The 115,343-nt window shown below is 54.8% G+C and carries 108 protein-coding genes and 6 tRNA genes (1 of these 114 running past the window's edge); 79 read left to right on the top strand and 35 right to left on the bottom strand.

Going from position 1 to position 115,343, the window contains the following annotated elements; all coding sequences use genetic code 11:
- Positions 1-104, top strand: the end of a protein-coding gene (dnaQ, locus tag G565_RS0105175; protein WP_028669994.1) for a DNA polymerase III subunit epsilon. The gene continues 634 nt to the left of window position 1, outside the view; the window shows 104 of its 738 coding nt (coding positions 635-738); its start codon lies off the left edge, out of view; it ends in the stop codon at positions 102-104.
- A 92-nt stretch (positions 105-196) separates the two neighbouring features.
- Here the strand turns inward: dnaQ and lexA are convergent, their stop codons facing one another.
- Positions 197-802, bottom strand: a complete 606-nt coding sequence (lexA, locus tag G565_RS0105170) for a transcriptional repressor LexA (RefSeq protein ID WP_028669993.1) — start codon at positions 800-802, stop codon at positions 197-199.
- A 73-nt stretch (positions 803-875) separates the two neighbouring features.
- On the opposite strand from lexA, the gene G565_RS25825 reads away from it, so the two are divergent.
- The gene (locus G565_RS25825) at positions 876-1,745 is read left to right on the top strand and encodes an alpha/beta hydrolase (protein WP_051207374.1); all 870 of its coding nucleotides are present in this window, start codon (positions 876-878) and stop codon (positions 1,743-1,745) included.
- Between the two features lie 53 nt (positions 1,746-1,798).
- Here the strand turns inward: G565_RS25825 and G565_RS0105160 are convergent, their stop codons facing one another.
- Positions 1,799-2,869, bottom strand: a complete 1,071-nt coding sequence (locus G565_RS0105160; protein WP_028669992.1) for a 3-deoxy-7-phosphoheptulonate synthase — start codon at positions 2,867-2,869, stop codon at positions 1,799-1,801.
- Positions 2,870-3,021: 152 nt separating this feature from the next.
- Between G565_RS0105160 and G565_RS0105155 the strand changes: the two genes are divergently transcribed.
- Both G565_RS0105155 and cysB read left to right on the top strand, forming a co-directional pair.
- Complete coding sequence (locus tag G565_RS0105155) at positions 3,022-3,480, top strand: hypothetical protein (RefSeq protein ID WP_028669991.1); 459 nt, start codon at positions 3,022-3,024, stop codon at positions 3,478-3,480.
- Between the two features lie 210 nt (positions 3,481-3,690).
- Positions 3,691-4,665: an HTH-type transcriptional regulator CysB gene (gene cysB / locus G565_RS0105150; protein WP_028669990.1), complete on the top strand. Its 975-nt coding sequence runs from the start codon at positions 3,691-3,693 to the stop codon at positions 4,663-4,665.
- Positions 4,666-4,820: 155 nt separating this feature from the next.
- On the opposite strand, the gene G565_RS0105145 is transcribed toward cysB, so the two are convergent.
- Positions 4,821-5,552, bottom strand: a complete 732-nt coding sequence (locus G565_RS0105145) for a phosphoadenylyl-sulfate reductase (RefSeq protein WP_028669989.1) — start codon at positions 5,550-5,552, stop codon at positions 4,821-4,823.
- Between the two features lie 305 nt (positions 5,553-5,857).
- On the opposite strand from G565_RS0105145, the gene thrH reads away from it, so the two are divergent.
- On the top strand, positions 5,858-6,475 hold the full coding sequence (thrH, locus tag G565_RS0105140) for a bifunctional phosphoserine phosphatase/homoserine phosphotransferase ThrH (RefSeq protein ID WP_028669988.1): 618 nt from the start codon (positions 5,858-5,860) through the stop codon (positions 6,473-6,475).
- Here thrH and pabB read toward each other — a convergent pair.
- Complete coding sequence (gene pabB / locus G565_RS0105135) at positions 6,464-7,849, bottom strand: aminodeoxychorismate synthase component I (RefSeq protein WP_169579615.1); 1,386 nt, start codon at positions 7,847-7,849, stop codon at positions 6,464-6,466. The genes thrH and pabB overlap by 12 nt on opposite strands.
- Before the next feature lie 293 nt (positions 7,850-8,142).
- Between pabB and G565_RS0105130 the strand changes: the two genes are divergently transcribed.
- The 8 genes from G565_RS0105130 (at position 8,143) to G565_RS0105095 (ending at position 15,082) form a co-directional block, all read left to right on the top strand.
- Positions 8,143-9,087, top strand: coding sequence for a DegV family protein (locus tag G565_RS0105130; protein ID WP_028669986.1), 945 nt, complete (start codon positions 8,143-8,145; stop codon positions 9,085-9,087).
- A 465-nt stretch (positions 9,088-9,552) separates the two neighbouring features.
- Positions 9,553-10,953: a PhoH family protein gene (locus tag G565_RS0105125; RefSeq protein WP_028669985.1), complete on the top strand. Its 1,401-nt coding sequence runs from the start codon at positions 9,553-9,555 to the stop codon at positions 10,951-10,953.
- A 263-nt stretch (positions 10,954-11,216) separates the two neighbouring features.
- On the top strand, positions 11,217-11,861 hold the full coding sequence (gene uvrY / locus G565_RS0105120) for a UvrY/SirA/GacA family response regulator transcription factor (RefSeq protein ID WP_028669984.1): 645 nt from the start codon (positions 11,217-11,219) through the stop codon (positions 11,859-11,861).
- An 8-nt stretch (positions 11,862-11,869) separates the two neighbouring features.
- Complete coding sequence (gene uvrC / locus G565_RS0105115; RefSeq protein WP_028669983.1) at positions 11,870-13,702, top strand: excinuclease ABC subunit UvrC; 1,833 nt, start codon at positions 11,870-11,872, stop codon at positions 13,700-13,702.
- 140 nt (positions 13,703-13,842) lie between these two features.
- Positions 13,843-14,412, top strand: a complete 570-nt coding sequence (gene pgsA / locus G565_RS0105110) for a CDP-diacylglycerol--glycerol-3-phosphate 3-phosphatidyltransferase (RefSeq protein ID WP_028669982.1) — start codon at positions 13,843-13,845, stop codon at positions 14,410-14,412.
- A 308-nt stretch (positions 14,413-14,720) separates the two neighbouring features.
- Positions 14,721-14,795: transfer RNA gene (locus tag G565_RS0105105), tRNA-Gly, on the top strand.
- 39 nt (positions 14,796-14,834) lie between these two features.
- Positions 14,835-14,908, top strand: a tRNA-Cys gene (locus tag G565_RS0105100).
- Between the two features lie 86 nt (positions 14,909-14,994).
- A tRNA-Leu gene (locus G565_RS0105095) sits at positions 14,995-15,082 on the top strand.
- A gap of 58 nt (positions 15,083-15,140) precedes the next feature.
- Here G565_RS0105095 and G565_RS25820 read toward each other — a convergent pair.
- The 4 genes from G565_RS25820 to G565_RS0105070 form a co-directional block, all read right to left on the bottom strand.
- Positions 15,141-15,692, bottom strand: coding sequence for a cell division inhibitor SulA (locus G565_RS25820; protein ID WP_051207370.1), 552 nt, complete (start codon positions 15,690-15,692; stop codon positions 15,141-15,143).
- Between the two features lie 195 nt (positions 15,693-15,887).
- The gene (locus G565_RS0105085) at positions 15,888-16,370 is read right to left on the bottom strand and encodes a DUF934 domain-containing protein (protein ID WP_028669981.1); all 483 of its coding nucleotides are present in this window, start codon (positions 16,368-16,370) and stop codon (positions 15,888-15,890) included.
- Positions 16,354-18,015, bottom strand: coding sequence for a nitrite/sulfite reductase (locus tag G565_RS0105080; RefSeq protein WP_028669980.1), 1,662 nt, complete (start codon positions 18,013-18,015; stop codon positions 16,354-16,356). Before G565_RS0105080 ends, G565_RS0105085 begins: the two co-directional genes overlap by 17 nt.
- Before the next feature lie 520 nt (positions 18,016-18,535).
- Entirely contained in the window at positions 18,536-18,769 is a 234-nt protein-coding gene (locus G565_RS0105070) for a DUF2970 domain-containing protein (RefSeq protein WP_028669979.1), read from the bottom strand.
- 271 nt (positions 18,770-19,040) lie between these two features.
- Between G565_RS0105070 and G565_RS0105065 the strand changes: the two genes are divergently transcribed.
- From G565_RS0105065 to G565_RS0105055, 3 genes are all read left to right on the top strand, one after another.
- A complete protein-coding gene (locus G565_RS0105065; protein WP_245584123.1) occupies positions 19,041-23,846 on the top strand; it encodes an NAD-glutamate dehydrogenase in 4,806 nt (1,601 codons plus the stop codon).
- A gap of 145 nt (positions 23,847-23,991) precedes the next feature.
- On the top strand, positions 23,992-24,216 hold the full coding sequence (locus G565_RS0105060) for a DUF2835 domain-containing protein (protein ID WP_028669977.1): 225 nt from the start codon (positions 23,992-23,994) through the stop codon (positions 24,214-24,216).
- A 78-nt stretch (positions 24,217-24,294) separates the two neighbouring features.
- Entirely contained in the window at positions 24,295-25,320 is a 1,026-nt protein-coding gene (locus tag G565_RS0105055; RefSeq protein WP_028669976.1) for a quinone-dependent dihydroorotate dehydrogenase, read from the top strand.
- A gap of 97 nt (positions 25,321-25,417) precedes the next feature.
- On the opposite strand, the gene rmf is transcribed toward G565_RS0105055, so the two are convergent.
- Positions 25,418-25,633: a ribosome modulation factor gene (rmf, locus tag G565_RS26300; RefSeq protein ID WP_084649234.1), complete on the bottom strand. Its 216-nt coding sequence runs from the start codon at positions 25,631-25,633 to the stop codon at positions 25,418-25,420.
- A gap of 295 nt (positions 25,634-25,928) precedes the next feature.
- On the opposite strand from rmf, the gene rlmKL reads away from it, so the two are divergent.
- A complete protein-coding gene (gene rlmKL / locus G565_RS0105050) occupies positions 25,929-28,079 on the top strand; it encodes a bifunctional 23S rRNA (guanine(2069)-N(7))-methyltransferase RlmK/23S rRNA (guanine(2445)-N(2))-methyltransferase RlmL (protein ID WP_051207369.1) in 2,151 nt (716 codons plus the stop codon).
- Positions 28,080-28,124: 45 nt separating this feature from the next.
- Here the strand turns inward: rlmKL and G565_RS23050 are convergent, their stop codons facing one another.
- Together G565_RS23050 and trmA are read right to left on the bottom strand one after the other, a co-directional pair.
- A complete protein-coding gene (locus tag G565_RS23050; protein ID WP_051207366.1) occupies positions 28,125-29,216 on the bottom strand; it encodes a methyltransferase in 1,092 nt (363 codons plus the stop codon).
- A complete protein-coding gene (gene trmA, locus G565_RS0105040) occupies positions 29,216-30,301 on the bottom strand; it encodes a tRNA (uridine(54)-C5)-methyltransferase TrmA (RefSeq protein WP_028669974.1) in 1,086 nt (361 codons plus the stop codon). The genes G565_RS23050 and trmA overlap by 1 nt, the downstream gene beginning before the upstream one ends.
- Positions 30,302-30,480: 179 nt before the next feature.
- Here trmA and G565_RS0105035 point away from each other — a divergent pair, with 179 nt between their 5' ends.
- Entirely contained in the window at positions 30,481-31,146 is a 666-nt protein-coding gene (locus G565_RS0105035) for a MiaE family protein (protein WP_245584122.1), read from the top strand.
- Positions 31,147-31,178: 32 nt separating this feature from the next.
- Here the strand turns inward: G565_RS0105035 and G565_RS23045 are convergent, their stop codons facing one another.
- The 3 genes from G565_RS23045 to folD are packed head-to-tail and all read right to left on the bottom strand — an operon-like array spanning position 31,179 to position 33,326.
- On the bottom strand, positions 31,179-31,943 hold the full coding sequence (locus G565_RS23045) for a UDP-2,3-diacylglucosamine diphosphatase (protein ID WP_051207363.1): 765 nt from the start codon (positions 31,941-31,943) through the stop codon (positions 31,179-31,181).
- 4 nt (positions 31,944-31,947) lie between these two features.
- The gene (locus G565_RS0105025; RefSeq protein ID WP_028669972.1) at positions 31,948-32,445 is read right to left on the bottom strand and encodes a peptidylprolyl isomerase; all 498 of its coding nucleotides are present in this window, start codon (positions 32,443-32,445) and stop codon (positions 31,948-31,950) included.
- Between the two features lie 14 nt (positions 32,446-32,459).
- The gene (folD, locus tag G565_RS0105020; RefSeq protein ID WP_028669971.1) at positions 32,460-33,326 is read right to left on the bottom strand and encodes a bifunctional methylenetetrahydrofolate dehydrogenase/methenyltetrahydrofolate cyclohydrolase FolD; all 867 of its coding nucleotides are present in this window, start codon (positions 33,324-33,326) and stop codon (positions 32,460-32,462) included.
- Positions 33,327-33,806: 480 nt separating this feature from the next.
- Between folD and G565_RS0105010 the strand changes: the two genes are divergently transcribed.
- The 11 genes from G565_RS0105010 (at position 33,807) to G565_RS0104960 (ending at position 43,825) form a co-directional block, all read left to right on the top strand.
- Positions 33,807-33,883 (top strand) — tRNA-Pro (locus G565_RS0105010).
- 71 nt (positions 33,884-33,954) lie between these two features.
- Positions 33,955-34,031: transfer RNA gene (locus G565_RS0105005), tRNA-Arg, on the top strand.
- Positions 34,032-34,052: 21 nt separating this feature from the next.
- Positions 34,053-34,128 (top strand) — tRNA-His (locus G565_RS0105000).
- Positions 34,129-34,380: 252 nt separating this feature from the next.
- The gene (gene tig, locus G565_RS0104995; protein WP_028669969.1) at positions 34,381-35,694 is read left to right on the top strand and encodes a trigger factor; all 1,314 of its coding nucleotides are present in this window, start codon (positions 34,381-34,383) and stop codon (positions 35,692-35,694) included.
- A 105-nt stretch (positions 35,695-35,799) separates the two neighbouring features.
- Positions 35,800-36,438, top strand: a complete 639-nt coding sequence (gene clpP / locus G565_RS0104990; protein WP_028669968.1) for an ATP-dependent Clp endopeptidase proteolytic subunit ClpP — start codon at positions 35,800-35,802, stop codon at positions 36,436-36,438.
- 146 nt (positions 36,439-36,584) lie between these two features.
- Positions 36,585-37,871, top strand: a complete 1,287-nt coding sequence (clpX, locus tag G565_RS0104985; RefSeq protein ID WP_028669967.1) for an ATP-dependent Clp protease ATP-binding subunit ClpX — start codon at positions 36,585-36,587, stop codon at positions 37,869-37,871.
- A 159-nt stretch (positions 37,872-38,030) separates the two neighbouring features.
- Positions 38,031-40,454, top strand: coding sequence for an endopeptidase La (lon, locus tag G565_RS0104980; RefSeq protein ID WP_028669966.1), 2,424 nt, complete (start codon positions 38,031-38,033; stop codon positions 40,452-40,454).
- A gap of 191 nt (positions 40,455-40,645) precedes the next feature.
- Positions 40,646-40,918 carry a nucleoid-associated protein HU-beta gene (gene hupB, locus G565_RS0104975; protein ID WP_028669965.1) on the top strand — a complete coding sequence of 91 codons (273 nt, stop codon included), beginning with the start codon at positions 40,646-40,648 and terminating at the stop codon, positions 40,916-40,918.
- Between the two features lie 126 nt (positions 40,919-41,044).
- Positions 41,045-42,904, top strand: coding sequence for a SurA N-terminal domain-containing protein (locus G565_RS0104970; protein WP_028669964.1), 1,860 nt, complete (start codon positions 41,045-41,047; stop codon positions 42,902-42,904).
- 103 nt (positions 42,905-43,007) lie between these two features.
- Positions 43,008-43,250 carry a helix-turn-helix domain-containing protein gene (locus tag G565_RS0104965; RefSeq protein WP_028669963.1) on the top strand — a complete coding sequence of 81 codons (243 nt, stop codon included), beginning with the start codon at positions 43,008-43,010 and terminating at the stop codon, positions 43,248-43,250.
- A 14-nt stretch (positions 43,251-43,264) separates the two neighbouring features.
- On the top strand, positions 43,265-43,825 hold the full coding sequence (locus tag G565_RS0104960; protein WP_028669962.1) for a KdsC family phosphatase: 561 nt from the start codon (positions 43,265-43,267) through the stop codon (positions 43,823-43,825).
- Between the two features lie 63 nt (positions 43,826-43,888).
- Here G565_RS0104960 and kdsA read toward each other — a convergent pair whose 3' ends face one another.
- The gene (kdsA, locus tag G565_RS0104955) at positions 43,889-44,734 is read right to left on the bottom strand and encodes a 3-deoxy-8-phosphooctulonate synthase (RefSeq protein WP_028669961.1); all 846 of its coding nucleotides are present in this window, start codon (positions 44,732-44,734) and stop codon (positions 43,889-43,891) included.
- Positions 44,735-44,747: 13 nt separating this feature from the next.
- On the opposite strand from kdsA, the gene dinG reads away from it, so the two are divergent.
- On the top strand, positions 44,748-46,928 hold the full coding sequence (gene dinG / locus G565_RS0104950) for an ATP-dependent DNA helicase DinG (RefSeq protein ID WP_051207361.1): 2,181 nt from the start codon (positions 44,748-44,750) through the stop codon (positions 46,926-46,928).
- A gap of 9 nt (positions 46,929-46,937) precedes the next feature.
- Here dinG and G565_RS0104945 read toward each other — a convergent pair whose 3' ends face one another.
- Both G565_RS0104945 and G565_RS0104940 read right to left on the bottom strand, forming a co-directional pair.
- On the bottom strand, positions 46,938-47,999 hold the full coding sequence (locus tag G565_RS0104945) for an agmatine deiminase family protein (RefSeq protein ID WP_028669959.1): 1,062 nt from the start codon (positions 47,997-47,999) through the stop codon (positions 46,938-46,940).
- A gap of 109 nt (positions 48,000-48,108) precedes the next feature.
- The gene (locus G565_RS0104940) at positions 48,109-48,645 is read right to left on the bottom strand and encodes a PilZ domain-containing protein (RefSeq protein ID WP_028669958.1); all 537 of its coding nucleotides are present in this window, start codon (positions 48,643-48,645) and stop codon (positions 48,109-48,111) included.
- Between the two features lie 155 nt (positions 48,646-48,800).
- Here G565_RS0104940 and G565_RS0104935 point away from each other — a divergent pair, with 155 nt between their 5' ends.
- Positions 48,801-50,045 carry a lipoprotein-releasing ABC transporter permease subunit gene (locus G565_RS0104935; protein WP_028669957.1) on the top strand — a complete coding sequence of 415 codons (1,245 nt, stop codon included), beginning with the start codon at positions 48,801-48,803 and terminating at the stop codon, positions 50,043-50,045.
- Positions 50,035-50,721, top strand: coding sequence for an ABC transporter ATP-binding protein (locus tag G565_RS0104930; protein WP_028669956.1), 687 nt, complete (start codon positions 50,035-50,037; stop codon positions 50,719-50,721). The genes G565_RS0104935 and G565_RS0104930 overlap by 11 nt, the downstream gene beginning before the upstream one ends.
- A gap of 9 nt (positions 50,722-50,730) precedes the next feature.
- Here G565_RS0104930 and G565_RS0104925 read toward each other — a convergent pair whose 3' ends face one another.
- A complete protein-coding gene (locus G565_RS0104925) occupies positions 50,731-51,261 on the bottom strand; it encodes a DUF2062 domain-containing protein (protein ID WP_028669955.1) in 531 nt (176 codons plus the stop codon).
- Positions 51,262-51,319: 58 nt separating this feature from the next.
- Between G565_RS0104925 and G565_RS0104920 the strand changes: the two genes are divergently transcribed.
- The 7 genes from G565_RS0104920 to murB all read left to right on the top strand — a co-directional run bounded on the left by G565_RS0104920 (position 51,320) and on the right by murB (position 57,900).
- A complete protein-coding gene (locus G565_RS0104920) occupies positions 51,320-53,545 on the top strand; it encodes a DNA internalization-related competence protein ComEC/Rec2 (protein ID WP_028669954.1) in 2,226 nt (741 codons plus the stop codon).
- An 84-nt stretch (positions 53,546-53,629) separates the two neighbouring features.
- Positions 53,630-54,244: a MotA/TolQ/ExbB proton channel family protein gene (locus G565_RS0104915; RefSeq protein ID WP_028669953.1), complete on the top strand. Its 615-nt coding sequence runs from the start codon at positions 53,630-53,632 to the stop codon at positions 54,242-54,244.
- 12 nt (positions 54,245-54,256) lie between these two features.
- The gene (locus tag G565_RS0104910; RefSeq protein WP_028669952.1) at positions 54,257-54,676 is read left to right on the top strand and encodes an ExbD/TolR family protein; all 420 of its coding nucleotides are present in this window, start codon (positions 54,257-54,259) and stop codon (positions 54,674-54,676) included.
- Between the two features lie 23 nt (positions 54,677-54,699).
- On the top strand, positions 54,700-55,659 hold the full coding sequence (gene lpxK, locus G565_RS0104905) for a tetraacyldisaccharide 4'-kinase (protein ID WP_028669951.1): 960 nt from the start codon (positions 54,700-54,702) through the stop codon (positions 55,657-55,659).
- Positions 55,647-56,399 carry a 3-deoxy-manno-octulosonate cytidylyltransferase gene (gene kdsB / locus G565_RS0104900; RefSeq protein WP_028669950.1) on the top strand — a complete coding sequence of 251 codons (753 nt, stop codon included), beginning with the start codon at positions 55,647-55,649 and terminating at the stop codon, positions 56,397-56,399. Before lpxK ends, kdsB begins: the two co-directional genes overlap by 13 nt.
- Positions 56,396-56,890, top strand: a complete 495-nt coding sequence (locus tag G565_RS0104895; protein ID WP_028669949.1) for a low molecular weight protein-tyrosine-phosphatase — start codon at positions 56,396-56,398, stop codon at positions 56,888-56,890. Before kdsB ends, G565_RS0104895 begins: the two co-directional genes overlap by 4 nt.
- Positions 56,887-57,900, top strand: a complete 1,014-nt coding sequence (gene murB / locus G565_RS0104890) for a UDP-N-acetylmuramate dehydrogenase (protein WP_028669948.1) — start codon at positions 56,887-56,889, stop codon at positions 57,898-57,900. Before G565_RS0104895 ends, murB begins: the two co-directional genes overlap by 4 nt.
- Before the next feature lie 122 nt (positions 57,901-58,022).
- Here murB and rne read toward each other — a convergent pair whose 3' ends face one another.
- Complete coding sequence (gene rne / locus G565_RS23040) at positions 58,023-61,061, bottom strand: ribonuclease E (RefSeq protein WP_245584121.1); 3,039 nt, start codon at positions 61,059-61,061, stop codon at positions 58,023-58,025.
- A gap of 508 nt (positions 61,062-61,569) precedes the next feature.
- Between rne and rluC the strand changes: the two genes are divergently transcribed.
- A complete protein-coding gene (rluC, locus tag G565_RS0104880) occupies positions 61,570-62,595 on the top strand; it encodes a 23S rRNA pseudouridine(955/2504/2580) synthase RluC (protein WP_245584120.1) in 1,026 nt (341 codons plus the stop codon).
- Positions 62,596-62,627: 32 nt separating this feature from the next.
- Positions 62,628-63,617 carry a S49 family peptidase gene (locus G565_RS0104875; protein WP_028669946.1) on the top strand — a complete coding sequence of 330 codons (990 nt, stop codon included), beginning with the start codon at positions 62,628-62,630 and terminating at the stop codon, positions 63,615-63,617.
- A 22-nt stretch (positions 63,618-63,639) separates the two neighbouring features.
- Here G565_RS0104875 and G565_RS0104870 read toward each other — a convergent pair whose 3' ends face one another.
- Positions 63,640-64,215 carry a Maf family protein gene (locus G565_RS0104870; protein ID WP_028669945.1) on the bottom strand — a complete coding sequence of 192 codons (576 nt, stop codon included), beginning with the start codon at positions 64,213-64,215 and terminating at the stop codon, positions 63,640-63,642.
- 209 nt (positions 64,216-64,424) lie between these two features.
- Here G565_RS0104870 and G565_RS0104865 point away from each other — a divergent pair, with 209 nt between their 5' ends.
- From G565_RS0104865 to G565_RS0104800, 14 genes are all read left to right on the top strand, one after another.
- The gene (locus G565_RS0104865) at positions 64,425-64,874 is read left to right on the top strand and encodes a YceD family protein (RefSeq protein ID WP_169579614.1); all 450 of its coding nucleotides are present in this window, start codon (positions 64,425-64,427) and stop codon (positions 64,872-64,874) included.
- Positions 64,875-64,964: 90 nt separating this feature from the next.
- Positions 64,965-65,147, top strand: coding sequence for a 50S ribosomal protein L32 (gene rpmF / locus G565_RS0104860; protein WP_028669943.1), 183 nt, complete (start codon positions 64,965-64,967; stop codon positions 65,145-65,147).
- 6 nt (positions 65,148-65,153) lie between these two features.
- Complete coding sequence (locus G565_RS0104855) at positions 65,154-66,161, top strand: hypothetical protein (RefSeq protein ID WP_084649232.1); 1,008 nt, start codon at positions 65,154-65,156, stop codon at positions 66,159-66,161.
- A gap of 218 nt (positions 66,162-66,379) precedes the next feature.
- Positions 66,380-67,318 (top strand): ACP S-malonyltransferase, encoded by a 939-nt coding sequence (fabD, locus tag G565_RS0104850; protein ID WP_028669941.1) that lies wholly within the window; start codon positions 66,380-66,382, stop codon positions 67,316-67,318.
- On the top strand, positions 67,315-68,055 hold the full coding sequence (gene fabG, locus G565_RS0104845) for a 3-oxoacyl-ACP reductase FabG (protein WP_028669940.1): 741 nt from the start codon (positions 67,315-67,317) through the stop codon (positions 68,053-68,055). The genes fabD and fabG overlap by 4 nt, the downstream gene beginning before the upstream one ends.
- 88 nt (positions 68,056-68,143) lie before the next feature.
- Positions 68,144-68,380, top strand: a complete 237-nt coding sequence (gene acpP / locus G565_RS0104840) for an acyl carrier protein (RefSeq protein WP_028669939.1) — start codon at positions 68,144-68,146, stop codon at positions 68,378-68,380.
- A gap of 82 nt (positions 68,381-68,462) precedes the next feature.
- Positions 68,463-69,701, top strand: a complete 1,239-nt coding sequence (fabF, locus tag G565_RS0104835) for a beta-ketoacyl-ACP synthase II (protein ID WP_028669938.1) — start codon at positions 68,463-68,465, stop codon at positions 69,699-69,701.
- 118 nt (positions 69,702-69,819) lie between these two features.
- Positions 69,820-70,665: an aminodeoxychorismate lyase gene (gene pabC, locus G565_RS23035; protein WP_084649231.1), complete on the top strand. Its 846-nt coding sequence runs from the start codon at positions 69,820-69,822 to the stop codon at positions 70,663-70,665.
- Positions 70,658-71,704, top strand: a complete 1,047-nt coding sequence (gene mltG, locus G565_RS0104825; protein WP_037337773.1) for an endolytic transglycosylase MltG — start codon at positions 70,658-70,660, stop codon at positions 71,702-71,704. The genes pabC and mltG overlap by 8 nt, the downstream gene beginning before the upstream one ends.
- Positions 71,701-72,321 carry a dTMP kinase gene (gene tmk / locus G565_RS0104820; RefSeq protein WP_028669936.1) on the top strand — a complete coding sequence of 207 codons (621 nt, stop codon included), beginning with the start codon at positions 71,701-71,703 and terminating at the stop codon, positions 72,319-72,321. The genes mltG and tmk overlap by 4 nt, the downstream gene beginning before the upstream one ends.
- Positions 72,318-73,274 (top strand): DNA polymerase III subunit delta', encoded by a 957-nt coding sequence (gene holB, locus G565_RS25815; protein WP_051207355.1) that lies wholly within the window; start codon positions 72,318-72,320, stop codon positions 73,272-73,274. Before tmk ends, holB begins: the two co-directional genes overlap by 4 nt.
- Positions 73,271-73,624, top strand: coding sequence for a PilZ domain-containing protein (locus G565_RS0104810; protein ID WP_028669935.1), 354 nt, complete (start codon positions 73,271-73,273; stop codon positions 73,622-73,624). Before holB ends, G565_RS0104810 begins: the two co-directional genes overlap by 4 nt.
- A gap of 78 nt (positions 73,625-73,702) precedes the next feature.
- On the top strand, positions 73,703-74,329 hold the full coding sequence (locus G565_RS0104805) for a TetR/AcrR family transcriptional regulator (protein ID WP_028669934.1): 627 nt from the start codon (positions 73,703-73,705) through the stop codon (positions 74,327-74,329).
- Complete coding sequence (locus G565_RS0104800; RefSeq protein WP_028669933.1) at positions 74,329-74,868, top strand: DUF1285 domain-containing protein; 540 nt, start codon at positions 74,329-74,331, stop codon at positions 74,866-74,868. The genes G565_RS0104805 and G565_RS0104800 overlap by 1 nt, the downstream gene beginning before the upstream one ends.
- A gap of 46 nt (positions 74,869-74,914) precedes the next feature.
- Here the strand turns inward: G565_RS0104800 and G565_RS0104795 are convergent, their stop codons facing one another.
- Positions 74,915-76,570, bottom strand: a complete 1,656-nt coding sequence (locus G565_RS0104795) for an electron transfer flavoprotein-ubiquinone oxidoreductase (protein ID WP_028669932.1) — start codon at positions 76,568-76,570, stop codon at positions 74,915-74,917.
- A 370-nt stretch (positions 76,571-76,940) separates the two neighbouring features.
- On the opposite strand from G565_RS0104795, the gene G565_RS0104790 reads away from it, so the two are divergent.
- From G565_RS0104790 to gorA, 14 genes are all read left to right on the top strand, one after another.
- Complete coding sequence (locus tag G565_RS0104790; RefSeq protein WP_028669931.1) at positions 76,941-77,693, top strand: electron transfer flavoprotein subunit beta/FixA family protein; 753 nt, start codon at positions 76,941-76,943, stop codon at positions 77,691-77,693.
- Complete coding sequence (locus G565_RS0104785) at positions 77,690-78,616, top strand: electron transfer flavoprotein subunit alpha/FixB family protein (RefSeq protein ID WP_028669930.1); 927 nt, start codon at positions 77,690-77,692, stop codon at positions 78,614-78,616. The genes G565_RS0104790 and G565_RS0104785 overlap by 4 nt, the downstream gene beginning before the upstream one ends.
- A gap of 212 nt (positions 78,617-78,828) precedes the next feature.
- Complete coding sequence (locus G565_RS0104780) at positions 78,829-81,000, top strand: ATP-binding response regulator (RefSeq protein ID WP_028669929.1); 2,172 nt, start codon at positions 78,829-78,831, stop codon at positions 80,998-81,000.
- A 134-nt stretch (positions 81,001-81,134) separates the two neighbouring features.
- Entirely contained in the window at positions 81,135-82,628 is a 1,494-nt protein-coding gene (gspE, locus tag G565_RS0104775; RefSeq protein ID WP_028669928.1) for a type II secretion system ATPase GspE, read from the top strand.
- Between the two features lie 2 nt (positions 82,629-82,630).
- On the top strand, positions 82,631-83,842 hold the full coding sequence (gene gspF, locus G565_RS0104770) for a type II secretion system inner membrane protein GspF (protein WP_028669927.1): 1,212 nt from the start codon (positions 82,631-82,633) through the stop codon (positions 83,840-83,842).
- Between the two features lie 6 nt (positions 83,843-83,848).
- Positions 83,849-84,304, top strand: coding sequence for a type II secretion system major pseudopilin GspG (gene gspG, locus G565_RS0104765; RefSeq protein ID WP_037337770.1), 456 nt, complete (start codon positions 83,849-83,851; stop codon positions 84,302-84,304).
- Positions 84,301-84,864 (top strand): prepilin-type N-terminal cleavage/methylation domain-containing protein, encoded by a 564-nt coding sequence (locus tag G565_RS25810; protein WP_028669925.1) that lies wholly within the window; start codon positions 84,301-84,303, stop codon positions 84,862-84,864. Before gspG ends, G565_RS25810 begins: the two co-directional genes overlap by 4 nt.
- The gene (gene gspI / locus G565_RS25805) at positions 84,854-85,228 is read left to right on the top strand and encodes a type II secretion system minor pseudopilin GspI (RefSeq protein ID WP_051207354.1); all 375 of its coding nucleotides are present in this window, start codon (positions 84,854-84,856) and stop codon (positions 85,226-85,228) included. Before G565_RS25810 ends, gspI begins: the two co-directional genes overlap by 11 nt.
- The gene (locus G565_RS0104750) at positions 85,225-85,941 is read left to right on the top strand and encodes a type II secretion system protein GspJ (RefSeq protein ID WP_028669924.1); all 717 of its coding nucleotides are present in this window, start codon (positions 85,225-85,227) and stop codon (positions 85,939-85,941) included. Before gspI ends, G565_RS0104750 begins: the two co-directional genes overlap by 4 nt.
- Complete coding sequence (gene gspK / locus G565_RS25800) at positions 85,931-86,890, top strand: type II secretion system minor pseudopilin GspK (protein WP_051207353.1); 960 nt, start codon at positions 85,931-85,933, stop codon at positions 86,888-86,890. Before G565_RS0104750 ends, gspK begins: the two co-directional genes overlap by 11 nt.
- 16 nt (positions 86,891-86,906) lie before the next feature.
- Entirely contained in the window at positions 86,907-88,166 is a 1,260-nt protein-coding gene (gspL, locus tag G565_RS0104740) for a type II secretion system protein GspL (protein WP_028669923.1), read from the top strand.
- Complete coding sequence (gene gspM / locus G565_RS0104735; protein ID WP_028669922.1) at positions 88,163-88,660, top strand: type II secretion system protein GspM; 498 nt, start codon at positions 88,163-88,165, stop codon at positions 88,658-88,660. Before gspL ends, gspM begins: the two co-directional genes overlap by 4 nt.
- A 104-nt stretch (positions 88,661-88,764) precedes the next feature.
- Complete coding sequence (locus tag G565_RS0104730; RefSeq protein WP_028669921.1) at positions 88,765-89,421, top strand: GNAT family N-acetyltransferase; 657 nt, start codon at positions 88,765-88,767, stop codon at positions 89,419-89,421.
- A gap of 153 nt (positions 89,422-89,574) precedes the next feature.
- Positions 89,575-90,966, top strand: coding sequence for a glutathione-disulfide reductase (gorA, locus tag G565_RS0104725; RefSeq protein ID WP_211227129.1), 1,392 nt, complete (start codon positions 89,575-89,577; stop codon positions 90,964-90,966).
- Positions 90,967-91,021: 55 nt separating this feature from the next.
- Here gorA and G565_RS0104720 read toward each other — a convergent pair whose 3' ends face one another.
- Positions 91,022-92,284 (bottom strand): tyrosine-type recombinase/integrase, encoded by a 1,263-nt coding sequence (locus tag G565_RS0104720; protein WP_028669919.1) that lies wholly within the window; start codon positions 92,282-92,284, stop codon positions 91,022-91,024.
- A 133-nt stretch (positions 92,285-92,417) separates the two neighbouring features.
- Between G565_RS0104720 and G565_RS0104715 the strand changes: the two genes are divergently transcribed.
- From G565_RS0104715 to G565_RS0104695, 5 genes are all read left to right on the top strand, one after another.
- Entirely contained in the window at positions 92,418-93,575 is a 1,158-nt protein-coding gene (locus G565_RS0104715; protein ID WP_028669918.1) for a sensor histidine kinase, read from the top strand.
- A complete protein-coding gene (locus tag G565_RS0104710) occupies positions 93,572-94,228 on the top strand; it encodes a response regulator (RefSeq protein ID WP_028669917.1) in 657 nt (218 codons plus the stop codon). The genes G565_RS0104715 and G565_RS0104710 overlap by 4 nt, the downstream gene beginning before the upstream one ends.
- Positions 94,229-94,310: 82 nt before the next feature.
- On the top strand, positions 94,311-95,060 hold the full coding sequence (locus tag G565_RS0104705) for a hypothetical protein (protein WP_028669916.1): 750 nt from the start codon (positions 94,311-94,313) through the stop codon (positions 95,058-95,060).
- A gap of 9 nt (positions 95,061-95,069) precedes the next feature.
- Positions 95,070-96,779: a cation:proton antiporter gene (locus G565_RS23010; protein ID WP_037337766.1), complete on the top strand. Its 1,710-nt coding sequence runs from the start codon at positions 95,070-95,072 to the stop codon at positions 96,777-96,779.
- Between the two features lie 87 nt (positions 96,780-96,866).
- Positions 96,867-98,600, top strand: coding sequence for a potassium/proton antiporter (locus G565_RS0104695; RefSeq protein ID WP_028669915.1), 1,734 nt, complete (start codon positions 96,867-96,869; stop codon positions 98,598-98,600).
- Positions 98,601-98,668: 68 nt separating this feature from the next.
- Here G565_RS0104695 and G565_RS0104690 read toward each other — a convergent pair whose 3' ends face one another.
- From G565_RS0104690 to dsbD, 3 genes are read right to left on the bottom strand one after another with little or no spacing between them, the layout of a single operon-like run.
- A complete protein-coding gene (locus tag G565_RS0104690) occupies positions 98,669-100,060 on the bottom strand; it encodes an ATP-binding protein (protein WP_245584119.1) in 1,392 nt (463 codons plus the stop codon).
- Positions 100,057-100,725: a response regulator gene (locus G565_RS0104685; protein ID WP_028669913.1), complete on the bottom strand. Its 669-nt coding sequence runs from the start codon at positions 100,723-100,725 to the stop codon at positions 100,057-100,059. Before G565_RS0104685 ends, G565_RS0104690 begins: the two co-directional genes overlap by 4 nt.
- 11 nt (positions 100,726-100,736) lie before the next feature.
- Positions 100,737-102,611: a protein-disulfide reductase DsbD gene (gene dsbD / locus G565_RS0104680; RefSeq protein WP_281168915.1), complete on the bottom strand. Its 1,875-nt coding sequence runs from the start codon at positions 102,609-102,611 to the stop codon at positions 100,737-100,739.
- A 102-nt stretch (positions 102,612-102,713) separates the two neighbouring features.
- Between dsbD and G565_RS0104675 the strand changes: the two genes are divergently transcribed.
- The 4 genes from G565_RS0104675 to G565_RS0104660 are packed head-to-tail and all read left to right on the top strand — an operon-like array spanning position 102,714 to position 105,751.
- Positions 102,714-103,259 carry a redoxin family protein gene (locus G565_RS0104675; protein WP_051207350.1) on the top strand — a complete coding sequence of 182 codons (546 nt, stop codon included), beginning with the start codon at positions 102,714-102,716 and terminating at the stop codon, positions 103,257-103,259.
- Between the two features lie 9 nt (positions 103,260-103,268).
- Positions 103,269-103,481 carry a DUF4266 domain-containing protein gene (locus G565_RS0104670; RefSeq protein ID WP_028669910.1) on the top strand — a complete coding sequence of 71 codons (213 nt, stop codon included), beginning with the start codon at positions 103,269-103,271 and terminating at the stop codon, positions 103,479-103,481.
- Positions 103,482-103,493: 12 nt separating this feature from the next.
- The gene (locus tag G565_RS0104665; RefSeq protein WP_028669909.1) at positions 103,494-104,798 is read left to right on the top strand and encodes a DUF3570 domain-containing protein; all 1,305 of its coding nucleotides are present in this window, start codon (positions 103,494-103,496) and stop codon (positions 104,796-104,798) included.
- 23 nt (positions 104,799-104,821) lie between these two features.
- Positions 104,822-105,751, top strand: a complete 930-nt coding sequence (locus G565_RS0104660) for an FAD:protein FMN transferase (protein ID WP_028669908.1) — start codon at positions 104,822-104,824, stop codon at positions 105,749-105,751.
- 108 nt (positions 105,752-105,859) lie between these two features.
- Here G565_RS0104660 and G565_RS0104655 read toward each other — a convergent pair whose 3' ends face one another.
- The 10 genes from G565_RS0104655 to G565_RS26715 form a co-directional block, all read right to left on the bottom strand.
- Positions 105,860-106,774 carry a F0F1 ATP synthase subunit gamma gene (locus tag G565_RS0104655; RefSeq protein WP_028669907.1) on the bottom strand — a complete coding sequence of 305 codons (915 nt, stop codon included), beginning with the start codon at positions 106,772-106,774 and terminating at the stop codon, positions 105,860-105,862.
- Between the two features lie 55 nt (positions 106,775-106,829).
- Entirely contained in the window at positions 106,830-108,401 is a 1,572-nt protein-coding gene (locus G565_RS23005) for an alternate F1F0 ATPase, F1 subunit alpha (protein WP_051207345.1), read from the bottom strand.
- A complete protein-coding gene (locus G565_RS23000) occupies positions 108,398-109,171 on the bottom strand; it encodes a F0F1 ATP synthase subunit delta (RefSeq protein WP_037337761.1) in 774 nt (257 codons plus the stop codon). The genes G565_RS23005 and G565_RS23000 overlap by 4 nt, the downstream gene beginning before the upstream one ends.
- Before the next feature lie 3 nt (positions 109,172-109,174).
- Positions 109,175-109,465 (bottom strand): F0F1 ATP synthase subunit C, encoded by a 291-nt coding sequence (locus G565_RS0104640; protein ID WP_028669906.1) that lies wholly within the window; start codon positions 109,463-109,465, stop codon positions 109,175-109,177.
- 41 nt (positions 109,466-109,506) lie between these two features.
- On the bottom strand, positions 109,507-110,208 hold the full coding sequence (locus G565_RS0104635) for a F0F1 ATP synthase subunit A (protein ID WP_028669905.1): 702 nt from the start codon (positions 110,206-110,208) through the stop codon (positions 109,507-109,509).
- Positions 110,199-110,531, bottom strand: a complete 333-nt coding sequence (locus G565_RS22995) for an ATP synthase subunit I (protein ID WP_051207344.1) — start codon at positions 110,529-110,531, stop codon at positions 110,199-110,201. Before G565_RS22995 ends, G565_RS0104635 begins: the two co-directional genes overlap by 10 nt.
- Positions 110,515-110,871 (bottom strand): AtpZ/AtpI family protein, encoded by a 357-nt coding sequence (locus G565_RS0104625; RefSeq protein ID WP_028669904.1) that lies wholly within the window; start codon positions 110,869-110,871, stop codon positions 110,515-110,517. The genes G565_RS22995 and G565_RS0104625 overlap by 17 nt, the downstream gene beginning before the upstream one ends.
- Positions 110,868-111,272 (bottom strand): F0F1 ATP synthase subunit epsilon, encoded by a 405-nt coding sequence (locus G565_RS0104620; protein ID WP_028669903.1) that lies wholly within the window; start codon positions 111,270-111,272, stop codon positions 110,868-110,870. Before G565_RS0104620 ends, G565_RS0104625 begins: the two co-directional genes overlap by 4 nt.
- Complete coding sequence (gene atpD / locus G565_RS22990) at positions 111,253-112,758, bottom strand: F0F1 ATP synthase subunit beta (RefSeq protein ID WP_037337758.1); 1,506 nt, start codon at positions 112,756-112,758, stop codon at positions 111,253-111,255. Before atpD ends, G565_RS0104620 begins: the two co-directional genes overlap by 20 nt.
- Positions 112,759-113,252: 494 nt before the next feature.
- Complete coding sequence (locus G565_RS26715; RefSeq protein ID WP_157600003.1) at positions 113,253-113,414, bottom strand: hypothetical protein; 162 nt, start codon at positions 113,412-113,414, stop codon at positions 113,253-113,255.
- Between the two features lie 427 nt (positions 113,415-113,841).
- On the opposite strand from G565_RS26715, the gene G565_RS0104605 reads away from it, so the two are divergent.
- Positions 113,842-115,272, top strand: a complete 1,431-nt coding sequence (locus G565_RS0104605) for a TerB N-terminal domain-containing protein (RefSeq protein ID WP_157600002.1) — start codon at positions 113,842-113,844, stop codon at positions 115,270-115,272.
- Positions 115,273-115,343: the final 71 nt, after the last annotated feature.

Below are 115,343 nucleotides of genomic sequence, written 5' to 3'. Positions count from 1 at the left end.
CGACAGAAGAGGAGCGGGCGGCACATCGGGATATGTTGGCGGTTATTGAAAAATCAGCGGGCAGGGCGCCTGTCTGGATTGAAATGGCCGGCCAAAATGATTGAAGGCCTGTCAGTTAATCAATCTGTATTCGGAGCGTGAATATACTGGAAATCGATGACTGTGCAGTCATCGATTTCCAGTGAAAAGGCCAGGCTCAGTGCAATGAGCGGCGAATCACCCCGACATACAGGCCTTCTATGGCGAATTCCTGCTGGGTTAAGTCGACTTTGATCGGTTCAAAGTCTTCATTTTCCGGATAAAGCGTGACAGTCTGCCCGCTGCGTTCATAGCGTTTAACAGTGACATCATCGCCGACCCGCGCAACCACCACATCGCCATTGCGCACCTGATCGGTCTTGTGCACGGCAATGAGATCGTCTTCGAGAATGCCCATGTTCTTCATGCTCAAGCCCTGGACCTGAAGTAAAAAGTCAGCTTTGGGACTGAACAGGCTAGAGGGTAAGCTCAGGAATTCTTCAATCTGTTCCTGAGCGAGAATGGGTTCGCCGGCAGCAACTCGGCCAATGACTGGCAGCCCGGTTTCAGGCTCTTCAGGTAGCCTGATGCCTCGTGATGCACCGGGAATGATTTCGATCGCCCCTTTGCGTGCCAGCGCCTTGAGGTGTTCTTCTGCGGCGTTGGGTGAGCGGAAGCCTAGCTGGTTGGCGATTTCCGCCCGAGTAGGAGGGTAACCGGTTTCCAGCATGTGGTCTTTCACGAGGTCGAGAACTTGTTGTTGACGAGCCGTCAGTTTAAACATAATGTCGCCCTGTTTTTATATACAGTAGCTGTGATTATATACAGCCTGTGGTCGCTGTAAAGGATTCTCTGGTTTGAAAAGTAGCAGTCAGTACTTCCCGGTTGCTCTGCTGAGCGCCGAGTACAAAGAAGGCATCTATGAGGATGTCTATTCGCTAAAGCCCAATACCAGTATCGACAATACGGTTGAGATTGCGCTGGTTCGGTTACATAGCGAGCAGGTATCTCGTGGTCACCCCGTATTGTTGGTGCACGATGCTTTCGCCAATCACTGGCAATGGCTCGACTATGGAATCGGTGGCGTTGCCGGCGCTCTGGTGCGCGCGGGTTATGACGTATGGCTGATGGACTGGCGAGGTCATGGGTTGTCATCACGCAACCAAAGACCGGTGCTCAATACGTTGGACAATATGGCCGAATTTGATCTGCCGCCGGTTATTCAGTTCATCGAAGAAAAAACGGCTCAGCTACCAACCCTGGTTAGCCAGGGGCATGGATGTGACATGGTATTGCAGCACGCTGCCGTCAAAAACTACCAAGCCAACGTTGTCTTGTTGGATGCGGCGCCCGTCTGGCCGCGCAGAGTGTTCTGGATTCCCGGCGTAAAAGCCTGGCACAGGACAAGGCTGCAATGGGGGCGCTGGCATCGCAGGGAGGGGCGGGAAGAGAGGGAGCCGTCTTCCCTGTTTCGGCAAGTTTTGCGCCGACAGGGATGGTTTGGCAGTTGGCGTGGTTATGATCAGGCGTTGATGAAGCCCCGGTTGAAAGCAGCGCAAGATCGCCTGTATTGGGTGATATCAGCGCACCAGGCCGAACCTGGGCTAAAGCGCCTTGGGGTGGATCCTTCGCGTATTACTCTGGGGGCCAGCGCCCGGGACTGGCTCGCGCTGATGGCGTCGATCAGCCCGAGCCAGGTACCAGGCTCCCGGGATCGGGCTTTGTAGACGCTCCTTTATACAACCCTGCCCATAGTTTTCCGGGCCAGCCGAGTCGTTTTTCAGGCGCCGGTGCGGCCCGGCAAAACGTCTTTCAGTTTGGCATGCATTGACCTCAGCAAACTCTCAGTTGCAGACCAGCCGATGCAGGCGTCCGTTACCGACACGCCCGGTTTGAGCTGTGAAAGATCGTCAGGAATGCTCTGATTACCCTCCTCCAGATTGCTCTCAATCATCAAACCAATGATGGACTGGTTGCCCTCCAGTATCTGATTGGCTACGTTATCGGCTACCAGCGGTTGCAGTGCGTGGTCTTTGTTGGAGTTGGCGTGTGAGCAATCAACCATGATGTTGGTCGGGACGCCGGCTTTTCGCAAAGTAGCTTCGCACTGGGCTACGCTCACTGAATCGTAGTTGGGTTTTCCGTTTCCGCCGCGCAGTACGACGTGCCCGTAGGCATTGCCCTTGGTATGAATGATGGCGACCTGACCTTCCTGGTTGATGCCCAGAAACCGGTGCGGGGAGGAAACGGATTTAAGCGCATTGATAGCAACGTCAAGGCTGCCGTCAGTGCCGTTCTTGAATCCAACAGCCGAAGACAGGCCGCTGGCCATTTCTCGGTGAGTCTGGCTTTCAGTCGTACGTGCGCCGACGGCAGACCAGCTGATCAGGTCTTGCAGGTATTGGGGCGAGATGGGATCGAGTGCCTCCGTTGCCGTCGGCAAGCCGAGGTGGGCGATGTCCATCAACAACGTGCGACCAATGTGAAGGCCGTCTTCAATTTTAAAGGAATCGTTCAGGTAGGGATCGTTGATCAGGCCTTTCCAGCCAGTCGTCGTGCGGGGCTTTTCGAAGTAGACACGCATGACGATCAGCATGGATTCACTGACTTCATCGCTTAATGTTTTGAGGCGTTTGGCATAGTCAATCGCCATGGCCGGATCGTGTATGGAGCAGGGGCCGATGACGACTATGATGCGTGGGTCTTTGCGATCAAGAATGGCTCTTACCGCGTCTCGACCCGCGTTAATAACAGTGGCGGCCTCTTCTGTGACCGGAATGTCGGCTTTAAGGGCATCCGGTGTTAGCAGAATTTCCTGGCTTTCTACGTTTAAGTTCGCTAATGCTTGCATGATAACGCTAAGACTCTCGTTAATGGTTCAATACTGTGTGGGTTGAGTCAGGCCGGGACTGGATAGATGGCTGGCAGGTTTGGCCTGTTCATGCTGGAATGATAAGTAAGTAAAGAATAAAATACAACCCGTAAAGAAAAGGATACAGTTCGGTGACATCTCGTTCGAAAAGCAAGCAAAAACAACGGCCCTGGTCGGGATTGTTGGGTGGTTTTATCGTGATCGTGCTGTTCGTTGCCGCGATGGGGATAGCCTTGGAAGAAATGTCAGCAGGTGAAGGTGAGTTCCGGCGAACCGTTTGGGACCGGCTGACTGGAAAGCCAGCGGTGCCTGTAGGTCGGGCTCAGGTCAGTGTGCAATTGGCTGTGGAAATTTGCCGGCAACGGGTAGCTGGTCAACTGGGTCCTGAATTATTACAAGTCAGTTTTGACCAGCGTTCGTCTCGCTATAACACTGAGTTACAGGTGCATACCGTTTTTCTGGATCTCACCTTGCAGGGGCGAGAGCGTGATGATATTTACGCCCGATGCGATGTGTCCGCGGTCAATCGACTGATTCTCGAGTATCGATTGCAGAACTACGGAAATATGTTCTGGGGGGTAGGTGGCTGATGGGTTCTCAATGTGGATGTCCCGCTCTTAAAACGAGATTATTCTAAAAAAGAATAATTGATCATCTTTATATAACCTGATAAAAATTGAGAGGTGTGTGGGATTGATGGCCAGTGAGCCCAGTGGCGACGACTACCAGGCACAAAACGACATTTAGACACTGACCTGCTACGGGTCCGGGACCGCACTGAACTGGCAAAGGGGAGTACTATGAAGTTGCAGCAATTGAGATACATTTGGGAAGTAGCTCATCACGATTTAAACGTATCAGCAACGGCGCAAGTCTTGTACACCTCCCAGCCCGGTATCAGCAAGCAAATCAGACTCCTCGAAGATGAACTTGGGATAGAAATTTTTGCCCGTTCCGGCAAGCACCTGACCCGCATAACGCCTGCGGGGGAGGCGGTTCTGAAAGTCGCCGGAGAGATTTTGCGCAAGGTCGACTCGATCAAGCAGATCGCGCAGGAACACAGCGACGACCGTCAGGGCAGCCTTAGCCTCGCGACAACCCATACCCAGGCGCGTTACGCATTACCCCAGGTGATTGACAGTTTTATTCGGGATTTTCCCGATGTGTCACTGCACATGCACCAGGGCACACCCGTTCAGATCGCAGAAATGGCAGCAGACGGGACCGTCGATTTGGCCATTGCGACCGAGGGAATGGATCATTTCTCGGATTTGGTGATGATGCCTTGCTATCGTTGGAACCGCTCCATCGTTGTTCCCCGCGAGCATCCGCTGGCAAAGCGAACGCAAATTACGCTTGAAGACGTAGCAGCTTTTCCAATCGTCACTTACGTGTTTGGTTTTACCGGCCGCTCCAAGCTGGACGATGCGTTTCTGGAGCGCGGACTGACGCCAAAGGTCGTTTTTACAGCAGCTGATGCCGATGTGATCAAAACCTATGTCAGGCTGGGGTTGGGCGTGGGTATATTGGCTCATATGGCCATCGATCCCGAGCAAGACCGGGACCTGGTTAGTCTGGATGCCAGCCACCTGTTCGAAGCCAGCATTACCAAAATAGGTATTCGTAAAGGCACCTTCATTCGTGGCTTTATGTACCGGTTTATCGAGCGCTTTGCCCCGCACCTGAATAAAAGCATCGTAGATGAGGCCATGTCTACCACCAGCCGGCATGAGCTGGATGAGTTATTCCAGAATACCCAGTTACCGACGTATTAGGGCGGCGGGAGCGTCACCTATGTTAACAACGTGGAAAACGGTTTTCGCTGGCAGACGGTACGTCGATAAACAGCGTTGACGTGGCCTATTCTTTGGCAGGGTTCGCGGGCCTGATCTGTGGTTGCAAGCCAGGCGCCGCCTACTAGCCGTTTCCTCTAGTCAGTAAAAGGCAACCCACCGGGCTTTCCACCCGCATGTAAGCCACATTCTTTCTGGGTGGCCTCTTCCCACCACCATCGACCTTCCCGCTCATGCTGCCCGGGTAAAACCGGGCGAGTGCAGGGTTCACAGCCGATGCTGATGAAGCCTTGTTCGTGCAGAGGGTTGTAGGGAATATCCATCATGCGAATGTAATTCCAAACCTCCGCAGAGGTCCAGTTCGCCAATGGATTGTACTTATACAAAACCTCTCCGCGGCCTGTAAAACGGTCGTCACGCTGAACGTTGGGGACTTCGGCCCTTGTGCTGGGGCTTTGATCTTTGCGTTGTCCGGTTATCCAGGCATCCACTCCGCTGAGTGCACGTTCCAGTGGCTCGATCTTGCGGATGCCACAACATTCCTGGTGTCCATCCTGGTAAAAACTGAACAGCCCCTTGTCGTGGACAAGTTGTTGCAACGGTTCAGCCCTCGGGGAATAGAGCTCAATCGGCAGGCTGTAATGGTTGCGAACCTGATCGATGAAGCGGTACGTCTGGGGGTGCAAACGACCGGTATCCAACGTGAACACCCGGGGCGATTGGGTAAGCTTGCTCAGCATATGAACCAGAACAACGTCTTCTGCGCCACTGAAGGAAAGGGCGATGCGGTCATGTGCTTCTAGCGCGCGTTTGAGAATGTCCCGGGGCGACAGCCCGGATAGTTCCAGATTCAGTTCAGTCAGATTCATGGTCAGGCACGGAGGTCACGGATAAGCGATGACTTTACCAGCTTGCGCGAACTTCGTTAAATAACCGCATATCATAAGGTTATGTTGATGAGGGTGGTCTGCATCGGGCAGGGAGGTGATTCCGTGGAACTGTTCCACGTGGAGCCATTCGTGTGGAACACTTTTTAATCAAATGGTAAGAGTGCTCAGGCCTGAGGCTGAACCAGCAATACTGCCATTCAGTTAATGACGTTGTCTTCTTTTCGACAGCCCAGTAACGTTAGTACCTTCTTGATTGCGTTTCCCATCACTAGGATGAACCAACTGTGGAATTAGCCTGCCTTGACCTTGAAGGGGTTCTGATCCCCGAAATCTGGATTGCCTTTGCGGAAAAAACCGGAATAGAGACCTTAAAAGCAACTACCCGTGATATTCCGGATTACGACGTACTGATGAAGCAACGCCTGCAGATTCTCACCGACCATAATCTGGGGCTGAATGAGATTCAGGCGGTGATTGCAGAGCTTGAACCCTTGCCAGGAGCTGCAGAGTTTGTTGACTGGCTGCGCGAGCGGTTCCAGGTCGTTATTTTGTCGGATACATTTTACGAATTCGCAGCGCCGCTGATGCGTCAGTTGGGATACCCGACTTTGTTTTGTCATCGGCTCGAAGTCGACAATCGGGGGCGGGTGCTCGACTATGTCTTGCGTCAGCCGGATCCCAAACGAGCGTCCATTAAAGCGTTTCATGGCCTGAATTTTCGGTGCATTGCCGCTGGTGATTCCTACAACGATACCACCATGCTAGGCGAGGCCGATGCGGGAATCCTGTTCAATGCCCCGGCCAATGTGATTTCGGAGTTCCCGCAGTTTCCGGCGGTTACCGGTTATGACAACCTGAAGGCGGCATTTTTGCAGGCCAGCAACCGGGCTCTACCGGCCTGAAACGGTTCCCAGTGCGTTCAGAATATGCGCGACTTTAGTCGCGCTCTCTTCATATTCATCGTTGGCGAGGCTGTCAGCGACGATACCGCCACCGCCAGAACACATCAATTGGTTCGGGGTTCTTAGTAGCGACCGGATCAGGATATTACTGTCAAAGGCGCCACTGTCACTGAGCCAGAACGCTGTGCCGCAATATGGACCGCGGGCACAGACTTCCAGCTCGTCGATAATCTCCATAGCCCGGCGTTTCGGCGCGCCGGTAATGGAGCCGCCGGGAAACGCATCTCGCAGTAAGTCCAGAGGCGTCGCCCCTGCGGCCAGGTCGGCGGTGATGGTACTGACCAGGTGGTGCACGTTGCTGAACGTCACCGGCTTGCATAGCTCAGGCACTTTTACGCTGCCAGCGCGGGCATTCCGCGACAGGTCATTGCGCAGCAGGTCGACAATCATCAGATTCTCAGCCCTGTCTTTCTCACTAAGCTCGAGTTCCTGAGCCAGGCGCTGATCCGCTTCGGGCGTTGCGCCTCTGGGGCGAGTGCCTTTGATCGGCTGGGTGATAATGCGCCCCTGGTTAACGGTTATAAATCGTTCTGGCGATACACTCATCAGAGTGTGGTCCGCGGCACGATGGAAGACCGCATAAGGCGCCTGAACCCGGTCGATTAGCTGACTGTAAATGGCCCAGTCGGTTATCCGGGTATCTATGTCAGCGTACCAGGGGCGCGTCAGGTTGGCCTGGTATATATCGCCAGCAAGAATGTAGTTTTTGAGCGTTGCAAACCGCTGCTGATACGCCTCACGACTCATTCCCGACCGCCAGTTCAAAGGGGCGATGGCAGGCTCGGAATGCCTTTCTGGTGTATGCCCCCGGTGCGTTTCAAACCAGGCAATCACCCGGCGTCTCAACGTTTCGGACAAGTGCTCGGACAAGCACAGAAAGCTCCGTCTTTGTTCGTGGTCAATCACCAGGCTCCAGTTATACCGGTCAATACTGGCCAGGCAGGTTGGGCTTGGATGGCGTCCGGTCAGGCCCTGTAGCCCATGCCCGGCTTCATAATTGAGGTGCCCGGCCAGGCCCGAGGTAAAGGGCAAGTCATTATCGATTGCAAGTTCAGGTTGTTGTGTTGCCAGCCAACCCAGGAAATCGTGAGTGTCGATCACGGATGTCTTGCCCTGGTGCTCGCGTTGTACTTGCTGATTTGCCAGCATTTTGTAACGAGTGTCCGGCCAGGCTGAACACCACTCCCAGCGGTGACCTGCCCGGGCCGGGTTGCCGGAATGAAACCAGATGGCCCCGGGTTCGTTCGCAAGCGTTGCAAAATAGGGGCGTGCGGTCTCGGTGTAGGGGAGTTCCAGACGTTGCAAAGTCGTCACTTCTTCATGAATAAACCGGCGCTATTCTAGCGATATTATGCAGAAAGTCCTGTCCAGGCGCCGGTTTAGTGAAAAATCCTCTGTAATGAATCGATTACCCGATCGAAAGGGGACAGATTCGACACCCTCTGAACACTGAAAGTTGACCGAAATCACAAAACGAGAGCACCATCGATGTCTAATTGACGGTGTGAGGCTGTTGCACGTCTTGGTAGTCAAACAGCCTGTGCCCTGAAAATTGATGGTCCAGTTAAGTACGCTCTCAATAATAAAAACCGAGTCAGGAGTGATCAATGAGCACCGTTCTTGTTATCGATGCGGCTTGTGATTTGCCGCCCAGCTTTATCGATGACCGCAACATTAAGTTGCTACCCATCGCAATCCGGGTCGACGACCAGACCTATACTGATGTCAAGGATGCTCAGAAACTGACCGAGTTTTACGCTGGAGATATGCTCGGGCGTAGTCACAATGCCGAATCCATTCCCTATAGCACTGAAGAGATCGAGCGGTTGTTTCTGGATGAACTGGTGACTGAGTACGATTTTGCTCTGGTTCAAACCGTGAGCCGAAAGCGCAGCCCGATTTACGATAATGCAACCAAGGCGTCACACGCCATTCTGCGCAGTTATCACGACATTCGGGAGGCTGCCGGACGTGACGGGAATTTTGGCATGAGAATAATGAATTCGGGGACGCTGTTCTGCGGGCAGGGCGTTTTAGCGGCCTTTACCAGCGATATGATTGAGCGCGGCAAGTCGAAGAATGAAATTCTCAAGTTAGCCGATGCCATGCGTCAGCGAATCTACGCATATTTGGTTGCTCCCGACGTTTACTACATTCGGGAGCGGGCTCGAAAAAAAGGGGATGAAAGCGTTGGTATGCTGACGGCAATGGTGGCCAAGTCACTGGATATCGTCCCGATTTTGTCTGCCCGGGGGGATGATACTTTTCCCGTGGCCAAGGGGCGGGGTTTTGGCGCCAGTGTTGACCGGCTGATGCGCTATGCGATTCGACAGGTAGAACAGGGATTGCTGAGCCCTTACGTGGTGGTTTCAATCGCAGGTGATTTATCCGGCCTGGACAGTCACGAGGGTTTTAAAGCGCTGCAGAACGCAGCAACCCAAAAGGGTGTGGCCGTTCTCAGCTGTGTCATGGGTCTAACTGGGGGGCTAAATGTCGGGCCGGGCAGTATTTGCGTCGCCTTCGCAGCGGAAGACCATGAGTTCGATGGTTAGCGGTATTTGACCGGTATCCAAGGCGACCGACTCCAGCGTGGTAGGGGTAGAGCAAGTCTTGGTCTGTCGGACTGATGGGGCGTTCGAGCGTTTGCCAGGAAGGAGCCAAGAATATGGTGAGCCGGCAGCGTTAGAGTGATGCGTCCGGATTGCAGGTGTTCTACCGACAGTCGGCGTCAGACTGGTTGCTGATCGGTCGCTTTTCCGGAATCTTTTTTGCGGGTAGATCCACATTGGGGGGCGACAAGCAGCCTCGGGTCACCTATTCTGAAACGGTGTCAGTTGTAAGGAGAACTTGCTCTCTCAAACCGGTTTTGGGCTACATGGCCAGGCTTGTTTGCCGGGCATTCTGGCCCACCGGGAACTCGTTTGTTCAGTCAGATACCGTCTGGGCAGCCAGGTCATTTGAATGGCTGTCGCGCAGGAGCAACCGCCCTTGCTCCGCCGTCCCGACCAGGAGAGGTTATGCACGCATCAGCTCGTGAAGGTTCCAACCCGAAAATCTACGCTCTTGATACGAATGTCCTGATTCACGACCCCAACGCCGTTTTCAATTTTGAAGAACACCAGGTTCTGGTCCCTATGGTGGTGCTGGAAGAACTCGACAAACTCAAGGTCGGCAGTACCGCCCTGGCGGCCGATGCACGGCAATCGGTGCGCACTATTGACGCCATTCTCGGTAAGGCCACACCACAGCAAATCATGGAAGGTGTCGGTATTGAGCGCCAGCACACCCAGCAAAACCGGGGTAAGCTGAGCATCATGATGCCAAAGGATCCGTCTGCGTCCATTCTTCCTGCGCACAGCAATGATAATCGCATAATTAACGATTTACTGGCTTTGCAAACCCAGCACCAAAATGCCGAAGTGGTGCTGGTCACCAAAGACATTAATATGCGCCTCAAGGCCCGGGGCAGTGGCCTGCAGGCAGAGGATTACCACAACGATCAGTTGATATCCGATATCGACAGCCTGACGACTGGATATCACGCCCTGGAAGGCAGTTTCTGGGAACAAATTGAAGCCATCGCCCCTCAGAATATTCGTGGTGAACGGTATCATGTGATAGACAAGGCCGTTCTTGAGGGGGTGTTGCCCGGGCCTTTTCATGCCAATCAGTTCTTTTACGATCAAAAAGAGTTTGTCGGTCGTATTCACCGGGTAGACGATGCACATGTATCCGTTGAAATGCTCAACACGGGCGTGCTGATGCGTCAGAAGGCCTGGGGTATGGTTCCGCGCGATCTGTTTCAAGCCATGGCCATGTATCTGCTGTTCGATCCGGAGATTGATCTGGTCGCGCTCAATGGTGCCGCCGGTAGCGGTAAAACCATGCTTGCACTGGCTTGTGCCCTGGAGCAGACCATGGAGACCAAACAGTACAAGCGGATCATCGCAACTCGCAGCACTCGGGGGCTGGATGAGGACATCGGTTTCTTGCCCGGTACCGAGACCGAGAAAATGCAACCCTGGCTTGGTGCCTTTACGGATAACCTCGAAGCGTTACACGCCGAGGATTTTGACCCTGGCAGCAGCCAGGATTTTGTCGGTGCCAAGGTGCCCATTCAGTTCAAAAGCTTGAATTTTGTTCGTGGACGCAGCTTCCAGCAAAGCATCATGATTGTCGACGAAGCCCAGAATCTGACCCCTCATCAGATCAAGACCATTATTACCCGTGCAGGGCAGGGCACCAAGGTGGTATGTCTGGGTAACCTGGCTCAAATTGATACGCCTTACCTGGGCCCGACCAGTTCCGGGCTGACGTACATGAGTGAGCGTTTCAAGGGGTTTGAGCACGGTGGATCTATCACACTGGAAGGCGTCGCGCGCAGTCGTTTGGCAGCCTATGCGGAGTCGCATTTGTAGTGGTTAAGCGCCAAGGATGGCTGCTTCACTCCGAGACGCTGACAAAAAAGTGACATAGTGCTTTTATCCGAGGAAGTTGAGCCGTATTATGGGTCACTGTGGGTGCACTGGCATTCTGGTGATCCGGCTTTGCCGGCGCTGGCTGGTTGCGTTACCGGGAGCCCCACTGCCGTCACGGGCCTTCAGAGCCATTCGACGGTCACTCTTTCCAGGATGGACAAAACCTCAGGATGAGAAGTGCAGTTAACGATTGAGGTGGGTGCGTGATCCAGGTAATCGTAGTAGACGATCATGATCTAGTGCGGATGGGGCTGGTCCGGTTGCTCGGCGATGCTGCTGGCATTGAAGTCATCAAAGAAGGCGCCAGCGGCGAAGATGCGATACGTCTGGCCAAAGAGCATGAGCCGGATGTCATTATGATGGACGTTCGTATGCCTGGTATTGGTGGTATTGAAGCCACCCGCAAGATCCACCGCCAGTTTCCGGATATTCGAATCATTGCTGTCACAGCTTGTGGTGATGACCCTTTTCCCGCCCGTTTGTTGCAGGCAGGTGCCGCAGGTTACCTGACCAAAGGGGCGTCATCCGAAGAAATGGTGCTGGCTGTTCGTACCGTTGTTGCTGGTCAAAAGTACCTGGCACCGAATGTCGCCCAGAAACTGGCCTTGCAAAATGTCGGGGCGGGCGGGTCGCCATTCTCTGAGCTGTCAGACCGGGAAATGCAAATTGCCACCATGATTTGCTCTTGCAAGAAAGTTCAGGAAATTTCCGACAAGTTGTGTCTGAGCCCCAAAACGGTGAACACCTACCGGTACCGGATTTTTGACAAGCTCAGTATCTCCAGTGATGTGGAGCTGACGCATTTGGCCATTCGACATGGCATCCTGGAACCCAATGAGATGGTATAATCCTGGCTATGCCAGAGACAACGCACCCCTTTGACCACAAAGCCTACCTTAAGCATCTGACAGCCCGGCCCGGCGTGTATCGCATGTACGATATCGATGGCCAGCTGCTCTATGTGGGTAAGGCGAAGAACCTGAAAAACCGGGTATCGAGCTATTTCCGCAGTCGTGGGTTGACCAATAAGACCCTGGCGCTGGTGGCGCGTATTCAGCGCATCGATACGACGGTCACACACAGCGAAACCGAGGCTCTGCTGCTTGAGCAAACTTTGATCAAGCAGCACAAACCGCCTTACAATATTCTGCTGATAGATGACAAATCCTACCCTTACATTCGACTGACCACAGAACATGAATCTCCGGGGCTTTATGTGCACCGGGGTGCTCGACGTGGAAAATCCGAATATTTTGGTCCCTTTCCTAATGCCAGTGCGGTACGCGAGTCGTTAGCGATTTTGCAAAAAGCCTTTAAGGTGCGCCAATGTAAGGACAGTGTCTTTACAAACCGACAACGCCCTTGCCTGCAATACCAGATCAAGCGCTGCAAAGCCCCTTGTGTTGGATTCGTGAGCGAGGAAGAGTATCAGGCGGATCTGGATAAGACGCGAGCCTTCCTTCAGGGTAAAAATCAGACACTGATAAATACCCTCGAACTGGAGATGGACGACGCATCGGCGAAGCTGGAATTTGAAACAGCCGCCGAGGTACGAGATCAATTGCTGGTATTGCGTAAGGTGCAAGAGCAGCAGTATGTCTCCAGCGACCGGGGCGATGTTGACGTGTTCGCACTGGAAGCCAGCGACCTCGGGCTATGTGTGCACTATCTGATGATTCGGCAAGGGCGCTTGCTGGGTAGCCAGAGCTACTTTCCCAAGCCCGGGATTGAAGAAGAGCCCGCAACCATCATGCTCAGTTTTTTGGGCCAGTATTATTTCGGGCGCACTCACGACGACTGCCCGCAAAGTGTGGTGCTGAACGTCCCGGTAACTGACAAGAACTGGCTCGAGTCTGCCCTGTGTGAGCATTTCGGGCGTAAAATTACCCTGAGCAGCTCAGTGCGCGGCCGTAACGCTCGCTGGCTGGAGTTGGCGCAGACCAACGCACGTGAACAGCTCCAGCAGCGCATCAGTCACCGACAGCAGATCGTTCAGCGCTTTGAAGCCCTGCAGCGTGCGTTGGAAATGGAAGAGATGCCAGAACGCATTGAGTGTTTTGATATATCCCACAGCTCCGGCGAAGCGACCACCGCCTCCTGTGTCGTGTTTGACCAGAACGGCCCGAACAAAAGCCTGTATCGCAAATTCAATATTGAAGGTGTTACTGGCGGTGACGACTATGCCGCGATGTCACAGGCCATTGAGCGCCGTTACAGCCGGCTTCAGAAAGAAGAGGCAAAGTTGCCTGATCTACTGATTGTTGACGGTGGCAAGGGGCAGATGAGAATGGCTCGTGAGGTGATGGACGAATTGGGCGTCGCCATTCCCTTACTGGGCGTCGCCAAGGGTGAAACCCGAAAGCCCGGGCTGGAAACGCTGTTTTTTGAATCGCCGGATCAGGTGATTCAACTGCCAAACCATGCCCCGGCACTGCACTTGATTCAACACATCAGAGACGAAGCGCATCGGTTTGCCATCACCAGCCATCGGACGCGTCGCAGCAAAGCCAGAGTCGGTTCCATGCTGGATGACATACCCAATGTCGGCCCAGGCCGCAGAAAAGCTCTGATCCGCCATTTTGGCAGTGCCCAGGGTGTAAAAGCGGCCAGTCAGGAAGAAATTGCCCGTGTGAAAGGTGTTTCACGGGGGCTGGCGGAATCGATATACGAGTTTTTGCACAGCCGCTGATCACTGCTGGTGCGAAATCAACGTGAAAAAAGTACTTCCGGCGGTCGGGCTATGGTTTACAGCGTGGAACAAAGCTGGAATCCTTCCGACCATTGGACGTAAAGCGAGACGCTCTTAGTCCGCACCACTAAAGGAAGGTTATGAACATACCGAATATACTGACGCTGTTCAGGATTCTGATGATTCCCGTCGTCGTTGTCGTTTACTACTTGCCGCAAAGCTGGTCGTTTATGTTGGCTGCTATCATTTTTACCGCTGCGGCTATTACCGACTGGGTTGATGGTTACCTGGCCCGCAAGCTGGGTCAGATGACCCCTTTCGGAGCGTTCTTAGACCCGGTTGCCGACAAACTCATCGTCGCCGCAGCCCTGGTGGTGTTGGTTGAGAGCCACAGCAGCATCTGGATGACGGTTCCTGCCATTGTCATCATTGGTCGCGAGATTGTCATTTCTGCATTGCGAGAGTGGATGGCTGAACTGGGCAAGCGCGCGAGCGTCGCGGTGAATATGCTCGGTAAGATAAAGACGACTTTGCAGATGGTCGCGATTGTCATTCTACTGACTCAGGACCCGGCCATGCGGACCTGGCTGTCTGCCGAATGGCTTGCCAACCTGGGTCTGCTCGCCTTGCAGGTTTCTGCGGTACTCACGCTCTGGTCGATGATTGTGTACCTGCGTGCCGCCTGGCCCGAGCTGCGCCCAAAAGGCTGAAGTCGAGGGCGCTTGGCTTGAGCTGAAACTTCCGTCTGAAATCAGCTAAGTGCCTAAATTGTAAAGAAAAATAATTGACGCCACAGTAACGAATGCTTAGAATGCGCGCTCGTTGATTGGGGTTGAGACAGCTGTTTCAGCTCGCTATCGACGAAAAGCGATAATAGCTCAAAGAGAAAGTAGCTCAGTGGTAGAGCACAACCTTCTCCGAGGTTGAGGCGGAACGCGCAGTCTCGCGAGTTCAGGCTTCGAAGAAGCCTCAGTCAACCGGACAGAGTTTTGCATTACCATTGGTAATGAGCAGTAAAGCGGGAATAGCTCAGTGGTAGAGCACAACCTTGCCAAGGTTGGGGTCGCGAGTTCGAATCTCGTTTCCCGCTCCAATAAGTAAGAACGCCTTGTAACCAGGGCAAGCCTGTAAAGGCTGGATGGCAGAGTGGTCATGCAGCGGACTGCAACTCCGTGTACGCCGGTTCGATTCCGACTCCAGCCTCCACTTCCTCACCCGGAAGCGGACACCGACCCTTCCCAGGGTTTTGTATAGCAGCGGTTGTCACTACCGCCGCCAGCAGTCCTTTATTCGCCCGGATGGTGAAATTGGTAGACACAAGGGACTTAAAATCCCTCGATCATTGCGATCGTGCCGGTTCAATTCCGGCTCCGGGCACCACGCTTTTCTCCAAGCTGTAGCATCTCCAGTCTCTAATAGTTGTTCGCCTGCGCGTTTCCTATAAGGCCAAAGCCAATTGCTGCACGTCGGGTTCTGTCGTCTCCGAATCATTGATCGCCTCGGGTCGGGTCTTGCCAAATGGCCGGAACACGAAGGCGACGGTATTGCTCTGGTCACCTGTTTGTTTCATCTGCGCTCTTTTATTGTCGTTGTATTCACCCTGGGGCGGCCAGCACAGTACAGCGCTGCTTTGGCCGTTCTGCAGGACATCGTCCAGAGTTTTCCAGTAATCTTTGATGGTTCCGGTATGGATGATCTGTATTTTACGGGTATCCACGCCAGCACGGGCCAGCGCCCTTCCATTGGGCAGGCAGGGTGGAGCGATGAATGTGATCCACTTGTCTTGTTGACTCAATTGCGCCAATACCGGAACCAACAGTTGCAGTTGCTTTAACCCCTGTGCCTGACAAAAGACTTCCGTCAACGTGCTCATGCTGAGAGTGTCGGCAGCTGTCCGCCCGTGATGGGGTTGAGGGCGGGTTGCCAGGCTACGCCAAACCGGTGTTTGACGGTTAGGTTCAGTCTGAGTGCTCTGTGCAGTTGCGGACATGGCGGCTTCCTCGTTACTGTTCATTTATACAGTAACTGTAGTTATATACAGTGAAATGAGGTCCGTCAACTATTTTTGTGATCGAGTTGGTGTCTTTGGGTTTGAAAAGGGCTGGAGGTTCTGCTGAATGGACAAGAAAAAGGCCCTTTGAAGAGGGCCTGTTCTGGGGGCATTAGTCGGCTTCAAGCGGCGGCGTTACCGTTGTTCAAACAGTGAAGCGCTGTCAGTCCCGCCCTGATAACGCACGCTGAAAGGAGCAAACAGTGCCAGGGCTATCGAGGCTTCCTCGTCAGTTCGGCAAGCAAAGGCATTGATTCCGCAGCGGCCCATATAGAACACCTGGTCGGGCAGAAAATCACCAATGGCTCGTATCTCACCGGCAAACGCATGGCGCTCGCGCAATAACCGGGCTTTGGAAAAACCGCGGCCGTCAGCAAATTTTGGGAAGCGCAGTGCGATCAATGCCAGTTTATCCAGACTGTCGGTAACGTCTTCGGCCATTTGTTCGTCGTTCAGCCAGACGCCGATGTTTCTGTCGCTAGCGTCCCATTCGGATTTCTGCCCGCGGTAGACCGCCAGTGGCAAAATGACCGGTCCCGATGCGGGTACTGGGGTGTCTTCTTCAACGAGCGCCCAGTCGTCGTGCTGGAGTTGGCCGTCCTTAATGAGGTTTTGCATAAACACGCTCCTTGAAAGGCTCGATGCCCAGGCGATCAACGGTATCGATGAAGGTTTCGTCAGGGGTGCGGTTATCAACGTATACCTGGATGACTTTATCGACCACGGCTGGTACTTCATCGGCTTTGAAGGACGGGCCGAGGATTTTGCCAACCCGGGCATTCAAGCCAGAGTCGCCGCCGAGTGACACCTGATAAAACTCTTCCCCTTTCTTGTCGACACCCAGAATACCGATGTTGCCAATATGATGGTGGCCGCAGGCGTTCATGCAGCCGGAAATATTCAGGTCAATGTCGCCCAGATCAAACAGGTAATCCAGATCATCGAACTGAGCCTGAATTGCCTCGGCTATGGGGATTGATTTGGCGTTGGCCAGGGCGCAATAGTCGCCGCCCGGACAGCAGATGACATCAGACAGGGTGCCGATGGTGGGCGTGGCAAAACCATGCTGCTTTGCGGCTTGCCACAGGTCAAGCAACTGATCCTGTCGCACGTCCGCAAGGATCAGATTTTGTTCATGGCTGACCCGCAGGCCGCCTAGCGAAAAGCTATCTGCCAATTGAGCGGCCGCGCGCATCTGGCCTGAAGTGCAATCGCCGGGCGCGTAACCGACTTTCTTCAGCGACAAAGTCACGGCTGCGTAACCTGGCTTCTTATGGCGGGTGATGTTACGCGCCAGCCAGCGATCGAAGCCCGGATTGTTGGCTGTCTGTTCTTTCAGTAATGCATCAGCGTCATTCAGGTCCGCATAGTCAGGGTCGATGAAATGTTGTGAGACCCGCTCAATTTCGGATTGGGTCAGCGTGCCCGGACCGTCTTTGAGGTGAGCCCATTCAGATTCTACGCGGTCGCGAAAAGCGTCGACGCCCAGTGCCTTGACCAGAATCTTGATTCGCGCCTTGAATTTATTGTCACGGCGGCCGTTCAGGTTATACATCCGCAATATGGCATCAAGGTAGGTCAGGAGATGCTTGGCAGGCAGGAAATCACGAACGTTTTGACCCACCAGAGGCGTGCGGCCGAGGCCGCCGCCGACGAAGACACGAAATCCGATGGCACCGGAATCGTCGCGCACCAGCTCCAGGCCGATGTCGTGAAAACGGACGGCAGCCCGGTCAGCATCAGGGCTGGCGTTAACCGCTATCTTGAATTTGCGCGGCAGGAAGGCGAATTCGGGATGCAGCGTGGACCACTGGCGAATCAGTTCACACCAGGGGCGGGGGTCGTCAATTTCATCCTGAACGACACCGGCAAATTGGTCGGTGGTGGTATTACGAATGCAATTACCCGAGGTTTGAATCGCGTGCATCTGCACCTCAGCCAGACCCGCTAAAATATCCGGCACGTCTTCCAGGGCGGGCCAGTTGAACTGGACATTCTGGCGCGTGGTGAAGTGAGCGTAGCCTTTGTCGTACTGCTCGGTCAGATCCGCCAGGCGGTAGAGCTGTCGGGAAGACAGTAGGCCGTAGGGTATGGCGATACGCAGCATGGGTGCATGACGCTGGATATACAGGCCATTTTGCAGGCGCAGTGGCAGAAACTCGTCATCGGCGATTTTGCCGTCGAGGTAACGCTCAGTCTGTTCTCTAAACTGGGCAACGCGTTCATCGACCACTTTCTGGTCGAACGAATCGTACAAGTACATGCAGTCCGCCTATCCAATGAGGGAGTTGGCTGACACTATAGAGAAAGCCTCTTATTCCATAAACAATTTATATTTCATAATTTTATGCCATACCGTTATATAAGGTGGCTTGAACCGACGTCCAATAGACGATTAAATGTCCCGCGTAAACAGGACTCTGGAATGAGTGCTTCAAAAGACGTCTGATACGCACGGTTGCAGCTAGCCGGTCAGGCATCGCACGAGCGCATGACAGAGTGCTTAAACCATTTCTTCGGCAACCCCATACGATGGGTGCTGTCACCTGTTAGAACGCTCACAAAAAGAACAAAAAGGGGAACTCAAGATGGCGACAACTAAAAAATCAGGTATGACTGATGCTCAGGCAGATGCCATTGCGGCTGTTATTATCGTCACTACTGTTGTTGTTGCAGCGGTTTATTGGGTAGCGACAGCGACCTGATCATGTCTGTGATACAAAAGTGGTAACATTAAAAAGGCCCTGCAATGGGCCTTTTTAGCAACGGGAAGGTGCTTTTGCTCAGGGAGCCAGCAAGGTAACCAGCCCAATCAGGCTGACCACAAATAGAACGGTGAACAGGATGCCACCGAGGATGAAGGGCCAGATACTGCCTGATGAAAAATCGCTGATGCGATTTTTATCGCTTTGTACACCGACCAGCCCGGCCAACAGGCTTATCAGTAATTTCGATAACCTGGGTTTCCCAGGCTGTTTGTTGGTGTCATTAGCGGTCGAACCCGTCTTATCGGACATGATACAGTCCCCCACCTTGGTATTATCAAATAGATTTCATAAATGCGACCCTGCATCCTGCAATGCGACAAAGCCCCGAAAAACAACGGCTGGCAGGATGAAAGGGGGTGTCGTTTACTAGAGAATACGCTCGGTTCAACTAGTATCAAGCGGACACCTGATTTATCGAGTCAATTGAGCACAACCCATACTACCTGCAAATCAACAGCGAGCAATGCATGACATTGCCAGACATTAAAAAGAAAAACAGAGGCCAACAATGACGCAAACCATGTCTCATCAGCGAAGTGAGTTGCTTGATAGCCTGCACGCCCGCCTGCAGCCCCACTTCCCGAAAGAGCACAGTGATAATCTAAAGACGCTGATCCACGCCCTGTTCAAGCACGCGTCAATGCAAGACCTGCTTTCGTATGAAATGACCGACTTGGCCGGTCTGGTTGTTTCAATGTGGCGCACGCTGCAAGGCGGTAAAGCGCAGCATGGCCTGGTTAACGTCTTCAACCCCAATGTTGAAGAGCATGAATGGCAATCACCCCATACCATTGTGTCCATATTGCATTCGGATTTACCGTTCATCATTGATTCTGTGCGTCTCACTCTGAATCGGCTGGGTGCCAATATTCATACGATCTTTCACGCCAGTCTGAAGGTCTCTCGCAACAAAAGCGGCCAGTTTGATGGATTTTCAGGCAAGGGGTCTCAGGAGCTGTTGTTGCTGATCGAGGTGGACCGCACGACCATCGCCAGCGAACGTGACGGTATCGAGAGTGAGATTCGAACCGTTGTCCGGGATGTTGAGCGGGTTGTAGATGATTATTCCGCCATCTTGCAGAAAACCCGCGATGCCATTAGCGATTTCAATGCCTTGCACTATCCGGTCGATTCGTCAGAACTGGACGAGGGCAAGGTGTTCATGAAGTGGCTAGCTAACAACCATTTTACCTTTCTCGCCTATGATGAGTATGTCGTAGAGGGAGATACGGTCAAGCAGGTTGAGGGCAGTGCGCTGGGGTTGTTCAAGAAGAGCGCTAAGCGCCGTAACGAAACCATTGCCGGAATGTCCGAGCACCGTCGCTCCCATGTGTTTGATAAGGAGCTGTTGATTTTCTCCAAATCGGGACATCGGGCCAACGTGCACCGCCCGGCATACTCCGATTATGTACTGGTTAAGCACTTCAATGAACAGGGTGAGGTTGTTGGCGGCCGTCGGTTCCTGGGCCTGTATACGTCTACTGTGTACAACGAAGCGCCGGTCAATATTCCCGTTGTGCGTCGCAAAATTGAGCTGGTACTGGAAAAAAGTGGTTTTGCCGAAGGAGGGCACAATTACAAGGAACTGGCCTCCATTCTGTTTACCTTCCCACGCGATGAACTGATTCAGGCCTCGGTGGATACGCTGCTGAGTATGACCCTGGATGTGCTGGCCATTCAGGAAAGAAAGCGCATCCGTTTGCTACTGCGCAAGGACATCTATGGAAAGTTCCTGAATGCCATTGTCTATATGCCGCGCGACATCTTCAACTCTCAGCTGCGTCAACAGGTCCACGACTTGCTGGTTGACCAGTTCGATGTGGAAGGGTCGGATTTTACCACCTTCTTTAGCGAGTCGGTTTTGGCAAGAACGCGTTTCGTGTTCAAGCTGACTCACCCGATTGATGAAGCGTTGCCAACTGAACTGCTGGAAAAGCGCATTGTCCAAATTGCCCGACGCTGGACGGATGAGCTGCAACAGGCCTTGGTTGAGTCTTTTGGTGAAGAGAAGGGCATGCGCTTTCATCAACGCTATGTCGACGCCTTCCCGGCCAGTTACCGTGAGCAATACAGTGCGCGCGTTGCCGTCGCTGACATTCAGCGTATGGAGTCGCTGAACGCCACCAATGCAGACCCTATTACGCTCAGCTTCTACCGGTCGATGGAGCCAACCGGCAGCGAGTTGAAACTGAAGATATTTAACAAAGGGTCTGCGTTGTTGCTTTCAGACCTGATTCCAGTGCTTGAAAATCTGGGGCTGAAGGTCATTGACGAGTACCCGTACGAAATCAATTACGGAGAAAACAGCTGTACCTGGATCTATGATTTCTCCTTGTTGTACGAGCCAGACCCGGAGCTTGATCCAGCCAAATACCGCGATGAGTTTTCCCGGGCGTTTATCAACATCTGGAATGGCAGGGCCGAGAACGATGCCTACAATCAGCTGATTCTGCGAGCGCGACTCACCTGGCGTGAAGTCGCCATGTTGCGTGCCTATGCCCACTACATGAAGCAGTTGCGGTTTGGCTTGTCGCAGGAATACATAGCCGACACCCTGATCAAGTACACCGAAATAACGGACATGCTGGCCGAGTTGTTCTCGGCCCGGTTCAGTCCGGCCAAGCAAAAAGGCAAGTCTCAGGTAGACAAGTGGTTGCAGGGTATTGAACAGTCACTGGAAGGGGTCAACAACATCAACGAAGACCGCATTATGCGGCGTTACGTTGAATTGATGAAAGCCACTCTGCGCACCAACTTCTATCAGGAAGATGAGCCTGGCCGGCGAAAGGACTACATCAGTATCAAACTGAATCCGGCGAAAATCAGCGGTATACCGTTACCCAGGCCCATGTTCGAGATCTTTGTTTACTCGCCTCGTGTCGAAGGTGTGCATTTGCGTGGCGGTAAGGTTGCCCGGGGCGGGCTGCGCTGGTCCGACCGGATTGAAGACTTCCGTACAGAAGTGCTTGGGTTGGTTAAAGCGCAGCAAGTCAAGAATGCCGTTATTGTTCCGGTGGGGGCAAAAGGCGGCTTTGTCGCCAAACAGTTGCCTCTGGACGGCGATCGTGAAGCCTTTATGCGCGAAGGTATTGCTTGCTACAAAACCTTTATTCGAGCCTTGCTGGATGTCACGGACAACCTGAAAGAGGGTGAACTGATTGCGCCTGAGAACGTCGTGCGCTATGACGAAGACGACCCTTATCTGGTTGTTGCAGCCGATAAAGGCACCGCGACGTTCTCGGATATCGCCAATGCGGTTGCCGATGAATACGACTTCTGGCTGGGTGACGCCTTCGCGTCGGGTGGCAGTAACGGTTACGACCATAAAAAGATGGGTATTACTGCCCGGGGTGCCTGGGTCAGTGTGCAGCGTCATTTTCGGGAGTTAGGGCTGGATGTACAGAAAGATCCGATCACAGTTGTCGGTGTCGGTGACATGGCCGGCGATGTGTTTGGCAACGGCCTGCTGCGATCACAAACGTTGAAACTGGTCGGTGCATTCAACCACCTGCATATTTTTGTCGACCCTGAGCCGGATGAGACAGCGAGTTTCGCCGAGCGTCAGCGGTTGTTTGATCTGCCGCGTTCAAGCTGGGAAGACTATGATGCGTCACTGATCTCCAAGGGTGGTGGCATCTTCAGTCGCACCGCCAAGTCGATTCCGGTTTCGAAAGAAATGAAAGCGGTATTTGATATCAGTAAGTCGAAGATATCCCCCAACGACCTGATCAGTGCCATGCTCAAAGCCCCGGTTGACCTGTTGTGGAATGGCGGCATTGGGACGTATGTAAAGGCCAGTCATGAAAACCACACAGACATTGGCGACAAAGCCAACGACGCGCTGCGCGTCAATGGCAATGAGTTGCGTTGTAAGGTTATTGGCGAAGGTGGCAACCTTGGCTTCAGCCAGTTGGGTCGCGTGGAGTTCAACCTTAACGGGGGCCGGTGCTTTACCGACTTTATCGATAACGCCGGCGGTGTCGACTGTTCTGATCATGAAGTCAACATGAAGATATTGCTGGACGATCTGGTCGCCAATGGTGACCTAACTGTCAAACAACGCAATGACTGGCTGTTCAAACAGACGGAAGACGTATCCCGGTTGGTGTTGCGCAATAATTATCGCCAGACTCAGGCACTGGGCCTGGCGTTTACCGAGTCGAGCCGGCGGGTTGAAGAGTATCGGCGACTGATCAATTCGATGGAAGCGGCCGGTAAGTTGAACCGATCTCTGGAGTTTTTGCCGTCGGAAGATGACATCACGGAACGTAAGACGAGAGGGCTTGGCCTGACCCGGCCTGAGCTGTCTGTGTTGATCTCCTACGTCAAAGGGGATTTGAAAGAACAGTTGATTCGCGAGAATGTCGCTGAAGACGCCTATCTGGAAGACGCCGTTGCCACGGTTTTTCCTGAAAAAATGCTCAAAAAGTTCGAAGGACCGATGCGCCAGCACCGGTTGAAGTCGGAAATTGTGGCCACCCAGGTTGCCAACGACATCTTCAACTATATGGGTATCGCCTATTTTAACCGGCTTCAGGAAAGCACCGGTGCGTCGCCGGTTGAGGCGGCCAAGGCTTACGTGGCGGCGCGGGATATTTTCGGTCTGCATGATCTTTGGGATCAGATAGAAGCGCTTGATCATCAGGTGCCATCCGAGTTGCAAAGCCAGTTGATGCTGCGCACCGCGAGAATGGTTCGTCGGGCCAGCCGCTGGCTGGTGAAGAATTATCGTACCGGAATAGACATCAGTAACGTGATCAGCCTGTATCGGGAGCCGGTAGGTCAAATGACCGATGCGCTAGAAACCCTGTTGCCTGAAGAGCAAAAAGATCAATGGCTGCAAGAAGCCGCTGAATTGGAAGAGCAGGGTATCCCGGCTGAGGTTGCGAGACGAGTCTGTGCGTCTGAGATTCTCTACACGACTTTGGGCGTGATCGCCGTGGCGCAAACCCAGGAACGGGATCCGATGTTGGTTGCCCAGGGTTACTTCCGGGTGGGCGATGCGCTGGAGCTCGACAATTTTGCTGAGCAGGTCAACAGCCTCAGTGTCAACACACACTGGCAGGCCATGGCCCGGGAGTCATTCCGGGACGACTTGGAGTGGCAGCAGCGTCGCATCACGCAGGGGCTTTTTGCGCAAATGGAGAAAGGCAGCGAGCTTGAACCCATGGTCTCTGAATGGCTGGAACGCAACACCATACTGGTGGAGCGCTGGTTGCGAATGATGAGTGAGATTCGGGCCGTGAATGAACCTGAATTCAGCATGTACAGCGTCGCGATACGCGAACTGCTGGATCTGTCGCAAGCGACAATGCCGGAGCTCTAATAGCAACACTGGTCAGATATCGCTTCAAGAAAGGCTCCCCCGGGAGCCTTTTTAGCGTGGGCCAACTTGTGTGTGACCTGAAAGTGCGCATAATCACCCTTGAAGTAACCTTCACCGATTCCGAGTCTCCGGAGACCTGACCTGCATGGCGCAGCACCTGATTGTGGATTTGTACATTTCTGCAGATGAGTATCTGCGTCATTACAAAGGGCATGTATCTCAGGTGGTCTGTGAAGCCCGCGACGGTAGGCGCGTTCGTTTCCCATCCAGCATTCTTCAGCGCTTTGTCACTCGCAGTGGCATTCATGGCAGCTTCCGCATCGATTTTGACGATGCCAACAAACTGGTGGCCGTTAAGCGCATTGCCTGATCCAAGCTCTGACCTGCTGGTCTTAAGTCTGGGTTGTGCGGGTGCTATACTGCGCGCCGTCTGAAATGGAGTGCTCCAATGTATAACCTGATCCGCCGTGCCTTGTTTACTCTCAGCCCGGAAACCTCCCATGATCTCAGCCTGGATGGGTTGGGTGCCCTGCAACGCCTGGGTGTGTTGGGGGCATTGAGTAAAGCGCAGGAAGGTCGGCGAACGTCTCTGTGGGGGATTGAGTTCGAGAACCCGGTTGGACTGGCCGCAGGGCTCGACAAGAATGCCGATTACCTGGATGCATTGGGGACACTGGGTTTTGGTTTTGTTGAAGTCGGCACGGTAACGCCTCTGGCCCAGCCCGGTAACCCGCACCCAAGACTGTTTCGGTTGCCTGAGCACCAGGCCATCATCAATCGAATGGGGTTTAATAACAAAGGGGTCGACTATCTGGTAGAGCGTGTTAAGCGCAGTCGATACAGGGGGGTCATAGGCATCAACATTGGTAAGAATAAAGATACCCCAGAAGAAAACGCGCTGGACGATTACCTGACTTGCCTCGACAAGGTATACCCGCACGCGCATTACGTCGTGGTAAACGTGTCGTCACCGAATACGCCGGGGTTGCGCAATCTTCAGTTTGGTGAAGCACTGAACCGGTTACTGGCGGGCCTCAAGGAGCGCCAGCGTGTATTGACCGCCGAGCATGGTTTCAAACCCCTGTTGATCAAGATTGCCCCGGATATGACGGCCGAAGAGGTGCAGAAGGTGGCTCAGGCATTTATTGAGTTTGACGTCGATGGGGTAGTGGCCACCAATACCACCCTGGCTCGCGATGCCGTCGCGGGTCATCTGCATTCAGAAGAGAGCGGGGGCCTCAGTGGAGCGCCTTTGCTGGACGCCTCTACACGGGTGGTAACGCAACTGCGTGATCTATTGCCAGCGACCATGCCCATTATTGGCGTTGGTGGTATTTGTTCTGCCGATGATGCCCTGAAGAAATGGTCTGCCGGGGCTGATCTGGTTCAACTCTATAGTGGGTTTATTTACCACGGGCCGAGCCTGATTCGGGAATGTGTTCAGGCTTCGCTGTCTGCGGGCCAGGAAAGGTAATGTGAGGCTTTTCCGGGGTAGGGTGGAATGGTCAACAAAAAAGCCGGCAGGTTGGCCGGCTTTTGAGCTAAGGGTAGGTGTTATTGAATGACAAGGGTCAGTGGGGCATCAGTACTTCGTTGATACGGTGTACACCGCGTACGCCTGTGAAACCATCCCACTGATCGGATCGTCCTTCGCGCCACCCGTTCATCCACTCCTGATGGACTTCGGGTTTGCCTTCGGGACATAAACTTTTGGATCTACCCTCCAGACCAGCCATGTAGCCTTTTTGATAAGCACGTCCTAGCGGGTCACGTTTTTGTCGCTTCATAAATAGACCTCTCTTGCAGTCCATGTGATTAAACCCGGCCATCCGAGCCGAGCGTTGTGAAGCTCTTATTACGACTGTCCTTCTGGTACTGTTGTATCGAAAGATGGCCACCCGTGTCGATGACCAATTCAGTCTAAAAAGTCTCGTTTTAAGTGCTCAATGTCATAAAATGGAGGTTGTAATCGCAGCACTGCTCTGGAATGGGTGTTGTAAGGCGAGCCACCTAACCCTGTTCGTGGGTTTTAATAAACTCCCGGCAGTTATTTTTATTTTTTTATAGAGATTTTGTCTAACCATGTCTTCAGACGCTGTTCAAACGCCTCACAACGAAATCTGGATCACTTGCCCGAATGGCTTTCACGGTCTGTTGAAGCGGGAAATTACTGACCTGACAGGGGTTGAGCCGCGTGACTGGGCTCGGGGCATGGCGCTCGATGCACCGCTGATTGAGGCCTATCGACTGTGCCTGTGGAGTCGGCTCGCCAACCGGGTTTATCTGCCTTTGGGGCAAACGGATGAATTGAGTCTTGAAGGACTTAAAGCGTTGGTAGATGGCATCGACTGGGATCAGCACGTGCGACCGACAGGCACACTCAAAGTCGATTTCCAGGGGCATTTACCGGGTATCGATGACTCTCGCTTTGGCGGTCAGAAGGTCAAGGATTTTATTGTCGACCAAATGCGCGAACGCCATGGCGTACGTCCGGATGTGGACCGGGATGCACCGGATATCAGTGTGGCGGTGTTGATCGGACGCAAACGGATTGATCTGGCTCTGGATTTGTCGGGTGACTCGCTGCATCGGCGCGGCTATCGCCGTTCTACGGGCCCCGCACCGCTTAAAGAAAACCTGGCCGCAGCTCTGTTGATGGCTACGGGCTGGCCCGGGCGGGCTCGTGCCGGTGAGAGTTTTATTGATCCTTTATGCGGTTCCGGCACCCTGGTGATTGAGGCCGCTATGATGGCGGCGGACTTTGCACCGGGCTTGTTGCGACCACGCTTTGGTTTTGACGGTTGGCTGGGGCATAACCGGGAGACCTGGAACGAATTGCTGACCGAGGCGCGGGTTAGACGCCAGGAGGGGGAAGCAGTTATGGTGCCAGTGCTGGGATACGATGCCGACGGTGGTGTTGTCGCGCGTGCCAATGAGACTCTGGAACGCCTCGGCCTCAGCCGCCAGACACGGTGTTACCACAAGCCCCTGGCAGAATGGTCGCGGCCGACTCACCTGGCTCTGGAACCCGGACTGGTGGTGACTAACCCTCCTTATGGCGAGCGATTAGGGAACAAGCCCGAGTTGCTGTCGCTCTATCTCCGGCTGGGTGAGCTGGCGCAATCAGAATTGGCTGACTGGACCCTGGCCCTGCTGACTTCTGATGCCGTCCTCGCTCGTGAAACCGGGTTACGTGCGTCGGAAAAACTGCGATTTTACAATGGGCCGATCGAGACCCATTTGTACGTTTTCCCAGTGGGTGACAGGACGGCCCGACAACCCAGCCAGCAGATTGCTCAGGATGACGCATTACGCAATCGCCTGCTAAAAAACAGGAAATTGCGTCAAAAATGGCTGAAAAAGGAAAGTATCGAGGCGTATCGCCTCTACGACGCTGATTTACCCGAATTTGCGATCGCTATCGATTGCTATGGCGACAGTTTACACGTTCAGGAATACGCGCCTCCCAAGGAAATACCCGAGGAGAAAGCGCGTCAGCGGTTGATGCATGCGTTGGCCGTACTGGGAGAGGTGACCGGTATTCCGGCGGAGCGCACCGTGCTCAAACAGCGCCAGCGCCAGCGCGGGAAACAACAGTATGAACGCAAGGACAGCGCCGGAGACGTCTTCACCATTGCCGAGCACGGGGTTAATTTGCAGATCAATCTGCGCGACTACCTCGATACAGGAGTTTTTCTGGATCACCGCCCAACCCGGTTGTGGATTCAGCAACAGTCTCGCGACAAGCGTTTTTTAAACCTGTTTTGCTACACTGGCGCGGCCACGGCTCATGCGCTGATCGGCGGTGCTGTTAGTACCACCAGTGTGGATCTGTCGCGTACCTACCTTAACTGGGCGAAAGATAACCTGCGTCACAATGGCGGTCAGGTCTCGGGGCATCATCGCTTTATTCAGGCCGACTGCATGACCTGGATGGAAGAGAATAAGGAGCAGTTTGACCTGATTTTCATGGATCCGCCCACATTCAGCAATTCTGCGCGAATGACGGATACCCTCGACATCCAGCGCGATCATGCCAGGTTACTTCGCACCGCGATGGATTCCCTGGCAAAAGACGGTGTGCTCATATTTTCCAACAACTTCCGCAAGTTCAAGCTCGATCCTGAGGTGCAGGCCTTGTATGACGTAAAAGACGTAACTCAGGTGTCGATACCTTTCGATTTCAAGCGATCCAGACCGCACCAGTGTTGGCACTTTCGTCACAAGGGGTGACGCCTCCTTCAGCCGCCAGGCAGATAGCTGGTTGGCGGCTGACCGTTAGGGTGCCGGGCCTGTGCACCGAAAAATGACAAATTTCGGATGCTGACTGACTGGGGTGACCTGTTTGAACCAGCGTTTCAGGGTGTTGTGGTAGTTTAGGTGACGGTTACCGACTACCCAGAACTCACCCTGATCGGCCAATGCGCGGGCCGCTTCGTTGAATAACCGATGCGCGATATCGGTGGTCAGGGTTGTACTCTGGTGAAACGGCGGGTTACACAATATCAGCGGTAGCTGTTCCAGCGCCAGCCCGGCTAACCCATTGTTGTGCGCAATCTGAACCCGAAACCCGTTTCTTTCGGCACTGGCGGCCGCTGACGCTGTCGCTTGCCGGCTTTCATCGACCAGTATTGCCTGGCTGGTGGGGTGGCGGTGAAGGTAATTCAGCGCAAGCACGCCGTTGCCACACCCCAGATCCACAAATCGGTCAACCAATGGCAACTGGTCGAACACATTGAGGAAAGCCAGGGCGCCCGGATCGGGGCGCGATTCACTGAAACAACCGGGGAGGGAGACCAACGTCGAATCACCTGCAACATAGTCCCGGAGCGGTTCCGTCGTTGCATGGGCTAGTGGCTGCGCAAGCCTAACACATCGGGCTTTTTTGACCGCTAACCCGGGATCAATCTGCGTGAAATGACGTTGCATGATTTTCTGATGGCCACGACTCAGGTGTTTCACCATGCCGGTCACCCAGCATTCGCCTCCGTGAATCAAATGAGCAGACAGAACACTCAATTGCCAGTCAAACAGGGCCAGGGACTTTGGCGCATGAAGAATGACAAGGGAGTACTGAGTGTTTAGGTCGCCCGGCGAGTCAATGACACGCGGGGCGACAGCCTGGTTGGCACGGATGTTCTCTTCCATGGCCTGGCGGGCCATGGCACTGTCGCTCCACCAGTCCGGGCGGGTTGACGCCAATGCTGTTGCAAGCGCACCAAAGGCGTCGTTGACCAGTAGCAGGGGCTCACCAGAACCGACATGAGCCTCAAGTCGCTGTATGACCAGTTCATCGGCTGCATTGTAGGCCTGCAATGAAGGAGCCGATGGCACCCGCCTTAGCGTTAATTGCGTCAGGTCACCGATCATCAGGTTCTGACCAGCACCAGACCAGCTTCCATATGGTGCGTATAAGGGAACTGATCGAAGACCGCAGCGGCCTCTATCCGGTAGTCAGCACCCAGTGCACGCACATTGGCGGCCAGGGTTTCAGGGTTGCAGGATACGTAAACAATGCGTTCGAAATTCCGGGCCAGGGCCAGGGTGTCATCATCAAGCCCCGCGCGGGGAGGGTCTACCAGCAAGGTTTTAAAGGAGTAGTCTGATACGGCCCATTCGCGCAGTCGGCGTGATTCGGTGCGTCCCAGCCAGGCGTTGGAAAAGTCTTCGCTCGACATCCGAGCGATGGTCAGGTTGTCGATGCCGTTGGTCTCGATATTGTGCTGGGCACTTTGTACGGAAACCCGGGAGATCTCGGTGCCGAGCGCCCGTTTAAAGTTGGCAGCCAGCGGAACCGAGAAATTGCCATTACCGCAATAGAGCTCCAGCAAATCCCCGTCGCTGTTCTGCGTGTGGCGCTGCGCCCAACCCACCATCTGTTCACATACGCCTGCATTGGGCTGAGTGAATGAATTCTCGTACTGCCTGAAACGGTATTCTCTCCCCTGAATAGTCAGCGTTTCGTTAACATAGTCGCGTGACAGTACCGTGCGTTGCTTTCGGGCCCGGCCGATCACCGGAAATCCCCACTGTTCTTGCCAGTGGCGGCCACAGGCCTCCCAGGCGTCGTCCAGTGGCTTGTGATAAATCAGGGTAATCAGGGCATCGCCTTGCTGGGTGGTTATAAACTCGACCTGGAACAACCGTTCCCGCAGCTGTGGGTCTTGCAATACACTGCTTCTGACGGTAACCATCAATTGATTCAAGAGCTTGCTGGCGACAGGGAACTGGTCAACCCGAACCGGTACTTTAGGCTCGGCCGGGTCAAACATGGCATACCAGGAATCATCGCCTTCGTGCCAGAATTTGAATTCAGCACGCATACGGTAGTGGCTTGGCTCAGACCGAAACACATCAGGCTCGGGCATTGAAGTGCCTTCAAGCAGCATTTTCAGTCGCTCAACTTTCTCGGTCAGTTGCGTTTCGTACTGTTCGGGCGCAAAAGGGAAGGGCATGTCCAGACCTGTTCAGGATTCGGGCCGCCATTCTAGTTATTCCCGGCTCTCAAACCAGTTTATACCGTTATCTGCAGTGTTGTACTGTCTTCGTAGTCGAGTGCCACCAGAAACAGTATAATTTACGGCAATCGGAGCCAGCGATATGCCTGGCGTTTACCATGACACCTGGAGTTTGCGTGACCCAAGTTGCTTCCCACACTGCACCCCCTTCAAAACAGCCTGATCCCAATCTTGTGCTTGGCGATATTCCAGAGTTTCTTGGCAATAGTACGCCTCAAGCCTGGGTCGATAAGGCGCTCGACAACTTAACTATCTTGCTGATTGACCACGCTCAATGTGAAAAAAAGGCGGCTTCTGCAGCGATGTCGATGATGTACAAGTACGTCGATCGTCGCGAGTTGCTGTCCAAGATGAGTAAGCTGGCACGTGAGGAATTGGTCCATTTCGATCAGGTACTTAAGCTAATGGATGACCGCGGTATTCAATACACGCATTTAACGGCAGGGAGGTACGCGGGCGCCTTGCATGAGCTGATCCGCAAGAGCGAGCCGGAGAAACTGGTCGATCGCCTTATTTTAGGCGCCTTTGTCGAGGCCCGGTCGTGTGAGCGATTTGCTGCACTGGTACCTGAGCTGTTCAACCGCGGCGATGAGGAATTGGGTCGATTCTATTTCTCGCTACTGAAAAGTGAAGCACGGCACTACAAAGATTATTTGACGCTGGCGCGACAGTATTCAGAGACTGATATCGCTCCCCGGGTGACCGCATTCAGGGATCTGGAGGCGCATCTGATCGACACGCCGGACGATACCTTTCGCTTTCACAGCGGTATTCCGAGCTGATTCCGGCCCTGTTCGAACCTTTCAGTGAGGGGTTAACGTGGGGCTAGCTCGAACTCAAGTTGATTCACATTGAACCGATTGAGCGTTTTGTCGTCTCCATCGAAACTCAGGTACCAGGCTACGGTGTCCCAGTCTCCCATGACCAGGCGTTCCCGGGTTGGCTCGCCCTCGGCCGAAACTGCATGCCAGTCAGCCATGTGTGTGTGGCCATGGATCAGCCCGGCGAACCCGGTGCCCTTTAACCGTTGCTTGACGGCTCTCTGGTTCACGTCAATGTAGCGGGGTGCGCCCGCTCTGTTTCGGTCTTTGCTTGCCCGGCGCAAGCGTTCAGCCAATTTGAGTCGCCAGGCTAGGGGCAGGCGGCGCAACGTTCCCAGTATCGGGGGTGATTGAATGACGGCTCGGTAACGCTGATAGCCGCGATCATCGGTACAAAGGCGATCTCCATGGCTGAGCAGCCAGGTCTGGGTGCCCAATTGCACCGGTGTCGGGTCGGAAAGTAACGTAGCGTTGCAGCGTTCGGCGTATCGCTTGCCAAGGGCAAAGTCGCGGTTGCCGACCATTAAATAGATCGCGGTAGTGTCACTGAGGCGGTTTAGTTGTCGGGCAATGTCGTCGTGCAGGGGAGTGGTGGCGTCGTCGCCAACCCAGTATTCGAAAAAATCCCCCAGAATAAACAGGGCTTCGGTTTGGCTGGCCACATCACCCAAAAATGCACTAAACGCCCGGACCAGGTCCGGGCGAGCCTCGCTCAGGTGCAGGTCTGAAATCAGTACTGCACGGCGGTGGTGAATCATCCAATCAATCCACTATTACGGCTTTTTCGATAATGACGTCTTCGGTCGGTACGTCCTGGTGACCTGCCTTGAAAGTCGTTGGCACGGCTTTGATCCGGTTAACAACATCCATACCACCGGTGATTTCACCAAATACCGCGTATCCCCAGCCATCGGTGCTTTCTGATTTAAAATCCAGAAAGCTGTTGTCTGCAATGTTGATAAAAAATTGCGCCGTAGCCGAATGTGGGTCCATGGTACGGGCCATGGCTACAGTACCCACGGTGTTCTTCAAGCCATTGTTGGCTTCGTTGTTGATTGGTGCACCGGTAGAGCGTTGCTTCATGCCGGGCTCAAAGCCGCCACCCTGGACCATGAAACCATTAATGACCCGATGAAAGATCAGGCCATCGTAAAAGCCAGCGTTGACGTACTCGGCGAAATTGGCACTGGTGTCGGGTGCTTTCTCAGTGTTCAGCGTCAGGGTGATGTCACCCAGATTGGTCGTTAGCAATACGTTCACGGGCTGTCCTCGGGTTATTGCGTGAGATTAAGGTGCAACCGTTTGGTTGCTATTAAGGTGTTTTCCATCAGGGTGGCGACGGTCATGGGACCCACGCCACCGGGTACCGGGGTTATCCAGGCGGCTTTTTGTGAAGCCAGCTCAAAATCCACATCACCGGTCAGTTTGCCGTCACCGGTCCGATTGATACCTACGTCGATCACGATGGCACCAGATTTGATCCAGTCACCTTTGATCAGGCCTGGCCTGCCCACAGCGGCTACCAGAATGTCGGCCTGACGCACATGCTTTTCAAGGTCTACCGTAAAGCGATGAGCGCAGGTGGTCGTGCATCCGGCCAGCAGCAGTTCCAGCACCATGGGCCGACCGACGTGATTCGAGGCACCAACAACCAGCGCTTCCTGGCCGCGAAGATCTACCCCGGTTTCGCGCAGCAGGGTCATGATGCCTTTGGGGGTGCAGCTTTCAAGCATGGGTCGCCGTTGAACCAGCCGGCCGGCGTTGAACGGATGAAAGCCGTCCACGTCTTTATCGGGACGAATACGTTCAACAACGGTATCGGCATTAATGTGCTCCGGCAGCGGCAGTTGCACCAGAATACCGTCAATGGATGCGTCGTCATTCAGGTCGTCGATCAGCGCCAGCAATTGGGCTTCCTTAGTTGACACGGGCAAGTCATAACTGACTGATTTGAAGCCGACTTCGTCGCAGGCCTTGCGCTTGCTGCCAACGTAGACTTCAGAGGCCGGGTCGGTTCCAACCAGAATGACAGCCAGGCCGGGCGGGCGAATGCCCTGGCTGGTAAGGGCGGTGACTTCATCGGCTACACGGGCACGCACACGGCTCGCCGTTGCCTTACCGTCCAGTATTGTTGCAGGCATGGAGAGGTTCCTTGGAAGTTTTGAGGATTTTCGCATGCCCGTCTGGGCCGGGCAAGGAAACACACTCAGTACTAGGGAGCCTCTGAACAACTCCCCCGGGGCTCTGGTTTATCCGAGGGACGTTGCCGCAGTGGTGCGGCATCCCGACGGACTTATGCAGGAATGTCTAGACCTTTCAAATAAGTCCAACGAAATGGCAGCGTTCCTCGGAAAGCCCCAGCGGGCGCGGCCAAAACGTCCTGGCCCGGCGTTGCACTTCTTGACAAGGGCTACGGCCATTGCGCTGCGAAGTGCGCCTTGTGCCAGGACGTTTTAGCTCGCGCAGAGCCCTGGGGGAGTTGTTCAGAGGCTCCCTAGGTTTGAGTGGCTCATCCGGAAAAGAGCCTATCATCTTGTTTTTGCTGAATTTTTTTAAAAAAGTGTTTGACGGCACCCCAGCCCGTCAGTAATATGCGCCCCACGTTGACGAGACGTACTGATCGGAGCATAGCGCAGCCTGGTAGCGCATCTGGTTTGGGACCAGAGGGTCGGGGGTTCGAATCCCTCTGCTCCGACCAATATTTAGTAAGGTGTCGTCTCGGTGGGCAGGCGGTTTCGCCGCTCTGGTAGCGTGACCTTTTGGGATTACGCGCCCGTAGCTCAACCGGATAGAGCACTCGCCTTCTAAGCGAGTGGTTGCAGGTTCAAGTCCTGCCGGGCGTACCAGTCTCGTAGCGATAATTTGTGGTGGGCGTAGCTCAGTTGGTAGAGCCCTGGATTGTGATTCCAGTCGTCGTGGGTTCGAGTCCCATCGTCCACCCCACTTATTATTTCAGAAAAGGCCGGTCTCCGGCTTTTTTTGTATGTGCGCTAAAAACTCGGGCGGTTTCTCGCCGCCTGAGCGATTCAACCAGCGGTTGAGTCACGAAATGTCAGCCGGGCGGCCGGATACCGTTGACTGGGCTTGAATAGTACCCCCATCACCCCTACATTAACCGCCCCCGAATTAAACCCAATGTACAGATCGGGCTTAGTTAACCGGTCATTACCTTATAAAAGAGCAAGAGGAAGCCTCATGCAAGTGTCTGTCGAAGCGACTACCGGTCTGGAACGCCGTCTGAAGGTGGGTGTCCCCGCCAGTGAAGTGGATAATGCGGTTAGTGAAAAGCTGAAGCAAACAGCCCGCCGCGTACGCATCGACGGTTTCCGTCCGGGTAAAGTACCCGTATCAGTTGTCAAACAACGTTTTGGTGACGGGATACGTGCTGAAGTACTGCAGGAAGTGGTTCAAAATCACTACGCCAAAGCTCTGACCGAAGAAAAGCTGACACCAGCTGGCTCTCCGCGCATCGAATTCACCCAGGATAAAGCGGGTGAAGACGTCGAGTTTGTGGCCATCTTTGAAGTGTTCCCGGAAGTGAAACTGGCCGAATTCAATGGCTATGAGTTTGACAAGCAATCTGCTGAAATCGTCGATGCCGATATTGAAGACATGCTGGCCAACCTTCGCAAGCAGCGTGCTGAGTACAAAGTCGTTGATCGTGCGGCCGCTGATACCGATCAGGTCAAAATCAACTTCGTGGGCAAGGTAGATGGCGAAACCTTCGATGGCGGTAGTGCTGAAGATCAAACTCTGATTCTGGGCTCCAAGTCGATGATCCCCGGTTTTGAAGACGGCATCGTGGGCATGAAAGCTGGCGAGACCAAGGCAGTTGATGTCACCTTCCCTGAAGAGTATGGCAACAAAGAACTGGCCGGAAAGGCTGCTGTGTTCGATATTACCTTGAATGAAGTTGCTGAAGCCGACTTGCCTGAGCTTGATGAAGCCTTTTTCGAAGCGTTCGGCACCAAAGGCACTGATCTGGAGAGCTTCAAGGTTGAAGTACGCCAGAACATGGAGCGCGAAGCCCGCAATGCGCTTCAAGCCAAGCTGAAGAACGACGTTATTGAAAAATTGGTTGAAGAAAATAGCCTGGATGTGCCAGCGGCTCTGGTAGATGACGAGATTGGCCGTCTGCAGCAGCAGGCCGTTCAGCAGTTCGGTGGCGGTGCCCAGATGGATCCGTCTAGCCTGCCAAAAGAACTGTTCCAGGAACAGGCCGAGCGTCGCGTCAAAGTTGGCCTGCTGATGAATGAAGTGATCAACAGCGGCGAACTGAAAGCAGACGACGCCCAGGTCCGCACCTACATCGAAGACCAGGCTTCCGTTTACCAGGAACCGCAGCAGGTTATCGATTATTACTACAGCAATCGTGAACTTTTGAACCAAGTTCGTGCTGTGGTTGTTGAAAACGCAGCAATCGACTATATCCTGAGTAAATCCAAGGTGAATGAATCCACCGTAAGTTACCAGGACGCTGTTAAGAACAAGGCGGCGGCACAAGGCTGAATGCCAGTGCCGGCTCTGATGTCGGCAGCATGAGGCAGCAATGAGAGTTGGCGCTTCCTTGGGGGTGCCAACTTTTTTGTTTTTTGAATACCAGGAGTCGAGTCAATGTCAAAGTTTGATGCCAACGGGTCCGCGCCCGATATCATGAACGCCAGCGGTCTGGTTCCTATGGTCGTTGAGCAGTCGGCTCGGGGTGAGCGGTCTTACGATATCTATTCGCGACTGTTGAAAGAGAACGTTATTTTCCTGGTCGGCCAGATTGAAGACCACATGGCCAATCTGATTGTCGCGCAGTTGTTGTTTCTGGAAAGTGAGAACCCGGACAAGGACATCTCTCTCTATATCAACTCACCGGGTGGCTCAGTAACCGCCGGTATGGCCATTTACGACACCATGCAGTTTATCAAGCCCGATGTCAGCACGATGTGCATTGGTCAGGCAGCCAGCATGGGTGCGCTTTTACTGACAGCTGGTGCCAAGGGTAAGCGTTTCTGTCTGCCTAATTCACGGATGATGATTCACCAGCCGCTGGGCGGGTTTCAGGGGCAAGCGTCAGACATTGAAATTCACGCTCGTGAAATTCTGGAAATGAAACAGCGATTGAACGACATCATGGCGTATCATACCGGTCAGCCGCTCGAGGTTGTTGAGAAAGACACCGACCGTGATAACTTCATGAAAGCGGATGACGCTGTTACCTACGGGTTGGTCGATAAAGTCATGCAAAGCCGGAATGCTGGCTGACTGTGATCAAGTTGTTAAAATACCCGTGAAATCAATCGGTTGATCGCGTTTACCAAACAACCACAGTGGTTTCCCTGAAAAAACTTGCAATATCGGGGCTGTGGTTTCATCTTTAATCGAGCAACCGTTACCAATGGAGTAGTTGAATGGCCGACGATAGAACCGGAAAAGGCGAAGACGGTAAGTTGCTGTATTGCTCTTTCTGCGGAAAGAGCCAGCATGAAGTCCGTAAGCTGATAGCCGGGCCTTCGGTGTTCATTTGCGATGAATGTGTCGATTTGTGTAACGACATCATCCGCGAAGAGCTGCAGGACAATGGTCCCAAGCATGAAAGCAGTAAACTGCCGACTCCCGCTGAAATACGTGAAACGCTGGACGAATACGTTATTGGCCAATCGCGCGCCAAAATGGTGCTTTCGGTCGCCGTTTACAATCACTATAAACGCCTGCAGTACGGTGAGCACAACGACGACGTTGAGCTGAGTAAATCCAATATTTTGCTGATCGGCCCAACCGGTAGTGGTAAAACACTGTTAGCTGAAACGCTGGCGCGGATGTTGAATGTGCCATTCACCATCGCCGACGCCACCACACTGACCGAAGCGGGTTACGTAGGTGAAGATGTTGAGAACATCATTCAGAAATTGCTGCAAAAGTGCGACTACGACGTCGATAAAGCGCAGCGAGGCATCGTCTACATCGACGAGATCGACAAGATTTCGCGTAAATCTGATAACCCGTCCATCACCCGCGATGTATCGGGCGAGGGTGTCCAGCAAGCTCTGCTGAAGCTGATTGAAGGGACTGTCGCGTCAGTTCCACCCCAGGGTGGCCGCAAGCACCCCCAGCAGGAATTCCTGCAGGTCGATACCGGTAACATCCTGTTTATTTGCGGTGGTGCCTTTGCCGGGCTTGAGAAAGTGATACGTAACCGGTCCGAGAAAGGCGGTATCGGGTTCAGCGCCACCATGAAAACGAAGGACGAGAGCCGGAACCTGGGCGAAACCATTGCCGACGTTGAGCCGGAAGATCTGGTCAAATACGGTCTGATACCCGAGTTTATCGGTCGTCTGCCAGTTGTGGCCACCTTGACCGAACTGGACGAAGACGCTCTGATTCAGATCCTGACTGAGCCGAAGAACTCCCTTGTCAAGCAGTACCAGAAGTTGTTCGACATGGAAGGCGTGGAGCTGGATTTTCGACTCAGTGCGCTGAAGGCTGTTGCTCACAAAGCCATGGAGCGCAAAACCGGTGCTCGCGGGCTACGTTCCATTCTTGAGAATGTGCTGCTGGATACCATGTACCAGATTCCCTCGGAAACCGGGGTGTCGAAAGTGGTTATCGAAGAGAGCGTTATCAAGGGTGAGTCCGAACCTTTGCTGATCTATGAAACCCAAGACAGCAAAAAAACGGCTGGTGGTCAGCACGACTGATCTGAAAACGGGCTTTAAGCCCGTTTTTTGCTCTGGCTGAGTGTTCTGAAGGCTCCGTTACTCATGTCGGACAGGCAAAAGTTTTATTGCCCTAAGCTCTTGATTTGGTAGGCCCAGCCGCCATTATCATGTCAAATCTGAACAGTTTCCGAGGTTCCCATGGAGCATTCTGACTCCCCGGCAGGCGATCCCATCGTATTACCACTGCTTCCATTGCGAGACGTAGTCGTTTATCCGCACATGGTCATTCCACTGTTTGTTGGTCGTGAGAAATCCATCGCGGCCTTGCAGGCGGCTATGGATGACGGCAAAAAGATATTGCTGGTTGCCCAGCGCAACGCGTCGGATGACGAACCCGACCAGGGTGATCTGTATCACGTAGGCACTCTCGCGACAGTACTGCAATTGTTACGTCTACCCGACGGAACCGTAAAAGTACTGGTCGAAGGCGTCGATCGGGTCAAGATCGACCAGTTGGAAGAGGGTGACGAATTCATTAAAGGCCATGCCAGTCTTATGACTGGCGGGCAGCTTAGTGAGCGCGAGAGCGAGTCGCTGGTTCGCCTGCTGATGTCACAGTTCGACAAATACGTCCAACTGAGCAAGAAAGTACCGTCCGAGGTCATTACCTCATTAAACAGTATTGAAGAGCCGGGTCGACTGGCAGATACCATAGCGGCGCACTTGTCACTGAAGATTGATGAGAAGCAGCAGGTACTGGAACTGTCGGGTGATCGTGACCGAATTGAGCATCTGCTATCGGTTTTGGAATCCGAAATCGATTTGCTGCAAGTCGAGAAGCGCATTCGCGGTCGGGTAAAAAAGCAGATGGAGAAATCCCAGCGCGAGTATTACCTGAACGAACAGATGAAGGCGATTCAAAAAGAGTTGGGCGACCTGGATGAAAGCAACCCTAACGAAATTGAAGAGCTGACCGGTAAGATCGACAACGCTGGCATGCCCAAGGAAGCGCTGGAAAAAGCGAAGGCTGAATTGAACAAGCTGAAAATGATGTCGCCCATGTCGGCGGAATCGTCAGTAGTACGTAATTATCTCGATTGGATGATCAGTGTTCCCTGGTCCAAGAAATCCCGGGTAAGGCACGACCTGAAACGCGCACAGGAAGTCCTGGAAGAAGACCACTATGGACTTGACGAAGTTAAAAAGCGCATCCTTGAATACCTGGCTGTTCAGCAACGGGTGAAGAAGGTTAAAGGGCCCGTTTTGTGCCTGGTCGGACCGCCCGGGGTCGGTAAAACATCGCTGGGCCAGTCGATCGCGCGCGCAACCAACCGGAAATTCGTGCGTATGGCTCTGGGCGGGGTTCGGGATGAATCTGAAATGCGTGGGCATCGTCGAACCTACATCGGTTCCATGCCAGGCAAGGTGGTTCAAAAACTGAGCAAGGTCGGGGTTCGCAACCCACTGTTTCTGCTCGATGAGATCGATAAGATGGGTATGGATCATCGCGGTGATCCGGCCTCTGCATTGCTTGAAATTCTGGATCCGGAACAGAATCACACGTTCAATGATCACTACCTGGAAGTGGATTACGACTTGTCGGACGTGATGTTCATTTGCACGGCCAACTCGATGAACATACCCGGTCCGTTGCTGGATCGCATGGAGATCATCCGGATCCCGGGCTATACCGAAGACGAAAAAGTGGCTATTGCCGAGAAGTATCTGTTGCCGAAACAATTGAAGGCTAATGGATTAAAGGCGAACGAGCTCGATCTGACGACCGATGCGATCAGTGACCTGATTCGCTATTACAGCCGGGAAGCCGGGGTCCGTGGACTTGAACGTGAAATTGCCAAAGTTGCCCGTAAGGTGGTCATGGCGAACGTGCTGGATAAAGAGGCCAGAACAACAACCATTGACGGAGAAAACCTGGAAGAATATTCCGGCGTGCGCAAATACAAGTTTGGGCTGGCCGATAAGGAAAACCAGGTCGGTATGGTCACGGGTCTTGCCTGGACATCGGTTGGCGGCGAGCTCCTGAATCTTGAGGCAACGTCGGTACCCGGAAAGGGCCGAACGGTGCAAACCGGTTCATTGGGCGATGTGATGAAAGAGTCGATTCAGGCTGCGATGACGGTAGTGCGCAGTCGTGCCCAAAGCTTGGGCATTATGCCCAACTTTATTGAGAACCGGGATATCCACGTCCACGTTCCGGAAGGGGCTACCCCCAAGGACGGACCGTCCGCCGGTATTGGCATGGCTACTGCTTTAGTCTCAGTGCTGACCCGAATTCCCGTTAGAGCCGATGTTGCCATGACCGGTGAAATCACTCTTAGAGGCCAGGTATTGCCTATTGGCGGTTTGAAAGAAAAGCTGCTCGCCGCTCGCCGTGGGGGTATAAAAACCGTTATCATCCCTAAGGAAAATGTTAGGGATTTGAAGGAGATACCGGACAATATCAAGAAAGAACTGGATATTCGTCCTGTTGAATGGATAGATGATGTGTTAAATGTAGCTCTGGAGCGGAATCCGACACCATTGACCGATGCCCAGGTGGAAGCGGAAATGGCCAAGACTCGCTCTGAGAACCAGACATCATCTAGCCTCAGCACTCACTAGAACCGCTTGACAGTGGAATTTTGAGGCTGGTATAAAGTGGGTTCGACATGAATCGAATGCACGGGCTGAAAAGCACAGACATATAACAAAACAGGTGCAGGGTGCTTTGGTAAGTGCAATGCCCCGGGAGAATACCCGAGGCATTGCCAGGGACATAAAACTGCATCACAACGAAGTTAAAGGGGAAAAGTGTGAACAAGTCTGAACTGATTGATGCTGTAGCAGCTGCGGCTGACATTCCAAAAGCGGCTGCAGGCCGTGCGCTGGATGCAATGATTGACTCTGTGACTGACACCTTGAAAAGCGGTGATCAGGTCGTACTGGTTGGTTTTGGTACCTTTGGTGTTAAAGAGCGTGCGGCCCGTACCGGTCGTAACCCTCAAACCGGTCAGCCAATCGAAATCAAAGCGGCCAAAGTACCGAGCTTCAAAGCCGGTAAAGCGCTGAAAGACGCCGTAAACTGATTGATGGGCTTCAGGTGAGGGCGTAAGCTTCTCGCCAGAACCCGGTTAGAACCGACAGCGTGTCAGCCCTGATGCGCTTTTTTTTTATCTGAATATCCGTAGTGTCCAGACGGGGTGGGAAGCTAAATGCTCCAGTTTTTCCGTAATGCAGCCAAGGGAGTGACGGGGAAGGTTATTGTCGCCGTAATCGTTGTTGCCTTTGCTTTTTTTGGTGCTGAATCCATTGTCGGCGTTGTCAATAATTCCGACCCGATTGAGGTTAATGGCGAGGGCATCAGCGATGTGCAGGTGCAGAGGCTGGTCCAGGAACGTCAACAGCAATTAATTCAACAACTGGGTGAGAATGCGACCCCGGAATTGTTGAACTCGTCTTTTATACGACAGTCAGTCGTTAACGCGCTGGTCAACGAAGAGATTCAGCGTCAGGCGACGGTCAATCTGGACCTGGCCGTCAGTGAAGAGGCTGTTAATCAAAATATTCTGTCTATCGGTGCATTCCAGTCGAACGGCCGGTTCGACGAAGAGGCCTTTCGTCGGTACATCGCGACCAATGGTTTTACACCTACAACGTTTCGCAGCCAGTTGAGCAGCCAAATTCGACTGGAGCAAATGCAGGCAGGCCTGGTGCGTTCTGCATTTGAACTCGATCGGGATGTCGAGCGGTCGGCCGCGCTGGAGAATCAGCGCCGAGAAGTAACCTATCGCCGCTACAACGCCGAAGATTTTCTTGGTCAGGTTGATGTGTCGGAGCAGGACGTTCAAGCCTACTACGACAGCAACAGTGACCAGTTCTTAAACCCGGAGCAAGTGCAGGTTCGGTATGTTGTGCTCAATCAAAGTGACCTGATACCGGATATGGTGGTGACCGAATCGGATATTGATGCCGAGTACAACCGCTATGTCTCTGACGCCGAGTCAGAAACGCTGCGTGAAGTTGCTCATATCCTGTTCGCAGATGACGACGACCCAATGGCCGCGGCCGAGGAAGCTCGGGCTCGACTCGATGCGGGTGAATCCTTTGCTGACCTGGCCGGCGAGCTGTCTGACGATCCGGGCAGTTCACTGGACGGTGGTTTTCTGGGTGAGCTGAGCGAAGGCCTCTATGTCGATGAGTTCTACGATGCTGGCCAACAACTGCAAAATGTCGGCGATGTGAGTGATCCGGTACAAACGGAGTTTGGGGTACATCTTATTCGCCTGGAAACGCTGGAGCAGGCGAGTGTTGAACCGCTGGACAACGTTCGTGATTCACTTGAACAGGCGGTGCGCGAGCGCAAGGCTCGCGCGGAGTTTGGTTTGCTTGAAACCGAAATGGCCGATATCGCTTTTCAGAGTGACCAGGTTGAAGAGGTCGCTGAATCGTTCAATACCCCGGTCCAAACTTCTGACTGGATAAATCGCAATAGCACCTCAGGTGTTGCTGCTTCGGCTGCGTTTGTGACCGCCGCTTTTTCCGAAACTGTGGTGGATAATGGCCTTATCAGTGACGTTGTTCGGCTTGAAAACGGCGGTCTGGCTGTCCTGCAGCTGGAAGCTTATGAGCCGGAACAGGTTAAGCCCCTGGCCTCCGTACGCGACCAGATTGTTGACATTCTGACCAATGAACAGGCAACAGACCTGGCCGAACAAGCAGCCACGGATGATCTGAGTCAGGTTCGAGCAGAAGGCGCGGTAACCAGTGAGCTATGGGTTGCGCCAACCGTGGTTGATCGTGACAACAGTGAGTTGCCCTCGAATCTGGTGCAGTTCAGCTTTGAAATGCCACGCCCGGCGGCCGGTGGCCTTGCGGTCGAACGGTTCACTGCGGGTGAGACTGTCTACCTGGTCGCTGTTTTATCGGTCACTGAAGGAGAGGTGACTGATGATGTCCGTCAATCGGTTGGTGACTATCTGGCCCAGCGCACCGGCCAGGCCGATTATCAGAGTTTCTTTAACGCTCTGCGCACCTCTGCTGATGTTCAGATCAGTGGTGCACTGTCCCAGTAAGGGAGCAAGCAGTGCCGGCTGTTGCGTTAATTCGCCCTGAGTCGGCTATACTGTGCATTGCAAAGGCCGCCTGAGCGGCCTTTTTTTATGGCGGGAGCCAAACATGAATACACAGCATCAGAAGCTGACCCAGCTACTGGAAGAAAACGCCATTTCAGAAGAAGATTTTGCCTATTGCCTGGGTATTGAACCTGCTCAGGCGATACGGTTGTGTCTTGGCAAAAAGGCGTTAACCCCTAAACTGGCCAGGCAGATTGAACAGACCTTTTCGAAGCCGGCCTATTGGCTGGATGAGGCTCAAACCCAAACGATGACCAACGGGCCAAGTTTTGATCTGTTTGGATAAGCAGGAGAGGCGCCATGAGTCTGGATAAAGGCACAATGCTTAACGCTATTCGGCTGGTAGCGTTTGACGTTGACGGGGTGTTGACTGATGGACGCTTGTATTACGGTGCTGATGGTGAGTCGCAGAAGGTGTTTCATGTTCGGGATGGCGTGGCGCTAAAGGTGCTGCCCGATGTGGGTATTGAAGTCGCTGTCGTATCCGCCAAAGACAGCCCCGCTCTGCGTGCCCGACTCAATGATCTTGGGGTTAAGCATGCTTTTCTGGGGTGTCATGACAAACTGCAGCGCATGCAGACTCTGGCCGGTGAGTTGGCGTTAGCGCCTCATCAGGTAGCCTTTGTCGGCGATGACCTGGTGGACCTGGAGGTCATGAGGTGGTGCGGTTGTGGGCTGGCACCGGCCGATGCTTATAGCCTGGTGCAGGAAAGAGCCGATCAAGTCTTGCCTGTAAAAGGCGGGCAGGGTGTAGCTCGCTGTGTGGCGGATCTGATTCTGAAAGCCCAGGGGCTCTATGAGCAGGCCTATACCCTGGCGGCTGACGCCCATTTTGAACGTCAGCGTGACCCGTCATCCTGACTATGGCCCCGGGCTTCCGGGTTTGCAGAGAATAGTCAGGGCGACGACTGACTGGCAGGCTACCTAGCCGGTAATCAGGTCGGGTTGGGCTTTGATGAAGTCATCCAACGCTTTCATTTGAGCCAGGAAGGGTTTTAACTGCTCCAGTGGCAGTGCGCTGGGGCCGTCGCATCTGGCTTGATCCGGGTCAGGGTGCGATTCGAGGAACAAACCGGCGATTTTTTGAGACATACCCGCCCGCGCCAAATCAGTGACCTGAGCTCTGCGACCGTCGGCCGAATCGGAACGACCCCCGGGTTTTTGCAAGGCATGGGTGACATCGAAGATGACCGGATAGCCGGTTTGTTTCATGATGCCGAAGCCGAGCATATCGACCACCAGGTTATTGTAGCCGAACGACGTGCCGCGCTCGCAGAGGATCAGCTGGTCATTGCCCGCTTCTTCGCATTTGCGCAGGATGTGGGCCATTTCATGTGGGGCCAGAAACTGGGCTTTCTTGATGTTAATGACCGCGCCCGTTTGGGCCATCGCCATGACCAGGTCCGTCTGGCGTGACAGGAAGGCCGGTAGCTGAATGACGTCGGCGACGTCGGCGGCTGGCTGGCACTGATAAGGCTCGTGGACGTCGGTGATCACCGGTACGTTGAAAGTTTGTTTGATCTCCTGCAGTATCTTCAACCCTTCGTCCAGGCCCGGGCCTCGAAAGCCGGCGATCGAACTGCGGTTGGCCTTGTCGAAACTGGCTTTGAACACGTAGGGAATGCCCAGTTCTTCGGTGATCCTGACATAGTGTTCGGCCATGGTCATCGCCAGGTCGCGGCTTTCGATGACGTTGATACCGCCAAACAGAGTAAATGGCTGATCATTGCCGACGGCCAGTTTTTGAACAGATACAACGCGCTGTTGCATAACAGTGTCCCTATTGAATTGGGCTGCCATTGTAGCCGTTGACCGCGAGAAGCTAAACCAGCCCATGCTCTCCCCTGAACTGAAAAACACCATTCAGACCGCATACAGCGTTTATTTAAGCGCACGCGATCTTAAAGCGCGCAGTGGCCAGAAGCACATGCTGGCCCACATTGCCCGTACCCTGTCAGAAGTTGAGCTGTCTGCCGATGGTGAGCGCCAGGGCGCAGCTCCCATTGCTGTGGTGGAGGCGGGAACCGGTACGGGTAAAACGATCGGCTATGCCCTCAGTGCGATCCCGATTGCACAGCATTTTGACAAACGACTGGTCATTGCAACCGCAACTGTTGCCCTTCAGGAACAGGTGGTGCAAAAAGACATTCCCGACATTCTTGCGTCGAGCGGCCTTAGTTTTAACGCAGTTCTGGCTAAGGGGCGTGGCCGTTATCTGTGTTTGCAGCGATTGGAGCAGAGCATTCAAATGCAAGAAGGGGCGGTGACGGCCTTGTCACTGTTCGAAGAAACGATGGCGGAAGATGAAGCCGCTTTGCAGGTCTACAATGACATGCTCGACAAGTTCGGCCGGGGGCAATGGTCGGGCGATCGGGATCAATGGCCAGACCGGCTCGATGATGAGCTCTGGCGCCCGGTGACTTCTACCCATCGCGAGTGCCTGAATCGGCGCTGCCCGCATTTTCAGAATTGCCCGTTCTACGAAACACGCAAGGAGCTGGAAGACGCCGACGTTATTATTGCCAACCACGATCTGGTGATGGCGGATCTGGCGCTCGGAGGCGGTGTTATTCTGCCAGCGCCAGCCCAAACCATTTATGTGTTTGATGAAGGGCATCACCTGCCTGACAAAGGGTTATCGCACTTTGCCAGCCAGTTGCCATTCAAACAGACGTTGAACCAGATAGAAGGCTGGCGCAAGCAATTACCCAAGGTCAGGCTTGAACTGGCCTATGGGGATACCGAAGAGGCTTTGCTCGACCAGGTGGAAGCAGCGATGGGGGATGCTCATCTGTGCCTGACAGACGCCTGGGGAGCGCTGGCGCCGGTTCGGCTTCGGCTCGACGGGCATCTGTCGACGCTGACGGTTCATGACCCGGACTGGCTCGCCCAGACTCAGGCTTTGCTGGCACCCCTTGAGCAACCGCTCAAACAGCTGTGCAATGCGCTATTGCGACTGGATGAGTCGGTTCGAAAGCGACTCTCGACTTCCCAGGACGTCGATGAGAAAGGACGCCTGGAACAAACGCTGCCATTGCTGGGTCGCTGGATGGGGCGTGCCGAACCAGCCCGTGATCTGGTTGTTTCCTGGCTGCAGGAAGACAAGGCGGAAGCACCACCCACGGCTCGCTGGTTCGATAACATCGACCTGCCGGATTACCAGGATCTGGTGCTCAACGCGAGTCCGGTCTCCGCTCAGTCGATTCTGCGCCAACATATCTGGAACCGCTGTTTTGGCGCCATTGTTACGTCGGCCACGCTGACCATCGCCAGTGATTTCAATCGCTTCGCATTGCAGGCTGGTTTGCCGGAACACGCCGGATACCTGCAGGTGTCCAGTCCGTTTGATTATCAGTCTCGTGTCGTGGCGCGTGTCCCGGCGATTGCCTGCGATGGTGGTCTGCGTGAGGCTCACACCAGTGCAATGATTGAAGCGGTTCAGGAGCATCTGCCAACTTCGACTGGAAATCTGGTGTTATTTTCATCGCGTCAGCAAATGAACGAAGTCTATCGCGGGTTGAGTGCAGACTGGCAGGCGCGGGTCACTCTACAGGATGCGTTGCCCAAGAACGCCCTGATTAATCATCATCGTGAGCGGCTTGAAAATGGCCAGGGCTCGACTTTGTTCGGGTTGGCCAGTCTGGCAGAAGGTGTTGATTTACCGGGTAATTATCTGACTCATCTGATGATTGCCAAGCTGCCATTTGCAACACCCGACGACCCCATCCTCTCAACCCTGTCATTGTGGCTGGAACAGCGCGGCTCCAACCCGTTCGCACAGGTGAGCTTGCCTACGGCCATCATTCGGCTGGTTCAGGCCTGTGGCCGATTGATACGCAATGAGTCAGACAGCGGCACGATCTGGTTTATGGACCGCCGGCTGATCGAAAAACGCTATGGCACCCTGGTTCGTCAGTCGCTGCCGGACTATCGCTGGGAGGTCGAGCCTCCCGCACCGCGCTAAGCGGTATGCTCACAGATCCTGCGAATCCAGCAGCGATTGAGACAGGGTGCCTTTTGGCAACTGCATGGTAATGCAGTGCAGGCTGCCGAACTGTTCGATCAGTGTAAGGCAGGGTATGCCTACAACCCTATGGTCCGGGAAGGCTTCAGCCAGCCGCTCCAGCGCGGCGCCATCCTGAGGGACGCTGTAGGTGGGGACCAGTAGAATCTGGTTGGCCACCAGGAAATTAGCGTAAGTCGCTGGCAGGCGTTGCCCTTGCTGGTTGAATTGCGCGTCCGGCCAGGGCAGTTCGATCAGGCGATAAGGGTTGCCACTGGCATCGGTGAACGCCGTGAGCTCACGTTTCATGGCGCTGAACTGTTCAAAGTGCGCATCGTTTTCATCCTGACACCCCTGGAACACCAGAATTCCTTCCGGGGCAAACCGGGCCAGCGTATCGATATGAGCGTCGGTATCATCTCCGGCGAGTGCGCCGTTTTCCAGCCAGAGTATCTGCTGTGACCCGAACCAGGTCTTGAGATGCTTGTCGAGGGTTTGGCGAGAGGTGTCGCCATTACGATTAGGGTTCAGCACACAAGCCGTTGTAGTGAGCAGAGTCCCCCGGCCATCCGATTCGATGCTGCCACCTTCAAGAACCCAGTCGATGCTTTGCATCGGAGCGGCAAATAGGCCTTTGTCACTCATCGTCTGATTCAGGGCGTTGTCGTCAGAGGCATTGAACTTGTCGCCCCAGCCATTGAACCTGAAGTTCAGCAACCTTGGCTGATCATCCTCCAACACGGTGATGGGGCCATGATCACGAGCCCAGGTGTCATTGCCGTCAACCAGAACCAGATGACAACGAGCCTGATTGATTCCATCGCGCTCAAACAAGACCTTGAGACGATCGGTATCAATGCTCGCATGCACCTGGATCACAACATCCTGAGTGTGGCTGAGCGAACTGAGCAGATCGAGGTAAACGTCTTCGGCATCGGCCAGGACGTCGGCCCAATCGCTGTCGGGGTGAGGCCAGGTGATTAGAATGGCGTCCTGCGGATACCATTCTGCGGGCAGGTAGCGTTGGCTCATAGAATTGTTCGTCGCGCCTGAAATAAAAAGGGCAGGCAGTATACAGGCTGTTAATCGGTTTTGCTCGTTTGTGAGCTGCGCATTGACGATCCGTTACATCATCTTGCTGCTAGGAGCTGCGGCTCTGTGCCTGTACTTTAAACATATGCCGGGTCAGCGACTGGCGCTGAGTTTCGTTAAGCGATTGAAACTCAAGATGTACCCGGGTACCCGTACCGTCGGTAACGGCCTCGGCAACTCGGGCGTGGCAGAAAAGCGACAGATAGCTGGGAGAAAAAATCAACGCGATCGCGAGATCCTCTCCGACCGGATGATCGCCCTCCAGCAAACATTGGCAGCCGCCTTCGCTGATGTCGATAGGCTGTGCCTTGAGGTGTTCGGACTGGGTCGTCTGAATATGAAGGTAGCGAGTCATCAACGTCAATTTGGTGTTAAACAAGTCCATTAATTTTCGAGTGGCCGGATCCTTGATCCGTTCCAGAAATTCAGTGAACTGAGCATCCACATTCTCAAATTCCTTCAGTACTGCGACCTGGTGCAATTCAGGAAAGTAGTCGGCAATGGCAGGACGCTTAGGGTCAAAAGCCGTGGCTGTAACGTAGGCTGTGTCTGCGACACGAAAAAATTCCCGGCGATCAGTGTCCATATAGCGCTCCTTGGGGGGCTGGTGATTAACATTGGGCAGGCGGTTCGCCCATGCCACGTTAACCAGTGTAACGAAGACGAAAAGGCCTGGTCTGTACCCCGAGTGTAGCCAAAATGATCTTGGCACGCTCAGGACAGGGTGGTTTAATGCCCGCCATGCTGAATCATATCCCGCTTTTGGTCGGTTTGCGTTATTTGCGTGCCCGCCGCAGAAACCACTTTATCTCCTTTATTTCCGGTGTCTCGATGATCGGTCTGACCCTGGGGGTCATGGTATTGATCATTGTCTTGTCGGTGATGAACGGCTTTGACCGTGAACTTCGAAACCGGATTCTGGGTATGGTTCCCCATGCCACCTTGTCGCAACCGGGTGAGATGACTGACTGGCAGACGGTAGTTGATACGGTAACCGAGCATCCACAAGTACTCGGCGCCAGCCCCTACACGGAAAGCCAGGGCATGTTGGTGGGACGCTCACAAACCAAGGGCGCACTGATCAATGGTGTCGACCCGGCAACTCTGGCTGACGTATCGATTCTACCCAGGCATATGGTGTCCGGGTCGCTCGACCCGCTGGTTGAAGGTGGCTTTGGAATAGTGCTCGGCGACATCATGGCGCGCACACTGGGGGTCGGTATTGGTGACCGGGTAACGATGATGGTGCCTGAAGTGACGGTCAATCTGGCCGGCGTTACTCCCCGATTCAAGCGATTTGAGGTCATCGGTACCTTTTCAGTTGGGGCCGAACTCGACGCCAATCTGGCGGTCGTCCATATGACTGATCTGGGCAGGATTCTGCGCTATGGAGATGCCGTCGACGGCGTTCACCTGAAAGTTGACGATCTCTTCGATGCCAGGCGCATAGGGGTTGAGGCGGGCCGTGAATTAAGCGGGCGCTACCTGGTCAGTGACTGGAGTCGAACCCAGGGTAACCTGTTCCAGGCCATTCAAATGGAAAAACGCATGGTCGGCTTGCTGTTGTTCATGATCGTGGCCGTTGCCGTGTTTAACATCGTGTCGAGTCTGGTCATGATGGTGACCGACAAGCAGGGAGAAATCGCCATCCTGCGCACCCTGGGTGCTCGCACCGGCCAGATCATGGGGATCTTCATTGTGCAGGGTACAGCGATCGGGCTGATCGGCATTTCCCTGGGTGTGGCTTTGGGGGTGTTAGGTGCCTGGACCGTAGCTGACATCATTGCCTGGTTTGAGCAGGTGTTAAATATCCAGTTTCTGAACGCGGAGGTTTATTTTATCAGTTATATACCATCCGAACTGAAGTGGTCCGACGTTCGGCTGATCGCCGTTTCGACCTTCGTGATCAGCGTGCTGGCGACGCTTTACCCGGCCTGGCGGGCTTCACGCATTTCACCGGCGGAGGCCTTGCGTTATGAATCGTGATGTATTGCGGTGCGAATCCGTGGGTCGTTTTTTCAACATGGGCCCCGAACAAGTAAAGGTGTTGCACGACATTAACTTCAGCATTGATCCGGGCGAACTGGTGAGTATTGTCGGCAGCAGCGGATCAGGTAAGACAACCTTGCTGAATTTGCTGGCCGGACTCGACTCACCAAGCGTTGGTGAGGTCTATATGGCAGGCCAGGCCATGTCGACACTGAGTGATCGCCGTCGTGCCCAATTGCGTAACCAGCACATGGGGTTCGTGTTTCAATTCCATCACTTGCTGCCCGAATTCACCGCATTGGAAAACATTCTGTTGCCACAAGTCATTGGTGGAATGAAGGCGACGGATAGCGAACCGAGAGCACTTCAGCTGTTGGAACGTGTCGGCTTGAAGGACAGGGCAAGGCATCGTCCGGCAGAATTATCCGGAGGCGAACGTCAGCGTGTTGCAATAGCACGTGCCCTGATTAACCACCCGCCCGTTGTGTTGATGGATGAGCCAACTGGCAATCTTGATGATACAACGTCAGAGCAGGTTCATGAGTTGATTATGGAGCTGAACCGGGATATGGATTCAAGTTTTATCGTCGTTACGCATAATCAGGATTGGGCCCGGCAAATGCCGAAGCAATACCTGCTTAAACGCGGCCAACTTGAGCTGCGGAGCCACTAGTCAGGGCCGCTAATGGCTTCGTCGCTGTTGTCGTAATCGATTACGGCGACGGCGATTCAGGCGCATTCGCCAATGGTAGAGTCCGCTGATCAGTAAGTAGCCAGTCGGCGCCAGCACCGCCCCACATAACACCCCACCCAGAAAAGTCGGCCAGTACAAATCCAGTAGTAGGGTAGATCCCCATCCATTTTGTTGAATTGTTTCGAAGGCGATCACAGATCGGCCGGATAACTGTGCGCCAAGCCAGTAGGTGCCATAAAATAGCACCGGCATCGTGAATGGATTGCTCAGCCAAACCAGTGCCAGTGCAACCGGCAAGTTTGCCGTAAAAAAAATGGCGGTGAGTGCGGCCAGTGGCATTTGACCGGGAATAGGAAGCAGAGCAACGAACAAGCCAATGGCGAAGGCTCGTGCCACGCTGCGTCGGTTCAAGTGCCATATACCTGGCTCATGTAGCCAATGACCGAACCGGTTAAGGCCGGGCAGTTGTCTAATCTTGTCGGGGTGGGGGATCCATTTTTGCAGGGTACGCCGGGGCATGACAATCAAACGCCAAATATAGATCGATAGTATGCCCGTTTAAAGGAGCCAGCTCTATATGGTCAAGGGTATGACCAGCCTGGCAGCGCTGAGTATTTGCCTGCCCTTACTCTGGTTTTACACAGGGCCCGGGTGGGCCAGCGGATTTGTCGCAGTGATCGTTTTGGCAGTGGCCTGGCGCCAGCCTTTTCTGGCGATGTTGGTCGTGATCTTCGCTGCGATCTTATTGCTTCGACTCGACTACGAGGCGCGCTTTGTCTTGCCCGCGCATTGGCAGCACGACACCGCTGAGCTGACCGTTTGCCTGTCTCAACCGGCCCGGGTGTTCGAGGATTATCAGTCGGCTGTGGGCACAGTGACCGATCAACCCAATGCGCTGAAATTGCGCAGACTGCGGTTCACAGCCGATACCGGTCGTGTCCTGAAGGCGGGCGATTGCATTCAGGGTGACTTTCGTCTGAGAAAGCCGGTTGGCAATCTGGTCCCGGGTCAGTTTAATGCCACGCGCTATTATTTCAGCGAGCGAATCGATGCGCTGGGAAGTCTGCAGGAGCTTCATCAGGTCAGCCAACAGCCGGGCGTTCCGGTTCGGTTACACAATCGGGCCGAGCCCTATTTTCAGCAGTCAGATGCCCACGCAATCTGGTCTGCCCTGAGCCTGGGCTGGTCTTCCAGCCTGCCAGTTAGCCTGGGGGACCTGTTTGAGCAAACACAGTTAAAGCACCTGATGGTCGTCAGTGGCATGCACGTCGGTATGGTCGCAGCCTGGGGATTGATACTCGGCCGTGTTCTTTTGCAATTGCCCGGCATTCCGCTGAATCGAGTATTTCATCTCCAGTTGGTCTGGGTGGCTTTATTGTGCGGTGCTTTTGTCAGCTTGACGGGCTTTGGGTTTCCGGCGGTAAGAGCCTGGGTCATGCTGGCTATTCCACTGATCGCTCTGAGCGTGGGGCGTCGTTTTAACGCGCTGGATGTGCTCGCGTGCGCAGCGGTCGCCATTACTCTGTTCCGCCCCCAGGCCTGGCTTAGTACAGGGGCCTGGCTTAGTTTTTTGCTGGTCGCGATCATCGTTCGATTGGCTCAGCGCTGGTCGCAGCGAGATCATTCAACCGTCTGGCTGGCGTTCAAGCTGCAAGCGACACTGACGTTGCTGATGATCCCGATTACAGCGGCTATGGGGTTCATCTGGCACCCTTTGTCGCTGTTGATCAACGCTTTGATGATTCCGCTGGTGACATTGCTGTTGTTGCCGTGGTCATTGTTAATACTGCTGCTCCCGGATTTGGCCTGGGTCAGCGGGTACGAGTGGACTATTGCCCTGGCGCTTCGCGCGCTGGAGCAGGTGTCACCGCTGCATCAAACAGCTCCAGCCTGGACCTGGTGGCAGATTCTGCTGGTGACGGTGCTGCTTTGGTGGCTGTTAAGCCAGAGTGTAGAACGACCCGTACGCTGGCTGGCTGCGCCATTGATACCAGTGGTGGCATTGGTACTGGGGTCATCCAAGCCTGGCGTTGACGCTTTTCAAATGACGCTCCTGGACGTAGGGCATGGCCAGGCCATGGTGTTGCAATGGCCAGACCAAACCTGGCTTTATGATCTGGCCGGTCAGTGGCAGGACGGTCGGAGCGTTGCTCAGCAACGTCTGGCCCCCTGGTATCGGCGCGAGTCCATAGACCCCGGCGGACTGTTGGTCAGTCATGCCGATACCGACCATGCCGGGGGCGCACACTGGGCTGTCCGGGAATGGCCGAAAGCGATCCGGGTAACCGGAGGTCCAAGGCGACTGGCCACTATGAGTGGGCGGTCTGGTTGGCGAAACTGCCATAGGCCCGAACAAGGGCAGGGCGCTTTCCCGTTTGAATTGATCCCGGTTCCGTCCGCCTTGCAGACCAGCAGCAATGACACCTCTTGCGTCATGTGGATTCCAACATCCGCGGGCGCCGTGCTGATTACGGGTGATGCCAGCAGGACGGTCGAATACTGGTTATTGCAGGCACGACCTGAGCTGTTTCCCGCGGCTGCCATCGTCGTCGGTCATCATGGCAGTCATACGAGCAGCGCAACTGCCTTTCTGGACGCAAGTCCGGACGCGTTGCTGCTGGTCAGTTCGGGAGACCGACACATGCCCCGCTGGCCCAATCCGGATCTGGTGGCATATACCGAGCGCCATGGCCGCGTGCTGCACAACACGGCCGACCGGGGGACCTTTACTCTTAAGGTTGATGAGGGGCGGATGCACCTGGCTGATTATCGATCTGCATATCGAAAACGCTGGCTTAAATGAGAATTATTTCACAACCTGTTTTAAAGCCATGTTCTGGCGGAAACAGTATGGTAAATTACGCCGGAGTCTATGGAGGTACGCTAAGTGTTTGAAATTATTAAAGCCGGGGGTTGGTTGATGGTCCCCATCGTTTTGTGTTCCATCATTGCCATCGCCATTACGGTTGAGCGTTACTGGGCGTTGCGCGTGGCCAAGGTTATGCCCAAGGATCAATTGCCGAAAGTCTGGATGTGGATCAAGAACCACGAACTGGACTCTGGCAAGATCAAGGAACTGAAAAGTGGCAGCCTGTTTGGTTATATTCTGTCGTCCGGTTTGACCGCATCCAAGCACGGCCGGGAAGCCATGAAAGATGCCATTCAGGAATCGGGCAACCATGTCGCTCATGAAATGGAAAAGTTCCTGAGCACGCTCGGGACCATAGCCGCCATTGCACCTCTGCTCGGATTACTGGGTACGGTGCTGGGCATGATTGAAGTGTTCACCGCTATCATGGTTCAGGGCAGTGGCAACACCGGTGTTCTGGCTGGTGGCATCTCCCAGGCACTGATTACCACAGCTGCCGGTTTGAGCGTGGCGATCCCGGCAGTCATATTCCACCGGGCGCTGACCCGTCGGGTTGATGATCTGCTGATCATCATGGAACAGGACAGTGCCAAACTGGTAGATGCCATTCATTCCGATGCCAAGTCGAGCTGACGGGAGCCGCCCATGCGATTCAGACGCAGCCGCCAGGAAGAAGTACAGGTCAATTTAACGCCACTGATTGATGTCGTCTTTTTGCTGTTGATATTCTTTATGGTATCCACCACTTTTACCCGCGAAACTCAGTTGCAGATTGATCTGCCGGAAAGCAGCAGTGATGCGGTGCTCGGGGATGAACGCCCGATTGAAATTCAGGTCGACGCACAGGGCCAGTATGCGGTGAATAATACCCCCTTGTTGCGCTCGGATACCGAATCTCTTAAGCAGGCGCTTGCCGAAATGGCCGGTGCCAGCAGGGATACCACCGTTATTATCACCGGAGATGCTCAGGCGCCGCATCAGGCGATGGTCTTTGTTCTGGATGCGGTGGGTCAAATGGGCTTTTATCGGGTCAGTTACGCCACCCAGGTTCCGGAAAGTCCCTGATTGATGGCACCGGCGAGCAGCAAATGAACTTTTGGTATCGTCAACACCTGACATGGTTGGCCCGGTTGTTGATACCGCTGAGCTGGCTAGTCGGGGCGATTGCCCGACGCCGGTTTCGTCAACGCCACCCCGGCAACTATGGCGTACCGGTTCTGGTGGTCGGCAACCTCAGCGTGGGTGGAACCGGGAAGTCTCCCGCCATTCAGGCTCTGGTGTCCCATTTGCAAAGTCGCGGAATGCGTTGCGGTATCGTGTCGAGAGGATACGGCGGTCGCAGTCATCATTACCCACTCTCCATTACGTCAGACACAGACGCCAGCCAGTGCGGCGATGAACCCAAGGCCCTGTCACAACAATTGGGCTGTCCTGTTGTGGTCGATCCGGATCGCGACAGGGCCGTGCGTTATCTGGTCAGCCAGCATTCGCTGGATGCTGTGATCAGTGATGATGGTTTGCAGCATTATCGTATGGGACGAGATTTTGAGCTGGTGATGATCGATGGCATACGTGGCCTGGGCAATACTCGATTGTTGCCAGCGGGTCCTTTGCGTGAGCCTGTCAGCCGGTTAACAACTGTGCAGTGGCGAGTTGCAAAGGGCCAAAAGCCAGCCGATCTCCGTGTCGATGGGGTGCTGACCCTCAACCCACAATGGCCGGTCAATGCGCAGGGAGACTTGCTGCCAAAGTCCAGTGAGATACGCGCCTGTGCTGGTATTGGCTACCCGGAAGGCTTTTATCGCCAGTTGGCGGACCAGGGCTTCACCGTCAAGGAAACCCAATCACCGGGTGATCATCGACCGGTGTCGTCTGATTGGTTGGCAGACCCAAGCTTGCCACTGGTGTTAACGGAAAAAGATACCATTAAACTGACGACACCCTGGCCAGCGCATTGTTATGTCGTCAGGCTGCGGCCTGAATTGCCCTTCAACTTGCTGGGCACCATTGAATCTGCCCTCAGGAGTAAGCAAAGATGGCAACCATAATCATGATACCCGCCCGATACAGCTCCAGTCGGTTGCCGGGCAAACCCTTGTTGGACATTGAAGGGCGGCCTATGGTGGTTAGGGTGGCTATGGCGGTGCAGGCCTGCGGTGCCGACCAGGTCGTTGTCGCAACCGATGATGAGCGCATACGCCGTGTTGTTTCCGATTCCGGATTTACGGCGGTCATGACCCGGCCTGACCACCCGTCAGGTACCGATCGGCTGCAGGAGACTGCGGAACACCTCGGGCTGCAACCCAATGACATTATCGTCAATGTACAGGGCGATGAACCACTGATGCCGGTCGACAATGTGTTGCAAGTCGTTCGCTTGCTGGAACAGAACCCCAATGCTCAGGTTGCCACTCTTTACGAACCGATAACCACTCTGGCCATGGTAGCCAATCCCAACGCGGTAAAGCTGATTCAGCGTCAGGATGGTGAGGTAATGTACTTCAGCCGGGCCGGTATTCCATACGATCGGGATGCGACTCAGACAACACCCGGGGACATCTGGAAACGACACATTGGTCTCTATGCCTACCGCAAAAGTGCACTGGATGCTTTCGTTGGCTGGCCTGAAAGCTTGCTGGAACGGCTGGAGAAGCTTGAGCAACTGCGTTTTATGGACAACGGTGCCATTATTGTAGCGGACCAGGCCGCAAAACCCGTCCCGGCGGGCGTTGATACTCAAGCCGACCTGGATGCTGTTCGTGCCCTGTTTGCCAGGGAGGTTATATGACTCACCCTCGTCAGGCCAAAACCTCTGTTCTTTTTGTCTGTCTGGGGAATATTTGCCGGTCGCCAACGGCCCAGGCGGTGTTTGAGGCTCAACTGGCTAGCTCCGCACTGGCCGGTCAGGTTGAGGTTGATTCTGCGGGCACCGCGGCCTACCACCTCGGCAAGGCACCCGATCCACGCAGTCGGGCTGCTGCCCGCGAACGAGGTTATGACCTGGATAACCTCAGAGCCCGACAGGTTAGCTTTGAAGACTTTCTGCGGTTTGATTACATTCTGGCTATGGACGCTGATAACCTGACTCAGTTAGAGGCGATGGCACCCGAGTCCCCTAGGGCGTCACTGGCATTGTTTCTGGACTTTGCGGCTCGCTCCAACAAACGGGAAGTTCCCGATCCTTATTTTGGCGGAGAAGATGGTTTTGAAACGGTACTGGATCTGTGTGAACAGGCTAGCCGGGGTTTGCTGATGCAACTGCAGTCTGCAACGCGATGAGTATTGATCCGCAACCACAGTTTGACCTCTCTTTTAACAACACATTGGGCGTTCCTGCAAGGGCCGCCTGGTATGCTGAACTCCACGAGGCCAGTGATTTACCGCTACTGGTGCGCTGGGCCAAAGAACACGACATGGCCGTACGCGCACTCGGTGGTGGTAGTAACCTGGTAATGCACGAGCAAGTCAGTGGTCTGACGATCAAAGTTTCGATTCGCGGAAAAACCCGGATCGATTCAGGCTCGAGCCGCCAGCGCTGGCGTTTGGGGGCAGGGGAGTCCTGGCATGAAACCGTTGTTGATCTTATTGAGCAGGGGGGCTCTGGTGTTGAAAACCTGGCGCTGATTCCGGGTACAGTGGGGGCTGCTCCTGTTCAGAACATCGGCGCTTATGGCGTGGAGCTGGCCGACTGCCTATATCGGGTCGAAGCCTATGACACGCAAGAAAATCAGTGGCGACAGTTTACCCGGGAGGCCTGCGAGTTTGGCTATCGGGACAGCGTGTTCAAACAACAGGAAAACCGATTCATCATCACAGCGGTTGAACTGGATCTCGACCAGGAGTTTCAACCCCGTCTGTCCTATGGGCCATTGCAGGAACTGGCCAACCTACCAGACTTGAATGCCCGGGACGTACTGGCCAAAGTGATCGAAGTCAGACAGTCACGTCTGCCTGATCCGATGGTTCTGCCTAATGCAGGCAGTTTTTTTAAGAATCCGGTTATTACTTCCGAAACTTATAGCGCGCTCGTAAAAAACCACCCTAATCTGGTGGTTTACGCACAGCCCGGGGGTTGGAAACTGGCTGCTGGCTGGTTGATTGATCAGTGTGGTTTGCGCGGGCAAAGCAACGTTGATGGCGTTGGGTGCTACGAGCATCAGGCGCTGGTGTTGGTTAACCCGAAACGCGCGCCAGCGGCATCGATTCAGGCCTGGCAGGCGTTAGTTCAAGGCGCGGTTCTGGAGCGCTTCGGGGTAGAGCTTGAGCCTGAACCGCGTTTCTGGGCCTGAGGCGGATGCATTGCAATAAGGCTTTGCTGGCACACTGACGGATCCCATTGTCTGGTCGTGGTAATCGCCCATAAAAAAACCGGCCTTGGCCGGTTTTTTTATACTGTGCAAGAAAGAAACAGTTACTTGTCTTGCTGTTCTGCCATCTTGCGTCGACGGACTTCACGCGGATCATTCGGTGCACGTGATGCCGGCTTCGCTAGCGCTTCCTCGGCTTCCTCCTCAGCGGCGGCGGGTTGTTCGGTTTCCGCCGCTTCCGGCGCCTGCTCTGATTCATTCGCAGCAGGCTCTTCCGTCGTCGTTTGGCCTGGCTCAGCGATGACTTCTGTCTCAGCCCGACCCTGGTTGACGGTCTGGCCTTCGGGTTCCTGTGCCTCAGGGGTGTCCTGAGCTTGCACCTCAGACGACTCGGGCGCCGATTTCACCGCTGCTGTTGCCTCATCTGCTACCGGTTCTTCAGCAGCATCAACGGTGGCCACGCTAGCCGGACTTTCGACGTTTTCTTCAACGCTGGCATCCATTTTTTCAGCATCAACTGTCGGTTTACTTTGAGCTGAATCAGATTCGGCTGAAGCATGATCTTCTTTACCACTGGCGTCAGCGGGTGCCGCAGTGTCTTCCGTGTTGATGACTTCGTGTTCAACACGGGGATTGGGCGACTCTTCCAGTTTTGAGGGTTCGCTGTGTCCTGCGTCCGCCGACTCAACCTGTTTTGCGCTGGCATCAGACGGCTTTGCTTCCGCTTCTGACGGGGCTTCAGCAATAACCTCGTTGGAGCCGGCGGCTTCATCGGCTCTGACTTTGGCAGCAGCACGTGCGTCGTCAGCAGATTTGGTGCTGATCATCTCAATCACTGTTTCGATATCGCTGATGACTTCACCGGGCTTTTCCGGATTGGGTCGCTTGCTGGCATTCTTACTGATGCCGCGAACCTGACGATTCTTGCCCACTTCAGCCAGAGGAACACGTCCGGTGCTGTCATCCCGCTCTTCACGGCGTTTCATTTGTGGCTGGCGTGGACGGCGATCGTTCTGGCTCTCACCTGAATCAGCACTGGTTTCCGTTGACGGCGCCGGGTCTTTAACTGGCTGTTTGGTCTCTTTGGCCGTTGCATCAGGTGTCGCCGCAACAGCATCGCGATCACGCGAGCCCCGGCCCGAGTTTCGGCCAGCGCCACGAGAAGCGCCACCGTCACGGTTCGAGTCCCGGTTGTTGTCACGATTACCTTCACGATTGCCGTCACGGGCGGTATCACGACCCGATTCACGTCCGCCGTCACGATTACGATTGCGGTTGTTCCTGTTTGGACTGCGACGGCTACCACGATTGTCATCGCGTTGACGTGAACGACTGTCAGGCTTGCGTTCAGTAGCGGGCTTTTCCGGCTTCTTGGCTGCTTCGTCAGACCCCAGCAACTGGCTAACCCAGCCGCCCAGACGTGAGAAGAGTCCTTTGCCTTCCGAGCGCTGCTTTTCAACGGCCGTTTCAGCCGCTGCACGGGCTGGTTTGGCCGCTGGCGTATCGGCGCTGGCTTCGGGCGCAGAAGGTGGCACCGGAGCTCGCGGGGTGACCTGCAGACTTGAAATAGCGGCTTCCTGAGGCTTGGTTTGAGCTTCCAGAACCGTTTCGGTTTCAGAAGGTTTCTCTTCCAGTTTCAGGGCATAGCTGGGCTCGGCGTTAACCAGGGTTTCGTCGTCATCCCGCAGGCGCACAACTTCATAGTGTGGCGTCTCCATCTGCGTGTTGGGTACGATCAGAACGTGCACTTTCTGACGACGCTCAACATCGAATATGGCTTCGCGTTTTTCATTCAGCAGGAAGGTCGCCACGGTCAAAGGCACAATGGCACGAATTTGAGCTGTACGTTCTTTCAGTGACTCTTCTTCGATCAAACGCAGAATAGCCAGTGACAGGGATTTTACGTCACGAATGATGCCGTGGCCGTTACAGCGAGGGCATACGATGCCACTGGTTTCGCCCAGGGAAGGTCGCAGACGCTGGCGAGACATTTCCAAAAGTCCAAAACGCGACAGTCGGCCCACTTGAACGCGGGCGCGGTCTGGGGAGGTCGCATCCTTGATGCGCGCTTCTACTTCCCGTTGATGCTTGGACTGGTTCATGTCGATAAAGTCGATGACCACCAGGCCACCCATATCACGCAAACGCAGTTGGCGGGCAATTTCTTCGGCCGCTTCCAGGTTGGTGTGAAAAGCCGTCTCTTCGATATCAACGCCCTTGGTCGAACGACTGGAGTTAATGTCGATCGACACCAGCGCTTCCGTTGGGTCAATAACGATCGAACCGCCGCTGGGCAGTTTTACTTCGCGCTGAAAGGCACTTTCGATCTGGGCTTCAATCTGGTAACGATTGAACAGCGGGACCGGATCTTCATAGAGCTTCAGTTTACTCTGGTAGTTCGGCATAACTTTCTGCACGAAGTCCAGGGCGTATTGATAGGCATCTTTACTGTCGATCAGGACCTCACCAATATCCTGGCGCAGATAGTCACGGATTGCGCGCAAAATAACGTTGCTTTCCTGCAGAATCAGGAAGGGTGCAGAGCGACCTTCAGAAGCCTGTTTGATGGAATCCCAGAGTTGTATCAGATAATCCAGATCCCATTGCAATTCTTCGGCGCTGCGGCCGATACCCGCAGTACGCACAATACAACCCATACCATCGGGAATGGTGACACCCTGCAGGGCTTCCCGAATCTGGGCACGTTCATCGCCTTCGATCCGACGGGATATACCGCCTGCACGCGGATTGTTGGGCATCAAGACCAGATAGCGGCCAGCCAGGCTGACCATCGTGGTCAGGGCGGCACCCTTGTTGCCGCGCTCTTCCTTATCGACCTGAACAATGACTTCAGTGCCTTCTTTGACCAACTCGCGAATGTTCGCACGAGAGGACATATTGGCATCGACAAAGTATTCCCGGGCGATTTCCTTCAGTGGCAGAAAGCCGTGGCGTTCGGCACCGAAATCAACGAAGGCGGCTTCAAGGCTGGGTTCTACGCGGGTGATTTTGCCTTTGTAGATGTTGGCTTTCTTCTGCTCACGAAAGCCGGTTTCTATATCCAGGTCGTAGAGTTTCTGGCCGTCGACCAGGGCAACCCTCAGTTCTTCTGACTGGGTTGCGTTGATTAACATTCTTTTCATTGAGGAACGATACTCTGTAATAAAGCATGGGTGACAGAGCAGCAAGGGCAGGGATACAGGCGGGCGAACACCGATAGAAATCGGTAACACACAGGTCGGTGCAGGCGACAACGCCAGCACAGTGGATCGGTGTTTTCCATTAACTATGGGGAAACGGACAGAGTCTTAAGGGGATGCCTGCTCTATTTAGAAGCACTTGCGCGTTTGTGGTGAAGTGCTTTCTTCCATATGACCCCATCGTCATACGCTGTTTCAAACTGTACTTGCTGCCCAACCGATTCTTAAGTTGCACGTAACGTCGGTGCAACAGGTTGGGGGGACTGCCCCTTGCCGCCTGTGTGGTCTCTGGGCGGTAGGATGATCAGAATCCCAGCACGGGACAGTGTAGCAGTAGACTCCCGGTTGAACAATCACTAAGCGGGGTAGGCGATGTGGCCACCTGGGGCATACTATGAAGCCTCCTTTCGTGAACCGACAGCTGATATAATTACCCCGGAAACTTACCGTAGTGAGTACCTTAATAAAGCCGGGTACTTTTACATACAGGATACCGGTATGGGTGAAGCAGGGCATTGTGGCAAACGTTGAATTGTATGAAGTTGAAGAAGACCGGGCCGGTCAGCGCATTGATAATTTCTTAATCGGGCACTGGAAGTCCGTACCCAAGAGTCGGGTCTATCGGGTGTTGCGCAAGGGTGAAGTGCGCGTCAATGGCAAGCGAATCAAGCCGGAGTACCGACTCGAGGCCGGGGACACCATCCGTATCCCTCCAGTTCGAATCGCCGAGAAGGCGATTAATACGGCCGTTCCAAGCCAATCACTGCGCCATCAACTTGATAAAGCCATACTCTATGAAGATGATGTGCTGGTTGCATTGAACAAGCCTCACGGACTGGCTGTGCACGGAGGGTCAGGCATTTCACTGGGGCTTATTGAGTCTTACCGGATCATCCGGCCCGAGTTGAAGTTTGTTGAGTTGGTCCATCGGCTCGACCGGGATACCTCCGGAGTAGTGCTCATTGCCAAGAAACGCTCGGCGCTGAAGGCATTGCAAGAGGTCTTTCGGCACAAAACCGAGGTAAAGAAGGTGTATTGGTGTCTGGTGCATGGCCACTGGCCCGAAGACCGGCACATGATTGATGTACCCTTGCGCAAGAACGAAGCTCAGGGTGGAGAACGTATTGTGACTGTTGCACCGGATGGCAAGCCGTCGCAGACCCGATTTCGGTTGCTGAAGGCATTCACCCGGTGCAGTTGGGTGGAGGCGCAGCCAATTACCGGCCGTACTCATCAGATAAGGGTGCACGCTCTACATGCAGGGCATCCTATTCTGGGCGATTCCAAGTACCAGTCGAGCCGCGCCGAATCGGTTGCTCGCGATCTGGGTCTGGGACGATTGTTTTTACATGCAGCGCAACTGACCGTGCCACACCCGGTGTCAGGAGAGCTGTTAACCCTCAAAGCACCGCTGGATCCTTTGCTGGAAAAGCTGCTGACCTCTTTGGCAGCGACAGATGACATTGAGTCACCCTGAACCAACCCGGTCACTGACAGGAAACTGAACGAATGTTTGGAAAAAACCCTCAACAGGAGTCGTCTGACGACTCCTGGGCTGGCTCCCGCAAAGAGTGGCAGCTCATCGAAAAAGTTGTGATGGCCAATACCGCCGAGCTGAAAAAGCAACGGCGCTGGGGCATCGTGTTCAAATTGCTCACCTTTATTTACCTCTTCGCCCTGTTATGGCTGTTTATCAGCAACAGCAATATTGGGGGTCTGGTTCCGGAAAAAACTGGTGGGCATACGGCCATAGTCGATGTGCGCGGCTTGATCGCCCAGAGCGAACCGGCGAATGCGGATGCTATCGTCACCTCGTTGCGCAATGCCGTTAAGCACAGTGACACCCGGGCTGTTATTGTTCGTATTAACAGCGGCGGCGGCAGCCCGGTGCAGTCAGCCTATGTGTATGACGAAATTCAACGCTTGCGGGGCTTGCATGAAGACATACCGATTCATGCTGTAATTGCCGATACCGGGGCCAGCGGCGCTTACTACATTGCGTCGGCGACAGAGAATATTTATGCCAATGGATCCAGTTTGGTGGGCTCTATTGGTGTAACGGCGGCCAGCTTTGGTTTTGAGGAGTTGATCGGCAAGCTCGGTATTGAGCGTCGTTCTTTTGCATCGGGCGAACACAAGACGTTTCTGGATCCGTTTCAACCGGTTGATCCTGAAGAGCGGGTTTTGTTTGAAACCCTGCTGGATAACGTGCACCAGCAGTTCATCGCAGATGTTAGGGAAGGGCGCGGAGATCGACTGGTCACCGATAATGAAAAGTTGTTCTCTGGCCTGGTTTGGACTGGCGCCCAGGCTTTGGAGCTGGGTCTCGTTGACGGCCTGAAATCGACGTCCGAACTTGCCCGTGAACTGGGTTATCCAAATACCGTTGATTTCACGCTCAGGCAGTCACCATTGCAACAGTTTGCCCGCAATCTGGGGATTTCTGTGGCTGAAACCCTGGTCAAGCTCGGTGCGACCGAGTCGATTCAGCTTCGTTAACCGGGTCGGCGTAGGTTGAAGGTTAAGGCAGGAAATATCCTGCCTCACGCAGTTTGTTGGCCAGGGAGATCAGGGGCAAACCAATCAGCGCGTTGGGGTCATCGCTGCGAACCGATTGAAACAGGGTAATCCCCAGCGCTTCAACCTTGAAACTGCCCGCACAATCCAGCGGGCTCTCTTTCTCAATGTAGCGATCGATTTCCGCTCGGGTCAGGTCTCGAAAAATCACCTCAGTTGTTACCACCCAGGCGTCCTCAATGGGACCGGCGAGCGCTACACCACTGTAAAATGTCAGTGAGTTGCCAGAGCAGCGAGACAGTTGATCGACGGCGCGAGCAACGCTGCCCGGCTTGCCCAGCAGGTTGCCCTGGCCGTCTGCGGCGGTTTGATCACTGCCGATGATCAGGCAGTTCGGGTGGGAACCCGTCAGGCTGAGAGCTTTACCCCGGGCCAGGCGAAGAGCCAGGTCAAAAGGCGTTTCACCCGGCAACGGCGTCTCATCCATGTCGGGCCGGGCTTGCTCAAAGGGCAGATCCAGAGTGGCCAGGCGTTCCGCCCGGTAAGGAGAGGTTGAGGCCAGTACGACCCTTGGTAACATGGGCTAGTTCCTTTTTGATTGGAGTTGTGGAGGCGAATCAGGTGAATTCTGCCTTGCAGCCTACTGGTTATCAGCCATTTGCGCCAAAAAGCCTTTGACTTGAACGGTCTCATCCGTATCATACCGCGCCTATGTCGATATCCGAGCTCCCAGAACGCGTTGACGCCTATAAGTTGGCTGATCAGGGCCCCCAGAATTTGGAGGGTACTGTGCCGTCGACCCGGTTGTTGCGCCTGTCGGAATCGGTGCTCAGACTGGATACGCAGTTCAATGCCCATTTGAACTTCGATCGGGATGCCGAGCACCGTCGTATCGTCAGGGGTGATGTGTCCGGGCAGGTAGTGCTCGAATGCCAGCGATGTCTGCAGCCGGTATCGGTCGCGCTGGATGGCCATTTTACCATGGCTGTGGTGTACAACGATGAAATGGCGAAAGCATTGCCCGCTGACATTGACCCGTTGATGTTGCTGCCAGACGAACCCCTGGTTGTAGCGGAGCTGGTAGAAGATGAGTTGTTGCTGTGCTTGCCAATGCATGCGATGCATGACGACGGTGAGTGTCAGATCCAGACAGAATTTAAACCGGATGACGCCGAGGCTGAACAAGCCCCGGTTAAAGACAATCCGTTTAAGGTATTGGAATCTCTGAAGAGATCCTGACTGATTCACAGTGATGGTTGGCCTATAACCGGGCCAAGCGCTTAGCACCTTCACTGATATTTTAAGTGTCCTATTTAGGAGGCCCCGGCCATGGCAGTTCAGAAAAGCAAGAAGACCCGTTCACGTCGCGGAATGCGTCGCTCGCACGATGCATTGACGACGACCGCTCTGGCGGTAGATCCAACCAGCGGTGAAACTCACCGTCGTCACCATGTCTCGCCTGACGGCTTTTACAAAGGCCGTAAAGTCGTCGCTGAAGCGGACGTCGAGTAACACTCATTGGCTGTTCTAGCCATTGATCTTGAGGGAGGGGATTTCGGCCCCTCCCATTTGCTTCCCGCCTGTATTCAGTTCTTCCGGAACCACCCCGGCCATAGTGGTCTTTTATTGGGCGCTTCAAGCCTCCAAGCCTCCATGTCGTCGTTACCCGCCAATCTTCGCTTTAAACCCTGTGCCGGTGCTTTACCCACCAAGCTGAACCCTGGCCGCCTGTTACGCAATGAGTACGGCAGCAGCATCGAACAAGCCGTGACTGAGCTCAGCCGGCACCGCGTGGATGCTGTGGTCTCATCCGAGCACACAGGCATTCTCATGGCATTGCTTCATCGCTATGGCCGGGTTCACCCCGCGCTGGATCGGCCGGTTCTGGTCAGTTGGGTGCCTACATCCAAAGACGCTATGTTAATGCTTGATCTGGGTGCCTCATTTTCCGCGACATCGGGCCAGTTGATCGGATTTGCCGCCGTTGGTGTGGCCATCGCCTCTGGCCAGTTGGGGCATAAGCCCCGCCTGGCATTGCTCAACCTCGGGGTTGAAGCAAACAAGGGCCCACACGCCATTCGACAAGCCAGCGAACAGCTGGCGCGCTGGCCGGACATTGACTACCGTGGTTTTGTTGAGGCGGGCGAGGTCTTTCATGGCAATCTGGATTTGGTCATTACCGATGGTTTTACCGGGAACGCGGTTATTAAAGCGGCCGAGGGCACCCTGGATCTTACGTTAGGTGCCATACGACAGGTGCTGAGCCGGGACTTGACCGGAAAGATACTGGGGCGCCTGTTGCGGAATCGATTGAGACCGGTCATGCATCAACTTGACCCCCGGCGCAGCAATGGAGCGCTGCTCGCCGGTACCGATATGACGGTGATAAAAAGTCATGGCGACGCCACCGGAGCCGCTTTTCAGGCGGCATTGAGCCGTGCCATTGAGGCAAGCGAAGGCCGCTGGTGTCAATCGATATTGGCACAACTCGATGCTCTGCCTGAGCGAGAAGTGGCCGGTTCGTGACCTTTGCGGGCTAACATCTGCTTTCATGTGTCAACAATGAGAGTCTTGTTGTTCCCGGAATTCATAAATGTTTTAACAGGGTTCGCCTTTACTGAGCGCTTGTTGCGACCATAATGCACGCCACTGGAAAGCTCAGTTGTGCCGCTTTAAACGGTCTGACCGCCAACAAGTTGAGCCTTCATAACAGTTGAGCCTTCATAACAACAGGAACGCATCTCATGAGCCAAAAACTCGCCTTCGTATTTCCCGGACAGGGATCTCAGCAGGTTGGTATGCTGTCCGATCTGGCAGAGCAGTACCCACTGATCCAGGAGACCTTTGCAGAGGCCTCGAGCGCTATCGGTTACGATTTATGGGCGCTCGTCAGTGACGGGCCCGCTGAAGCCCTGAACACAACCGAAAAGACGCAACCAGCCCTGTTGACCGCGAGCATTGCCTTGTGGCGCCTGTGGCAGGCTGAGGGCGGGACGCAGCCTGATTACCTGGCCGGGCACAGTCTCGGGGAATATTCTGCCCTGGTTGCGGCGGGTGTTTTGCCGTTGGCGGATGCCGTCGTGCTCGTTGAAAAACGGGGTCAGCTGATGCAGGCGGCGGTACCTGCGGGGCAGGGCAGTATGGCAGCTATACTGGGGCTGGATGATCAGGCTGTCGTCGACGGTTGTGCCCAGGCTGCCGGAGATGACGTGGTTGAAGCCGTTAACTTCAATACGCCCGGTCAGGTTGTTATTGCCGGCTCGGTGGCCGCTGTTGATCGCGCCATCGAGGTTCTGAAAGCCGCTGGCGCCAAGCGGGCGATGCCACTGCCGGTTAGCGTTCCGTCGCATTGCTCTTTGATGAAGAATGCGGCAACCCAGTTATCCGGGCATCTGGATACGCTTAATTGGCACAATGCTCAATTGCCTATCATTCAGAATGTGTCGGCTACGGCCGAAGCCAACGCTGATGCGCTCAAACAGAATTTGGTTGAGCAACTGTACCGCCCGGTCTTGTGGTCGCAGTCTGTCGCCGAACTGGTCCGGCTCGGTGTCACTGAAACCATAGAGTGTGGCCCGGGAAAAGTCTTGTCTGGTTTGAACAAGCGCATCGAGAAAACACTGACCTTGTCGGCCCTCGGGTCGCTGGCAGCCTTTCAGGAACGCATAGGGAGTGACGCATGAGCGACAACAAGTGGGTTTTGATCACCGGTGCCAGCCGCGGCATTGGCGCAGCCATTGCCGAAACGCTTGGCCGCCAGGGGTATCGAATTGCCGGAACCGCCACCTCTGAATCAGGTGCACAGGCCATTACTGAGCGACTGCAGGCGGCGGGCATCGACGGTCGCGGTTACACACTCGATGTCACCAGCCCGGAATCAATCGAGCAGTTGATGGCCGAATTGAAAGCGGAAGAGGCTACGCCCGAAGTCCTGATCAACAATGCGGGCATCACTAAGGATAACCTCTTTTTGCGCATGAAAGAGCTCGAATGGGACTCGGTTATCGACACCAATCTGTCTTCGGCCTATCGTATGAGCAAAGCGGTGATGAAATCGATGACGCGGGCCCGTTTTGGCCGTATTGTGAACGTTTCGTCGGTGGTCGCTTCCATGGGTAACGCGGGTCAGGCAAACTACTGCGCGGCCAAGGCCGGACTCGAAGGGTTCACTCGATCATTGGCGCGGGAAGTCGGTTCGCGTAATATCACGGTCAACGCAGTGGCTCCGGGTTTTATTCAGACCGATATGACACATGATCTGCCAGAAGCAACGCGAGACGCCCTGCTCAAGCAGGTGCCCCTGGGCCGTCTGGGAGATCCGAATGAAATTGCCGCTGCCGTGGCGTTCCTGGTCAGTGATCAGGCTTCGTACATCACGGGTGAAACATTGCACGTGAACGGTGGCATGTACATGGGTTGACCGGCCAGTTTTGACTTGCCGGCAACGAATAACGTTTAATACACTAAATCGCACCTTGAAGTGCAATTCCAAGTAGGGAGTGTTCGTAATGAGCAACATTGAAGATCGTGTAAAGAAAATCGTCTGTGAACAGCTGGGCGCAAAAGAAGAAGACGTAACTGCAAAGGCGTCTTTCGTAGACGACCTGGGTGCTGACTCTCTGGACACCGTTAACCTGGTGATGGCTCTGGAAGAAGAGTTTGAAACCGAGATTCCGGACGAAGAGTCTGAGAAGCTGGGTACTGTTCAGGACGCGATCGACTACATCAACGCCCACCTGGGCTAAGTGCGGTAGCCTTACGGCTATACCGCTCTGGATTCAAGCCGTATTGTCGTCAGACAGTACGGCTTTTTATTTGGAGAACACTATGTCACGTCGAAGAGTCGTTGTGACCGGTCTGGGTTGTCTTAGCCCGCTGGGGAATGATGTTGCTTCTACCTGGTCCGGCATTCTGGCCGGTAAGAGCGGGGCGTCCAGAATCGAGAAGTTCGATACTGAGAAATTCACCACGAATTTTGCCTGTATGGTGAAAGGGTTTGATCCTGCTCAATACATCAACCCCAAAGACACCAAGAAAATGGATGGGTTTATCCAGTACGGCTATGCCGCAGCCAAAGAAGCCATCAGAGACTCGGGCATCGAAGCCACCGAAAGTAATGCCCATCGTATTGGCCTGGCCATTGGCGCCGGGATTGGAGGGTTGGATACCATTGAACGCAATCACGATGCCCTGAATAAATCCGGTCCGCGTCGGGTCTCGCCGTTCTTCGTACCCTCAGCCATTATCAATATGATCGCTGGTTATTTATCGATCGACTACGGATTTAAAGGGCCCAACATCGCCATTACGACTGCATGCACCACTGGAACTCATAACATCGGCTACGCTGGCCGGACGATCGCCTATGGCGATGCCGATGTGATGGTGGCCGGTGGCGCTGAAATGGCCTCCACACCTCTGGGTATTGCTGGCTTTGGTGCAGCCCGGGCGCTGTCGACCAGAAACGATGATCCGGGCAGAGCCAGTCGCCCCTGGGATCAGGATCGTGATGGCTTTGTGCTGGGTGATGGCGCGGGTGTTTTGGTGCTTGAAGAATACGAGCATGCCAAGGCGCGGGGCGCTACCATTTATGCCGAACTTACCGGCTTTGGCATGAGCGGTGATGCCTATCACATGACCTCGCCGCCCGAAACTGGCGCCGGTGCCTGCGCTTCGATGCGCAACGCCGTTCTGGATGCGAAGCTGAACCCGCTTGATGTGAACTACATTAACGCGCACGGCACCTCTACTCCGGCTGGTGACAAGGCTGAGACCCAGGCTGCGAAATCGCTCTATGGCGCTGACGCTGACAAGATTGTCATGAGTTCTACCAAATCGATGATTGGCCATCTGTTGGGCGCTGCAGGTGCAGTGGAAGCTATTTTTTCCGTGCTCGCCATTCGGGATCAGGTAGCGCCTCCAACCATCAACCTGGATAACCCAAGCGAAGGGTGCGATCTGGACTATGTGCCGCATACGGCCCGTGAAATGCCCATCCAGCATGCCTTGTCGAACTCGTTCGGATTTGGCGGTACCAACGGTACCCTGATCTTCAGTAAGGTGTAGGACGCGTCGGTGCAGCAAGGGGCCTCAGCCTATCTGGTTTGGCCCCTTATCTGTTGATTTTGTGTTGTCGAACACAAGCCGAACTGGGCGATATGTCTGGTATCGGGTACACTGATCGATGACTTCTACGCGTCTGAATCCCATGCTAGCCTGCCTGCTTAACAGTCGATCAACCGACCAACTGCCACTTCCAAGCCGGATGCTGGCCTTTGGTGATGGCTTGTTTGAAACCTGCCTGGTTACTGACCGGGGGCTTAGGTTTGCTGATGATCACCTGCACAGACTGGAAGAAGGCATCGGACGATTGCACCTGGCCTGGTCTGATCTGGATCGTCAGCGATTGTTCGACGATATTGATGCCTTGATCAAACCCGTTCGGGCGCCCGCCGTTCTCAAGATCATTCTAGGCAGACAAGCGGCAGGCAGGGGGTACGATTACGACCCTGAAACGCAACAGACCGACCGGCTGCTGCAGCTGTTTGAATATCAGCCGGCTCCCTGGTACAAAACCGGAGCCCGACTGGTTACGTCGACCATACCGGCCTCGGTCAATCCTGCCCTGGCGGGCGTCAAGCATTTGAATCGTCTGGATTCCGTGCTGGCCCGACAAAACGCCCGAAAGCACCAGGCTGAAGAAGCCCTGTTGTGTGATGATCAGGGATGGGTGGTTGAAGGCAGCATGAGCAATCTGTTTTATCGCCGCCACGGACGCTGGTTTACACCGGCATTAGCAAGAGCTGGCGTGAACGGCATTATTCGGCGACGCTGGCTGCGCTCAGGAAACGGCGCCCTTCAGGTGGCCGATATCAAGCCAGACGACCTTAGCCACTGTGAGGCACTCCTGATCGGAAATGCACTCATGGGTGTGGTCCGGGTAACCCACCTTAACAATGTCCCGTTAGCCTTAGCTGGCGAGGATGATCTGGCTTCCATACACACCCGAATTGGATTGAATCTTGATTAAACGACTGATAGTTATCGCAGTACTGCTGGTATTCGGAGCGGGATTTGGGGCTGTTTTTTACATCAAAGATCGAATCGACGCGCCAATGGCGTTTGCCGATCCTGAACACTATACGGTACCGTCTGGTGCATCACTCAGACGCGTTTTGAACGATTTTGAAGCAAACGGATGGATTGAATACGCCCGTGCGCACGAATTGTGGTTGCGCTACCAGGAACAAACCGCCATCCAACGGGGTGAATACCGGCTGATGCCTGGGGATACCAGCAGTGTCGCCATCAACCGCATGATTGAAGGGCAGAAAATCCAATACAGCGTACAGTTCATCGAAGGGTGGACCTTTCGGCAGTTCCTGACAACACTGACTGCCAATGAAGCAATCAAACACACCCTCATGGGCATGGATACAGAAGCCGTACTTGAAACACTGGACATTGACCAACAACACCCTGAGGGATGGTTTTTCCCGGATACATACCTGTTTGAACGGGGCACCTCCGATGTCGACATCCTCCGACGAGCACACCAGCGAATGCAACAAGAGCTGACTCAGGCCTGGGAAAACCGGTCTGAAACTACGCAGGTGAATACGCCTTACGAGGCCCTGATTCTAGCGTCAATCATCGAACGGGAAACGGGTGCCGCCTTTGAACGTCCCCAAATCGCCGGAGTTTTTTCCCGTCGACTGGCTCAGAATATGCGATTGCAGACCGACCCAACCATCATCTACGGGCTGGGTGACGATTTCAGTGGCAATCTGACGCGAAGCCATCTGCGTCAGGATACACCTTACAACACCTATACTCGCAGTGGTTTGCCGCCAACACCGATTGCAAACCCGGGGCGCGGTGCGCTTGAAGCGGCAGTTGACCCGGCCGAAGGCACCACTCTGTTCTTTGTTGCCCGTGGAGACGGTACCCATCAGTTCTCAGACACTTACGAGCAACATAATGAAGCGGTGCGTCAATACCAGCGGTTTCAACGCCGGGACGACTACCGCTCAGCCCCTCCGGTAGATGAGCAGGGAGATGGGTCGTGAAGCCTCAGTTTATTTCCATTGAAGGGCTCGAAGGGGCTGGCAAATCTACCCAACGGGATGTTTTGGCCGCTTGGGTCACTAAGCACTCAGGGCCGCCTATGGTCACGCGCGAACCCGGTGGCACCGTTATGGCCGAACAGATCCGGAGTGTTTTATTGGCGCATCATGATGAGCCAGTTGATGTCTGGACCGAGCTGTTATTGGTGTTTGCTGCCCGGCGTCAGCACTTGAGTACCGCCATCAGGCCGGCCCTGACCAATGGCCAGTGGGTGGTGAGCGATCGGTTCACCGACGCCAGCTACGCATACCAGGGCGGGGGGCGTGGCATTCCCTGGGAGCACATCGTTGATTTGGAGAGCCGGGTGCTTGAGGGTTTCAAGCCCGATCTGACGCTCTGGCTGGATTGTCCCGCAGAGGTTGGGCTGGCACGCGCGCGACAACGAGGTGAGCTGGATCGGATCGAGACAGAAGACGTCGACTTCTTCGAACGTTGCCGTACAGCCTATGAACGCCGTTGCAGTGAAGACCCGGGGCGCATCATCCGGCTCGATGCGACCGGGACCATTGCCTCGGTCAGTGCTGCTGTAATACATGCGCTTGAGGCTCACTATTCATGATAGAACTGCCGGTCTGGACACACCCCATAGTCGGGCAGATTGCAGAAAGCTATGCCCGTCAACGGCTGCCACACGCCTTGATGCTGGTCGGCAGAGAAGGCGATGGATTGTCATTATTGGGCGACTTCCTGCGCCGCGGATTGCTGTGTAAACAGGGGGGGATCAAACCCTGTGGTCAATGCAAATCCTGTCTGTTAGTGCATGCGGGTGCGCACCCGGATAGCCGGGTCCTCGAGCCGGAAGGCAAGAGCCTGACCATCAAGGTGGATCAGATTCGGGGGATAGCTGATTTCATGCATGAAACTCCCCAGCAAGGCGGCAACAAGGTCATTCGTCTGACTCACAGTGAAAAGATGAATAATGCAGCGGCCAACGCCGTATTAAAAATGCTGGAAGAGCCCACCCCCAATACTTATCTGATTCTGGAGAGCAGTTCGCTGTCGCGCATGCTGCCTACGGTCAGGTCCCGTTGTCGGCTTTACAAGCTTGAGCAACCTGGTCACGACCAAGCCCATCAGTGGCTGACTGATAACGGCATTGAGCAACCGGAGCAACGCCTTGCAATGGCTGATGGTGCCCCTCTGGCCGCTAGCCGGATTAGTAATGAGGCCATAGATCAATGGCACCGTCAGGTCAGTTGTTTTTTGCAGGAGCGAAATTTCACGGCACTGGCGGCATTTATTCAACAACAAGACCCCCTGACGCTGCTCAATCAGACGTTACTTTGGGTCGATACGGCTATTCGTCGGCTGAACCGACAAACGGCGCCGGTACCAGAGCGTGATGAAGATCTCGTCCAGGCACTGCAAGGGCTACCAACGGTGTCGCTTTTTCGCTTTAGAGACTATATTGTGCAGTTAAAGCAGGGCTTGCAGCAGCAGGCAAACCTGAATCAACAGATGTGGAGCGAGCAATTATCGGCTCGCTGGCTGGAAATGACAGGACACGCATGAATCCAAAACTCGGTGGGCCGCGCAATGGCATCTTGTCACTGACGATGAAAGACAAGGCGGTGCTATACGCTGCGTACATGCCCTTTGTAAAAAATGGTGGTCTGTTTATCGCCACCAATAAAAAATTCAATCTGGGTGATGATGTTTTTCTGTTGCTCAATCTGATGGAAGAGCCAGAAAAAATACCCGTGGCAGGCAAGGTCATCTGGGTAACCCCCCGTGGGGCCCAGGGTAACCGGGCAACCGGTATTGGCGTTCAGTTCAGTAAAAAGAACGAATTGGCCAAAGACAAGATTGAAACCTATCTGGCCGGTGCGCTTAACTCCGAAAAACCCACGCATACCATGTAAACAGGAAGTGCTGCGGGCCTTTCACTGGTCAACAGCGTAGCCGCCGTTTATTCTCTTCTGCGACTGACGAGCAAGACCATGTTCAGGCCCATAGCCAGCGTTTCCGATCAGCACCCTACCGAGGCTGCCATTTTAAGCTCGGCGTTGAACCTGTTCATGCTCGTGGGCGAAGACCAGGTGTCAGTGACCCGCCTTATTCAAACCGCTGCCATTAGCCGCTCTGTCTTTTATCACTACTTCAGTAGCAAGGACGATGTCTACGCCGCCTTGCTACTGAATGACGAGTTGGGTCTGAGTCCACTGTTCAGGCAATGCCGTGAAAACCCCGAGCTTGGCATTGCACACCTGATGAGAGAGTTTCTTAACTATCGAATGCAATCTATTGATAATTATGGACTTTTTCTGAGACTTGAAAGTCACCTGAACTCGGTGGATTGCCAACTCGAACGCTTTCAGCAGTGGCAACGCTTGCGCCACAATCACGTCGAACTGTTTACCGAGCTGGCGCGCCAGCAGTGGGGTGTGGAGTCGCATCAGGATGACGATGACCTGCGCTATCTGTACACCCTAGTCTGGTTACTGGCCGATGGCATGGTCTCACTGAGAAACAACCCAATGTATCTGGAGCTGGTTCAGGACAGGCGAGGTTTCAAGCGTTTTCTGACCCGCCTGGCCGAACTGGCCGGAACCCGAGGACCGCTATAATGCGACTGGATGAATTGCTCAAACAGATTGGTGATCAGTCATTCCCGCCGGTAGAAAAGTGGACGCCTGACTTTTGCGGTGATCTCGATATGGTCATTCACCGTTCTGGCCAATGGTCCTACCAGGGCTCGCCCATTGGTCGTCCGGCTATGGTCCGCCTGTTTGCATCCATTCTGAAGCGAGAGGAGGGTCGGTACTTTCTGGTGACACCCGTTGAAAAGGTCGGCATTCGGGTAGAGGCCACGCCCTTTGTGGCGGTGTCGGCCGAATTCCTGGGTGATACCTGGATTGTGACTAACAACCTTGGGGAGCAGCAGCCGCTGGATGCCTCACATCCACTGGAGATCAACGATCCGTCTGGTGAGCCCGTCATGCTGTGGCGACGGAATCTGCCTGCACGCATTCACCAGAATGTGATGTACCAATGGCAAACCCGGGCGCTGGAAACAGCGCAGCCAGACAGCCAGGGGCACCTGTGGCTGAACAGTGGGGAATCCCGGTTTTTGCTGGCGAAGCTGGATAGAACCGAAGGCGAGTAGGGCTGGGGTTCTGACTGTTCAGTCAGCCCCAGGCCTTTGGTAAACCCTACATATTAGGATAAGTCGGACCGCCAGCGCCTTCAGGGGTCACCCAGTTGATGTTTTGAGCCGGGTCCTTGATGTCGCAGGTTTTGCAGTGCACGCAATTCTGCGCATTGATCTGAAAACGCTGCTCGCCTGCTTCATCTTCAACCACTTCGTACACCCCTGCCGGGCAGTAACGCTGTGCGGGTTCGGCGTACTTCGGCAGGTTGCTGGCCAGCGGAACAGAGGGGTCGGCCAGTTTCAGATGCACTGGCTGATCTTCCTCATGGTTGGTGTTCGATACAAAGACCGAACTCAACTTGTCGAAGCTCAGCACACCATCCGGTTTTGGGTAGCTCAGTTGCGGGCAGTCACTGGCCAGCTTGGTCTGCGCATAATCGGGTACTGTGTCCTGCATGGTCCAGGGCAGCTTACCGCGAAACAGGTTGATGTCGATAAAGGCATAAGCCGAACCGAGTAAATTACCGAACTTGTGTTGAGCCGGGCCGAAATTACGTTGCTGATGCAGTTCCTGATATGCCCAGGACTGCTCGAACGCCGCGGCGTATTCGGTCAGATCCTGACCGGCCTGCCAGTCACTGCTGGCGCGCTTGAGGATCACATCAGCCGCGACCATGCCTGATTTCATGGCAGTGTGGCTGCCTTTAATCTTGGCAAAGTTCAGCGTGCCCGCGTCACAACCGATCAGCAGGCCACCCGGGAAATGCATTTTGGGCAAGCTTTGCAGGCCGCCCTTGGCAATGGCCCGTGCACCGTAGGAGACGCGTTTGCCGTTCTTCAGGGTGTCGGCGAACAGCGGATGATGTTTCATGCGCTGAAATTCATCAAAAGGGCTCAGGTAGGGGTTCTGATAACCCAGATCAGTGATCAGCCCCAGCACTACCTGGTTGTTCTCGATGTGGTACATAAAAGAACCACCGTGAGCGCCATGTTCTGCCAGCGGCCAGCCTGCGGTATGCACCACCTTGCCCGGCTGGTGAACCGAGGGGTCAACGTCCCACAGCTCCTTGATACCCAGGCCATAATGCTGCGGATTTTTGTCGGCATCGAGCTTGAATGTCCGGATCAGGGATTTTCCCAGATGACCGCGTGCACCTTCAGCGAACAAGGTGGTTTTGGCGCGCAGTTCCATGCCGGGCATATAGCCATCTTTCTCGGAGCCGTCGGCTGCTACGCCCATGTCTCCGGTGATGATGCCCTGAACGGAACCGTCTTCTGCGTACAGAACGTCAGCCGCGGCAAAGCCGGGAAAGATCTCGACGCCCAGGCTTTCTGCCTGTTCTGCGAGCCAGCGACACAGGTTCCCCAGGCTGATGATGTAGTTGCCCTGGTTATGCATGGTGGCCGGAACAAAGGCGCCCGGCACTTTGATGCCTGCTTTCTCATTTCGAAGCAAATAGATGTCATCGCCGGTAACAGCGGTGTTCAGTGGAGCCCCCTTGTCTTTCCAGTCGGGGATCAGCTCATTCAGGGCGCGTGGTTCAAATACCGCACCGGAGAGAATATGGGCACCGACTTCGGACCCCTTTTCCACGACACAGACGGATAATTCCTGACCAGAGTCGGCGGCGCCTTGCATCAGCCGGATGGCTGCAGACAGACCTGCCGGGCCTGCACCGACAACAACAACGTCAAATTCCATGGATTCGCGTTCCATAGGGACCTCCTGAACGAATTACCGGGGCGAACGGCCCGGTAACTGGGCTTTGCGGCAACCAGAGAGTGCAACAGGGTAGTCGACAACCCATCCGGGTACTCGCAGACGATTGTAATGATCGAAAATGGCGCCATATTTAGCGCAACGACTGCGATCAATACGAAGACTGTGCAGCCTTACCATCCCGATTTGGCCCCGAGTTTACCTGCACAACCGGAAAAATTAAAACAACTGTTTGAAATTTTCGTTTAAAACGGATTAAATGTTGGCCCTGTGCGGTTGCGAACGCCATGGCCTGGCAATAAACCGCCAACCCAAAACTTCGACCGTCAATTCGACTGTCACCTGACCATGAGGACACGAGACCACTATGAAAATTCTGGTTCCGGTAAAGCGTGTTGTGGACTACAACGTCAAAGTCCGCGTCAAGCCAGACAACAGTGATGTGGATCTGGCCAATGTGAAAATGGACATGAATCCATTCTGCGAAATTGCCGTCGAAGAAGCCGTGCGACTGAAAGAGCAGGGCACCGCCACCGAAATTGTGGTTGTATCGATTGGTGAGGCCAAGGCAGAGGAACAACTGCGCAAGGCCATGGCACTGGGTGCCGATCGCGGTATCCTGATCACAACCGACGAAGCGCCAAGCTCACTGGGTGTCGCGAAATTGCTAAAAGCTGTTGTCGATGAAGAACAGCCGGGCCTGGTATTGCTGGGCAAGCAATCGATCGACAGCGACAACAATCAGACCGGCCAGATGCTGGCTGCACTGACTGGCATGGCGCAAGGTACCTTTGCCAGCCAGCTGTTGATTGACGGCGAAAAAGCCCAGGTAACCCGGGAAATCGATGGGGGCTTGCAAACACTGTCTCTAAACCTGCCCGCCATTGTGACGACTGATCTGCGCCTGAACGAGCCACGGTACGCCAAACTGCCCGATATTATGAAGGCCAAGCGTAAACCGCTCGACAAGAAAACCGCAGCGGATTACGGGGTTACGCTCAACAACAGCGTCAAGATGCTCCGGGTCGAGCCACCTGCAGAGCGCCAGGGGGGCATCACAGTAAGCTCGGTTGCCGAGTTGGTCGACAAACTGAAAAACGAAGCGAAGGTGCTGTCATGAGTATTCTGATCATAGCTGAACACGATAACGCATCGCTGGCCCCGGTCACGTCTCACGTAGTGACCGCTGCTGCTGAAATCGGAGGCTCCATCGACGTACTGGTCGCCGGTTCCGGCGCCCAGTCGGTAGCCGATGAAGCCGCCAAGCTGTCTGGCGTTAGCAAGGTTTTATTTGCCGATGACGCTGCTTACGGTCATCAGTTGGCAGAAAACCTGGCTGATCTGGTTGCTGAGCTCGGCAAGGAATACAGCCACATACTGGCGCCGGCGACGACCAACGGTAAAAACATGATGCCACGCCTGGCGGCTCTGCTGGATGTAGAGCAAATTTCAGACATCCTTAGTGTGGAATCCCCCGATACCTTCAAGCGCCCCATCTATGCAGGTAATGCCATCGCCACTGTGCAGTCGAGTGACACCATTAAAGTGATTACCGTGCGTGGTACCGCCTTTGACGCCTGTGCGCTCGACGGCTCGGCTCCGATTGAAACGGTAACCGGTGGTCACGACAAAGGCATCAGTGCTTTTGTCGGTGAAGATCTGGCCAAATCGGATCGTCCGGAACTGACCGCTGCACGCATCGTCGTATCCGGTGGTCGCGGCATGCAAAACGGTGATAATTTCAAGTTGCTCTACACCCTGGCTGATAAGTTGGACGCAGCCGTGGGTGCATCGCGCGCTGCCGTTGACGCAGGCTTTGTCCCCAATGATATGCAAGTGGGTCAGACTGGTAAGATCGTCGCGCCCGACCTGTACATCGCCGTTGGCATTTCCGGTCAGATTCAGCATTTGGCCGGGATGAAAGACAGCAAGGTCATTGTTGCTATCAATAAGGATGAAGATGCGCCCATCTTCCAGGTGGCCGACTACGGTCTTGTGGCCGACCTGTTTGATGCCTTGCCAGAGTTTGAAAAAGCACTCTGAAGAAGTCGTCAGATCGACTTTCGAAAACCCGGCCTTGCCGGGTTTTTTTATGGTCGCTCATCATGGATGTCGGATGACGGATTGCTCCGGTGGGAAATTGGCTCTGGTTGGCCGAAAACCCAATTGAAACAAGCACCCTACGGTTGGGCGGCGGGCCAACAGAGGGTATAGTGGCGGTCTTTGCAGGGCGCAGCGGCGTCGGATGAATATCTATGAGTTGGTTTTTCACGCCACAGCACAAGGCGCAAAAAGATCGCGCGATTCTGAAGCGAATCGATGAAACCCTGAGTCGGCAAGGGTTGCCCAGTGCTGTTTTGCATTTTGTGGTGTTTCTGTTGCTGGAGTGGCAGTGGCTGTCAGTTGGCCCGACGCCCAATGCCAGCTATGTCTTTGGATTGGCATTGGTGATTATGGCCGCCTGGCGGTTTATCATGATTGCTCAGTTTTCCGACTGGTATGCCAGAGGTCCGGCTCGCTGGCGCGATACCTTTATTCTGTCCGGTTTTCTGCACGCCGGTGTTTGGACGGCGTATCTGGTTTACCGGCTGGACGGGCCCGAGCATCCAATTGCGTTGCTCGGCTTGCTCTATACCTTGTCAGTTGCCGCCGGCGGGACCTTTGTTTACTCCCTATATGGTCGCACCGTGCGGGTGTATTTGGCGGTTCTGCTGCTACCCATGGGTCTCTTTTATCTGTTTCGATCTGATACTGCGGGTCACCTGTGGATCGGGCTTGCTTTTATAGCGGTCTATTTTTATCTCGTCAGTACCGCCGGTCGAGTTTCGGAGCTGGTCTGGAGTTTTCTGACTCATAATCATGAACTCAAAATGCGTCTCAAGGCGCTGGAAGAAGCCCGCGAAGAAAACGTATTGCAGGCGACCACCAACCGGCGTTTTGTTAACCAGCTGTTGCATCGGGTTAAGACCCCGTTGAGTGGGTTGCTGGGGGTGCTGGGCATGCTCAGTCACGATGAGCAGTCGACGGAACATCAGGGCATGCTCAATATTGCCCGTCGCAGTGGACGTTCCATACTGGATCTGGTGACGGATCTGGAGGCGTTTATTGAGCAGCGGGATCAGTCCCGCGTGCCTCAGTCGATTGTGTTTAATCTGCGCAAGACACTCGAACACGCCCTGTCTGATATGGGCAGCAAGGCCCATGAGCATGGCCTGGAATTGGCCTATTTGTATCACCCATCAGTGCCGGAGCGCATAGAGCTGGACCCTCAGTGGCTGTCCAACGCCTTTCGCCGGTTGCTGGATTTTACGCTCGACAGTGCGGAGGAGGGTGAGATTACCGTCCGAATCGCGATGGAAAGTGCCTCGGAACAGGAGCAGGATCATTTGCTCCTGTCGTTCTATTTCATCAACACTGAGGTCAGTGACGAGGATTTGCGCGCCGCCATTAACCGCAACATGAACACTCTGCCTGAAGACGAAGACGTATCTGACCAATTGACGCTCATGGTCGCTGCGGCCCAGTTCAAGTCGATGAACGCCAAGCTCACGGTGTCGTCAAAACAGGACCTGAGAAAAATCGTGGTTTCCCTGCCTATTCAGGCAAGCTCGCAGCAAGCCAGTTCCTTTCGCCCGGCCAAATACATGGCGGGGCGCTCTATTACCCTGGTCGACCTGAGCCCGGTGACCGAGCGCGCGCTCAGTGCGGAGTTCTATAGCTGGGATATGACCGTATCGACCTGGACGATGGAACGGCTGTTGGACGGCGAGCTGATTCAGCCAACCGATTTCATTCTGATCAATCTGCCGGTCGAAGATGCCCGGGCGCAGAGTTACCTGGAACAAGTAAAGCTACTACAAAGCCGGTTGCAAACTCAGGCACCACAGACCACTGTATTCCTCTATGCATCTCAGTTGCAGCGTGGCTTGCTGGCCGACATGGACCTTGGTTTTCGATTTATCGAGAAGCCGGCCACCCGGGATGAATTGCTGCAGATGCTGCGGCAGTCCCACGATGCAACCCGGGTAGACGCCAGCGCTGAATATCGCTGTGACCATGTGCGTGTTTTGCTGGCTGAAGACAATATGGTCAATCAAAAGGTCGTGGTACGGCTGCTCAAGCGTATGGGTGCACAGGTTGATACCTGCGTAAACGGACTGGAAGCGTCGCAACAGGCGATTCAGGACCCGCCCTACAACCTGGTCATCATGGACTGCCTGATGCCCCGTATGGACGGGCTGGAAGCAACCCGAATCATTCGGCATAAAGAAATGGACACCGGAACGCATTTGCCGATCATCGCGCTTACCGGTGAAGATACGCCGGAACAGGAACGAGCCTGTCTGGCTGCCGGAATGGACGATTTTATGACCAAACCGGTGACCTATGAGAACCTGATCACACTGATTCAGCGATGGGTAGGTTGATACCGCCGGAATGAATGATATTCTTCCGCAAATTCAAATGGTTACAGTTCGGCGCCTAGGTCGGGTTGATCACCGGGCTGGCAGCCGTCAGCGGTGAATCCGGCACACGACGGACTACAGTACAGGACACAGCAATGAATGCGGTACCCCAGGGCGTTACGGAGCGACGCCTGCCATTCACATTCGCCAAACGCCATGGTGTGGTAATCGACTACGACCACGCAGATGGCCCACGCCTGTTGTACCGGCCCGATGTGAATCTGAACGCTTTGCAGGAAGCGCAGCGCCTGATGCAGGGCGTTTTCCCGCACATGCAGGTTAACGAACAGGAATTTTCCGAGTATCTGAACCGCGCTTATCACACCGACTCCGACGATGCGATGCAAATGGTCGAGGGGCTGGGCGATACCATGGATCTGAGTTCTCTGGCCGATTCAGTGCCGGAAACCGAAGACCTGATGGAGCAGGAAGATGACGCACCCATCATCCGGCTGATTAACGCCATTCTCTCAGAGGCGATCCGCGAACAGGCTTCCGACATTCATATTGAAACTTACGAAAAACGCCTGTCGATCCGGTTTCGGGTTGACGGTGTCTTGCGGGAAGTGGTGCAGCCCAAAAGAGCGTTGGCGCCGTTGCTGGTCTCCCGAATAAAGGTCATGTCACGTCTGGATATTGCCGAAAAACGGGTGCCCCAGGATGGCCGTATCGCGTTGCGGGTGGCTGGCCGGGAAGTGGACCTGCGGGTGTCCACCATACCTTCCAACCATGGTGAACGCGTGGTATTGCGGTTGCTCGATAAGCAGGCAGGGCGATTGGACGTCAATCAGCTCGGGCTGAATCCACGCGATCTGAAGACCATTACTGATCTGATTCAACGCCCCCATGGCATTATCCTGGTCACCGGGCCAACAGGCTCGGGTAAAACCACAACGTTGTACGCGGCACTGCAATCGCTTAACAGCCACAGTCGCAACATCATGACGGTAGAAGACCCCATTGAATACAGCTTACCGGGCGTCGGGCAAACCCAGGTCAACGCCAAGGTTGATATGACTTTTGCGCGGGGGCTGCGCGCTATATTACGCCAGGACCCGGATGTGGTGATGATCGGTGAGATTCGCGACTACGAGACGGCCGATATTGCTGTTCAGGCCAGTTTGACCGGTCACCTTGTGTTGTCGACCCTGCACACCAACAGTGCGACCGGGGCCGTTACCCGCCTGCAGGACATGGGCATTGAGCCTTTCTTGCTGGCGTCCAGTCTGATCGGTCTGGTTTCACAGCGACTGGTTCGCACTCTGTGCCCTGACTGTAAAACGGCTTACCACCCGGACGAAGCCGAGTGCGAGTTTCTGGGCGTGCCCATTGACGCCAAACACACCATTTATCACGCTGCCGGCTGTCCGGCGTGCAAGAGCACGGGCTATCGCGGTCGGCTGGGCCTGTACGAATTCATCCGGGTCGATGAGGGTCTGCGCCAGCTGGTTCACGACCGGGCCGGTGATATCGACCTGGAGCGCCATGCCCGCACTCTATCGCCCAGTATATTGCAGGACGGAAAAGACAAAGTGCTCAAAGGCCTCACTACCGTCGAGGAAGTACTGCGCGTGTATCGGAGCTACTGAGTATGGCGGCGTTTGAATACGCGGCGCTCGATGCCAAAGGCAAGCGCCGGAAAGGCGTGATCGAAGCGGACAGCAGCCGTCAGGTTCGTCAGCAACTGCGCGATAAGGGCTGGTTCCCGGTCGATGTAGAGATGACGCAAAAGCAGCAATCCCGGTCGGCGGGCCTGTTTGGCGGCCCCTCGGTATCGGTGGCTGATCTGGCATTACTGACGCGACAACTGTCGACCCTGGTTGCCTCTGGTATGCCGTTGGAAGAGTGCATCCGCGCGGTGGCGGAACAATCAGAACGGGCCCGGGTGCGCAGTCTGATGCTCGGCGTTCGGGCGCGGGTGATGGAAGGATACAGCCTGGCCAAGGCCCTGAGCGATTTTCCGCGCGCCTTCCCACCGCTGTACCGGGCAACGGTAGACGCCGGCGAACACAGCGGCCATCTCGACCGGGTGATGATGCGTTTGGCCGACTATATGGAAGACCAGCAGCGCACCCGGAAACAAGTTCAGATGTCGTCAATCTACCCGGCATTTCTGACCTTGGTAGCGGTTGGCATTGTGGTGTTTCTGCTCAATTCTGTGGTGCCCGACATTGTTGGGGTGTTTTCCTCAACGGGCGAAGCCTTGCCCGGGCCGACCCGGGCGTTACTGGCCGCCAGCGAGTGGATACAGAACTGGTGGCTGGTGTCTTGTCTGGTCATTGTGGCCATGGTGATCGCGCTGCTGATCTGGAACCGGGCGCCACGCCGGCGCAGGGTGACGCATCGGGTATTGTTGCGCTTGCCATTAATTGGTCGTGTATCGCGAGGCTTTAATACGGCCCGCTTTATTAGCACGGTGGCCATTCTCTCCGGTTCCGGGGTGCCGTTGGTCGAGGCCATGCGCATCTCGTCCGAGGTGGTTACCAATCTTGAAATTCAGGCTCGCGTAAAGGAAGCCGCTTTACGGGTGTCGGAAGGCGGCAGCCTGGGTAAGGCCCTGGCCGACGCCGGGCATTTTCGGCCCATGATGTTGCACATGATCGCCAGCGGCGAAGCCAGTGGCGAGCTGGACAGCATGTTGCAGCGTACCGCCGATGCCGAAGATCAGCAGGTCAAGGAACTCATCACCACCATACTCGGGCTTTTCGAGCCCCTGATGGTGTTATTGATGGGGGGTATTGTACTGATCATTGTACTGGCGATCGTACTGCCCATAATGGAAATGAACAGCTTTGTAGGTTAGGACACAATGATGAAAAGCAAACTGAACACACGCAAGCGGAACCTTGGCCAACAACAGGGTTTTACGCTGATTGAATTGATGGTGGTGCTGGTTATTCTCGGCGTCCTCTTTGGTCTGGTTGTTCCCAACGTCACCGGCCGGGGCGACGAAGCCCGGGTAACGGGCGCGAAAACGGACATCAAGACCATTGAGAATGCGCTTGAGACTTACCGTTTGCACAACTCACATTATCCGTCGACGGACCAGGGGCTTGATGCCCTGGTTGCCAAGCCGTCTGGTAACCCGGAGCCGCGCAATTGGCGTGGGCCCTATTTACGCCAGAAACCGACGGATCCCTGGGGCAGCGAATACGCTTACATCAACGACAATAACAACAATTTTGAGGTCATTTCCTACGGTGCGGACGGTCAGCCAGGCGGCGATGATTTGAACCAGGATATATCGTCAAACGATACGGAATGAAACCCACCCGTCGCTCACACAGCTGCCTGTCACATCAGGGCTTCTCTTTGCTTGAACTGATGGTGGTGATTGTCATCATCGGTATAGCGGCGGGCGCTGTTCGTTTGGCGGTTACCGGTAATGACCCGGTTCAGGAGCTGGAAGAAGCGGCCGGGCAGTACGCCTATCGAATGGAGCGCATTCAGGACCAGGTGTTGCTGAGCAACCGGGAGCGTGGCCTGATGTTTGTCGGGGATGGCGTTTATCAGTTGGAATGGCGTGAAGGCGATGAAATGCTCAGCGAACCAGATATCGTCTGGTCGCTATTCGATGAACAGAAAGCCTGGGGTGTTTCAGAGGCCATACAGCTGGGTTTAACGCTCGACAATCAATGGGTTGAACTCAACCAGTCGCTGCCAACCGAACCGTTTGCACTGGAGCCGCATGTCATCCTGTTGCCTTCAGAGGATTACACGCCCGCCTACAATCTGGTACTCAGTTTAACCGACAGCATTAACGATGAAGTTCGGGTTGAAGCCGATGGTTTTAACTCGCCCAAGGTGCTTCGCGATGAACGGTGAGCGCGGCTTTACCCTGATCGAAGTTATGGTTGCACTGGCTATTTTTGCGGTCATGGCGGGGGCTGTATCACTGGCCAATACGCAAAACCTGATGTCAGCCCGTCAGATCCAGGAGCAGACGCAGGCTCGCTGGGTGAACGATACTGTGCTCAGTCAATTACGCATGGCCGGCTTGCCTGACCCGGGCACCCAGTCCGAGCAGGTCAACTTCAATGAGCAAACCTGGCGGGTTGAAGTGACTGTCACGGCGGTCGAAATGGAATTGCTGGGGCCATTTCTACGCAGGGTTGAATTGCGCGCATTTCCCCCTGACAGTGAGGCGTCGGTTGATTCATTGATCGCGGTATTGGGGGCAACCCCGTGACCAAACGCGGCATGAATTCCGGTTTTACTCTGATTGAGTTACTGATCGCCATGGCCATTTCGGCCATTTTGGCCGTGGGAACCTACTACCTGGTTCAGGCATCGCGGTTGACTCAGGACACCCTGGTGGTCCAGAACGAATATTACTCCCAACTGACCCGGGTCGTGCGGACACTGGTGAATGACTTGCATCAATGGTCGCCTGATCGTCCGGTTCGGGATCCGTTTGGTGACTACCAGGAAGCTATGGTACTCGATCTCGATGCCTTGTATCTAACCCGAAACGGGTGGGCTTTGAGTCGCTTTGTGGATATGGAGCGCTCCACCCTGCAACGTATCAGCTATCAATTGGCTGAACAGGGCAGTGACCTGTGTCCTGAAGCGGATGACGGTCAACAGGTCGCTGGCCGTGAACGACACTATTGCCTGATCCGAAGTCAGAGACAGCATCTAGACGACGATGGCCGTCTTGAATGGCAGCACCAGATGCTGATGCGGCCGGTGAATGCACTGCAGTGGCAATTTCTGGCAGACATTGAAGGCGAGCGAGACTGGCTGGATACCTGGCCACCGGAAGGGCTATTGAACGAAAATACAGTCCCCCGATTACTGGCGGTGCAGTTCGAACTTCAGACCGGGCAGGGCGATGCGGTCCGTCGGATGGTTCGAGTGCCTCAGAGTTACCAGGCATCGGAGGCACCCGATGAGGACTGAACGGGGTTTTGCACTGATCCAGGTTTTGCTGGTGTTTGCCATGCTGGCCGTCATCGTGGCGCGGCTTCAATACGAGCAGCGAATTCAGATCGAACGGGCTTATCAGTCTTTGTTTCTGAGCCAGGCGCAAGCTTATATCGACAGTGCGGAAGACATTGCCCGGGTCGGCCTTGCGCTGGATCAGCAAGACAACGAGACCGATCATCTGGACGAGTTATGGAACCAGCCCGCGGTGTCATTTCCGGTGGATCAGGGCGTGATCTCTCTGGAAATGAATGACCTTCAGGGGCGGTTCAATATCAACGCGCTGCATCCGTCCGCCGCTAACCCAGGGGGCGCACAGACAGGCTTGAAGCGTCTGCTGCTGACACTGGGGCTGGACGAAAGTATCGCCGATGAATTAACCGACTGGTTCGATTCAGACAGTGGTGCCGAGTTTAATTACGGGGATCAGGAGCCGCCCTATACACCCTCTTTTCAGCCGATGGCGGACAGCAGTGAGCTGCTGTTGCTAAAATCCGTCGACAGAGAGGCGCTGGCCACGTTGCAGCCTTTTGTGGCGGCGTTACCCCCTCGGTCAGAGTTAAACATCAACACGGCCCCGGCGGAAGTATTGATGACCATAGCCCCCTTCCTGAGCGAAAGCGATGTTGACGCCTTTGTTCAGGAGCGTGCTGAAGAGCCTTATGAATCGGTTGATGATCTGCTCAACCAGCCGGTTTTTCAGGTTGAAGAAGATGAGCAGCCGGTGCCGTTGCTGAATGATCAGCTCACAGTCCGGTCTGACTGGTTCACCTTGTTCGCGGAAGTTACGCTCAATGGTCGTACCCTGACCCAGAGCAGTCATATACTGCGGGGCGACGATTCAGCCCGCATCGTGCTCAGATCCAGGGCCACTACGGAAGCAAACCGGACACCGGGCGACACCACCAAGGATGACACCCTATGAATGCGCTGGAGTACTCATGAACGTGCAGATTTCGATATTCTGGCAAGACCCCACACACCTGCGCTGGCGCTGGTCAGATTCCGATGAGGTTCGGGAGGGTCGCTGGGATGACGTTCAATTGGAGCGTCAGAACCAAAACCTTGAGACCGTTACGACCCGATTATTTTTACCACACCAGGGGTTTACTGCATTGCAGGTAAGCGTTCCTGGTGGGGCGCGTCGCATACCGGAAGCCGTGTTGCGGTTTGCCGCCGAAGAACAACTGGCCCAGGACATCGACAGTCTGCACATCGTTCCTCTGGCCAGACCCCACCAGGGCAGCTTGCCGGTGGTGGTGATCGAAACCCAGCGGCTGCGTGACCTGCAGGAAACGCTGGCTGACGGTGGCTTCATGCTGCTACAAGCCTTTGATGCGGGTTATTGCCAGGTCAGCAAACCGGAGACGCAAGACGTCAGCATCGACGTCACCCCGGAGCGAGTGTTGTGCCGGGCCGGGTGGGAGCTGCATCAGATTCACCCGAACGGATTCTCGCAGTGGTTTGATCTGTGGAAACGCAGTCAGAACCTGGACGAAGAAGCCGTGCACATCAACCTCACCAGTCGCAGCGCCGACGACCAGGGTCGGACTCTGAAAACAGAACTGGAAGCGGCGGGTGACAACGTCAACTGGCAAGTGCAGACCGAAACTGACCTGCCTGGCTGGGATGAAACCGTGACTGAAACCCGCTATCAGGGCAACCTGATGACGGGCCCTTTTGCCCTGCGAAAATCCAGTGGCCACAGCACTTACTGGGTTCCTACAGCACTGGCAGCAGGCTTTGCACTGGCCATTTGGACCGGGTTGACCATCAGCCAGGGGTGGCAGGACCGGGCAGAAGCCGCCTCGACCTGGGAGGCCAGTGAAACCGTGTTCAAACAGGTATTTGGCCAGAATAAGCGCATTCAGCAACCGCTGATGGTGCGTGAGCTGGATAATCGGATTCAAGCCTTGCAACAACCGGACGATGCTGAAGGGGGCTCGGTGCTAGCCGCTATTGACGCTCTAGGCACACTCGATGCCGGGCTGTCGCTGGAAGATTTTCGTTATCAGGCCAGCCGCCGGGAAATGCTGTTCACCGTCACCCGTAGTGGCGATACCGAATCGGATGCCTTTGGGGTATTTGAGCAACTGAAACGCCGCCTTGAGCAAGCCGGCTACACGGTCGAATATTCAGCCAGCCAGGACCGGGACGCTGTACGCGGCCGCTACCGGGCAACCCGGGAGGTGCAATCATGACCGTACAGACGTCCTCCTGGCTGGAGCCGCTGACACTGAGATGGCAAGGGCTACCTACTCGCGATCGCAGAGCATTATCGCTATTGCTGATCACGGCTGGGCTACTTGTACTCTGGCTGGGCATTATCAACCCAACTCTGAGTTGGCGTGAATCAACCCGTTCAGATCTGAGAGCCGCTGAGGAAACGTTCAGGCAATTGGTCGAACGCGCGCCTCTGGCGATGGCTTCGTCAGGCAGCAGCGCTCAGGCACCAACGGCCGGTGGATCGCTGAATGCCGAAGTTCGCAATCAGGCTAATCGGTTCGGTGTGGTCATTCAAAGCTTTGAACCGGATGGTGAGCAGATTCGCGTTCGAGTCGACACTGTGCGCTTTACCAACCTGATGCGCTGGCTCGGTGCGCTGGAAGCCCGGGGCATTGATGCTGCTCAGCTGACACTGGAAGCGACTGACCGGGCAGGACAAGTGTCGGTGCAAGCGAGCTTCAGGCGCTGATCTGGATCATTTCATCGCCGAAAGAATACTGGCAAACTGACTGACGGTAACCATTGCTCTGGTTACCAATAACAATACAACAAATCAGAAGTTATGGAGTCTGTATGGCGACGATTGATCTGAATGACGTTGAAGTGATGGCACTGGATGAAAGCAGCAGTCGCCAGGCACGGTCGCTGTTGTACCACTCCTATAAAGACGAACCCACGTTTAAATACCTGCTGGATGACCGTCGGCCTGGCTACAAACAGCGCATCCGCGCCACCATTCGAGAACTGATTCGCCTCCATTTTGAGCGGGGTGAAACCGTACTGGGCGTCGTCCACAAGCAGGATCGTCGGGTACTGGGCGTGGCATTTGTCAGTGATGTACAACTGAAAATGGACATTTCCCGTCAGTTTTTGTGGCGATTGAAAATGACACTGACCGCTGGATTTGAAGGCACTCGACGCTACATTCAGTACTTCAATGATGTTCAGAACAGTTTACCCAACAAGGCTCACCGAACAGTCAGCCTGATTGGCATCCATCCCGAATTTCAGAAGCAGGGGCTGGGTCGCCTGTTAATGGAAACCGTGCATCAGCAGGTTAGCAATGACGCCCAGTCGATTGGCGTTTTTCTTGATACCGGAAACAATCGCTACCTCTCGTTTTACGAAACCCTCGGCTACGAGCGTTTTGCCGACATTAAGATGGGGAGTGACCTGACTGAAGTTGTCCTGTTTCGGGCCAATCCCAATTACGTCGAAGCCGCTGCTTAACTGAGGCCGAGGTGTTGGGCTGAGCGCTCATGCCTCAAAGCTCACAATAATCCTTGGACACTGGCAAACTGGCCCCATAAACACCCCAGATCAATGTATCAGTATGAAACCCCGGTCAGACCGGGGTTTTTCATGCTTGAATCGGGAATGACTATGACCACTGTAACCTACGACTACGACCTTATTGTCATTGGCGCTGGCTCGGGCGGTGTCCGGGCGGCGCGAATGGCGGCAACCAAGGGCGCACGCGTTGCCATTATCGAATCACGCTATTTGGGCGGTACCTGCGTCAATGTCGGTTGCGTACCCAAAAAACTCTTCGTTTATGCCTCCGAATTCTCACAGTCGTTCAAGGATGCGGCAGGTTTCGGCTACACGGTAGACAAAAAGCCTGAATTTGAATGGGCGCGTCTTCGTGATAATAAAACCAATGAAATCAAACGTTTAAATGGTGTTTATGATGGTTTGTTGAGCCGAGCCGGGGTCGACATCATTCATGGCCATGGCCAGTTCGTTGATGAACATACCGTGGCCGTGGAAGATCGCCAGTTCAGCGCCAAACATGTGGTGATTGCAACCGGAAGCTGGCCGGTCATGCCGGATGCTGAGGGAGCCGAGCACATCATCAGCTCCAATGAGGTGTTTTATCTCGACAGCTTTCCGAAGGACGTTATTGTCATCGGTGGCGGTTACATCGCGGTTGAGTTTGCCGGCATTTTCAACGGGTTGGGTGCCAAAACCCACTTATTGCACCGGGGTGAACCGGTGTTGCGGGGCTTTGATGACGATATTCGCGAGTTTGTGTCCAGTGAACTGGAGCAAGCCGGTATTCAATTGCTCTACAACCGCGAAATTTCAAAAGTTGAAGCGCTGGACTCAGGGCGATTCAAAGCCACATTGTCGGATGGCAGTGTGCGCGAGACGGATCTGATCGTCAGCGCCATTGGCCGTCGTCCCTTGCTTGATGGTTTGAATATCGATAAGGCAGGCGTCAAGGTCGCCAGCGCCGGACACCTGGACGTGAATGAGCATTACCAGACCAATGTTCCCCATATTTTTGCACTTGGAGACGTCATTGGCCGGGTCCAACTGACGCCGGTCGCCCTGGCGGAAGGCATGTACGTCGCAGACTATCTGTTTGACGAATCGCCCAGGGCTGTCGACTACAACCTCATTCCCACGGCGGTTTTTTGTCAGCCCAACATCGGCACGGTAGGCATGACCGAAGCTGAGGCTGCCAAGCAATTCGAGCGGGTTGAAGTTTATCAGGCCAACTTCAAGGCCATGAAAAACACCTTGTCTGGTAACCCCGAGCGAACCCTGATGAAGTTATTGGTCGATTGCGACTCGCGGGCCGTCATTGGCGCCCATATGGTTGGCGAAAGCGCTGGCGAGATAATTCAGGGGCTGGCCGTAGCGATGACCGCTGGCGCGACGAAAGCGGACTTTGATCGTACCATCGGTATTCACCCGACAGCGGCGGAAGAGTTTGTCACCATGCGCTCGCCGGCTCGAATCATCGGTCGCGACCGGGAAGACGACTAGGGACGCGTGACTGGGCGAATCAGGCGTGCTTCCGGGGGCATGAGTACGGGGCTTGCTAAGCCGGATTTATTTTCTTGCCCCGGGCCGAGTTGTGTCGGGCTTGTCGCTCGACATCAATGTAGCGATCGGTGATGGCGCTGGAGCCATGGCCAGCGTCATCCCGAACGTGCTCCCGAGGGCGCATTTTCACGTCTTCAGAAATGCCGGTGTGCCTCAGCCAATGCACCGTTGCGGCTTGCAGCGCATCGGCTTCCTCCGCTTCACCCTGAGCTCTGAGTCGCTCAATGGCCCGGTCGAAACTGTCCTGAACGATGAAACGTATTTGTCGGGTACTGCTAATCCCGCCTTTGCCGCGAATCTTGGGTATCAGCGGGCTCGACTCTCCTGGCAGTGGCAGAGGCGTCATGCCTAAAAAGCCCCGAAATCGCCGCAGCGCATTCAGCATGTCGTCTGACACGGAAATATCACGCTCTTTGTTGCCCTTGCCGACCGTGGTAAACCACCAGCTGCCCTGGCTGTCTTGCCGAAAATCCCCCATACCGGGTTGCCAGCGGTCTGATTCAGCCAACTCCGAAATTCGCAAATACATGCCGAACAGACAGCTCATGATGAATAGAGCCCGCTCATAGCGGGGAGGGTCTTCAGGCAGCGCCTGATCAATGGCGTTCAACACTTCATGCCATTGGGCTTCCGATAGGCGCCTGATAGCCTGAGCTCCCTGGCGTTTACGCAGAAACTTGCCTTTCTGACGAATCTGGGCGACCGGATTCAACTCAACGTGTTCTTCCTGAATCAGATAATTGAAATAGGTGCTCAGTACCGAAAAGATGGCTTGCAGGCCGCTTTGACTCAGTACATAGGCCCTGGGGTCGGCGGCAATGCCCAGTTTGTGATCCCGTTTCGATACTTTGGCCACAAAGGGCCGCCATTGTGGGTTGACCACTCGCTCGCCGCCCGCGTTCAGAAAGCGGGCAACGCTTTTGGTGCCAATCCAGTGTTTGGGCGGGTCCTGGCAAAACTCGATGAATTGTTCGATGTGCTGCCGTCTCAGCTCAGCTAGCCGCAGACCCTGAATCAGCCAGCACCACTGCACAAAACGCTCGATTTCCCGGCGATAACTGGCAAAGGTATCGGGGCTGCCACGGTAGCTGTAGAGAAACTCGCTGGTGCGCTGTAAATCGGCGTGGAGGTGCGAGGATGCTATGTGGGCTGAGGTCTCAAGTGCAACACTCGGTTCGACTCTGTCTCGAAAGGGGTTGCCCATCTCCGTCAGATTATCAAATACCGGGATTGGAGCCGGGCAGGGCGCGTTCAACAATGATACTCCTCAGATTAAAGCGTTATTTCGCCCTTATTCAGGCAGCTGCGTAAAGTATGCGCGTGGCAGACGCTCACTGACAAGGTGACCTTCGGATCTGTGCGGCTTGCGGGACACAGGATACACTAGACTCATGAACAGATTCACATCACGACATGGTTTACCGGTGCATCGGCTGACCCAATCGCTGGAAGGCGTTATGGGCTATATTGCCTGGGCGATTGTCTGTTACCTCACCCTGAGTAATGCACCCGCCAACACCGAAGCCGGTCAGGTTCGGCTGTTCGTCATCGTCGCGCTGTTGCTGCTGTTTATAGTCGGGTTTTTCTACACCACTCGCGAGCAGCAATACCAGCGTATGGACATGCGCATTCGACAGTTATCCTTTGTCTTGCAGTTTTTAGCCGTATTGGGCATTCGGTTTGTTGCCGAATCGGGCGTTATAGCCATTTTGAGTGTCTCCCTGGCGGCCCAATTACCCTTCCTGATGTCCAGAAGCTTCTCGTATCTGACCGTCCTGGTTCTGGTGCTGATCGATCTGGCGTTCATTTGGGGCGAGCCAGACGCCATCATCTGGACAGCGCTGGGTGCTGCGTTTCACGTCTTTGCCCTGTTAATGAGCCAGCGGGTTATTCAGGAACAGGAGGCGCGGGATCAGATTACCATTCTGAACCGTGAGTTGCTGGCCACTCAGGCTTTGCTGGAAGAATCGGCAAAACAGACCGAGCGCATTCGCATTGCCCGGGATTTGCACGATGGGCTGGGCCACCATCTGACTGCTCTGATCCTGAAACTGCAATACCTGACCTACACTACGGAAGGCGAAACTCGCAATCGCGTCGAGGAAACTCACCAGCTTTCACGACTGTTGCTGACCGATGTGCGCAATACCGTCCACGAAATGCGAGGCGATTCCAGTATTCGCCTCAAGGAAGCGCTCGAAGCGCTTATCTCTCAAATTCCCAGGCTTCAGATCAACCTGCGCATGGACGACAACATCAGCGTAGCCGATATCGAAGTGGCGGAAGCTCTGTTTCGTTGCATTCAGGAAGCGGTCACCAATACGCTGAAGCACGGTAATGCCAGCGAAATGAATATCGACTTGCAACACGGTGTGAATGACGTGGCACTGACCATCACTGACAACGGCGGCTGTCAGCTCGACTGGCGTGAAGGGGCCGGTCTAAGGGGCATGCGTGAACGCATTGAAGCGCTTAAGGGCAAACTGGATGTTGCGTCCGGATCCGGTTTTAAACTGAATATCACCATCCCTGTAATGGAGTCGCTATGAGCGGGTCAGTCAAGGTTATGCTGGTCGATGACCAGACGCTGGTGCGAGAAGGCATCAAATCACTGCTGCAACTGGCTGGTCACATCGAGATACTGGGTGAAGCCAGCGACGGTATGGAAGCGCTTGAAGCGCTGAAGTCGCTTACACCCGACGTGATCCTGATGGACATTCGCATGCCCCGGCTCGATGGCATCGAGACCCTGAAAACACTGACCGGGCAGGGCAGCACCATACCGGTCATTATTCTAACCACTTTCGATGACCACGAATTGGTGCTCAGCGCCATTCGAGCCGGCGCACGGGGGTTCCTGCTCAAAGATGTGTCTCTGGAGAGTCTGGTCGAGGCCATCGACGCGGTGCACCGGGGTGAAACCCTGATTCAGCCTGCGGTAACCGAACGCGTATTGAAAGGGTTTACCGAGCTGCAAACCCAAACCAAGGTAGAGCGGGATCCGGTACAAGAGCCCTTGACGCAGCGGGAGATTGAGATTGTTCGCCTCATGGCTGGCGGCTATAGCAACAAAGAGATTTCTCGAGCCATTTTCAAATCCGAAGGCACCATCAAGAATCATGTCTCCAACATTCTGGCCAAACTCAATGTTCGCGATCGCACCCGTGCTGTCTTGAAAGCCCTGGAGCTGGGGTTGATCTGAATCAAGATAGGGCTGGCGTAAGGCTTGTACTCTCAGGTAGAAATCGCGACACTGTCGCGGTATAATCTACCGTGTAGACATTATGCCCCGTCCACGCTTTCACATGACGCCCGATGACTGGTTCGACACGCTCGACTGGCTGGAATACCAGCTGTCGCAGCCGGGTTGGTTGCTGGAAGAAACGCACCCGGTACACCAACAAGGGCTCGCCCATCTGACCGAGCGTGTTCATCAGTGCCGCTATGTCCAGTCACCGACACACCCTGACTGCGACGCCTTACAGGCATTGCTTGAGCATAATCTGGACCGACCGGATTGGGACCGTCTGCGCAAAACGCTCTCGGCCCGGCGTCGACGTCGGCGTGAAAAGCGGCTGGCTCAATCGCCAGTCAACCTCACGCTCAACACACAGGCACATCACTGGTTAAAACAACTGGCCCGGGCAGGGCAGTTTACTACCCTCAGTGAAGCGCTGGCAGAGACACTGCCGGGCCTGGTGGCGGAGCTGGAACAACAGATTCAAATTGAACTGAAAGCCCAACTGGAACAGACCATTGCCGACTGGACAGAACTCGACCTGATTAAGGCGGCTGAACATTACCTCGAAGCCGCCCGGACCGACCGGAGTCTTGCCACCGCCTGCCGGATTGCCTTTCAGTGGCATCAACGCGACCCGGACCGGCATAAAGCCCAAATGTTGAGGGAACGTTTTGTTGAAGACCTGGTCTGGAATCAGGTCCATCTGGGCAAAGCCGCCGCTGGCTTTCTGAACCAGGATCCCAGGATCTGGCCGCAATCCAAAGCCGGTCAGAACCCCGCAACTAATAAGTAGGAACGCCCGATGGAGTTTTTGCTGGCACACATTCAGGGCAATGCCTTTTACGAGTTAACAGCGATGTTAACCCTTGCTGCGTTGCTTGGCCTGGTCGGGCAGTGGTTACGGCAACCCATGATCGTGACATTCATAGCTGTTGGTATTATCGCCGGGCCTTCGGTTCTGGGGTTGGTTGAAGATGCCGGTTATATAGCCCTGCTGGCAGAACTGGGCATTGCCATTCTGTTGTTTCTGGTCGGGCTCAAGCTTGATTTGGCCCTGATACGGACTCTGGGTCCCGTAGCTCTGGCAACCGGGCTCGGGCAGGTAGCCTTTACTGCCATTATCGGCTTTGGACTGGGTTTGCTGCTCGGGCTGGGACCCGTGGTATCCGTCTACGTGGCCATTGCGCTCACCTTCTCGAGCACCATCATCATCGTCAAACTGTTATCAGACAAACGCGAAACCGATTCCCTGCACGGTCGAATTGCCATCGGCTTCCTGATTGTTCAGGATGTTGTGGTTGTCCTTGCCATGATTGGCCTATCGGCCATTGGTGTGGGCGGTGGTGACGGCGCCAGCGAGTCGACCGGCAGCCGACTGCTAGGAATATTCATTGGTGCTGTCATCATGCTCGGGCTGGTTGCCCTGTTTGTCCGCTACCTTGCCGATCCATTGATGCGGCGGGTCGCCAATTCTTCAGAGCTACTGCTGGTATTCGCCATCGCGTTGGCCACCTTGCTCGCAGCCCTGGGCCATGTGCTCGGTTTCAGCATGGAACTGGGCGGGCTTTTGGCAGGCGTTGCACTGGCATCTACTCCGTACCGGGAAGCCATTGTCTCGCGCTTGTCTTCGTTGCGCGATTTTCTGCTGCTGTTCTTCTTTATTGCCCTGGGCAGCCAGCTTGATCTGGGGCTGCTGGGAGAACAAGTTGCACCTGCCTTAGTACTGTCGGTGTTTGTGCTGATCGGTAACCCCCTGATCGTCATGGTGATCATGGGGTATATGGGTTACACCAAGCGGACTGGGTTTCTGGCGGGGCTTACCGTTGCCCAGATCAGTGAATTCTCGCTGATTTTCGTGGCAATGGGCATGAGTTTGAATCACGTGGATGCCAGCGCACTGGGTCTGGTTACCCTGGTGGGTTTGATCACCATTGTCTTGTCGGTCTATATGATCACCTATTCCCATACACTCTATCGCTGGCTGGAACCCTACCTGAGCGTGTTTGAGCGCCGGCATTTGTCCGTTGCGGCAAAACCGGCCGAAGAAGAGGTTCACCTCGAACACAGACGATACGATGCTATTCTGTACGGCTACGGTCGCTTTGGTACTGAGATAGCCAACCGGTTGAAAGAGCAAGGGTACCGGATTGCAATCGTTGATTTTAACCCGGAAACGGTTAAACATTGTCGTCTCGATGGTATGGAGGCTTACTACGGTGATGCTTGCGACCCTGATTTTGTGGAGCACCTGCCGCTGAGCCATACTCGCTGGGTCATTTCCACATTGCGCGGACAGGACAACGCCGTATCCGCTGAGGACCCCCGCCTGGCGCTCATGAGCGCTTTGCGCCGGCAGGGTTTCGACGGCCAGATTGCACTCACGACGCACAAGATTTCGGACATCGAGATGCTGAAAGACAAAGGAGCAAACCTGGTATTTCTGCCCTATCGGGATGCGGCAGGCGAGGCGTCCCGGCTCATCCTTGAATCAGACGTTGAGGCCAGGCCCTGATTACTCAGGGTTATTCCTACCGTAGCATTCCGTGCAGCCTCACGCCTGTCTGCCAACCGACCGATTTGCAAAGGAACGACAGCCCTGATGGTTGATACCAATACTTTCCTGTTGATTGCCGGCTTGTTGCTGCTGATTGGCATCATTGCCAGCTCGCTGACTGTGCGATTGGGACTGCCGTTTCTGTTGTTGTTTCTGGGGGTTGGCATGCTCGCCGGGGAAGACGGTGTGGGCGGTATCCCTTTCGACAATTTTGACCTGGCTTTTCTGGTGGGTAACCTGGCGTTGTCCGTCATATTGCTTGATGGTGGCATGCGCACCAAGCGCAGAACCTTTCGGGCGGCATTGTGGCCGTCGGTCACATTAGCCACCGCCGGTGTGATACTGACCGCTACCGGTGTTGGCCTCTTTGCCACCTGGTTGCTGGGCGTCGATCTGCGCTACGGTTTACTGCTCGGCGCCATTGTTGGGTCCACTGACGCCGCAGCGGTTTTCAACCTGCTGCGCAACAGCGGTATACGGTTAAATGAGCGGGTAGGAGGCACGCTTGAGATTGAATCGGGTGCCAACGATCCCATGGCCATCCTGCTGGTCGTTATTATGATCCAGCTACTGACCGGCTCGGCTCAGTTTACGCTCGGCTCTCTTACGCAGTTGGTATTGCTTCAGTTTCTGTTAGGCGGCGTCATGGGGGTATTCGGTGGCTGGGTATTGGTAGCGTTGCTGAAGCGGCTGCACCTGGCTGAAGGTCTTTATGCCATCCTGATCGTCTCCTTTGGGCTGGTCATCTTCGCCGGGGTAAACCGACTCGGTGGCAGTGGGTTTTTGGCGGTTTACCTGTTGGGTTTAGTGGTGGGTAACGCCAAAACCAAGCCACCGGAATCGGTGTCGCAAATCATGGATGGGCTTGCCTGGCTGTCTCAGGCGGGTATGTTCCTGATCCTAGGCTTGCTGGTCAGCCCGGCCAATATGCTCGATAACGCCCTGGCCGCCGCCTCTATTGCTGCGTTTCTCATTCTATTCGCCCGGCCACTGGCGGTTATTGTGTGTCTTTTGCCGTTCCGGTTTCGCTGGAAAGAGCGCTGGTACATCAGTTGGGTCGGCCTGAGAGGCGCCGTGCCTATTATTCTGGCGGTGTACCCGGTTATGTCAGGGCTTGAAAACTCCCAGTTGCTGTTTGACATCGCCTTTGCGGTTGTCCTCGTGTCCTTGTTGGTTCAGGGCTCTACAGTACCTGTTGTCGCACGCCTGCTTGATGTATTGATTCCAGCGCCTCCGGCTCCAGTCAATCGCCATGCCCTGATCAACGAATCGGGCCTGTCACTTGAAGTGGATGAGTTTGTTGTACAGCCCAATGCGCCTGTATTGTCGCCTTTCTTCAATGCCAACCAGAACGACAGCGCCAACCCCGAGTGCGTGGCCTTGATTCGGGATAAACGACCGCTGGATGTGGATGGGGCCATTCGGTTCATGGCGGGCGACCGCGTCTGGATGCTCCTGCACACCGAAGACGTTGATGATGTTGCCGCTCAATTCAGCGGTCAAAAACAACAAGGTATGCTAACCGCCCAGAACTTCTACGGCGAATTCGTGATCCGGCCCGAGGCACTGGTTGATGATCTGGTGAAATCCTACGGCATCGTTGCTGAGCCGGCTGAACAGTCGTTTACTGTATCCGAATTACTGCAGCACCGACTTGGCAAACATGCCGTTGAAGGAGACCGGATTAGACTGGGTGGATTGCGCCTGACCATTCGTCAAATGGACGGCGATTCGATTCAGGCCATTGGATTGAAATTGAGTTCAAAGAAGTCGGTCTGATCAACGACGCATTCATCAGGATTAACGTGAAAAACACCGCTGATACTGAGTAATAGGAAACGACAGTTTCATGCCTGCGGGAGCCTATCCCGGGGCCAGTCAATGCGCACACTCAGCCCACCATGAGCGGTATCGAGCAATGTCAGAGTACCTCGGTGTCGCTCTACAATACGGGCAACAATGGACAATCCCAACCCTGCCCCGGCTCCTGCACTGCCCCTGTAGAAGCGCTGCAACAGTAGGGCTTTGTCCGGTTCAGTAACACCAGGGCCGTGATCACATACAGTCAGGGTGTACTTCTCCTTCAGAGCCTGCCACCGGACCTCTATATTGCCGCCCTGACCGGCATGATTCAGTGCATTACCCACAAGGTTTTTCAGCAATATGTCGAGACTTCCAGGTTCCAGTGTCAGGTGCCAGTCCAAATCGTCTTCGGGCTCCAAAAGCAACTCGCTATGTTGTTGCCAGGCCAGAGGTGCGAGATCAGCCAAAACCTGTCGGCTGATCATTAGCAGGTCTACATCCGACTTTTGTATCTCGTTGTCCGGGTCCAGCCTGGCTAGCGTCAACAACTGGGACACAACGCGAGTCGTCCGGTCTATACCTAATTTCAACGCTAATAAGGCGTTGTGACGGTCGGCTTCAGTGTCACTGGCAAGCGCATTTTGACTGTGTAGACTCAGAACAGACAACGGAGTGCGCAATTCATGTGCTGCGTCAGCGATGAATTGTTGCTCTCGCTCGAGCAACTCTTTCAATTGGGCCAGCAGCACGTTGATCGCCTGTTGAATGGTGTCCAGTTCAACAGGCAAATCAGCCTCAGGGAGAGGCTGCAATGATCTCGGATCGCGGGAATGCAATCGTGCAGCCAGTTGTTCCAGCGGTTTCAGGCCATAGCCGATTGCCCACCACAGCAATATCGCAAGCAGTGGGACGCCCAACAGTTCAGGCAAGAGACTGCGCAGCGCTATTTTGGTGACGAGCTCACCCCGTACCTCTTGTTGTTCCGCGATCACAATTCGTTCCCGACCATCCAGACTGGGCAACACGAATACGCGCCATTTAGCGTCATTGGCCTCTACATCCGAGTATCCGCTGCCATTGTCGGTGAGCTTTTCGGGTGGCGCGTTAAACGACCGCAATATTAGGACGTCGTCTTGCCAAACCTGAAAAACGACCTTGCTTTCATAAGGGTGTCCGAGCCGATCATCTTCCTGGTCGTTCAATTCCTCCAGCGTGCTCAGCAGCCGCAGCTTTTCAAGTTGACTCAGTGACGTGTCATTCAGGCCGGTAAACAGGTTGCCTAGCAGACGAGCTTGTTGAGCCAGATGGGCATCGTACAGTTCTTCTACCTCATGGGCGGCATCGTTAAAGCTCGTCCAGGCGATCAGTGCACTGGCGCCAATAAACAACACCAGGGCGGCGCCGAGTGTTCGGGTGCGAATGGAATTCAGTATCAAGGCCGGGCATCCTTATCCAGTGCGTAACCGACGCCACGCAGAGTTCGAATCAAACCCGGGAACAACTTTTTACGTAAATGATGAACATGCACTTCAAGCGCATTGCTTTCGACATCGTCGTCCCAGCCATAGAGCAGTTGTTGCAGGTGGTCCCGCGTGAATACATGGCCAGGCTGGTTAGCCAATTCCCACAGCAGACCGAATTCACGCCGCGTCAGATTCACGGGCACACCCTGACATATAACTGCCTGGCTGCCAGGATCGATTTGCAAGGCACCGAGATCCAACTGGCTCCGTGCCCGACCAGCGCTGCGACGGAGCAGGGCACGAATTCGGGCTTTCAGCTCCACAATATCGAAAGGTTTGATCAGATAGTCATCGGCGCCGTAATCAAGGCCGGCAACGCGGTCGGTTACGGCATCGCGTGCGGTTAGAATGATTACTGGGGTTACTTTGCCCTCGGCTCGAAGCGCCTTAAGAACCGAGAGCCCATCCAGACCCGGCAACCCAAGATCCAGCAACACCAGATCGAATACCTCATGTCGAAGAGCATGAACTGCCTGGAGACCATCGGACAGGCAATCGAGAATATAACCCTCGGACTTCAGTGCCGTACGCATGCCTTCCAGCAAGGAGATATCATCTTCGATCAACAGTAGGCGCATGAGACCCTCTCTCAGATCTGGCGTTCGCCAGAAGCCAACAGAGTTTGCAATTGCCCTTGCCATTGATCAAGACTGATCTCGCCAAGATCCCGCAAACGGGTCTGTTCAGTTCCCTCTTGATTGAAGTAGAGCAGGGCAGGCGGCCCAAAAAGTCCATGCTGCTGCAAGAAGGCAATGTGTTCTTCGGCGTTCCGGGTGATGTCCAGTTGCAGAAAACGAATCTCACCGGCGTACGGGGAAGGGTTGGTTTTGCTAAACACCTTTTTCTCCATATCCTGGCAACTGGTGCACCAGTCAGCATAAAAGTCGAGCACCACCACTTGTCCCTGACTTCGGGCAACCTCTAGCTGCGCCGTCAAGGCCTCGACACTGTTCGTGCGTTGAAAAAGCGGCGCTGACTCAATCCCGGGTTCGTTTTGGCGAGCGTTACTCAATCCCGCTAAAGGCTGAAAGGGATCGTTTTGACCGGCCAAAGCCCCCAACATCAGGCTGGTTGAATAAATGGCCAGCGCTGCGGCCAATCCTCGCCGCGTTTTTTGCCATCCGGTTTGAACCTCACCACCCAGGCCAAGGTGGGCGGCATAGACCAGCGCCAGCAATCCCCACAGGGCCAGGCTTATATGGCCGGGAATAAAACGCGCCACCAGGCTGATGGCGATGGCAAGCAATACGACACCGAAGAAATTCTTGACGGCCACCATCCACATTCCCGCCTTGGGCAACAAGCGTCCACCCCCGGCACCCACCAGTAATAAAGGAGCGCCCATGCCCATGCTTAGTGCAAACAAAGCGCTGCCACCCAGCCAGGCATCGCCTGTGGTGCTGATGTAAATCAGCGTTCCGGCCAGAGGCGCCGAGACACAGGGTGAGACCACTAGCGCCGATACCAGCCCCATCAGCGCCGTGCTTGCATACCGGCCGACACCAGAGGAGGGCGCGTCAGTCTGGCTAACCCGACTCAGGCGATTTCGCAGAAAAGCCGGGATCTGAAGTTCGTAGAAGCCGAACATGGCCATAGCCAGAAGCACGAAAACAAAGGCGAATACGCTTAACGCAATCGGGTTCTGTAGCGCGGTCTGAAGGTTGAGTCGGGCTCCGAAAAAGCCTACCAGTACACCGGCTGCGGTATAGGTCGACGCCATTCCCAGGACGTAGGCTAAAGACAAGCTGACACCCTTCCGTGTGCTTATCTGCTCACCTTGCCCGGCTATGATGCCAGCCAGTATCGGTATCATGGGTAATACACAGGGCGTGAAGGTGAGTCCCAGGCCGAGCACAAAGAAAGTACCAATGATCCAGAGCGTACTGGCCGACGCCATCCAGTCAGCGAGGGCTCCAGCATTTTGCGTCCCGACCCGGTTTGATTCAGGAGCAACTTCCGGGGATGTCGCTGCCGTAACCTTACTGCCAACAGGCGCCAATGAAGCCTGGCCCGAGGCACCGTTGAGAGTAAACGTCCGGTTTTGAGGTGAATAGCATAGCCCGGCCTCGGCGCACCCCTGATAGCTTAATGTCAGTTCAACCGGTTTGTTGTTAGTGGCTGGCAAGTTGACCTGAAGTGAGGCCCGGTCATGAAAAACCTCGGTTGAGCCGAAATAGGGGTCCTCTTTGAGTTCCGATCGGGTCAGAAACGCCGGAGTCAGTTCCTGACCCTCGGCTGAAATATCAATTCTCGACTGGTACAGATAATAACCATCCGCGATGCCCCAGGTGACGGTAACGAGCCCAGTCTGCTCATCGTTTTGCAACACACTGGGCACAAAGGCCTGATCCGGTGGCAGGAAGTCTTCGGCATGGGCGACCGATATGACCGTCAACAACGCGAACAATACCCACCTGAAAGTGACTGACATCATGAACAGAATCTCCGTATGAATTCTGCGCACAGCGTCGCCGATTAACCTTAAGTCAATATTAAGCCGGGCTTAAGAAAACCTTAAGTTGTTTCCCGCACCCTGATGGCTTAACCCATAACAAGGTAAGCCGAGATGCTTTGGTTTCCAAACACCCATCCGACCACTCGCCTTAATAAGGCTGTATGCGCAATGGCATTGATTCTGTTGCCACTTATTTCCACCCATGCTGCAGACCTTACCCCTGCAGCCCAAGCACAGCCCGCCCCGCTAAGTGACACGGTTTTGCCCAGAATAGGCGGCAATGATATGAGTCTGGAACAATTGCAAGGGAAGGTGGTCCTGGTTGATTTCTGGGCATCCTGGTGCGGCCCTTGCCGTGAATCCTTTCCCTGGATGAACGCCATTCAGGATCGCTATGGCGACGATGGCCTGGTCGTCGTTGGCATCAACCTGGATCAGGACGCGCAGGCAGCCCAAACGTTTCTCAATACAGTTCCGGCCAATTTCATCATCGTCCAGGATACCCAGGCCCGGTTACCGGAAGCCTATGGGCTGATTGGCATGCCATCGAGCTACTTGCTTGACCGACAGGGACGCATCCGTGCCAGCCATACCGGCTTCCACACAGGTCGTGTCGCTGAGTATGAAGCGAGCATTCAACAGTTACTGGCAGAGTAGGGGGCACCTATGAAAATGTGGATCAGTCTGATGCTTCTGGCGGTGCTTACAGGCTGCAGTAGCTTGGGGGTTAAGCCCTGGGAGCGAGATTTGCTCGCACAACCAGATATGCAATTGATCAGCGACCCGATCGAAGCGTCACTCGATGATCATGTCTATTTCAGTAAAGAAGGCAGCAGCGGTGGTCGCGGATTCGGCGGCGGCGGATGTGGTTGCAACTAGGAGCACGCAAAGATGACTCATGATAAAAACCGTCTTACCCATGGAGCTGCTCTGGGCAGCACGCTGGCGGCCATTGGGTGCTCAGTATTGCAAGGACTGCCCAACCAGGCGATGGCCGGTGAACTCGAAAAATGGGACGCGGACGCCGCCGTCTTACAATACGCTGAAAGCGATAACCGGGTTCAGGCAACTGAAGCAGTCGTCGGTTTAACACGCAATGTCGACAGTGAAACTCAACTGAACCTCAAACTTACCGTCGATACGTTGTCCGGTGCCTCGCCCAATGGTGCCATGCCGGATGATCAGCCACAGACGTTTACCCGGCCCTCCGGGAACGGCCGATACACCGTTGATGCCAACGCCTTGCCTCTGGATGATACGTTCCGCGATACGCGAACCACGGGTGCCGTGCAATGGTCGGCACCGCTCGGTCGGGACTGGACGTACTCAGGCGGGATCAGCTACTCGTCGGAACACGACTATGAATCGAGAGGTGTAAACGCCAGCTTGTCCCGTTTTTTCAACCAGAAAAATACCACCCTGACCCTGGCATCCAGCTTGTCGACGGACACCGTTAGCCCTGAGGGTGGTTTACCGGTTGGTCTCAGTGCGGCCCCTGAATGGAACAGTGGCAGCTTTGAAGCCGACTTTGATGCCAGCCGAAATGGGTCCGAAGCAGATAAGCAGGTGATCGACGTTGTTCTGGGCCTGACTCAGATCATTGACCGGCGCACGCTGATGCAATTCAACTACAGTCTGAGTCTGAGTGACGGCTACATGAACGACCCCTACAAACTGATCAGTGTGTACGATGAGCCAGGTGGTACCGTGCAAGAGTACCGCTACGAGGCCCGGCCGGACACCCGACAGAAACACGCCTTGTTCTGGCAGACAAAACATCAGTTCGAGAGCAGTAACATCATCGATGGCAGTTACCGTTTTCTGTTCGACGACTGGGGCATGACGTCCCACACTCTGGATCTCAAGTATCGCTGGGGTTTTGGCAATCAATACCTTGAACCGCAGGTCCGCTGGTATCGTCAGTCAGCCATTGACGCCTACCAGCCTTACATGACATCAGCGCAGTTGGCCGAAAATCCGGACGCCCTGACAGCCGACTACCGGCTAGGGGATTTCGATGCCTGGACTCTGGGTATGCGATACGGTTATCGATTCAATGCCGACACTGAGGTTTATACCCGGTTCGCGGCCTACCAACAGAATCCACGTGATTTTGAATCGGCCAGTACACCCGCGAATTCCGGGGATTTACCTGGAATGACGGCCTACATGCTGACATTGGGAGTCAAGTTCTGATCACAACAACACGCCCGCTGACCGTGCAATGGCAGGCCGGTGTCTGGCTGGGGCAATTCGACGCAATGGCCAGTCCCTGTGAGGTGTTGCTGGCGTTGCCTCGGGACCAGGCCGGGCTGGCCAACACTCTGGCTCGACTGGCGGCTGAAGAAGTGTGGCGAATTGAGACACGGTACAGCCGATACCGCCAGGATAATGTCTTCACAACGTTGCACGATCGGCCCGATGAGCCCCAGAGGGTGGATCCTGAGACTGCCCGGTTACTCAACTTTGCTGACCAGGCCTGGCAGCTCTCGGATGGTCAGTTCGACCTGACTTCCGGGTTACTGCGGAAGGCCTGGACTTTTGACCGGAGTGACCGGATACCTGACCCCCGGCTGGTTGAATCTCTGTTGCCCTTTATTGGTTGGCAGAGACTCAACTGGGTCAGTGACCAGGCAGATGCCGAGGGGCAGATCGGTGGTGGCTGGTTGACGCTGCCCAAAGGGTTGGAGCTGGATTTCGGAGGAATCGGCAAAGAATACGCCGCTGACCGGGCGCTGGGCATGTGCCTGATGGCTATCCCGACTCAGTGGCGCCAGTCAGGCATTCTAATTAACCTGGGCGGTGATCTGGCGTGTAATGGCCCAAGAGGTGGTAGAGAGCCCTGGCGAGTTGGCATCGAACCGACGGATTCCGACACAACGGGCGCTCTGACACTGCAGTTAACCCGAGGTGGATTAGCTACATCCGGCGACGCCAGTCGATATCTGATGCGAGACGGCAAACGGTACAGTCATTTACTGAACCCATTAACAGGCTGGCCCGTTGAATCAGCACCTCGGTCAGTAACAGTCGCCGCACCAAGTTGCATACAAAGTGGTCTGGTCGCGAGCCTGGCGATGTTGAAAGGCACGATGGCGCGAGCGTTTCTTACTGAAACCGGGTTGCCACATTGGGTGGTGGATGGCTGACTGGTTAAGGACTGTGAAACACCTGATATCGAGTTTCTGATGGCACCGGTCGAGGACTGAGTTCCGGGTCACCAGGGATCCTGAGTTGTTCTATTCAGTTGCCTTGTTTCAGGTGCTTGGCTGCAGCGCATCGAAGCCTGCGATCACATCGAAGAGTTCTTCATCGATACTCGCTTGGCGTAATTGATGAAAGCTGGCTTGCAGCTCTTGCAACAGTTCCCCGATGTTGCGGTCGGCGCGCTGCATGGCGGCGAGACGGCTGGCGTTTTCACTGGCCAATGACTCAGCGCTGGCGCGAAATAACGAAACAAACAGGTGCTCGCGAATAAAGGCCTGCAGTGTCGCTGCCGGGTTCCCCAGCACTTCTGGCAATTGCGCGGTGGGCCATGTCTGGCTTGCCAGCTCGCGCTGCCATGCGGCGTCCAACGGCAGAAGCCGCTGGGTAATCGGACGGTAGCCGGATGCATTCGGGCGGTTATAGAACAGCAACAGCGTGGCACCTGGCACGCCACTCACCGCCTGGTCGTCCGGTAGCTGAATAGTCAACAGGATCTGCCCCACCAATTGGGTGATCAACTCCACGGATACTGGCACGGCAAATGAACCCTCAAGCACCATACCCGCATCGATCAGACGTGCCTGCACGCGCTCGCCAACTGCCCAGACCTTGACTGTGGCGGTGGTATCGCCTGTAGGGGACGGCATTCCCGCAAGCGCATGTTCAACCACCACCTCGTTAAAGCGGCCCACCAGTCCCTGATCGGAGCCAAATACGATGGCGTGTACTACTGCGGGACCAGTCTTTTTATTGGGTGTCTGAAGCGAAGTGTCGTGCGGATTAACTGCACGCAGACCCACCGCGAGGCCGAGTTCAACCGTGCGGGCGTAGTCAGCGAGCGCCGCCACCGACTTCTCATACTGGCCAATAGCCGACGCCGCTGACGCTTTCATTGTGCGCACCACGGACTTTAGGTCCCCGGCACTGCTAATCTGCCGTCGCAATGCGGTCAGGGTGGTGGTCATAATGATGGATTGGCAACACTGCCATAGCTGTGAATGTCGGTATTGACCCGGATTTTCATGGGCTTTCCTTGTTTGCAGTTATAGCATCGTCGGTGCCAGAAGAGGAGGCAAGTGCATGACGGGTCGCAGCGCTCACTTGCTCACGGTCGGCATCGGTTAACTTATCGACACCGCTCAGGCGTGCTTTCAACTCATCGGGCAAGGCATTGGCGGCATCCTCAACCGCCTGCTGTGCCGCCGCCATACGCTCGAGCGGCACTGCGTCGAAAAGCGCGCTATTCAATGCGAGCAAAATGGCGATCTGTGCAGGCACCGAGACTGGTGAGAATTCGGCCTGGCCCAGGCAGGCGCGGATGCGTTTGCCGTGATCAATGGATTGCCGTGTGTCTTCATCCAGACGGGCACCGAAGCGGGCGAAGGTTTCCAGCTCCTCGAACTGCGCGTAGGCCAGCTTGAGGTCGCCGGCCACCGCACGATAAGACGCCCGCTGCGCCTTGCCACCCACACGTGACACTGACTGACCCACATCAATAGCGGGCAACACGCCGAGCTCAAACAACGATGGTGACAGGACGATCTGCCCGTCGGTTATGGAAATCAGGTTGGTCGGGATATAGGCCGAGATGTTCTGCGCTTCGGTCTCGATGATCGGCAGCGCGGTCATGGATCCGCCCCCGCGCGCATCGCTGAGGTGAGTTGCACGCTCCAGCATGCGCGAGTGGATATAGAAAATATCCCCCGGAAAAGCCTCGCGCCCCGGCGGCCGGCGCAGCAGCAGCGACAGTTCGCGGTACGCCCGCGCGTGGTGGGTGAGGTCGTCATAGACGATCAGTACATCATGGCCGGCCTCCATAAAATGCTCGGCGATGCTGGTGGCGGCGTACGGCGCAATGTAGGACAACCCCGGCGCTTCGTTGCCTTCGGCCACCATCACCACAGTGTAAGCCAGTGCGCCCTTGTCGCGCAGATTCGCCACGGCCTTGGCTACGGCCGAGGCGCGCTGGCCTATGGTGCAGTAAACGCAGAGCACATTCTTGTCGCGCTGGTTGTAGATGGTATCGAGGGCTATCGCGGTTTTGCCGGTTTGGCGATCACCGAGAATCAATTCCCGTTGACCACGACCGATTGGAATCAGCGCATCAAGCACCTTCAACCCGGTCTGCAGTGGCTCGGTCACCGGGGCACGGTCCATGATCGGCGTGGCTGGCCGTTCGATAGGCAGCCGTTGCTCGGTCAGTACAGGCCCCAGACCATCCAGCGGTCGCCCCAAAGGGTCAATCACTCGGCCGAGCAAAGCATCGCCAACACCGACATCCATCACCCGGCCGCTGCGCTGCACCTCCTGACCCGCGTGCAGGTGCGCGTAATCACCTAGCAACACGACGTCAACGCTGTCCTCATCAAGATTGAAGGTGATGCCTGACAGGCCGCCGGGAAACACCAACAGCTCCTCAAAACCCACATTCTGTAAGCCGTGAATGCGTGCGATGCCGGTGGATACGCTGACGATGGAACCCACCTCGCGCGTTTGCAGCCCCGGATTGAAGGCCTCCAGGCACCGCTGAATGCCGGTGAATGCACCGTCATATGCGCTGCGCAGACCGTTATCCGGGCTGGCCCTGGTCATGCGGAGCTCCACTTGGTGGGGTCTTCGTCCAGCTTGTCTGAGAAGGCCGTCAGGTAGTCGGCAATGCTCCAGGCCAGCTTTTGCCCCTGTGCGCTGAGCTCAATGCCGCTGATTACTTCAGGCGCGGTCTCAACCTTGAGTTCAATCGTCTGGCCAAAGGTTTCGTTCAGTGCGGCCTGAATCGCAGCCAGCTGCTCAGGTGGCAAATCGAACGCACTGCGCAGCAATGCGGGTGTCTGCGCAGATGTGGCCTTGAGCGCGGTACCCAAGGCGGCCAATGTCGCGCCGTCGACCTCGTGCCAACGCTGAATTAACATCGCACAAGCGCGTTGCTCCACACTGACGTCGGCCAGATCAGCCAGCGTTCGTCGGGCAATCTCTAATACCCGTTGTTGCGTTTTCCGGACGATCTCTCCATGCAGCGCCTGGGTGTCGGCCTGCAAAGCTTTCGCACGTGCCTTACTTGCCACCTCGGCCGCTTTGCGCGCCTCTGCCAGCAAGCGCTCGCGTTCAGTATTGGCGGCTTGGGTGGCTTCGCTTAGCAATGCTGCTCGCTGCTCATCGAAGGTCTTATTTTTCTGCTCGAACTCAGCCTGTTGTTGATGTGCCCTGGCCCTGGTCTCAGCGGCGTCGGCCAGCTCCCTGGCAATTTTCGCTTCGCGAGCGGCGATGGCATCAAGTACGGGCTTATAAAGAAAGCGCTTCATCAGGTAGACCAGAATGATGAAGTTCAATAGCTGTGCAGCAACAGTGAACCAGTCGATAAGCATGGTTTACTGGCCTGCTGCCTGGGAGACCGCAGTGAGAGCCGCATTCCAGAAAGGATTAGCGAAGATCAGGATCATTGTCACCACAAAACAGTAGATAGCCGTGGATTCGATCATTGCCAGGCCAACGAATAATGTACGGGTGATAGTGGCCGATGCATCTGGCTGTTGGGCTAGCGCGGTGAGCGCAACCGACACTGCGCGGCCCTCGGCCAAGGCCGGCCCCATCGTGCCGAAGCCTGTGGTCAGGCCCGCCATAACGATGGAAGCGACGGCTATCAGTGTAAGAGCGTCCATAAGGTATGCCTCTGTATGAGTGGGTTAGGGAAAGACCGAAGTCAGCCTTCAGGCGCCGACAAAGGTGCCTTGGCAGCTTTACTGCTGCGTGTAGCGGCGGCGATATACACCGCCGCGAGGATGGTAAATATGTAGGCCTGGACCATGCCGGTAAGCAGCCCCAGAACCTCCATTACGATGGGGAAAACAAAAGGGGTGATCGATAACAGAATGGCGATGATCATGGCGCCGCTCATCATGTTACCGAACAAGCGCACGGCCAGCGCCAGGGTGCGCGTGACTTCGCTGATCAGGTTGAAGGGCAGCATGATTGGCGTGGGCTGCATATAGGATTTCAGGTAGGCAGCCAGACCCTGGCTCGAAATACCGAACAGTGGTACTGCCACCAACACGCACAGTGCCAGTGCGGCGGTGGTCGACAGCGACGCCGTCGGCGGCTCGTAGCCGGGAGTCACGGTGGCCAGCGATGCCGCGGCAACAAACAGAAATAGTGTGCCGAGAAAGCTCAGGTAGCGATGGGGGTTCTGCAGGCCGACATCCTCGATCTGCCCAATGATCGCTGTCACAACGATTTCCAGCAGGTTCTGCCAGCGCGAGCGTTCATGCCCCGTAGTGAGCCGTCGGGTAATCAGCATAGATCCTACTACCAACACGGCCATCAGCGCCCAGGTGAAGACAATGGTGGCGTTTAGCTTGATGAAACCGTACTCCCAGAAAATCCAGTTATCGGGTGTCAGACGCATGGTGGCTTCACCTGAGAGTGCAGTGGCGATGGTGCTAGTGCTGTGAGGGCAGGGCGGGTAATTCGCAAGACAAGCATACGCGCCATTACAAAACCCAATAGGCACAGTCCCAGTTGCAGCGGCTGCTCCGCCCCCACAGCGTAAAAGCCAGTGAGCACGATGGTGGTGCGCCCAATCAGGCTGACGATCACCCAGCGCGCCGGTGTCGGTGAATCGGCAGCGCGGCGCACTGTCCACCACAAGCCGACGAAGAAGATCGTACCCAGCGCGCCACCAGCCAGCAGCGAAGCGATCCAGACTAACAAGCTAGGGTTGTTGATCATCGTTATCCTCATTTTCGGAGTGCATGGCCTGGTCTTCCTGAGATACCCAATGCCAGGCATTCAGGCAACCTAGGGTCAAGCCCGCCATCAACAGCGCCAGGGTCCATAGGCGCCCACCGGGGTATTGCTGATCAAGCCACAGACCGAGCGCCGCACCCAGCAGAGTGGGTACGGCTACCGACCAGCCGATCAAGCCCATCATGCCGAGGCCGAACCACACACCCGGTGTGCGGTTGCGCCGAGCCTTGATCTTGCGCGCTGCCTTGGCACTGACCTGTTCGGCCAGGGTAGGGCTGTTAGGTGGCATCGGATGTGGCGTGCGTTTTGGCTCCTCCTTCATGAGGAATGCTCGCGCAGAGAGGTGAAGCGACGCATGAATCCCGTCTCGAGTTTGGCCATTGCTGCTCGCACAGCTTGTTCCTGTTCGTTCAGTGTGAGGAATTCCTGCTCTACTGCATCACGCAGATAAGCCAGATCGGTACCGCGCATTGCATGCCGCACTGAAATCACCACATTGGGACCCGTCTTGACCAGGACACCCTCGTCTAATGCGAGGAACACTTCCTCCTGTGCTTCGACCTCAAAGCTGAAGACCCCGGGCACCAGGGAAGCGACGCAGTCGAGGCGCTGTGGCAGCAAGCCAAATGAGCCGTGCGCCGTTTCGAACACGATGCGCGAGACCTGGGTTTCCTCGGCGAAAACCTCGAACGGCAGCAGCACCCTAAGTGTCATCAAGGGCATGCGCCTTGTCCTCGCTGTGCTGCTGTTCAGGCTTAGCCTCTGCCGCTGGTTTTATTTCCGGTTCTGCCGAAGCGCTCGATTTGGCTTTGACCGTGGCTTCATCCACGGCGCCAATCATGTACAGGGCGCTCTCGGGCAGGTCCTTGAATTCATCTGCAAGGATGCGCTCGCAGCCATCCAGGGCGTTTTCCAGGCTGACCAGCTTGCCGCTCATATTGGTGAACTGTTCAGTAGTGAAGAATGGCTGGGTCAGGAAACGCTCCAGCCGGCGTGCACGGGCCACGACCTTGCGGTCGTTTGGCGACAACTGCTCCAGTCCGAGCATGGCGATGATGTCCTTCAACTCGGCGTACTGCGCCAGAGTGCGACGGATGGCCTGTGCCAGGCGATAGTGACGCTCGCCGACAATACCCGGCGTAATCATTTTAGAGCTCGATTGCAGCGGATCGATGGCTGGAAACAGACCTTCACTGGCACGTTTGCGCGACAGCACGATGGAGGCCGAAAGATGGGAGAAGGTGTGTACCGCCGCTGGATCGGTAAAATCGTCCGCTGGCACGTACACCGCCTGGATAGAGGTAATGGCGCCGCTATCGGTATTGGCGATGCGTTCTTCCAGCGCCGCCAGCTCGGTGCCCATGGTCGGCTGGTAACCCAGGCGCGATGGCATTTGCCCCATCAGGCCCGAGACTTCCGAGCCGGCCTGGATAAAGCGAAAGATATTGTCGATCAGCAACAGCACATCGCGATGCTCATCGTCGCGAAAATACTCGGCCATGGTCAGCGCCGCATGACCGACGCGAAAGCGTGCACCAGGCGATTCGTTCATCTGCGCAAAGATCATTACCATGTTAGGCAATACCCCGGCCGCCTTCATCTCACGGTATAACTCTTCGCCTTCGCGCGAACGCTCGCCAATACCGCAGAAAATGCTCACGCCCTGTTGATGGCCAACCATGTTGTGGATCATTTCGGTCAGCAGCACCGTCTTGCCGACGCCTGCACCGCCGAACAGACCTGCCTTGCCCCCGCGCTCCAGTGGGGTGAGCACGTCGATGGCTTTGATGCCGGTTTCGAATATTTCGGACTTGGTTGAGCGACGTACCAGTGGAGGAGGTTGGTTGTGCACCGAGCGCCACTGCACACCTTCCAGTTCAGGGTCACTGTCTATCGTGTTGCCGAAGACATCGAACATCCGTGAGAGAATCGGTTTGCCAACCGGAGCCAGCAGGGGTCCGCCTGTGTTCTCTACGCGCATGCCCCGGGCCAGGCCCTGGGTGGGCGTCAGCGCGATGCCGCGCACGTGATGCGCATCGCGCTGGGCCAATACCTCAATTGCCACTCGGCCATTTTCACCGGCGCGCAGCAAGGTTCGAACAGCCGGCAGCGCAGCGTCGAAGTGCATGTCGATCACGCTACCGCGAACCGCCACAACAGTGCCGGAGTTGGTTGCAGTCCCGGGCCTTTCTTCTCGGCTGTTTGCCACCCGGACACCTCATCAAGTCTGCGCGTTAGGAACTCGGTCATGCCGCCTAAGTAGGCAGCAAACCGGGAGTTCTTCAGTATGCCCGCAGATTAAGCGGATCACCGTTCGCTAGCGAACACAAGACCTGAACCGATATACCGATTCACTCTAAAAAACGGGATTAACAACCGGGAAGCGGTCAACCTTTGACCAGCTAAGCGACCAAGCAATGTTGGAAATTCTAGAGTCTCAATTTCAATGGCTTAGGAGAGTTTTACCTAGGAAAAATGGAAATTCTAACAATGAACGAAATAGAGATATTAAAAATTTAAATTTCCTTATGAAGTTGGAAATATTTAGCATTATGCATAATTTATGCCAATAATTGAGGTTGTCGATATACTTTAACTTGATTGGCCTTTTTTAGGGGATTACCTTCGCCCCAAACTAGGTAAGGTTCATGACAGTGATTGTTTTCTTATATTTACCCAAGGCTTGCTGGAGTGGATCTGTAGCTAGGCGGATATCGCCAGGGAGAAAAGATCAATGAGCACGTTATTCTCTATGGCTTGATCGAGCATGATGAGGTTCTGGCTCTGTTCCAGATCCCCACGCGAATCGCCAACCAAGCAATTCAGAACCTGACCGATCACTTTCTCTTTGTGTCTGATTCTCATCGGGTACCGTTTTCACTGTATCTGCTTCCAAGCAGCGCTCTCAAGCACGATACCGAGTAACGTGGTCTAAGTTTTCACAGAGTCCGATAAGCTGCTGTGATCATAATCCTGTTCCAATCAGCAAACCCGAATAAACTCGAGCCCATGCTTTATCTGAATGAGATACTTACCCGATTGCCTAGGCAACGCGCGACTGAATTCGATGAATTATTACGGTATACCTGGTCATCTGCTTACAAAATTTGATGTCCGGTCTGTTACGCTGCGCCTAGGTGTAGTACGGCGTTTGGTCTATGAGCCGTAAAACTTTTGGTGGGTCAAACAAAATGCAACCATCATTGCTTGTTGTGTCCTGGAGCCCAAGTCCACTATTCCAAGTGGAGTGGATAGGTATCGCTCGGTTAATAGAGCGCAGTTGGAGGAAGTAGTGGACTTTATTAAGAGATTTGTTGACTTAGTGGGGTGGTTTGCAGCCCTGTTTATCGGTTTAGTAGTAATTATTGCGATTTTCGCGCCTGAGAATACAGAAGAAGTAGGGCCTTGGTTCACTGCAGCGCTGGTGGTCTATCTCATTTACCTAGCTTGGTTCACCCTATCAAGACTCGTATACCTCTTTCTGGGAAAGCCCATATACGCCCCTTTTTACTCCGTGAATAAGTTGAAGGCAAAGTCAGCTAAGTCGACCACGGCGAATCAAAGCAAGCCCAGTGAGGGCAAGCAAAACCGGGCCGAGCATGCGGGCGGTGGCAGGCAACAGACAACGGCCAAGCGTTCGGAGACTCAAGCACGGTTTGACGATACGCAGCTAGGTAGCTACTTGAAGGAGACTGGCCTTGAGTCGAGGCGAATCTCAGCGAGCCATCGTGATACTGGCGATGACAGTGACTTTAGAATGAAGGCCACACTTAAGGTACCAGGCCGACATGATCAAAGCCTGACCGGTGACTCTGGAAGCACACTGAACACGACAATAAAGAAGCAGAAGCGGTCCGGGAAAGAACAGTTCATCATGCCCAACGAGTCTGTTGACGTCGCGGGTTTTCCCATCCATGGACCAGTGTATATCGGTCGGGCTCAACCAGGCGCCAGGGGTGTGATAGATCCGGACAAGAAGATCAAAATGTCCGCGCCCAATCCCGAGCCGCTAGGCTATTGGCCTGACTACTGCGATTTAACGCCAGAGCAGCGAGGCAGGTACATAGGTTGGCTGCACGAAGGCCGGGGATACACAGATGAGACCGGGTATCCCTTCCTATACTTCTATGGCTTCGAGCGGTATGTATTGCTGCAAGCAAATTCTGATGGCTCCGAAACACGCCGCGAGCGGCTTATGGCGATCATCGAAGAGTGCGAGAGACTGTCCAGCAGATTGGGCAGTAGAAGCTTTTCGAATTATTCAAATGACCTCGTTGACTACATCATCATTAAGTACTTGCCTGAGTTGATCGAGCAACGGCTTCAAAAGCCTTCTGCTGGCAATGCGAATGTAGCAAGGTATGCAATCAGTAAGTTCATCGCAGAAAACCCCAAAGAACCATTGCCGGGCGAGTTGGCCATTCATTGGTACTTCGTGACGAAGAAGCTTAGGCCAAAAGACTTTGTGGCACGAGATTTCAACGACTTCAAACAAGACTTCATCCACTACTACAACAACCGCGGTGGAGTGGTCGTGAAGAAAGCGGTTCGAAAGCTTAAAATCGTATACGGCGTGGCAGGGGCCTCATTCAATGGGCCTTACTCAGGCCCATACACGATTGAGACAAACTACCCTGATACGTTTGAGTATGTAAATCCAAACCGGAAATTCAACGAGATACTGACGGCCACCAAGATCAATATAGTGGACCCCATGATTTAGACCACGGGCATAGGTAGAATGCCACGACCAAGCAGGAGTAGTAACGTGGCGAGAAAACGGTTCAGTAGTGA

Origin of the sequence: Saccharospirillum impatiens DSM 12546, from assembly GCF_000423605.1 — a bacterium.
GTDB classification, from domain to species: Bacteria; Pseudomonadota; Gammaproteobacteria; order Pseudomonadales; family Natronospirillaceae; genus Saccharospirillum; species Saccharospirillum impatiens.
Note: the sequence above shows the minus strand (reverse complement) of the source record. Positions and strands in the feature narration are given on the sequence as shown.

What these genes read in the sequence shown, in the direction of transcription:
- G565_RS0104800 (WP_028669933.1), top strand. Translation starts at nt 74,329, where the DNA reads ATGCGACTGGATGAATTGCTCAAACAGATTGGTGATCAGTCATTCCCG.
- G565_RS0104970 (WP_028669964.1), top strand. Translation starts at nt 41,045, where the DNA reads ATGCTCCAGTTTTTCCGTAATGCAGCCAAGGGAGTGACGGGGAAGGTT.
- G565_RS23005 (WP_051207345.1), bottom strand. Translation starts at nt 108,401, where the DNA reads ATGACCAGGGCCAGCCCGGATAACGGTCTGCGCAGCGCATATGACGGT.
- G565_RS0105085 (WP_028669981.1), bottom strand. Translation starts at nt 16,370, where the DNA reads ATGCAAAACCTCATTAAGGACGGCCAACTCCAGCACGACGACTGGGCG.
- G565_RS0104780 (WP_028669929.1), top strand. Translation starts at nt 78,829, where the DNA reads ATGAGTTGGTTTTTCACGCCACAGCACAAGGCGCAAAAAGATCGCGCG.
- gspI (WP_051207354.1), top strand. Translation starts at nt 84,854, where the DNA reads ATGAACGGTGAGCGCGGCTTTACCCTGATCGAAGTTATGGTTGCACTG.
- G565_RS0105065 (WP_245584123.1), top strand. Translation starts at nt 19,041, where the DNA reads ATGTCTCATCAGCGAAGTGAGTTGCTTGATAGCCTGCACGCCCGCCTG.
- clpP (WP_028669968.1), top strand. Translation starts at nt 35,800, where the DNA reads ATGTCAAAGTTTGATGCCAACGGGTCCGCGCCCGATATCATGAACGCC.
- gspG (WP_037337770.1), top strand. Translation starts at nt 83,849, where the DNA reads ATGATGAAAAGCAAACTGAACACACGCAAGCGGAACCTTGGCCAACAA.
- rne (WP_245584121.1), bottom strand. Translation starts at nt 61,061, where the DNA reads ATGAAAAGAATGTTAATCAACGCAACCCAGTCAGAAGAACTGAGGGTT.
- G565_RS0104730 (WP_028669921.1), top strand. Translation starts at nt 88,765, where the DNA reads ATGGCGACGATTGATCTGAATGACGTTGAAGTGATGGCACTGGATGAA.
- fabD (WP_028669941.1), top strand. Translation starts at nt 66,380, where the DNA reads ATGAGCCAAAAACTCGCCTTCGTATTTCCCGGACAGGGATCTCAGCAG.
- G565_RS0104925 (WP_028669955.1), bottom strand. Translation starts at nt 51,261, where the DNA reads ATGCCCCGGCGTACCCTGCAAAAATGGATCCCCCACCCCGACAAGATT.
- uvrC (WP_028669983.1), top strand. Translation starts at nt 11,870, where the DNA reads ATGCCAGAGACAACGCACCCCTTTGACCACAAAGCCTACCTTAAGCAT.
- G565_RS0104625 (WP_028669904.1), bottom strand. Translation starts at nt 110,871, where the DNA reads ATGAAGGAGGAGCCAAAACGCACGCCACATCCGATGCCACCTAACAGC.
- gspL (WP_028669923.1), top strand. Translation starts at nt 86,907, where the DNA reads ATGAACGTGCAGATTTCGATATTCTGGCAAGACCCCACACACCTGCGC.
- G565_RS0104810 (WP_028669935.1), top strand. Translation starts at nt 73,271, where the DNA reads ATGAATCCAAAACTCGGTGGGCCGCGCAATGGCATCTTGTCACTGACG.
- G565_RS0104635 (WP_028669905.1), bottom strand. Translation starts at nt 110,208, where the DNA reads ATGCGTCTGACACCCGATAACTGGATTTTCTGGGAGTACGGTTTCATC.
- G565_RS0105125 (WP_028669985.1), top strand. Translation starts at nt 9,553, where the DNA reads ATGCACGCATCAGCTCGTGAAGGTTCCAACCCGAAAATCTACGCTCTT.
- kdsA (WP_028669961.1), bottom strand. Translation starts at nt 44,734, where the DNA reads ATGCAACAGCGCGTTGTATCTGTTCAAAAACTGGCCGTCGGCAATGAT.
- acpP (WP_028669939.1), top strand. Translation starts at nt 68,144, where the DNA reads ATGAGCAACATTGAAGATCGTGTAAAGAAAATCGTCTGTGAACAGCTG.
- G565_RS0104790 (WP_028669931.1), top strand. Translation starts at nt 76,941, where the DNA reads ATGAAAATTCTGGTTCCGGTAAAGCGTGTTGTGGACTACAACGTCAAA.
- G565_RS0104695 (WP_028669915.1), top strand. Translation starts at nt 96,867, where the DNA reads ATGGTTGATACCAATACTTTCCTGTTGATTGCCGGCTTGTTGCTGCTG.
- pgsA (WP_028669982.1), top strand. Translation starts at nt 13,843, where the DNA reads ATGAACATACCGAATATACTGACGCTGTTCAGGATTCTGATGATTCCC.
- G565_RS23050 (WP_051207366.1), bottom strand. Translation starts at nt 29,216, where the DNA reads ATGATCGGTGACCTGACGCAATTAACGCTAAGGCGGGTGCCATCGGCT.
- G565_RS0104875 (WP_028669946.1), top strand. Translation starts at nt 62,628, where the DNA reads ATGTTTGGAAAAAACCCTCAACAGGAGTCGTCTGACGACTCCTGGGCT.
- G565_RS0104620 (WP_028669903.1), bottom strand. Translation starts at nt 111,272, where the DNA reads ATGCCCTTGATGACACTTAGGGTGCTGCTGCCGTTCGAGGTTTTCGCC.
- G565_RS23045 (WP_051207363.1), bottom strand. Translation starts at nt 31,943, where the DNA reads ATGATTCACCACCGCCGTGCAGTACTGATTTCAGACCTGCACCTGAGC.
- G565_RS0104710 (WP_028669917.1), top strand. Translation starts at nt 93,572, where the DNA reads ATGAGCGGGTCAGTCAAGGTTATGCTGGTCGATGACCAGACGCTGGTG.
- G565_RS23010 (WP_037337766.1), top strand. Translation starts at nt 95,070, where the DNA reads ATGGAGTTTTTGCTGGCACACATTCAGGGCAATGCCTTTTACGAGTTA.
- G565_RS0104685 (WP_028669913.1), bottom strand. Translation starts at nt 100,725, where the DNA reads ATGCGCCTACTGTTGATCGAAGATGATATCTCCTTGCTGGAAGGCATG.
- G565_RS0104705 (WP_028669916.1), top strand. Translation starts at nt 94,311, where the DNA reads ATGCCCCGTCCACGCTTTCACATGACGCCCGATGACTGGTTCGACACG.
- G565_RS0104870 (WP_028669945.1), bottom strand. Translation starts at nt 64,215, where the DNA reads ATGTTACCAAGGGTCGTACTGGCCTCAACCTCTCCTTACCGGGCGGAA.
- G565_RS0104715 (WP_028669918.1), top strand. Translation starts at nt 92,418, where the DNA reads ATGAACAGATTCACATCACGACATGGTTTACCGGTGCATCGGCTGACC.
- G565_RS25810 (WP_028669925.1), top strand. Translation starts at nt 84,301, where the DNA reads ATGAAACCCACCCGTCGCTCACACAGCTGCCTGTCACATCAGGGCTTC.
- G565_RS0105055 (WP_028669976.1), top strand. Translation starts at nt 24,295, where the DNA reads ATGTATAACCTGATCCGCCGTGCCTTGTTTACTCTCAGCCCGGAAACC.
- G565_RS22995 (WP_051207344.1), bottom strand. Translation starts at nt 110,531, where the DNA reads ATGATCAACAACCCTAGCTTGTTAGTCTGGATCGCTTCGCTGCTGGCT.
- G565_RS0104795 (WP_028669932.1), bottom strand. Translation starts at nt 76,570, where the DNA reads ATGGAACGCGAATCCATGGAATTTGACGTTGTTGTTGTCGGTGCAGGC.
- G565_RS0105130 (WP_028669986.1), top strand. Translation starts at nt 8,143, where the DNA reads ATGAGCACCGTTCTTGTTATCGATGCGGCTTGTGATTTGCCGCCCAGC.
- G565_RS0104785 (WP_028669930.1), top strand. Translation starts at nt 77,690, where the DNA reads ATGAGTATTCTGATCATAGCTGAACACGATAACGCATCGCTGGCCCCG.
- gspE (WP_028669928.1), top strand. Translation starts at nt 81,135, where the DNA reads ATGAATGCGGTACCCCAGGGCGTTACGGAGCGACGCCTGCCATTCACA.
- rlmKL (WP_051207369.1), top strand. Translation starts at nt 25,929, where the DNA reads ATGTCTTCAGACGCTGTTCAAACGCCTCACAACGAAATCTGGATCACT.
- G565_RS0104895 (WP_028669949.1), top strand. Translation starts at nt 56,396, where the DNA reads ATGACTCACCCTCGTCAGGCCAAAACCTCTGTTCTTTTTGTCTGTCTG.
- G565_RS0105060 (WP_028669977.1), top strand. Translation starts at nt 23,992, where the DNA reads ATGGCGCAGCACCTGATTGTGGATTTGTACATTTCTGCAGATGAGTAT.
- G565_RS0104675 (WP_051207350.1), top strand. Translation starts at nt 102,714, where the DNA reads ATGCTTTGGTTTCCAAACACCCATCCGACCACTCGCCTTAATAAGGCT.
- fabG (WP_028669940.1), top strand. Translation starts at nt 67,315, where the DNA reads ATGAGCGACAACAAGTGGGTTTTGATCACCGGTGCCAGCCGCGGCATT.
- G565_RS0105070 (WP_028669979.1), bottom strand. Translation starts at nt 18,769, where the DNA reads ATGTCCGATAAGACGGGTTCGACCGCTAATGACACCAACAAACAGCCT.
- gspK (WP_051207353.1), top strand. Translation starts at nt 85,931, where the DNA reads ATGAGGACTGAACGGGGTTTTGCACTGATCCAGGTTTTGCTGGTGTTT.
- G565_RS0104665 (WP_028669909.1), top strand. Translation starts at nt 103,494, where the DNA reads ATGACTCATGATAAAAACCGTCTTACCCATGGAGCTGCTCTGGGCAGC.
- G565_RS0104805 (WP_028669934.1), top strand. Translation starts at nt 73,703, where the DNA reads ATGTTCAGGCCCATAGCCAGCGTTTCCGATCAGCACCCTACCGAGGCT.
- pabC (WP_084649231.1), top strand. Translation starts at nt 69,820, where the DNA reads ATGACTTCTACGCGTCTGAATCCCATGCTAGCCTGCCTGCTTAACAGT.
- clpX (WP_028669967.1), top strand. Translation starts at nt 36,585, where the DNA reads ATGGCCGACGATAGAACCGGAAAAGGCGAAGACGGTAAGTTGCTGTAT.
- gorA (WP_211227129.1), top strand. Translation starts at nt 89,575, where the DNA reads ATGACCACTGTAACCTACGACTACGACCTTATTGTCATTGGCGCTGGC.
- G565_RS0104670 (WP_028669910.1), top strand. Translation starts at nt 103,269, where the DNA reads ATGAAAATGTGGATCAGTCTGATGCTTCTGGCGGTGCTTACAGGCTGC.
- rmf (WP_084649234.1), bottom strand. Translation starts at nt 25,633, where the DNA reads ATGAAGCGACAAAAACGTGACCCGCTAGGACGTGCTTATCAAAAAGGC.
- lexA (WP_028669993.1), bottom strand. Translation starts at nt 802, where the DNA reads ATGTTTAAACTGACGGCTCGTCAACAACAAGTTCTCGACCTCGTGAAA.
- G565_RS0104940 (WP_028669958.1), bottom strand. Translation starts at nt 48,645, where the DNA reads ATGGACACTGATCGCCGGGAATTTTTTCGTGTCGCAGACACAGCCTAC.
- holB (WP_051207355.1), top strand. Translation starts at nt 72,318, where the DNA reads ATGATAGAACTGCCGGTCTGGACACACCCCATAGTCGGGCAGATTGCA.
- G565_RS0104960 (WP_028669962.1), top strand. Translation starts at nt 43,265, where the DNA reads ATGAGTCTGGATAAAGGCACAATGCTTAACGCTATTCGGCTGGTAGCG.
- G565_RS0104655 (WP_028669907.1), bottom strand. Translation starts at nt 106,774, where the DNA reads ATGACCACCACCCTGACCGCATTGCGACGGCAGATTAGCAGTGCCGGG.
- G565_RS23000 (WP_037337761.1), bottom strand. Translation starts at nt 109,171, where the DNA reads ATGCTTATCGACTGGTTCACTGTTGCTGCACAGCTATTGAACTTCATC.
- gspM (WP_028669922.1), top strand. Translation starts at nt 88,163, where the DNA reads ATGACCGTACAGACGTCCTCCTGGCTGGAGCCGCTGACACTGAGATGG.
- G565_RS25820 (WP_051207370.1), bottom strand. Translation starts at nt 15,692, where the DNA reads ATGTCCGCAACTGCACAGAGCACTCAGACTGAACCTAACCGTCAAACA.
- G565_RS0104930 (WP_028669956.1), top strand. Translation starts at nt 50,035, where the DNA reads ATGAATCGTGATGTATTGCGGTGCGAATCCGTGGGTCGTTTTTTCAAC.
- lpxK (WP_028669951.1), top strand. Translation starts at nt 54,700, where the DNA reads ATGAACTTTTGGTATCGTCAACACCTGACATGGTTGGCCCGGTTGTTG.
- rpmF (WP_028669943.1), top strand. Translation starts at nt 64,965, where the DNA reads ATGGCAGTTCAGAAAAGCAAGAAGACCCGTTCACGTCGCGGAATGCGT.
- trmA (WP_028669974.1), bottom strand. Translation starts at nt 30,301, where the DNA reads ATGCCCTTCCCTTTTGCGCCCGAACAGTACGAAACGCAACTGACCGAG.
- G565_RS0104965 (WP_028669963.1), top strand. Translation starts at nt 43,008, where the DNA reads ATGAATACACAGCATCAGAAGCTGACCCAGCTACTGGAAGAAAACGCC.
- folD (WP_028669971.1), bottom strand. Translation starts at nt 33,326, where the DNA reads ATGCCTGCAACAATACTGGACGGTAAGGCAACGGCGAGCCGTGTGCGT.
- cysB (WP_028669990.1), top strand. Translation starts at nt 3,691, where the DNA reads ATGAAGTTGCAGCAATTGAGATACATTTGGGAAGTAGCTCATCACGAT.
- lon (WP_028669966.1), top strand. Translation starts at nt 38,031, where the DNA reads ATGGAGCATTCTGACTCCCCGGCAGGCGATCCCATCGTATTACCACTG.
- G565_RS0105145 (WP_028669989.1), bottom strand. Translation starts at nt 5,552, where the DNA reads ATGAATCTGACTGAACTGAATCTGGAACTATCCGGGCTGTCGCCCCGG.
- gspF (WP_028669927.1), top strand. Translation starts at nt 82,631, where the DNA reads ATGGCGGCGTTTGAATACGCGGCGCTCGATGCCAAAGGCAAGCGCCGG.
- G565_RS0105160 (WP_028669992.1), bottom strand. Translation starts at nt 2,869, where the DNA reads ATGCAAGCATTAGCGAACTTAAACGTAGAAAGCCAGGAAATTCTGCTA.
- G565_RS26715 (WP_157600003.1), bottom strand. Translation starts at nt 113,414, where the DNA reads ATGAGAATCAGACACAAAGAGAAAGTGATCGGTCAGGTTCTGAATTGC.
- G565_RS0104935 (WP_028669957.1), top strand. Translation starts at nt 48,801, where the DNA reads ATGCTGAATCATATCCCGCTTTTGGTCGGTTTGCGTTATTTGCGTGCC.
- G565_RS0105080 (WP_028669980.1), bottom strand. Translation starts at nt 18,015, where the DNA reads ATGTACTTGTACGATTCGTTCGACCAGAAAGTGGTCGATGAACGCGTT.
- fabF (WP_028669938.1), top strand. Translation starts at nt 68,463, where the DNA reads ATGTCACGTCGAAGAGTCGTTGTGACCGGTCTGGGTTGTCTTAGCCCG.
- tig (WP_028669969.1), top strand. Translation starts at nt 34,381, where the DNA reads ATGCAAGTGTCTGTCGAAGCGACTACCGGTCTGGAACGCCGTCTGAAG.
- G565_RS0104945 (WP_028669959.1), bottom strand. Translation starts at nt 47,999, where the DNA reads ATGAGCCAACGCTACCTGCCCGCAGAATGGTATCCGCAGGACGCCATT.
- kdsB (WP_028669950.1), top strand. Translation starts at nt 55,647, where the DNA reads ATGGCAACCATAATCATGATACCCGCCCGATACAGCTCCAGTCGGTTG.
- G565_RS0104910 (WP_028669952.1), top strand. Translation starts at nt 54,257, where the DNA reads ATGCGATTCAGACGCAGCCGCCAGGAAGAAGTACAGGTCAATTTAACG.
- G565_RS0104640 (WP_028669906.1), bottom strand. Translation starts at nt 109,465, where the DNA reads ATGGACGCTCTTACACTGATAGCCGTCGCTTCCATCGTTATGGCGGGC.
- murB (WP_028669948.1), top strand. Translation starts at nt 56,887, where the DNA reads ATGAGTATTGATCCGCAACCACAGTTTGACCTCTCTTTTAACAACACA.
- G565_RS0104920 (WP_028669954.1), top strand. Translation starts at nt 51,320, where the DNA reads ATGGTCAAGGGTATGACCAGCCTGGCAGCGCTGAGTATTTGCCTGCCC.